This window comes from Klebsiella sp. KE9456, from assembly GCF_043832615.1.
Classification (GTDB): Bacteria; Pseudomonadota; Gammaproteobacteria; order Enterobacterales; family Enterobacteriaceae; genus Klebsiella; species Klebsiella indica.
The window spans coordinates 57,672-143,616 of the sequence record NZ_JBDYQK010000014.1; the positions used below are offsets into that span (position 1 = coordinate 57,672).

General features: G+C 52.4%; 74 protein-coding genes, 1 tRNA gene, 2 pseudogenes, 1 riboswitch and 1 other annotated feature (1 of these 79 running past the window's edge). Of the genes and pseudogenes, 32 read left to right on the forward strand and 45 right to left on the reverse strand.

Features of this window, described 5'->3' with window-relative positions; all coding sequences use genetic code 11:
* Window positions 1-1,039, reverse strand: the 5' portion of a protein-coding gene (gene cadB, locus ABK821_RS15435) for a cadaverine/lysine antiporter (RefSeq protein WP_138357871.1). 299 nt of this gene lie to the left of the window's left edge; only the first 1,039 of its 1,338 coding nucleotides appear in the window; it begins with the start codon at window positions 1,037-1,039; the stop codon falls past the left edge of the window.
* A 361-nt stretch (window positions 1,040-1,400) separates the two neighbouring features.
* Window positions 1,401-2,912: a lysine decarboxylation/transport transcriptional activator CadC gene (cadC, locus tag ABK821_RS15440; RefSeq protein ID WP_138357873.1), complete on the reverse strand. Its 1,512-nt coding sequence runs from the start codon at window positions 2,910-2,912 to the stop codon at window positions 1,401-1,403.
* Window positions 2,913-3,352: 440 nt separating this feature from the next.
* Between cadC and ABK821_RS15445 the strand changes: the two genes are divergently transcribed.
* Entirely contained in the window at window positions 3,353-4,219 is an 867-nt protein-coding gene (locus tag ABK821_RS15445) for a GNAT family N-acetyltransferase (protein ID WP_343178456.1), read from the forward strand.
* Between the two features lie 97 nt (window positions 4,220-4,316).
* Here the strand turns inward: ABK821_RS15445 and ABK821_RS15450 are convergent.
* Window positions 4,317-5,192: pseudogene (locus ABK821_RS15450) on the reverse strand (LysR substrate-binding domain-containing protein).
* A gap of 141 nt (window positions 5,193-5,333) precedes the next feature.
* Between ABK821_RS15450 and ABK821_RS15455 the strand changes: the two are divergent.
* Together ABK821_RS15455 and ABK821_RS15460 are read left to right on the forward strand one after the other, a co-directional pair.
* On the forward strand, window positions 5,334-5,876 hold the full coding sequence (locus ABK821_RS15455; RefSeq protein WP_142501726.1) for a sugar ABC transporter: 543 nt from the start codon (window positions 5,334-5,336) through the stop codon (window positions 5,874-5,876).
* 9 nt (window positions 5,877-5,885) lie between these two features.
* Window positions 5,886-6,728 carry an MBL fold metallo-hydrolase gene (locus tag ABK821_RS15460; protein WP_343178457.1) on the forward strand — a complete coding sequence of 281 codons (843 nt, stop codon included), beginning with the start codon at window positions 5,886-5,888 and terminating at the stop codon, window positions 6,726-6,728.
* Between the two features lie 277 nt (window positions 6,729-7,005).
* Here ABK821_RS15460 and ABK821_RS15465 read toward each other — a convergent pair whose 3' ends face one another.
* The 17 genes from ABK821_RS15465 to ABK821_RS15545 all read right to left on the reverse strand — a co-directional run bounded on the left by ABK821_RS15465 (window position 7,006) and on the right by ABK821_RS15545 (window position 24,594).
* On the reverse strand, window positions 7,006-7,239 hold the full coding sequence (locus tag ABK821_RS15465; RefSeq protein WP_138357879.1) for a hypothetical protein: 234 nt from the start codon (window positions 7,237-7,239) through the stop codon (window positions 7,006-7,008).
* A 124-nt stretch (window positions 7,240-7,363) separates the two neighbouring features.
* Window positions 7,364-8,173, reverse strand: a complete 810-nt coding sequence (locus tag ABK821_RS15470; protein ID WP_343178458.1) for a cytochrome c1 — start codon at window positions 8,171-8,173, stop codon at window positions 7,364-7,366.
* 2 nt (window positions 8,174-8,175) lie between these two features.
* Entirely contained in the window at window positions 8,176-9,336 is a 1,161-nt protein-coding gene (locus ABK821_RS15475; protein ID WP_343178459.1) for a cytochrome b N-terminal domain-containing protein, read from the reverse strand.
* 1 nt (window position 9,337) lies between these two features.
* Complete coding sequence (gene petA, locus ABK821_RS15480; RefSeq protein WP_142501881.1) at window positions 9,338-9,889, reverse strand: ubiquinol-cytochrome c reductase iron-sulfur subunit; 552 nt, start codon at window positions 9,887-9,889, stop codon at window positions 9,338-9,340.
* Between the two features lie 31 nt (window positions 9,890-9,920).
* Window positions 9,921-10,361 (reverse strand): pseudoazurin, encoded by a 441-nt coding sequence (locus ABK821_RS15485; protein ID WP_138357885.1) that lies wholly within the window; start codon window positions 10,359-10,361, stop codon window positions 9,921-9,923.
* Between the two features lie 10 nt (window positions 10,362-10,371).
* Window positions 10,372-11,187, reverse strand: a complete 816-nt coding sequence (locus ABK821_RS15490) for an ABC transporter ATP-binding protein (protein WP_308563458.1) — start codon at window positions 11,185-11,187, stop codon at window positions 10,372-10,374.
* Window positions 11,184-12,254: an iron ABC transporter permease gene (locus tag ABK821_RS15495; protein WP_241675599.1), complete on the reverse strand. Its 1,071-nt coding sequence runs from the start codon at window positions 12,252-12,254 to the stop codon at window positions 11,184-11,186. Before ABK821_RS15495 ends, ABK821_RS15490 begins: the two co-directional genes overlap by 4 nt.
* A 263-nt stretch (window positions 12,255-12,517) precedes the next feature.
* Complete coding sequence (locus ABK821_RS15500; RefSeq protein WP_138357889.1) at window positions 12,518-13,573, reverse strand: ABC transporter substrate-binding protein; 1,056 nt, start codon at window positions 13,571-13,573, stop codon at window positions 12,518-12,520.
* Between the two features lie 368 nt (window positions 13,574-13,941).
* Window positions 13,942-14,160: riboswitch (cobalamin riboswitch) on the reverse strand.
* Between the two features lie 829 nt (window positions 14,161-14,989).
* Entirely contained in the window at window positions 14,990-16,354 is a 1,365-nt protein-coding gene (locus ABK821_RS15505) for an alpha-L-fucosidase (protein WP_138357891.1), read from the reverse strand.
* Window positions 16,355-16,414: 60 nt separating this feature from the next.
* Window positions 16,415-18,013, reverse strand: a complete 1,599-nt coding sequence (locus ABK821_RS15510) for an ABC transporter substrate-binding protein (protein WP_395033978.1) — start codon at window positions 18,011-18,013, stop codon at window positions 16,415-16,417.
* A 22-nt stretch (window positions 18,014-18,035) separates the two neighbouring features.
* A complete protein-coding gene (locus ABK821_RS15515) occupies window positions 18,036-19,103 on the reverse strand; it encodes a sn-glycerol-3-phosphate ABC transporter ATP-binding protein UgpC (protein ID WP_343178460.1) in 1,068 nt (355 codons plus the stop codon).
* Window positions 19,104-19,106: 3 nt separating this feature from the next.
* Window positions 19,107-19,931, reverse strand: a complete 825-nt coding sequence (locus ABK821_RS15520) for a carbohydrate ABC transporter permease (RefSeq protein ID WP_138357897.1) — start codon at window positions 19,929-19,931, stop codon at window positions 19,107-19,109.
* Window positions 19,932-19,940: 9 nt separating this feature from the next.
* The gene (locus tag ABK821_RS15525; protein ID WP_185929220.1) at window positions 19,941-20,861 is read right to left on the reverse strand and encodes a carbohydrate ABC transporter permease; all 921 of its coding nucleotides are present in this window, start codon (window positions 20,859-20,861) and stop codon (window positions 19,941-19,943) included.
* Between the two features lie 24 nt (window positions 20,862-20,885).
* The gene (locus ABK821_RS15530) at window positions 20,886-22,160 is read right to left on the reverse strand and encodes a sugar ABC transporter substrate-binding protein (protein WP_142501733.1); all 1,275 of its coding nucleotides are present in this window, start codon (window positions 22,158-22,160) and stop codon (window positions 20,886-20,888) included.
* A 20-nt stretch (window positions 22,161-22,180) separates the two neighbouring features.
* A complete protein-coding gene (locus ABK821_RS15535) occupies window positions 22,181-23,347 on the reverse strand; it encodes a PLP-dependent transferase (RefSeq protein WP_138357901.1) in 1,167 nt (388 codons plus the stop codon).
* On the reverse strand, window positions 23,334-24,044 hold the full coding sequence (locus tag ABK821_RS15540) for a FadR/GntR family transcriptional regulator (RefSeq protein ID WP_138357903.1): 711 nt from the start codon (window positions 24,042-24,044) through the stop codon (window positions 23,334-23,336). The genes ABK821_RS15535 and ABK821_RS15540 overlap by 14 nt, the downstream gene beginning before the upstream one ends.
* Window positions 24,045-24,408: 364 nt before the next feature.
* Entirely contained in the window at window positions 24,409-24,594 is a 186-nt protein-coding gene (locus tag ABK821_RS15545) for a hypothetical protein (protein WP_308563447.1), read from the reverse strand.
* Between the two features lie 407 nt (window positions 24,595-25,001).
* On the opposite strand from ABK821_RS15545, the gene ABK821_RS15550 reads away from it, so the two are divergent.
* The 3 genes from ABK821_RS15550 (at window position 25,002) to ABK821_RS15560 (ending at window position 28,502) form a co-directional block, all read left to right on the forward strand.
* A complete protein-coding gene (locus ABK821_RS15550; RefSeq protein ID WP_343178461.1) occupies window positions 25,002-26,189 on the forward strand; it encodes a M20/M25/M40 family metallo-hydrolase in 1,188 nt (395 codons plus the stop codon).
* A gap of 38 nt (window positions 26,190-26,227) precedes the next feature.
* Entirely contained in the window at window positions 26,228-27,466 is a 1,239-nt protein-coding gene (locus ABK821_RS15555; RefSeq protein ID WP_171034782.1) for an MFS transporter, read from the forward strand.
* 103 nt (window positions 27,467-27,569) lie between these two features.
* A complete protein-coding gene (locus ABK821_RS15560) occupies window positions 27,570-28,502 on the forward strand; it encodes a LysR family transcriptional regulator (protein WP_138357911.1) in 933 nt (310 codons plus the stop codon).
* A 134-nt stretch (window positions 28,503-28,636) separates the two neighbouring features.
* On the opposite strand, the gene ABK821_RS15565 is transcribed toward ABK821_RS15560, so the two are convergent.
* The 4 genes from ABK821_RS15565 to ABK821_RS15580 all read right to left on the reverse strand — a co-directional run bounded on the left by ABK821_RS15565 (window position 28,637) and on the right by ABK821_RS15580 (window position 31,602).
* The gene (locus tag ABK821_RS15565) at window positions 28,637-28,975 is read right to left on the reverse strand and encodes a hypothetical protein (protein ID WP_138357913.1); all 339 of its coding nucleotides are present in this window, start codon (window positions 28,973-28,975) and stop codon (window positions 28,637-28,639) included.
* A 59-nt stretch (window positions 28,976-29,034) separates the two neighbouring features.
* Complete coding sequence (locus ABK821_RS15570) at window positions 29,035-29,397, reverse strand: hypothetical protein (RefSeq protein WP_138357915.1); 363 nt, start codon at window positions 29,395-29,397, stop codon at window positions 29,035-29,037.
* 322 nt (window positions 29,398-29,719) lie between these two features.
* Window positions 29,720-30,652 (reverse strand): FAD:protein FMN transferase, encoded by a 933-nt coding sequence (locus ABK821_RS15575; RefSeq protein ID WP_138357919.1) that lies wholly within the window; start codon window positions 30,650-30,652, stop codon window positions 29,720-29,722.
* Window positions 30,649-31,602, reverse strand: coding sequence for a LysR family transcriptional regulator (locus tag ABK821_RS15580; protein ID WP_138357921.1), 954 nt, complete (start codon window positions 31,600-31,602; stop codon window positions 30,649-30,651). Before ABK821_RS15580 ends, ABK821_RS15575 begins: the two co-directional genes overlap by 4 nt.
* A 147-nt stretch (window positions 31,603-31,749) precedes the next feature.
* Here ABK821_RS15580 and ABK821_RS15585 point away from each other — a divergent pair, with 147 nt between their 5' ends.
* A complete protein-coding gene (locus ABK821_RS15585) occupies window positions 31,750-32,358 on the forward strand; it encodes an NADPH-dependent FMN reductase (RefSeq protein ID WP_138357923.1) in 609 nt (202 codons plus the stop codon).
* A gap of 5 nt (window positions 32,359-32,363) precedes the next feature.
* Window positions 32,364-34,784, forward strand: a complete 2,421-nt coding sequence (locus ABK821_RS15590; RefSeq protein WP_343178462.1) for a flavocytochrome c — start codon at window positions 32,364-32,366, stop codon at window positions 34,782-34,784.
* A gap of 266 nt (window positions 34,785-35,050) precedes the next feature.
* Here ABK821_RS15590 and ABK821_RS15595 read toward each other — a convergent pair.
* A tRNA-Arg gene (locus ABK821_RS15595) sits at window positions 35,051-35,127 on the reverse strand.
* Between the two features lie 343 nt (window positions 35,128-35,470).
* On the opposite strand from ABK821_RS15595, the gene folD reads away from it, so the two are divergent.
* Entirely contained in the window at window positions 35,471-36,337 is an 867-nt protein-coding gene (gene folD, locus ABK821_RS15600; RefSeq protein WP_138357927.1) for a bifunctional methylenetetrahydrofolate dehydrogenase/methenyltetrahydrofolate cyclohydrolase FolD, read from the forward strand.
* Window position 36,338: 1 nt separating this feature from the next.
* Window positions 36,339-36,551: a ribosome-associated protein YbcJ gene (gene ybcJ / locus ABK821_RS15605; RefSeq protein WP_138357930.1), complete on the forward strand. Its 213-nt coding sequence runs from the start codon at window positions 36,339-36,341 to the stop codon at window positions 36,549-36,551.
* A gap of 33 nt (window positions 36,552-36,584) precedes the next feature.
* Here the strand turns inward: ybcJ and ABK821_RS15610 are convergent, their stop codons facing one another.
* Together ABK821_RS15610 and cysS are read right to left on the reverse strand one after the other, a co-directional pair.
* Window positions 36,585-37,328 carry an SDR family oxidoreductase gene (locus ABK821_RS15610; protein WP_138357933.1) on the reverse strand — a complete coding sequence of 248 codons (744 nt, stop codon included), beginning with the start codon at window positions 37,326-37,328 and terminating at the stop codon, window positions 36,585-36,587.
* Window positions 37,329-37,482: 154 nt separating this feature from the next.
* Complete coding sequence (cysS, locus tag ABK821_RS15615) at window positions 37,483-38,868, reverse strand: cysteine--tRNA ligase (RefSeq protein ID WP_343178463.1); 1,386 nt, start codon at window positions 38,866-38,868, stop codon at window positions 37,483-37,485.
* A gap of 173 nt (window positions 38,869-39,041) precedes the next feature.
* Here cysS and ppiB point away from each other — a divergent pair, with 173 nt between their 5' ends.
* Together ppiB and lpxH are read left to right on the forward strand one after the other, a co-directional pair.
* Window positions 39,042-39,536 (forward strand): peptidylprolyl isomerase B, encoded by a 495-nt coding sequence (gene ppiB / locus ABK821_RS15620; RefSeq protein WP_004130079.1) that lies wholly within the window; start codon window positions 39,042-39,044, stop codon window positions 39,534-39,536.
* A gap of 3 nt (window positions 39,537-39,539) precedes the next feature.
* Window positions 39,540-40,316 (forward strand): UDP-2,3-diacylglucosamine diphosphatase, encoded by a 777-nt coding sequence (lpxH, locus tag ABK821_RS15625; RefSeq protein ID WP_138357940.1) that lies wholly within the window; start codon window positions 39,540-39,542, stop codon window positions 40,314-40,316.
* 42 nt (window positions 40,317-40,358) lie between these two features.
* On the opposite strand, the gene ABK821_RS15630 is transcribed toward lpxH, so the two are convergent.
* Window positions 40,359-41,843 (reverse strand): bifunctional UDP-sugar hydrolase/5'-nucleotidase, encoded by a 1,485-nt coding sequence (locus ABK821_RS15630; protein WP_171034783.1) that lies wholly within the window; start codon window positions 41,841-41,843, stop codon window positions 40,359-40,361.
* A gap of 601 nt (window positions 41,844-42,444) precedes the next feature.
* On the opposite strand from ABK821_RS15630, the gene purE reads away from it, so the two are divergent.
* The 3 genes from purE to mnmH all read left to right on the forward strand — a co-directional run bounded on the left by purE (window position 42,445) and on the right by mnmH (window position 45,297).
* On the forward strand, window positions 42,445-42,954 hold the full coding sequence (gene purE / locus ABK821_RS15635; RefSeq protein WP_138357946.1) for a 5-(carboxyamino)imidazole ribonucleotide mutase: 510 nt from the start codon (window positions 42,445-42,447) through the stop codon (window positions 42,952-42,954).
* Window positions 42,951-44,018, forward strand: coding sequence for a 5-(carboxyamino)imidazole ribonucleotide synthase (gene purK, locus ABK821_RS15640; RefSeq protein WP_142501738.1), 1,068 nt, complete (start codon window positions 42,951-42,953; stop codon window positions 44,016-44,018). The genes purE and purK overlap by 4 nt, the downstream gene beginning before the upstream one ends.
* Before the next feature lie 193 nt (window positions 44,019-44,211).
* Window positions 44,212-45,297 (forward strand): tRNA 2-selenouridine(34) synthase MnmH, encoded by a 1,086-nt coding sequence (mnmH, locus tag ABK821_RS15645; protein WP_185929221.1) that lies wholly within the window; start codon window positions 44,212-44,214, stop codon window positions 45,295-45,297.
* 569 nt (window positions 45,298-45,866) lie between these two features.
* Here the strand turns inward: mnmH and ybbP are convergent.
* Both ybbP and ybbA read right to left on the reverse strand, forming a co-directional pair.
* Window positions 45,867-48,281 carry a putative ABC transporter permease subunit YbbP gene (gene ybbP, locus ABK821_RS15650; RefSeq protein ID WP_343178318.1) on the reverse strand — a complete coding sequence of 805 codons (2,415 nt, stop codon included), beginning with the start codon at window positions 48,279-48,281 and terminating at the stop codon, window positions 45,867-45,869.
* Window positions 48,278-48,964: a putative ABC transporter ATP-binding protein YbbA gene (gene ybbA, locus ABK821_RS15655; RefSeq protein WP_138357955.1), complete on the reverse strand. Its 687-nt coding sequence runs from the start codon at window positions 48,962-48,964 to the stop codon at window positions 48,278-48,280. Before ybbA ends, ybbP begins: the two co-directional genes overlap by 4 nt.
* On the opposite strand from ybbA, the gene tesA reads away from it, so the two are divergent.
* From tesA to ABK821_RS15670, 3 genes are read left to right on the forward strand one after another with little or no spacing between them, the layout of a single operon-like run.
* Window positions 48,932-49,558: a multifunctional acyl-CoA thioesterase I/protease I/lysophospholipase L1 gene (gene tesA, locus ABK821_RS15660; RefSeq protein ID WP_138357958.1), complete on the forward strand. Its 627-nt coding sequence runs from the start codon at window positions 48,932-48,934 to the stop codon at window positions 49,556-49,558. The two genes, ybbA and tesA, sit on opposite strands and share 33 nt — an antisense overlap.
* Complete coding sequence (locus ABK821_RS15665) at window positions 49,548-50,357, forward strand: SDR family oxidoreductase (RefSeq protein WP_171034785.1); 810 nt, start codon at window positions 49,548-49,550, stop codon at window positions 50,355-50,357. Before tesA ends, ABK821_RS15665 begins: the two co-directional genes overlap by 11 nt.
* A 59-nt stretch (window positions 50,358-50,416) precedes the next feature.
* The gene (locus ABK821_RS15670) at window positions 50,417-51,271 is read left to right on the forward strand and encodes a co-chaperone YbbN (protein WP_343178319.1); all 855 of its coding nucleotides are present in this window, start codon (window positions 50,417-50,419) and stop codon (window positions 51,269-51,271) included.
* An 81-nt stretch (window positions 51,272-51,352) separates the two neighbouring features.
* Here the strand turns inward: ABK821_RS15670 and fetB are convergent, their stop codons facing one another.
* Together fetB and fetA are read right to left on the reverse strand one after the other, a co-directional pair.
* Complete coding sequence (gene fetB / locus ABK821_RS15675) at window positions 51,353-52,135, reverse strand: iron efflux ABC transporter permease subunit FetB (protein ID WP_308561340.1); 783 nt, start codon at window positions 52,133-52,135, stop codon at window positions 51,353-51,355.
* On the reverse strand, window positions 52,122-52,799 hold the full coding sequence (gene fetA / locus ABK821_RS15680) for an iron efflux ABC transporter ATP-binding subunit FetA (protein ID WP_138357967.1): 678 nt from the start codon (window positions 52,797-52,799) through the stop codon (window positions 52,122-52,124). The genes fetB and fetA overlap by 14 nt, the downstream gene beginning before the upstream one ends.
* Window positions 52,800-52,936: 137 nt before the next feature.
* Between fetA and ABK821_RS15685 the strand changes: the two genes are divergently transcribed.
* Entirely contained in the window at window positions 52,937-53,854 is a 918-nt protein-coding gene (locus tag ABK821_RS15685) for an SPFH domain-containing protein (protein ID WP_138357969.1), read from the forward strand.
* A complete protein-coding gene (locus ABK821_RS15690) occupies window positions 53,851-54,315 on the forward strand; it encodes an NfeD family protein (RefSeq protein ID WP_142501741.1) in 465 nt (154 codons plus the stop codon). The genes ABK821_RS15685 and ABK821_RS15690 overlap by 4 nt, the downstream gene beginning before the upstream one ends.
* On the opposite strand, the gene cueR is transcribed toward ABK821_RS15690, so the two are convergent.
* A complete protein-coding gene (cueR, locus tag ABK821_RS15695) occupies window positions 54,312-54,722 on the reverse strand; it encodes a Cu(I)-responsive transcriptional regulator (protein WP_138357973.1) in 411 nt (136 codons plus the stop codon). The genes ABK821_RS15690 and cueR overlap by 4 nt on opposite strands.
* 106 nt (window positions 54,723-54,828) lie before the next feature.
* Between cueR and copA the strand changes: the two genes are divergently transcribed.
* The 3 genes from copA (at window position 54,829) to ybaK (ending at window position 58,946) form a co-directional block, all read left to right on the forward strand.
* On the forward strand, window positions 54,829-57,330 hold the full coding sequence (gene copA, locus ABK821_RS15700; protein ID WP_138357975.1) for a copper-exporting P-type ATPase CopA: 2,502 nt from the start codon (window positions 54,829-54,831) through the stop codon (window positions 57,328-57,330).
* Between the two features lie 143 nt (window positions 57,331-57,473).
* Window positions 57,474-58,265, forward strand: a complete 792-nt coding sequence (locus ABK821_RS15705; RefSeq protein WP_343178320.1) for a TraB/GumN family protein — start codon at window positions 57,474-57,476, stop codon at window positions 58,263-58,265.
* A gap of 201 nt (window positions 58,266-58,466) precedes the next feature.
* Window positions 58,467-58,946: a Cys-tRNA(Pro)/Cys-tRNA(Cys) deacylase YbaK gene (gene ybaK, locus ABK821_RS15710; protein WP_138357979.1), complete on the forward strand. Its 480-nt coding sequence runs from the start codon at window positions 58,467-58,469 to the stop codon at window positions 58,944-58,946.
* A 167-nt stretch (window positions 58,947-59,113) separates the two neighbouring features.
* On the opposite strand, the gene ushA is transcribed toward ybaK, so the two are convergent.
* On the reverse strand, window positions 59,114-60,766 hold the full coding sequence (ushA, locus tag ABK821_RS15715; RefSeq protein WP_343178321.1) for a bifunctional UDP-sugar hydrolase/5'-nucleotidase UshA: 1,653 nt from the start codon (window positions 60,764-60,766) through the stop codon (window positions 59,114-59,116).
* Between the two features lie 163 nt (window positions 60,767-60,929).
* Between ushA and ABK821_RS15720 the strand changes: the two genes are divergently transcribed.
* On the forward strand, window positions 60,930-62,150 hold the full coding sequence (locus ABK821_RS15720) for an MFS transporter (RefSeq protein ID WP_308561336.1): 1,221 nt from the start codon (window positions 60,930-60,932) through the stop codon (window positions 62,148-62,150).
* A 438-nt stretch (window positions 62,151-62,588) separates the two neighbouring features.
* Complete coding sequence (gene ybaL, locus ABK821_RS15725; RefSeq protein ID WP_138357985.1) at window positions 62,589-64,265, forward strand: YbaL family putative K(+) efflux transporter; 1,677 nt, start codon at window positions 62,589-62,591, stop codon at window positions 64,263-64,265.
* A 50-nt stretch (window positions 64,266-64,315) separates the two neighbouring features.
* Here ybaL and ABK821_RS15730 read toward each other — a convergent pair whose 3' ends face one another.
* The 9 genes from ABK821_RS15730 to ABK821_RS15770 all read right to left on the reverse strand — a co-directional run bounded on the left by ABK821_RS15730 (window position 64,316) and on the right by ABK821_RS15770 (window position 73,910).
* A complete protein-coding gene (locus tag ABK821_RS15730) occupies window positions 64,316-65,620 on the reverse strand; it encodes an inosine/guanosine kinase (RefSeq protein WP_343178322.1) in 1,305 nt (434 codons plus the stop codon).
* A gap of 63 nt (window positions 65,621-65,683) precedes the next feature.
* Window positions 65,684-66,646, reverse strand: a complete 963-nt coding sequence (gene hemH / locus ABK821_RS15735; protein WP_343178323.1) for a ferrochelatase — start codon at window positions 66,644-66,646, stop codon at window positions 65,684-65,686.
* A gap of 187 nt (window positions 66,647-66,833) precedes the next feature.
* Window positions 66,834-67,478, reverse strand: a complete 645-nt coding sequence (gene adk, locus ABK821_RS15740) for an adenylate kinase (protein WP_138357991.1) — start codon at window positions 67,476-67,478, stop codon at window positions 66,834-66,836.
* Window positions 67,479-67,704: 226 nt separating this feature from the next.
* The gene (gene htpG, locus ABK821_RS15745) at window positions 67,705-69,579 is read right to left on the reverse strand and encodes a molecular chaperone HtpG (protein ID WP_138357993.1); all 1,875 of its coding nucleotides are present in this window, start codon (window positions 69,577-69,579) and stop codon (window positions 67,705-67,707) included.
* Between the two features lie 111 nt (window positions 69,580-69,690).
* Complete coding sequence (gene recR / locus ABK821_RS15750) at window positions 69,691-70,296, reverse strand: recombination mediator RecR (protein WP_138357995.1); 606 nt, start codon at window positions 70,294-70,296, stop codon at window positions 69,691-69,693.
* The gene (locus tag ABK821_RS15755; protein ID WP_042324433.1) at window positions 70,296-70,625 is read right to left on the reverse strand and encodes a YbaB/EbfC family nucleoid-associated protein; all 330 of its coding nucleotides are present in this window, start codon (window positions 70,623-70,625) and stop codon (window positions 70,296-70,298) included. The genes recR and ABK821_RS15755 overlap by 1 nt, the downstream gene beginning before the upstream one ends.
* 45 nt (window positions 70,626-70,670) lie before the next feature.
* Window positions 70,671-72,575, reverse strand: coding sequence for a DNA polymerase III subunit gamma/tau (gene dnaX, locus ABK821_RS15760; RefSeq protein ID WP_343178324.1), 1,905 nt, complete (start codon window positions 72,573-72,575; stop codon window positions 70,671-70,673).
* Window positions 71,274-71,338 (reverse strand) — a sequence feature (DnaX frameshifting element). Its footprint overlaps the gene before it by 65 nt.
* Before the next feature lie 255 nt (window positions 72,576-72,830).
* Entirely contained in the window at window positions 72,831-73,382 is a 552-nt protein-coding gene (apt, locus tag ABK821_RS15765) for an adenine phosphoribosyltransferase (RefSeq protein WP_138357999.1), read from the reverse strand.
* A gap of 150 nt (window positions 73,383-73,532) precedes the next feature.
* The gene (locus ABK821_RS15770) at window positions 73,533-73,910 is read right to left on the reverse strand and encodes a DUF454 family protein (protein ID WP_138358001.1); all 378 of its coding nucleotides are present in this window, start codon (window positions 73,908-73,910) and stop codon (window positions 73,533-73,535) included.
* A 69-nt stretch (window positions 73,911-73,979) separates the two neighbouring features.
* On the opposite strand from ABK821_RS15770, the gene priC reads away from it, so the two are divergent.
* Together priC and rsmS are read left to right on the forward strand one after the other, a co-directional pair.
* Entirely contained in the window at window positions 73,980-74,507 is a 528-nt protein-coding gene (priC, locus tag ABK821_RS15775; RefSeq protein WP_308561329.1) for a primosomal replication protein N'', read from the forward strand.
* A gap of 14 nt (window positions 74,508-74,521) precedes the next feature.
* Window positions 74,522-74,680, forward strand: coding sequence for a pleiotropic regulatory protein RsmS (rsmS, locus tag ABK821_RS15780; protein WP_138358005.1), 159 nt, complete (start codon window positions 74,522-74,524; stop codon window positions 74,678-74,680).
* Window positions 74,681-74,846: 166 nt separating this feature from the next.
* Here rsmS and mscK read toward each other — a convergent pair whose 3' ends face one another.
* Together mscK and acrR are read right to left on the reverse strand one after the other, a co-directional pair.
* On the reverse strand, window positions 74,847-78,191 hold the full coding sequence (gene mscK / locus ABK821_RS15785) for a mechanosensitive channel MscK (protein WP_343178325.1): 3,345 nt from the start codon (window positions 78,189-78,191) through the stop codon (window positions 74,847-74,849).
* Between the two features lie 131 nt (window positions 78,192-78,322).
* On the reverse strand, window positions 78,323-78,973 hold the full coding sequence (gene acrR, locus ABK821_RS15790; protein ID WP_138358009.1) for a multidrug efflux transporter transcriptional repressor AcrR: 651 nt from the start codon (window positions 78,971-78,973) through the stop codon (window positions 78,323-78,325).
* A 169-nt stretch (window positions 78,974-79,142) separates the two neighbouring features.
* Between acrR and acrA the strand changes: the two genes are divergently transcribed.
* The 5 genes and pseudogenes from acrA to ABK821_RS15815 form a co-directional block, all read left to right on the forward strand.
* Complete coding sequence (acrA, locus tag ABK821_RS15795) at window positions 79,143-80,324, forward strand: multidrug efflux RND transporter periplasmic adaptor subunit AcrA (protein ID WP_138358011.1); 1,182 nt, start codon at window positions 79,143-79,145, stop codon at window positions 80,322-80,324.
* 34 nt (window positions 80,325-80,358) lie between these two features.
* Complete coding sequence (gene acrB, locus ABK821_RS15800) at window positions 80,359-83,505, forward strand: multidrug efflux RND transporter permease subunit AcrB (RefSeq protein ID WP_138358013.1); 3,147 nt, start codon at window positions 80,359-80,361, stop codon at window positions 83,503-83,505.
* 1,038 nt (window positions 83,506-84,543) lie between these two features.
* Window positions 84,544-84,918, forward strand: coding sequence for an Hha toxicity modulator TomB (gene tomB / locus ABK821_RS15805; protein ID WP_138358015.1), 375 nt, complete (start codon window positions 84,544-84,546; stop codon window positions 84,916-84,918).
* A 26-nt stretch (window positions 84,919-84,944) separates the two neighbouring features.
* Window positions 84,945-85,163: an HHA domain-containing protein gene (locus ABK821_RS15810; RefSeq protein WP_138358017.1), complete on the forward strand. Its 219-nt coding sequence runs from the start codon at window positions 84,945-84,947 to the stop codon at window positions 85,161-85,163.
* Between the two features lie 569 nt (window positions 85,164-85,732).
* Window positions 85,733-85,819, forward strand: a pseudogene (locus ABK821_RS15815) (YlaC family protein); the annotation flags it as partial.
* Between the last annotated feature and the right edge of the window lie 126 nt (window positions 85,820-85,945).

Genomic DNA, 85,945 nt, shown 5'->3' on the forward strand with positions numbered 1-85,945 from the left:
CTTTACCGCCAGTGGAATTCATCAGCGTAATAAGTACCATCAGCGCAGTCATTTTTACTCCCGCCAGCAGCAAGCCTTTTTTCGGAATACCGTTGCTATCGACTTCACCATATACCGCAGGGAAATTACCATCGTTAGCCGCACGCACGCCGGCCTGACCCACCAGCATCATCCATGAACCCAGAGATGTCAGGCAGGCGAAGGCGGTGAAAGCGGACACCATCGGTGCAGCCCAGCCGCCGAGTATGGTTGAAGCGCTGATGGCAAATGGCGCGCCGGATGCGGCCATCTTAGAGGCAGGATACATACCGACCATAACCTGAGTTGCGGCAATATAGACAATACCGGCCATCGCTGTACCCAGCATCGTAGCCAATGGCACGGTACGTTTCGGATTGCTCACCATGCCGGTACTGACCGCTGCCGATTCCACCCCCACAAAAGCCCACAGGCAGAGCAAGATACTTTTGATAACCGCGTGACTATCCGTAGCGTGAGAGGTATTCCAGTTCTCCTGATAAGTGGCAACATCAAACCAGTGCCAGCCGACAATCGCCGTCATCACAACCGGAATAAGTACCAGTACCAACCCAATCGTCGTCAATCGGCTAACCCATGTTCCGCCGAGCATATTAACAAAAGTAAAAATCCATACGATAGCAATACAGGCAATCCCTGCTGGCACTGGGTTATTTAACACAGGAAAGAATGTCGATAAATAAGAAACGGCGGTAATTCCGATAGCCAGGTTACCAATCCAGTTTGCATGATAATAAAGCACACCAGTTTGAAAACCGAATGCCGGTGATATTTCACCAGCATAAGCAATTGGCCCTCCCTGTTGTGGGTTTTTGGTCGCCAGACGGGCATAAACGTAAGCCAGTGACATTGCGCCAATAGTAGAAATCACCCATCCCCAGATAGAAATACCACCGATACTGGCCAGGTTTGCAGGTAATAGTGCAATACCGCTCCCCATCATATTACCGGCTACTACACCGGTACAGGCAAACAGCCCTATCTTCTTCGCTGAACTCATGTTTTCTTTTCTCCTACGTTTATTTTGAGGCACAGATCATGATGATAAATTTTTATTGATCCGACCAACTCCAAACCAGATTACGTCCGGATGAAAAATAAGTCATAAAGATAAAGTGAAATAATTAAAAACATCAAACAAATGATATATTGACCTTTTTCTCGTAACATATCAGGATGGCAAGTTGACATCATAAAAAGATAAATATTGTTTATTTACAGAAGGTTAAAAACACCATCACCTGTTGCGAAAATGTTGCAATTTCAAAAGATGAGCCAAGAAATAAAACAACCAGGTATATTATAAGAAACACAATATTAACCTCATTATGCTCAAAATAATGACCATGATGAGAATTTACTTATTCTGAAGCGAGAAAGTTATCGAGATAGGGTACTACGCGGGTAACCGAGGTCTGGAATACCGCATTTTCAATCCAGTAAAATGTATTCTCACCTGGACGTAAATTAAATGCTGTCAGATAGGCATCGGCAGCCTCCCGGTTCTGCCCTTTCATTTCATAGACTTTACCTAACAGCACATAGTTCATCCATGACATTTCCAGATCAATCCCGGCATTAATGGCCTGATAGGCTTCATCCACTTTTCCTTTGCTCAACATGTCTACTGTTTTAATTTGATAAAATATGGCCATATCTTTAATTACTGGCATATTCCCTACGCGACTTATTTCACTATAAAGATCAACCAACTGTTTATCGGTCAACGGCTGCTGTGAATGGCGTAATACATCCACCAGCGCTTTTTCCGCCCAGGCATAGGTAAAATCCGGAGACAGTTTATTCACATCATCAAGTAAACTACTGGCTCTTTTCAGTGAATCAACATCTCCGTTCATTAATAGTTGATGTGCCTGATAAAAATAAGTAAGGGCAATGCTCTGCGAAGGTTGAAATTGCCTTAACATCTCCTGCATACGTGCCGGCCACGGCTGCTTCAGCACCTCCGACAAGCTACTCAGCAGATCGTTCTGAATTGACAGTTGATTATCGCTAGTCACGAAATAGCGCTTGTCCATCATCGTCGAACCATCTGCGTTATCCACCACCTTAACCGACATAAAGCACTGCTGGGCGCGATAGTGACGTTGATTCACAAACTCAATGGTCAACGTTTTTCCGGAACTGCTCGGCTCATTAATGTTGTAGTTGGTTTTATCATGCACCATAAAGGTGGAGAAGGTATTTAGCGAAGTGGTAATCAGACTCCCTAACCCAATGGCATACGCGTGTTGAGACGACCAGTTGTTACAGGTATTGCCGGTGAGCAGATGAATATCAATATCACGCGGGTTAAGTAGTAATCGTGCCTTCGCAACGGGTGGACGTGATTCCAGAGTCGATAAAGCTACCAGCGCCACGCAACTCCCGAGCGCTAACAAAAAAAGTACCCAGACAATAAACGCGTTCACACGCGTGCATTTTTCCGATGTCGCATTTGGAATAGCATCTGACGCTGCGTCTACCGGTGGGGTGGAAAGGGACTCTGTTTCTACGGAAAAATTCTGCGTCAATGCTTCTCCGTCTTCCGTACACCAGATGACCGGCACCGTCAGTTTATAGCCGCGTTTAGGTACTGTAGCAATATATTCCAGTTTGCTATCATCACCATCTTTCAACGACTTGCGCAGTTCAGAAATACTCTGCGTCACGACGTGACTGGTGACAACGTTGCGAGTCCAGACATTATCAATAAGCTCATCACGACTCAGCACTTCGCCAGGATGGCGAGCAAAAAAAACCAGAAGGTCGATTAAGCGCGGTTCGAGAGTGAGGTGACGCTCCTTACGGCTGATCTGATTAACAGAGGGAGTAACCAGCCATTCTCCAACGCGAACAACAGGTTGTTGCATAAACAAACGTCCAGGGACGGAAAAGAGTGGCGCGATGATAACACATTCCACCTACGTGATTATGATGGGGGTCATGACCTTGAAGGCGAGATATTGCTCTTCGTTTTTTACAATTCATAGTGATAGTGCTCAGAACATTCCCGGCCCTGGCAAAATAAACGCATTTGTTCCCACGATACGTCATCTCGTCACTGCTTCATGCTCCAATCCACTGATTTCAGGAAATGCTCATCACTCGTAACCGCTACCCTAATACCGCCTGAAATATGCCGTGAACACCACCTTATCTCCTGCGAATTTGTGACCGGGGCAAGGGTTAAGCGCAACAATCATCGCCGTTCTGTGGGGATATGCTATTTTTAAATCGCCTGACAGAGAGCAGGCCGCCGAACAGATAACCGGAAATAGCGCCTCACCCGCAGCGGAAAGGAATGTCGACGATGACCTATAAATTAGTTAAGCAAATTGTGCACGATGACGTTTTGAGAAATAGCTTTATTGACCTCGCAATTAAAACCTTCGATCTCTCCTTTAAAGAGTGGTACCACAAAGGATACTGGACCGACGCCTATATTCCTTATGCCCTGGTGAACAACAATAAAGTGATTGCTAATGCCTCCGCCAATATTATCGATCTTGTCTGGCGGAACGAACCCCGACGCTATATTCAAATCGGTACCGTGATGACCGATGTGGATCATCGGAATAAGGGGCTGGCCGGGCAGCTCATCAGGCAGATTCTGGCGGACTGGCAGAATAAAGCCGACGCTTTTTTCTTGTTCGCCAACCCAACAACCGTTGATTTTTATCCACAATTCGGTTTCAGGCGCACAGATGAGCATCAATATATCCTGCCAGTAATGCCAACGGCGGGTGACTTTCGCAAGCTCGATATGGACCAGCCAGAAGAAGTCGCACTATTGCAGCGCTACTATCAAAAATCGAACCCCTTTTCACAATTGCGAATACAGCATAACTTCGGATTATTGATGTTCTACTGCTCCGCCTTTATGAAACACTTCGTCTATTTTTCTGAAAAGAATCAGGCTGTCGCAATAGCGATGCAGCACGGCCCGGCACTTATCTGTTTCGATATTTTTTGCGATAACGGCGGTTCCCTGGCAGGCATTATAAATGAACTCGCCGACACGCATACCTATCAGGCTATTCTGGGTTTTACCCCAAAAGAAGGGCGGGCTGGCGAATATGAAAAAATAGAAGGTGAAGATATTTTATTTATCTACCCGCACAAAGAAAATATCTTCGCAGAGAATAAGCTAATGTTTCCGCTGTTATCCCACGCCTGAGCCATGCCACCGCCGCCTCCTGGCGGCTGTACCCTCCTTCTCTGCGCCGACAACCCTGACGATGATTCAGCGCCATTTACACCATGAAAACGCGATATTATTCCGCCGCCAGCCACCGTTCAAACGCCTGTAACGCCAATTCGTTGATCCCATTTTCCGACGGCCTCACCAGACAAAAGCGCTTACTCAACCGATGGGATATCGGCCAGGGCGCCACTAATTGCCCATTTTCAAGTTCATTTTCGACATAAACATGCGGCACCAGCGCAACACCCTGCCCGGCGAGGGCAGCGGCAATCGCCATTTCGTGCAGATCGTAACGGACACCTTGTGCCGGATTATTCAACGTGATCCCACTCTCATCAGCGTAGAGACGCCACGCATCGGGATTCTGCCGTCGGTGAATGCGCGGTAGCGCGCTCAACTGGCTGGCGAAATGGCCTCCGGTGAGTAACGCCGGATGATAGACCGGCACCAACCTTTCCTCAAACAGAAAACGCATACGCATCCCGGCCCACGCGGGATGTTCAAAGTGAACCGCCGCGTCAAAACCACTGCCGGTAATGATAAACGGATCGGTTCTGACCGCGATATTCAGGATAATATCCGGGTGCAGGCGATGAAAATCACCCAGTCGGGGAATTAACCAGCGGCTGGCAAAAGTAGGCGGCGCGGCGATTTCCAGGCTTCGACTGCCGTCCGCCGCCCCCATCAGATACTAAGTATCTCGTTCAAGCCGTTCCAGCGTTTCACGCACATGATGCGCATAACGCGCACCGTTAGGATTCAGTTGCACACGACTCCCCGTCCGCGTGAACAACTTACAGTTCAGCATCGACTCAAGCCGGGCAATCTGCCGGCTGATCGCCCCTTCGCTGAGCGATAATTCTTCCGCCGCGCGGGCAAAGTTACCGTGCCGGGCGGCCGCTTCAAAGACCTGAAGCGCAGTACTGCTGGGAAGTTTTTTTCTCATTCTGGCAACCTCTGCCGACATTAACCTTAATGACAAAATATCATTGACCAGTGAAATAATATCGCTTCATACCGCTCAATACGCAACGTAGCATGATCAAACATCAAGTTAACAGCGATTCAAACATACAGAGAGCGATCAATGTTATATCTCGTTGAGTGCACATATGCCGACCGGGAAAGCGAAACCCGCTGGAATGCGTTTTACAACCAACAAAAGCTGCCAGCGCTGGTCTCTGTCAACGGGTTCAGCGCCTCACAACGTTTCAAAGCGCTTTCCTCCGGCTGCCCGGTATATCTTGCCATTCATACCATCAAAGATGCGGATGTGATTACCTGTGAAGAATATCAGCGCAAGGGCGGCGGTAACTTTTCGCACTGGCAACAGCATATTCGTGACTGGCATCGCAATCTGTACCAATACGCAGGCTCTTTTCCTGCCGTCGCTGTGGAAGAGGTTTTGCTGCTGAGTCTTGAGTCAGTTGACTTTATTGACGCAGAGTTGGGATATCGGCCCACAATACTTCAGGCTGCAGGGCTGGATAAAAACCCGCCGCAACGCGTGGCTTACATTCTCCCTCGCCGGGAGGCCTCACTCGTTGCGGCGCGAGAAAAAGCCTGGATATATGAACCCATAACCAGCCAGTTACGCAGTCACGCCGATAAACAATCCCGATCAAGGTAATACATTATTATGCCTCATCCATCTTTTAGTTCCCGCCAGATTGGCGATTTTCTGGTAACGGCCCTCAGTGACGGCAATATGACGGCCAGCCTGACGCTACTGTCCGGCATTGATAGCATCGATGCTGAAGCCATCCAGCGCCGCGCGGGCGTTACCGTCCCCGGCAATATCGACATCAGTGGCTATCTTATCCGCGGGCGGGGGAGGACGATTTTGGTCGATGCCGGTACAGGCGGGCACAATAACGCAGGCGGCGCGCTGACAGCGAGTCTGCGCTTGTCGGGCATCAGGCCTGAAGAGGTTGATACCGTGCTGCTGACTCATGCTCACCCGGACCATATTGGCGGGTTGCTCAACGCAGACGGCACACTGGCTTATCCCAACGCCTGCCTGCATCTGCATCCTCTGGAAGCGGAATACTGGCAGAATGATAGAACGCTAAACCAGGCCAGTGAACGGGGGCGGAGAAACATCGCACTCGCCCGCCGAACGCTGGACGCCTGGGCCCACAGACTCCGTTTTCTGAATGATCGCGAAGTGATCGAAGGTATACAGCCGGTATGGCTACCTGGTCATACCCCTGGCCACTGCGGGTTTCGCATCGGGTCCGCCAATGAAAGTCTGCTAATCTGGGGCGATATCGTCCATTTCCCGCCGATCCAGATCACCTGTCCCGCAGTGGCCATTGCCTTTGATTGCGATCCCACACAGGCCAGAATCACGCGGGAAACGCTCCTCGCTCAGGTCGCCAGCGAAAACCTGCTGGTTGCCGGTATGCACCTTGGCGGATCGGGGTTTGCGCATATCGTCGCAACTTCACGCGGGTACCGTATAAATTATTCTGCAAAATAAAGGCAATTCCGACCCAAAATATCCCCCAGACTAAAGTGGATTCCGTTAAGGAGTATTTACGGGCTAACTTATGCCTTATTGTCAGCCGAAGACCGGGTTAACCGGCGGGTGTAGCACAACGGCATCCGGTACAAAAACGGATAAAAACGCCAACGCCGGAATAGCGCATTGCTTAACGTTCTGGAAAGTGTCTCTGAAGGAGAAATAAATATTTAAACGACGCGGCAGAAAACAGTGAAGATATTCATCGTTCTATACGGAAACGGAAAAGGTTACATTACTTTCTCAGGAGGTTCCTTGCCGGATATCCACTGTGCCGGTGAGCGCCGGGATTCATCGCCGCCTGCTGCACTTCTTCATTTATCTTCAATCGTAGATTGGTTGGCAAAAAATGGCGGTGTAGCATCGTACCGGCAAATTTTACCGTCTGTGAGTAAACAATTACCCTCACGCCACACCAGATAAAGCTGGCGATCGGCTGTTCCCTGGGCTGTTCCAGGCTCTCTTCCATACCTCCCCTCCCTGATGTTGTAAACAAAGAAACAGCGTTACTGTAATGCCACATTATGAAGATATTATGTGGTCAACTTGATGCATTTCTCATTTATCGTCAGTCGCAATAAAAACGCCGCTGTTCACTCTCGCTCATGCGGCGAGCGTCTCTTCATTCGGCGTAGCAGCCAGAGCAGTCCCAGCATAATGGCGAGGTAGCCCATAACGTAAATGCCTTGTTGTTTTCGCCCGGAAAGATCCGGGTCAGCGACCCATGCCAGAAATGCAGTGACATCCCTGGCGTACTGCGCCTCCGTTTCCGCTATCTGCGACGCCGGGTGCCATTTTATCTCGCCGTCGGAAAGCGGTTTCGGCATATTCATCACCCCACCTGGAAAATAGCGATTAGCTTTCATTTCAGGATCGTCAGGCAGGTAACCGGTTAATAGCGCAAAGACGTAATCCGCGCCCTGATCCGTATAGGGCAGAAAGGCATCAAACAAGAATTGCGGAAAACCACGATCGTAGGAACGGGCCCGGACGATATAGCTCAGGTCAACGGGTTCCGCGCCGTTATTGAAGTATCGCGCTTCCCGCTCATTGAGATAAGGCGAAATAAAGCTGTCATTTAGCGTCCCGTCCCGCTCCCCCACCTGGCCATCATCCTGAATCTCAGGGAACTGATAGCCGCTGGCGATACTTTTTGCCTCTTCAGGCGTGAGTTCAGGGCCGCCGGGCCGGGTCAGATTGCGAAAAGTAAGGTGTTTCATACCGTGGCAGGCACGACATTTCTCTTCATACACCTGCAGGCCGCGCCGCAGTTGTTGTTTATCATACTGGCCGACAATACCGCTAAAGCTCCAGTCCTGCCGTTCAGGCACCGCCTCTTTCGCACCGGTCGCGCCTGATGCCAAAAGAGATAAGCACAGAATGCTGAATACCAGTCGTTTCATTGTCAATCCTGCTTTTCGAGAAAACGACGACAGGGTAAAAGGATTAAAAACCAGGCAAACCAGATCAGCGTGGAAAGCTGAGATGCCGGGCGGATCCACCCCTCTTCATTACGGAAACCGTCAATCAGATCGGGGCCCACCAGCGCTTTTGACCCCAGCCAGCCTAAAAAACAGGCATTCATGACCCACAGCCAGAAGCCGCACTTCACCAGTTTGCTGTAATGGCGAAACCGCGCCCGGGAGGTATCAAGCCAGGGCAGGAAATAGAAAATCAGTATCGAACCGCACATCGCCGCCAGACCGGCAAATTCATTCGGGAAGCAGCGTAGCATTGAGAAGAAAGGGAGAAAGTACCATTCAGGCGCGACAATCGCCGGCGTCACCGTTGGATCGGCTGGAATAAAGTTGTCGGCGCTACTCAGGTAGTGCGGAGCAAAAAATAAAAACCAGGCAAAAAGCATCAAAAAAAGGGTGATTTTGATGGCATCGAGGTCGCTGATTTTGTAATCGAATAACAGGCTTCTCGACGCTTTCTCGCTGAACGTCTTTTTCATCGCCTGAGCGAATGCCGATTGCACGGTACGAATATGAAAAATCGTCGCCACAACAATCAGAAAGGGGAAAAGAAAGTGGAAAACAAAAAAACGCCCCAGCATCGGCGTTCCCGGCGTATGGCTTCCGAGCAACCAGGCGTAAAGCGTGTCCCCAACCAGCGGAATAGCCTGGACAAAACGAGTAATGACCGTGGCCGCCCAATAACTTTTTTGCCCCCAGATAAGACTGTAGCCGAGAAATGCGGTCATCATCAGCAGCACGTACAGCGTCACGCTAATCATCCACATGGTCACCCAGGGTTTGCGGTACACGCTGTAGTACATGCCGCGAAAAATATGCAGATAGCAGGCGAAGAATAACAGCGACGCGCCAATTGCGTGCATATTGCGCAACAGCTCGCCGTGGCGAACCGCACGCATAATATGAATAATGGAATCAAAGGCCAGTTCAGCCGTCGGCACGTAAAACATCGCCAGCACGATCCCCGTGAGGATCTGCACGCCAAGCATAACCAGCAGGATAGCGCCGACGGCGAATACCCAGAGTCCGGCGACCGAGCGTGGAAAAGGGATACGCCAGCGCAGCGAATAGACCCGTTCACGCCCCATCTCAGGCTTCCTTCGCACCAATGCGCACGGTCTGGCCGTCGGGATGAAACGCGTAATCCGGGATGGCCAGATTCGCCGTTGCCGGTCCGCGGGTTACGCGGCCGGAAGTATCAAACTCTGAACCGTGGCACGGGCAGACCCAGCCCTGCCCGCCCGGTCTGGCGTTGGGGACGCATCCGGCATGCGGGCAGTATCCCTCAATCACCAGCCATTGAGGATAACCGGCAGTCACCCGTTCGCTGTCAGCCTGGGGGGCGAGCAGCGTAGTGGGATCGACATCCCTGGCGGCGGCGATTTCCTCCGCCGTGCGATGATGAATAAGAATCAACTTTCCCTGCCATACCCGCCGGAGGGTTTGCCCGGCGGCAATCCCCGCAAGAGAAACATCGATCGGTTCATTCTCACCGCGCGTTTTTTCATCCGGGCCTAAAGCAGAAACCAGCGGCCAGACGGCGGCGGCAACGCCTGCCGCGCCGACGAATGTTGTCATCCTGCACAGGCATTCCCGACGCTGCTCCTGAATGTCGTCATCTGCATGTTTGTTATCCGCCACCATGCACTCCTCCCTGCATATCGTGGGTTACTTACTGTTTGTCGATACGTGCGTAAATGGCCTGGAAACGCTTATCGGCAATTCCCGGCGCCTTGAAAGCACGATAACTATCTGGCAGAGAGGCATCGCCAACCTTAATCAGCATCACCATTCCCTGGGCGTAATGCGGCGTGCATTTGATGCCGTAAAATCCGGCATGGTCATATTTCACTTCGATCTCTTCATCAATTTTGCCGATAAACCCAGGGTAGCCAGCAGGAGATAGCTCCGCGATTGAAGCCGCGTTGTGGCTCTTGTGCTTGCGGATAAACTTCACCGTATCACCGGGTTGGATCTCCAGGTAATCCGGCTCATAGACCATTGGCCCCGCCGCGCCACGATTTTTCATCAACACTTCGTGGGTTTGTGCGAAAGCGGAAGAGGCGATCGCCAGTAAACACAAAACTTTCAGACTCTGTTTGAGGTATTTCATCAGTTCTTCCTTAGCATTCATCTGGTCTCTGATAACGAATAAAGCAGCTTGCGCCATCCGGTTCGCGTTCAATGACGGTATCAATGCCGAACCAGGCGTTAATATTTTCGCGGGTAAAAACGGCGCATGGCGCTCCTTGCATCACCATGCGTCCGGACGTCATAACGAGGATGCGATCGCAAAACATCGCCGCATGATTCAGGTCATGCAGGGCGGCAATCACCGTGAGCTTTTCGCGTTTCACCAGACTCAGCAGGCCAATCTGATGTTGAATATCAAGGTGGTTGGTGGGTTCATCCATCAGCAGTAGCTGCGGCTGCTGCGCCAGCGCCCGGGCGATATGCAGACGCTGTTTTTCTCCGCCGGAAAAAGTATGCCAGCAGCGGTGCTGCAACGCCTGAAGCGCGACTTTTTCCAGCATCATTTGCACGATGTCGTCATCTTTTTGAGACCACGGCGAGAGCAGGCTAAGCCAGGGCGTTCTCCCCAGCGAAACGGCCTGCAACGCGGTAAGACGTTCACTGGTCTCCGCCTGTTGCTCAACCAATGCCACCTTCTGCGCCAGATGACGACGCGAGTACTGTTGCAGTGCCTTTTGCTGCAGAGCAATCTGGCCGGAAGTGGGCTTCAGCAACCCTGCCAGCAGTGAAATGAGGGACGTTTTACCCGAACCGTTGGGGCCGATGATACCGACAAACTCGCCTGGCGTGACGCTGAGCGAGACATCATCAACAATCATCTTGCCTTTCACCTGCCAGCGCAGATTGCGCGCTTCGATAACCGCATCAGCAGAGGTCTCAAAAGGGATTACCGCGTTCAGCGTCATTTGGCCCGGCCTCCTCTTATCAGGATGAGTGAAAACGCTGGCGCACCAACCAGCGCGGTGATCACGCCTATTGGTAGCACCTGGCCTGGCAATAAGGTGCGGGAAATAACGTCGGCGATGACAAGGAAAATGGCGCCGGTCAGCGCGCTGACCGGCAGCAGCCGATGGTGCTGATTGCCAACCAGCAGACGGGCGGCATGAGGGATCACCAGGCCAACAAAGCCAATCGCGCCGACAATAGAGACCATAATTGCCGTCATGCCGGTGACGGCGGCGATCAGCACCGCGCGGGTACGTTTTACCGGAATTCCCAGCGATGCGGCGGATTCCGCGCCAAAAGAGAAGGCATCAAGATGACGAGCATAAAAAAAGCACAGCACAATGCCGATCAGCGCAGTGGGCACCGCCAGGACGACATCAGGCCAGCGCACGCCGCTGAGATTACCCAGTAACCAGAACATGATGCCGCGGGCCTGCTCGGCGTTTGCCGAGCGGGTGATAATCAGTGAAGTCATCGCATTGAAAAGCTGCGAACTGGCGATCCCGGCCAGAATAATTTTGGTTGTGACGCCACCGCCCTGTCTGCCACCAGCGGCCATCGCCAGCAGCGCAACGAACAGAAATGCGGTCAGTGCGCCAATGAAAGCCCCCAGGGACATGCTGACGATCCCGGCGCCAAGCCCGGTGAGCGCAATCAGCACCGCGCCAGTAGAGGCGCCCGCGGAAATACCCAGCAGATAAGGTTCGGCAAGCGCATTGCGCAGCAACGACTGAAGCACAACCCCGGATATGGCCAGGCAGGCGCCACAACTGGCAGAGACCAGCGCGCGCGTCAGGCGGTAGTTCCAGATAATTCCCGCATCCAGCGCATCGACAGGATAGCGGGCATCAAACAGACGATTTGCCAGCGTGCTGAGTACGTGCCCCCAGGGAATAAAGGTTTCGCCAATAGAAATCCCTGCCAGCAGGACGCAGCACATGAGCACGCTGACCCAAAGGGTGTGTCCACCGACTCTCACCGCAAGTTGACCGATAGCACGGCGCGTCCTGCGAGAATCACTGATCATTATCTGCATTCCTGATTACCTGAAATACGCGATGACCCGGGGCCTGCCTGGCCCATCAGGCGATGTTATTTGCCCGTTTGGTCTTCGACAGCGATAACGCCAAATGCAGTGCCCTCCAGGACGACCCGCAGGGGGAGCGTCGGGAATCATCGGCGCGTACTGCCTGTACGTGCCGGATGTTCCGCTCTGTCCGTATCCAGACTGGCTGCGACAATTTGCGCCGTTAACCGGGCAGTAAGGCAAGACCAGGGGTAAAACGTCGCTTAATGAGCGGCCTGCGGATGCGCTAAGCCGTACTCAACCAGGGCGTCAGCCAGTTTTTCCACCCCATCAATGGTTCTAATCCCGGCGTTCATGGTTTGTACATCAATGACCGGCAGATGGTTTTCCTTCACCGCGGGAAGCAGGCTGGTGACGGGGTCAGATTTCAGATATTCCATTTTGACTTTCCAGTCATCAGCGGGGAAGCGGCGACGGCTCATTTCACCGAGCACAATGACGGAAGGATTGGCTTTAGCGATAGTTTCCCAGCCTACCGTGGGCCACTCTTCAGCGGAATCAATCACGTTTTTCACGCCCAGCGTTTTCGCGATCCATGCGGCCGGACCAAACTTCCCGGCAACGTAAGGATCGAGCTGCAGGTCGGCACTGGAGAACCAGAAAACGACGGAAACGTTTTTATCCATTGCGGAAATTTTATTTTTGGCTGCCGCTTCCCGCGCCTTAAGGCTGGCAATCAGCGCATCGCCTTTATCCTGAACGTCGAAGATTTTCGCCAGATCGGCGATTTCCTGGTACACCATTGCGATATCAAACATGCTCTTACGTACACCGTCGCCGCCATCTTCGTTATCTTTTGCGCAGTCGGCTGGCGCGGTATAAACAGGCACTTTCAGTTCACTAAACTGCTCGTAAGACGCCACCGTCCCCGCAGGGCCGATTTGCCACTCAAACTGGCTGGCAACCAGATCCGGCTTTTTCGCAATGATCCCTTCAAAACTGGGAATGTTTTGTGCAATAACGGCAATTTTCTCATTTGCCGCTTTATACGCATCCGGTACCGGGCCAAACCAGAGCGAGGTTCCGACCACGCGGTCGGCCAGACCCAGTGAATAAAGAATTTCAGTGCTGTTCTGACCGACCGTTGCCACGCGCGTTGGCGCCTGATTGAAGGTAAGCTCGCGACCGCAGTTTTTAATCGTCAGAGGATATTCGGTTTTTGCCGCGCTGGCGAAACCGGCATTCAGAAACAGAACCGCGGCGCCCGTCATTGCCAGAAGCGTTTTTTTCGAAGTAAAAGAGGTAGAATTAGCGTGCATTATCATCGTCCCGTCGATGCCAGAAGGTTAACCTCTGGTCATGGTTATTTCATTCCATATAGCGGGAGGAGACATGAAAATAGATGACATTGAGTCGTGAACGCTTTTGAATGATATTATGTAAAAGATGCAAATATACCCGTTATAGTTCAAGTTGCCTGTATGTTGACTGCGCTCACTTGCCGCGTGATTCACGCCTGCGGCTTCACCTCTACGGGGCCAACGCAAGCGCCGTTCAAAACGGTTAACCGTTTGTCATGCAACTCGAATTATTTAGGGGAATAAGCTTTATTTCGCCAAATATCGTATACATAAATTCATCACAGTTTATGTCAAATAATTCATCCCATGGACCATCCCGTCCACTCAATGGCGTACAACCTGACAGCAGGTCTCCTGACTCGCGGCAATCAGAATATCAGCCTTCCCATAAAGCATACTTTACAGTGACCAGCGGTTAATTAACCGCACAAGGATATTCGCTATCCGCCTACAGTTGCGGGGGCAGTTATGGCATTGAACTGAATCATTCGCACCATATTCCAATTCAAAACATAATCCATCATACTTCAGGCAGCAGGTGTCCCGGATATTCACTCACCTCAGTCACTGACATGAGTCAGTTCCCTGGGCGCAATCCTCTTACCCTGCCGCGCGAATAATTTAGGCTATAAAAATGTAATGAAGTGCTGTCGACAGCGACTCTAGCGACAATTGTTAATAAGGTCAACCGTATGATAAATAAATAAAAACGTCATACAAACATCATTTTATATATAACTTACAATAAGTTAAAATAGACCGCTCTGGTATATGAGAATCACAATAAAAAGATAAATGAGAATTATATGATTATGATCAATTTAGAAATACTGAGCCGCTTAACTTAAAGGCGGGGTTCAAAGAACGACAAACGTCTCAGGAGAAAATTGCCCTTTAACCGACAGGTCTGCGCTGAGAAACACATTCGGGATTAAAGATGTCCTGAGCGGCGGGCTGTATTACCCTGCCCACGCTGAAGAACAAATTCCAGGTCCTTAACAAGAAATACCTGAACCACAGGAATATCGATACGCGTCATCTCGCGCAGCGTAACGGGAATCATAATGCGCCAGGCTCAGAGTAGACAAGAATAGGGGAAAGAGATAATAACAACTCAGACGGGAAATACCGCTATCCGGAACGTCCCATTGCTTATGCATTTTCACCGCCCATCCCGGATCCCCCCGACGGCACTTATATGCCTCGTCTCTTTAACATTGCTGAACAGAACGCTTAATCGCATTCAACCTGATTTTGCGCTGGCCGCGAAGGGCTCAGGGGTGAAGCGGATCGCCGTGGCCAACGCGGATATAACGGGAAGTATGCCGGGTATATACCGCAATGTTCTCAGCGATATATACGCCAGCAAGTCGATTAATAGCTCAGCCTGAACGTGTAGGCATATTCCAGCCCAAGCTCAAAATCCCAGGGCAGAGGATGCAGAATAAGCTGCTCCCCCAGGATCTCGAACGGCACTGGGATCGGCTGCCCACGGCACAGTAACTCACAGGCGCCCGGCGTCATTCCTGACAGGATGCGTAAAGCAAAGTTGTGGGTAGGCCAGCGGGTGAGAATCAGGTAATCGTGGGCGCCTGCGCAGGTCAGAAAAGCGTGCTCATCGTCGTGCTGTAAGCGGGTACACATTTCGCTGCCATAAATCGCTTCGCCGTTTACCGCCATCCAACGACCGATGTCCCGTAACCGTTCCTGTTGTATAACCGGGATGCGGCCATCCGCAGTGGGGCCAACGTTTAACAGGAAGTTTCCCCCTTTAGCAACGATCCCGATGAGCTGGAGAATCAGTTGCTGTGATGTGCAATAATCTTCCAGTTGTTCCGCACGGTTATAACCGTAGGATTTGCCGATACCGCGACTCTCCTCCCACGGATGAAGCCTGCCGAAACCATCTTTATCGTTATACTCAGTACTGTAATAATCGCCATGTTCGCCCGGCATCTCTTTACAAAACCGATCGTTCACTACCACTTCGTCTTTATTCGGCGCATCGTTGTACAACCAGCACAGGAATTCTTTAGTCTGGCTATATTCTTCGCTAAAGTCCCACTCTCCGCCATCGGCGAAAATCAGGCTTGGCTGATAGTTGGTAACCAGCTCTTTTAACTGAGGAATAAGGATTTCATCCGGATAACGCGCCTCGGCAATACCAAACTTTTCGCGGTCGCGCTGAGGGATAAAAAAACCGCCTTCAGGGCGATGGCTTGAGTTGGTTTCCCATTCAACGCTGGAATAGTAGATCCCCATTTTTAGCCCGCTGTCACGGACGGCCCGGGTGATATCGCCGAGCAGATCGCGCTGCGGCCCGGTGTCGCCGCTGTTCCACCCTTTCTTATGGCGATTTTCAGTCGGCCACAGGCAGAAGCCGTCATGATGTTTTGTCGTCAGCACCACATATTTCGCCCCGGAGGATTTAAACAGTTCGGCCCAGGCCTCAGGCTCAAAAAGCTCAGCTTTAAAGAGCGGAGCAAAATCACGATAGAGAAAATCCGGGGCATAGTTTCTCTGGTGGAAATCATCATCATTATTGCGATACTGACCATAAACGCTGGCGTAATACCACTCGGCGTAAGATCCGAACAAGGCGTTATTAATTTTTCGCCATGAGGGAACGGAGTAAACCCCCCAGTGGATAAAAATGCCGAACCTGGCCTCGTTATACCACTGAGGTATCTCCCGGCTATCGAGGCTTGCCCAATCGGGCTGATAAGTTTTTTGGGTCATGGGTTGATGTTCCACGTTGTCCTTCGGTTCAGCGCCTGATGAATCAGGCGCTGTCAATATTTATTCCACAGAGACCTGTTCAAAGCGATGACCGCCAACCGGAGAGATCCTGTAACCTTTCACTTTATCGCTGATGGGTTCATACACCGTTGAATGGCCGATCATCACTGCCGGTACCTGCTGCGCCATCAGTTGCTGCGCCTGCTGATACAGTCGAACGCGCTGGTCATGATCCGGCTCGCTGCGCGCGGCATTAATCAGCGCTTCAAAGGATTTATCGCACCACCGCGAATAGTTCGCGCCGCCGTTCACTGCGGCGCAGCTAAAGAGCGGGCTAAAGAAATTATCCGGATCGCCATTATCACCTCCCCAGCCAATGAGTATCGTCTGGTGATCGCCCTGTGAGGCGCGTTTCAGATATTCACCCCATTCATAAGTGACGATTTTTGCCTGTACGCCAATAGCCGCCCAGTCAGCCTGAATCATTTCCGCCATCCGCCGTGCGTTTGGATTATAGGGGCGCTGGACCGGCATCGCCCAAATCTCGGTGCTGAAGCCATTGGCATAGCCCGCCTCGGCAAGCAACTTCCTGGCGTTGAGCGGATCGTAATCATGACTTTCGCGACCCGGCGCGTAGCCCCACATGGATGGCGGCAGCAAACTGTTGGCAATCTGGCCCGTGCCTTCATAAACCGCTTTGATAATATCGGGTTTGTTAATTGCCAGCGCCAGCGCCTGGCGAACTTTCAGGTTATCAAATGGCTTCTTCTCGACATTAAACGACAGATAGCCAGTGTTCAGGCCAGCCTGGCGCAGCAGAGTGATATGCGCCGCTTTACTGATGGCCGGAATATCCGCTGGATTTGGCGAAGTCATGATCTGACACTCATTTTTTTGTAGTTTAGCGAAACGTATCGAAGCATCCGGCGTAATACTGAATACCAGACGATCGATTTTCGTTTTTCCGCCCCAGTAATCGGCAAAGGATTTATACAGAATACGTGAATCCTTCTGATACTGGACGAACTGAAATGGCCCGGTTCCGATCGGCGCAAGATCGAGTTTCTCCGGTGTCCCCGCGCGCATCATTTTATCGGCATATTCCGCCGAGGTGATCGAGGCAAAACCCATTGCGATATCCGCAAGGAAAGGAACTTCAGGGTGAGCGAGAGTGAAAACCACCCGCCGATCGTCAAGTTTACGGACGCTGACGATCAGTTTATCCAACCCCATTCCCGTAAAATAGGGGTAGTTGCCGCCCGAGACCTTATGCCACTCAGAGGCCGTATCTTTCTGGCGCATAAAACTAAACACCACATCATCGGCATTGAAATCCCGGCTGGGGGTAAAATCCTTATTGCTTTGCCATTTCACATGCTCACGTAGGTAAAATGTGTAGGTTTTGCCATCGGGGCTGATCTCCCAGCGGTCCGCAAGGGAGGGGATCAGATCGGTGGTACCGTATTTAAAATCAATCAGTCGGTTGTATATGGGGTTAGCGCTGGCGTCATTGGTGACGCCGGTAGTATATAACTGCGGATTAAACCCCTCCGGCGACGCTTCAGAACAGTAAACCAGGGTTTTCGCCTGGGCTGCCGGAGTGACGGCGAGTGAAGCTAACAACGCGGGCAACATGAGCAGATAGTTTATTTTCCTCATATATCATCTCTTTTCGTCAGTTTTATAAGCGTCTTTGTGAGGCCGCATCAAATAACATCGCGCGCTGGTGATCCAGGGTAATAAAAATGGTCTCCCCCGCCCGCGCGCCGGATCGCCGGGTGGTAAACAGCATGATGTCATGGCCATATAACGTGCCGTGGATCAGTTCCGATAGCCCGGTAGGCTCCACTAATGACACCCGCAGCGGTAGCGCGTCCGCCCTATCCGCAGTGGCGAGGCTGATATTCTCAGGACGAATACCGTAAATCACCTCTCGCCCACTCTCTTGTGCCGCCCACTGTGGATTAAGCGGTAACCGGACGTCGTCGCCGATAGCAACGCCGCTGGCGCACGTCAGGCCGTTAATAAAATTCATGGGGGGCGAACCGATAAAGCTGGCGACAAATTTATTCGCCGGGGTGTCGTACAGCTCCAGCGGTGTGCCCACTTGCTGAATAACGCCATGATTAAGCACCACGATGCGATCGGCGAGCGTCATCGCTTCGACCTGATCGTGGGTGACGTAGACAATGGTGTTATTCATCTGCTGATGCAGTTTCTTAATTTCCACCCGCATCTGTCCGCGCAGTTGCGCATCAAGGTTCGACAGCGGTTCATCAAACAGAAACACCTGCGGTTGACGAACAATCGCCCTCCCCATGGCCACGCGCTGCCGCTGACCGCCGGAGAGCTCTTTTGGCCGTCGATCCAGCAAATGGCTGAGGCTGAGAATTTCCGCTGCCCGCCGTACCTTGTCGTCGATTTCGGCCCGCGGCCGCTTCTTAATTTCCAGGCTAAACCCCATATTGCGCGCCACGGTCAGGTGGGGATAAAGCGCATAGCTCTGAAACACCATCGAAATATCGCGATCTTTTGGCGGGACATCATTCATCAGCTTATTACCGATACGGATATCACCGCTGCTTGCCAGCTCCAGGCCAGCAATGGTGCGCAGTAACGTCGATTTTCCGCAGCCGGACGGACCGACCAGCACCACAAACTCACCATCCCGAATGGTGAGATTGATATCGCGTAAAACCTCGACGTTGCCATAGCATTTGTCGATTTTCGCCAGCGTAATTGCGGCCATTATTTACCCCTTAACCGCCCCTGCGGTGAGTCCCTGAACCAAATAGCGTTGAATAAAGGCAAAAAACAGACAGGCCGGGATCAGCGCCAGCACTGCCGCAGCCATCATGTCGCCCCAGGAAACCGCAAACTTAGAGACGAAGCTGAGCAACCCGACGGGGAAGGTCATCACCTCGTTCTTATTGATTAACATCAGAGAGAACAACAGTTCGCTCCAGGCCGCGGTAAAGACAAAACCCAGCGTTGCCGCCATACCCGGCAACGTGAGCGGCATCAGCACACGATACAGCGCCTGAAAGCGGGTACACCCTTCCAGCATCGCCGACTCTTCAAGATCTTTCGGAATAGCATCGAAAAACGACTGCATTAAAAACGTGGCGAAAGGAACATTAAACGCCGTATAGATGAGGATTAAGCCGGACAGGCTGTTGGTGAGCCCGAGCGGCGCCATAACGCGATAAATCGGCGCAATAATCATCACCAGCGGGAACATCTGGGTGAACAGCAGCAGCGCGGCGATGATCATTTTGCTGCGAAACTGAAAACGCGAAAACGCATAGCCAGCAGCGGCGGAGATCAACGTGGTCAGCAGCGCTGTCGCCAGCGAAACGATCAGGCTATTGCTGAAAAACGTCGGAAAATCACTCTCCGTGAGCACCTTCCTGAAGTGGCTCAGCGTCAGACCGCTCGGCAGCAGGGTCACTCCCTGACTGAACAACAGTGGGTCCGGGGTGACGGCAATTTTGATGATCCAGTAAAGTGGAAACAGAGCGAACAGCAGATATGCGGCAATGCTGAGGCGATGTCCGATGAGCGGTAACAGGCGCATGATTTCTCCTTACTTCAACAGTTGATGACGAATACGCAGCAATACCAGCGCATAGACGGTCATCAGCAGTAGCAGAAACACAGCCATCGCCGAGGCGTAGCCAAAATCAAGTTTGCGATAGGCAGTGGTAAAGATGTAGCTCGATAAAATGGCGGTGGAGCCCGCAGGTCCGCCATCGGTCATCACGACGATCAGGTCGGCAAAGTTGGCAATCCAGATAGTGCGCAGCATCACGGTGATGGCAATCATCGGCGCGAGGAACGGCAGCGTTACGCGACGAAACTGCTGCCAGCCGCTGGCCCCGTCCATTGCCGCCGCTTCATACAAATCTTGTGGAATAGATTGCAGCGCGGCCAGCAGGGTGATGGCAAAAAATGGAATACCGAACCAGACGTTGGCGATCACTGGCCCCCACATTGCCAGTTGCGGATCGGACAAAATGTTGTAGGGCTGGCTCAGGATGCCTGAATCGCTTAACCACTGCGGCAACGGCCCGACCACCGGATTGAACAACCATGACCATGTCAGCCCGGAGAGAAACGCCGGCACGGCCCAGGGCAAGAACACCAGCGCCTGCACCCAGCGCCGAAAGCGAAACTCGCGATTGAGCAACAGCGCCAGTAGCAGCCCGAAAAAGAACTGCAACAGTAGCGAGCTCAGCGTCCAGTTGAGGGTGTGACCAAGCGCTTTAAAAAAGCGCCGGTCATCGAGCATGGCGGAAAAGTTATCCCAGCCAACCCAACCGTTCTCCATCGGGTTAAGCAAGTTCATGCTCTGAAATGCATAGGAAATACCGATCGCCATAGGGACAAAAATAAATACGGCGATCAGTACCAGCCCCGGCGACAGATAGCACCAGGGCTCCAGCATTCTCGCCCATCGCTGGCGACGAGAACGCATGTTGCTGGCCGGCAATGACGTATCAAGCATCAGCATCGTTCCTCATGAAGGCCATTATTTCTGCGCAGCAAGCCATGCTTTCTGCTCTTTCGTGAGGTATTTCGCCCACGCCTTCACCATCGTTGCGGTGTCGTTCTCTCCCAGCAGAGTCTCCTGCGAGCTTTCTTTGACGATCACCGAGTTGAAATATCCCCAGCCTTTCAGATGGGTAGGCATGGTCAACGGCACATAATTCGGATCGTTCAGTTCTTTAAACCAACCGGAAAACTGGGGGGTTTTATAGAAGGGGTCCTGTTCAGCACCCTGATAAATGGGCAACGTGCCGACAAATTTCGCCCACGCCAGATTGTTCGTTTTATTACTGAGGAAGGCGATCAACGGCCAGGCGAGATCGTTCTGCTTGCCTTGTCTGAACATCGCCCATCCGGTGTAGCCAATCGTCGGGAAGGCTTTGCCCGATGGACCTACCGGCATTGGCGCGACGGCGAAATCATCTGCTGGCATGCTATTTTTGATGGCGATCAGCGCATCGGGATCTTGATCCAGCATGGCGCACTTGCCGGAATAGAAACCGGAGACGATCTCATTGAATCCCCAGTTAATACTGTCTTTTGGCGCCCCGCCTTGCTGATACATATCCACCAGAAGCTGTGCGCCTTTAATCGCCCCAGGCTGCGTTAACGTGCTGTTGCCCTCTTTATCAAAAAACGCCGGCGAGCCGTTCATGGCCGTCATAAACATCATCCAGGCGTTGGTGCCGCCGACGCCGCCGCGCAGACAGTAACCGCTGATGCCGTGACCTAACGCGCTGATCCGTTTCGCATCGCTGGCAAACTCTTCCAGGGTTTTCGGCGGCTCGGTCAGACCCGCCTCTCTGAACAGTTTCTTATTCCAGAACAGCGCCCGCATATAGAAGCCATAAGGGATCATGGTGGCCTTGCCGTTAGCGGCACGCGCCATCGCTAAGGTTTTAGCGGTAAGTTGTCCCGTGCCTTCCCAGCTTTTCATCCGTGGTTCAAGGTCCTCAAGCATGTTGTTGCTGGCGTAGAGGCCCTGCCAGGTATCAGGCATCTCCACCACATCCGGGATCTGACCGCTCTGTAACATCGTCCCGAGTTTCTCGAAAGCCTGCCCCCAGGGAAGCGAAATCAATTCGATTTCCGTACCAGGATGTTGCGCCTTATATTCATTGAGCATTTTCTGCAACAGCTCGGTACGCGGTGGGCTGGTGATCACTTCCACCACCGTCAGTTTGGCGGCCATGCTATTCAACGCCATGGTCAGTCCGGTTGCCAGAATCAGCGCTCTCAGCGTGAAGGGATGTGTCATTGCATTCTCTCCAGGGTGGTTTATGCGTGCGTTGCGGCGGTGAGGGCCTGTTGTAGATCGGCCCACAGATCCGCGGTATCTTCGAGACCGACTGAAATGCGGATCAGGCGGGGGGAAACGGCAAAATCAACAGCGGAATTAAACGCGCTGTCCTGATTGATAACGGAAATGGCCGGCATCACCAGGCTCTCAAATCCGCCCCAGCTCACCCCCATATGGAACAGTTGCAGGGCGTTGCACAGTTTCGGGATATCAATAGATTCCGCCACGGCAAATGAAAACAGCCCACTGTAGCCGCTCAGGGATGACCACGACGGCGGTTGCAGTCCGGGGTGATAAACCGCGGTCACCTGCGGGTGGGCCTGGAGATTTTTCGCCAGCGTCAGCGCGCTGCGATGATGTTGCTGCATGCGCAGCGGCAGGGTACGTAATCCGCGCAGTAGCAATGACGCTTCCTGGGCAGACAGTTTTCCCCCGAGATACGGGCTGATGTGGCGACTGATATTGGCGATGTGCTGCCGACTGGAAATCACCAGCCCCGCAACCACATCGCTATGGCCGCTGATGTATTTCGAGGCCGAATGCACCACGATATCGATCCCGCAGGCCAGAGGCTGCTGGAACAGCGGCGAAGCCCAGCTGTTATCAATAATGGTGGTCACCCCGGCGTCACGCGCCAGAGCAGAGAGTTGCTTAAGATTTTGTTCGCTCATCACCCAGCTTGCTGGGCTTTCCAGGTATAACAGACTGGCACCAGGCAACGCCGCGCGTATTGCCTCAGGATCGCCGCCATCAACAAACTCAGTGTCGATTCCAAAACGATGGCAGAAGCCGCGCAGGAAACGGTAAGTGTCAGGATAGACATGATTAATACAAACCACCTTTGCGCCAGGCGAGACAACGCTCAGAATCGCGTTGCTGATGGCCGCCATACCACTGCTAAACGCCAGACAGGCTTCACCGCCCTCCAGCGCCGCCACTTTATCCTGTAGCGCGACTACCGTCGGGTTATCGACGCGGGAGTAGAGTGGTTGATCGTTCTCGCCACGGAAACGCGCGATCATGCTGTCATAATCGCTGAAGGTGAAGAGCGATGATTGGTAAATCGGTGGGGATACAGCCCCTTTTTCATGGCGCAGATCATGGGTAAGCAGGGTTTGCTTCTCAAGCGGTTTAGCGTTTGGCATTAATCACATCCTTCATGTCGCGTTCAGTGATATCAAGAATCTGGTGGCAAATAGCCCGTGCCCCTTCGCTGTCGCGCTGACGAATGGCGTTGAAGAGCTCACGGTGCAGGGGTAAGGAGTCAGCAAACAGCGCCTGTTCAGGCGGCGACTCAAAAAAGGCGTGTAGCGAGTCGTAGACGCCGTTCAGCATCTGAAGCAGTAATGGGTTACCGGAGGCGCGATAAATGCTGGCGTGAAAGGCCCAGTCTTCCGCGCCCGCAGAACCGACCGCCATGTGTACGCGTTCCACCTCATCCAGCCGCCGCTCAATCTCGGCAAGATCCTCTGCGGTGGCGCGCTGAGCCGCCAGCACGCAGGATTCCGATTCGATAATACGGCGCACTTCCAGGGCGTGGAGCATATTGGTCGAGTCGTTTTTAAAGCGCAGTGAGAGAAAGCTATCGTTGATGCCAATATCCACCTGCAGGAAGGTACCGCTGCCTTTTTTGCGCAGGATAATTCCCAGCGCTTCCCAGCGTTTAAGCGCTTCACGTACCGTGTTGCGGCTTACGCCTAATTTCTCCGCCAGAATCCGTTCAGGCGGTAAACGGCTGCCAGTCTGGATGCCAGATTGCGCGATATAACGCGTCAACGCATCGAGAATCAACGTATCGCTCTGCGGTGTGGAAATAGGAGAAAGCGCTGCTGATGTGTTCATCGCCCTGCCTTAATTGGTCCAACATCTCTACCAATAGTTAAAGCAATAAGCAGGCCATATTTTTTATCATTGAATTTAAATGAGTTTTTTTATTCTGGATGATGAGTCTGGTTGTTTGTGGTGCAAATTAATCGGTTTTGCACCAGCGCAGATCCCGGCAAATGAGCGATTAACAGAGAAGCGTATGCCTGGCGCAGGCGACAGGGGAACAAGCGCGGCAATAATGGCCGCAACACGGATTAACGAGCCCGTCACGCGCAAACATCCGCGGGCCTGAGAGTGCACAACGGATGCGGCCTCGTACACCGGAACGGCGGTGCCGACATATAAACGACCGCCGCTATAAAGATGAGACGGTTTGGTGCTACATGTAATGTTCAAACTGCCATGCAGCAACGGCCACCAGTACGAATAAGACAGCAAGGATAACGCCAGGCATCCGGCGGCGAGTATAGAACGCAATCCAGGCAGAGACGCCAATCAACGTCAAGGTCACCGGCCAACAGGCAATGGCGGTAAGGTAAGCAACTATCAGATAATCCTTAATCAAAACGCGCTCCTTTGATGGTTTTCCCGCCGTTTGGATCGCGGGATATGGTGATGGTACACCATCGCGCTAACGCGTTCCTTTATCTCTCCGTTAAATCAGTGCATCTGTACGCCTTCTTGTGTATACCCGTCATACTTCAGAGGGTATGTGCGTTGACAATAACGCGGCCCATTTCTGGATCTCATCCCACAAGGTCCGTCAGGCGCTATTCAAAATGACTCATTGTCTTATTCTGCGACTCGAATTATTTAGGGTATAGATTACCCGTCTTCTCTGTTCATTAAAATAGAACGCGTTTATTTTTATGCTAACGACAGCTACAGGCCTCTTATATATATTGATATCAAATGGTGTTATTGGTGAGGCAGACCAATGATTGTTTAATATTACTCACTCTGGAGAATGAGATGAAAACATATGATAAGTTAACCTATGATTTTGATATCGCGTTAAAAAAACATGCTCCACGGGCTCAGCAGGTCAATATTTGCCTGGCGGAACATCCCGAAATATCGGGTAATGAACAACGTTCGTCAGAAGAACATATTCGTTTTTTAACAACGCTTGGGCTTACGGTTGAAAAAAACTATTGTGATATTCCCTATGCCTATTTCGCACATGTCGTTAAGAAGGCGAATGCTCAATATAAAATGGTAATTATTGCCGAATATGATGCTTTACCGGATATTGGTCATGCCTGCGGACACTGCGCCAGTGGGTCCATTTCATTACTCGCCGCTGCCGGGCTAAAAGAAATTGAGGAGGCGTTAGATGTAGATATCGATATCATCGGCACACCTGATGAAGAATACACTGGTCAGAAAGTCCCCATGGTAGCAAAAGGTATTTTCGATAAATACGATTTTGCCATGATGATCCACATGGGCAGCGGCGTTTCAACGGCAAATTATCAGATTGTTTCGCTTAGCGCTTTCCGCGTTCGTTATCGTGGAGTCAGTTCTCATGCCGCCGCCGCGCCATTTCTCGGCAAAAATGCCCTTGATGCGGCAACACTGTTGATGACTTCCTGCGGACTCCTCCGCCAGCAACTGCGGCCTGGGACGATCATGTCTTATTATGTGGTTAACGGCGGTACCGTCAGCAACTCAATTCCAGACTTTTGCGAACTTGAGTTTATATTACGACACGATCGTAAATCGTATTTACAGGAAATAAAAACAAAAGTTCTTAATTGCATTAAGGGCGCCGCCATAATGACGGATACGCAATATGAAATTGAATTTGTAGGCAATGAATTTGCGGACATGCCGTATTTAAAAACGGGTACTGATACAGTGTGTGAAGTCTTTAATGAACTGGGTATAAAAAACGAACCGACTATCCCGATCACCATCTCTACCGATATTGGTAATGTCGGCTATGCCTGTCCATCCATGCACCCCATTCTGGCCGTTTGTGAGCAAAACTATCCATTACATACCAAAGAACTGGCGGCCGAAATGATTAAACCGACTATCAATACCACTATTGAAAATGGTGGGAAAGTATTAGGGCATACTTTCCTGAAATTTATTACCGAAAAAGAACGTTTCACCACTATTCGTGCTGATTTTACGCTGGCAGTGACCGCCTAAAAGAAGATTGCAGCTAATCAATGGTAGAGACTATTACAATGAAACTTAAAGATATTATTAGGTTAATAGTATTAGGTATGTGTGGCGGAACTATTTATCTCCTGCCCTATATGAAGTATTATTTTTTTAACCAAATGGTAGAAAACACTGGAACATCCGGGCAAGCATTAGGTTATCTTGTCACCATATTTGCTGTAGCCTGCCTTTTCCTGTTACTTCCAGGTGGCATTCTGGCCGATCGTCTATCGAGTAAAAAGTGTATTTTCTGGTCACTTATTAGTACCACGCTATTAACGATAGTTTATGCATTTACCTATCGCTCCTATACATTTTCATTGATCATCTGGTTCCTGCTGGCTTTTAGTTCAATTTTCCTCGCCTGGCCGGCGATCATGAAAACCGTGCGCACGATTGGTGGAGAAAGGACCAGCACGGCATATAGCATTTACTATGCTTCTAATGGTTTGACTGGCGCGCTGGCGGGATATATCACAATCAAGGTTTATGGGATGCTCGCTGCCAGCGATGCAGCAACCGGATTCTTCTGGAGTATTATGGTTTCTGCTATCGCTAATGCCGCAGTAGCCTTCTTGTTGTTATATCTGTTGCGCGATATCAAAGAGACCATTGAGGGTAAAGGCGGCAAGCTACCAACATTACAAGACTCCTATTCAGTCATGAAGATGCCTGTAATCTGGCTAATTGCTATCGTGATGTTTTGTACCTATTCACTTTACGTGGGGATCACGTTCTTTACGCCTTATCTGACATCCGCCTTTGGTATCAGTGATGAAGTTTCCGGCACGCTCTCATTGGTACGCTCTTATATTTTTATGTCGCTCACGCCGCTCACCGGTATTATTGCCGATCGCTGGATGAAATCGACGTTAAAATGGTTCACGATCGCAGGTCCTGTCGCTATTGTTTGCCTGATCGCGGTTATTGCAATCGGTGATGATGCAGGCATGATAGTACCGGTAATGCTGTTGACGATGGTCGCAGCATTTTTCGTTTGTACCTTATATGCATCAATGTTCTCAATTATGTCGGAGTGCAAAATTCCGTTGTCGATCGCCGGTACGGCAATCGGGCTGGTATCGATTTTCTCCTATACACCGGATATCATTATCCAACCGCTCTTTGGCTATTTTGTTGATAATAAACAGTATTCATATATTTTCATTTCCCTTGCGGTGATGGGTATGTTGTCGCTCATGTCCTGTCTTCTGTTGTTGCGTCGCAAATCCCAGGAATTTCCTGAGGTCGTGACTCGCTAATCGCATAAAATAGTGAATAGCTCAGATAGCGCTCTTCCAGGTTGACGTTTATTCCAGAAATACGCGAAAAGCGCTGTCGTCTCAAGGACAAGTGGAGAAGGAAATGAAAACCAACCAGATTCAATATTTCTTAGCCATTATCGATCACGGAGGGATCCGGGCGGCAGCAAGATCATTAGCGATTTCGCAAAGTGCAGTCACAAAAGCGCTCTCAGAGCTTGAAGAAAAATGTGGTAGCCAATTAATCGTACGCCAGACCAGGGGAGGGATTAAATTAACCAATACGGCCAAACGTATTGAGCCCTATTTTCGCTCAATCCAGGCCAATATGAATTGGGCAAAGGCGGCGATTGATAATACCAAAACCGGCGATTATGGGGTATTGCGTGTTGGCGTCACACCCCTTATCGCCACCACGGTGCTCGACGAAGCTTATAAATGGTTTCGTTCGCGCTTTAGTCACGTTCAACTCCAGTTCACCGATGGCCTGCTCAGCAACATCACGCCAGCATTAAAATCCAGCAAAATGGATTACGCCATTGCGCTGCTGATGGAAGACTGGTTCTGGGATCAGGATCAAATAGCCGTTGAAGAACTCTTTAGCCTTCCGCAGGGATTTGTCGCACGAGAAAATCATCCTATATTCCAGTCCCGGGATCCTAAGATGACATTAAGCCATTATGAATGGCTGATAACCATTGACTCCTTCGAAGAAGCCGATAGTTTTATTAGTCAATGTATTGTCAATCAGGGGATTGAAAAACCTCTTTCAGTTATGCTGGTCGATACATTGATATGCTACAAACTATTGCAGAGTACAGATTGTATTGCCGTCGTACCGAAGGCGCTTTTTCAAAACGCCCCGGGATTCGTCCGTATGCGAGCGTTAGATTTATACCAGTCAGCGCCGTGTTTTTCCCTGCCAAACCTAAAACTGGTCCTCCTTCGTTCACCCGCTAAACCCGTAAACCATGCTGGTGAATTTTTAATTCACTGTATTATTTCTACAATAAAGGCGCGTTTTAATCCTGTGTAAATAATGCCGTTGTACTCCACCAGATTGACAGGCAGCACCGGGAAAAATCAGAGAAACCACGCCGATAAACTGACAGCGGCGCAACAAGCCTGACTCTGGCCGCTGTCACAGCAGATTGATAGCATAAGAATTTATCATTTCAACTGGCATTCTTTACTGATTTCATTCTCAATATCGCGTTCTTTCGAATGTTCCACAAGTCTCTTAAATTTACGTTTAAGCTCAATACCGGACGACGTACAGTTTTTGGCGTCGGCAAGTCGTACAGCAGCACTGTATGCGTTATAGCATTGGTCAACATCTGAAACGTTCTTTTTACATTTACTAAAAATAATAAAAGTACTGTCGGGATGTTGTAACATTTCTTCTATTTCAGTATTAGTTTGCGCCTCACGGAGTATTTGGGGGAGAAACAAAACTGTAGCAATCACTATCAGTACTGCGCCAGTAGCCGCCATTAATTTAAATGCCAAACTGATTCTCCCATTAACGCAATATTTGTTTACGGTTAACCGTCACATGGACGTGTTCGTCACTCAAGCTCTTTCTGGCAAATGGCTATCATCGATGAAATGGCTTTATGCACATCGGGAGCATTGGGGGCATAATAAAAGTTCACACTGGTTTGTTTTCCGCCAAAGGATGAGATATCAACCCACGCCACATCTTCATCGTTAGCGTCCTGTAAATCGTAACGATCCGTTCCACCTGGCAAAGGATCATCCCTCATTAGCGACAGTTTCTGCGAGAGCGCCGCTGAGTACAGGCAATTTTCTACCGAGTGCTTTTGTCCTTTGAAATACACTGTTTTCAATTCCGGATGAATTCCAACGCGACCGGGATCCACGCAGCCACACAACATGATGGCCAGGATGCTTATAACAGCTTTATTCATCTACATAAATCTCCTTTGAATAAATGCCGCTCATACTAAACGCACATTCTTATACGTTACGTCAATAATATCCTGACACGGATTATTTTTTTGAACGGAAATACGACTGCCAGCCAGAGAAAAGCCGCCACCATAGTGGCTGGTGAAGGTTACAGCATTATCCGATAAAACAACCTAAGAGCCTGGCCCATTAGGACTATTTTGCTTGTCATTTTGAACCTGGGCAGTGCTCAGAATCCTCACGTACTACGTGTACGCTCCGGTTCTTCCGCGCTGGCCGTGTTCAAACTGGCTGCGCCAATAACGCCTGGTGGGATAGGCTCTAAACCAGGGTTATTTTTTCCCTCAGGTTGGAAGTGGTGGCTAATTGTCCATCAACGGTAATCACAATAGCGTCCATCCCCTCTATTTTATTGACCGTTTGTAAAATAGTTTTCGCATCCAGGCCAAATAGCTTCGTCGTGTAGACATCACAATCTATTGATTTATCAGAGATAATAGTTAAAGAAGCAATATTATTCTCCACTGGATAGCCGCTGCGGCTGTCAAAAATATGGTGGTATTTATTACCTTCGTGCTCGAAGGTCCTTTCATAGATCCCTGAAGTCACTACCGACTGATTTCTTACCTTGATCTTTGCAACACAGTGGCCTCTTGGCAGAAAGGGATTCTGTATCCCGACATCCCAATAGGAGCTTTTTTTAGGTGATTCTCCATAAACAAGCACATTGCCACCAATATCAATCATGGCGGAAACAGGATCTTTTTCTTTGAAGAAATCCATGATCTTATCGCTGAAATACCCTTTCGCGATGGCCCCCAAATCTATTTCAAGGCCCTCTTTGGCAAAAAACACCGATTTTTGCTCATCATCCAGGATGATATCGGCAGGATCCAGGCGCGTCAGAACCCGGTGGATCTCATGCTGGCTCGGGACGCTTGCTTCAGCAAAGCCAATCCGCCAAAGCTTAACCAGGGGGCCAATAGCAATGTTCAAAAAACTATTGGGTTCCAGACTATGATCTCTCCCTGTCTTGATCAATTCATACAAATCCGGATCCACAACGACCGGCTCTTTGGCCGCTGTGATTTTCAACGCAGACAATTGAGACAATTCGCTGTTGGCGCTAAAGACGTGCTCGTAATGCTTTAACATGTCACACGCCACTGCTAGCCACTTCTCAGCCTGATCCCCCTTAAAATAAAGGTGAATCCGGGTTCCCATAAGACCGATCGCTTTATTGGCCTCTGTCATGCATTCTCCTTCTCACGACGTGAGTATTGGGCGGTATCTTTATAACGCAGAAATGAATCAAGCAGATCCATATCAATCGCCGACAGTTCCCTGTTGCGGTTATGCGCGATGAAGTAATCTATGTTCAACTGGTCAACGGGCAGTTCATAGATATTATATTGTGAGGGGGAGGGTTCTATGGCCACACTTTCAGGGACAAAAGTAAGGCCCATACCGGCCATAGCAAGATTTTTCACCGTGGCTATTTCACTGCTTTCGACAATGATATTGGCCTTTATTTTATAAATACCCAGCAGGTGATCGATCTGCATTCTGATGGCCGATCCCTTAGACGTTAACACAAGCTTCTGTCTCAATAGGTCCTCTATGGCAATACTCCCTTCCGCAAGAGTGGCGGTCTCTTCCTGATAAAGCTCGCTGGAGCTGGGGATCACGGCATAATACCGATGCTTCCCCCAGGAAACGGCGCAAACAGCGGGAGCAAGACGACTTGAGTTTTGTCCAATCCAAAAGTCCACTTCACTCTTTAACAGCCTTTTCTCATTGTTTTCTGGTATATCTTCCACCAGCTCGATTTGACATTCGGGATAGAGGGCCAGAAATTTCGGCAAAAAAAGCGGGATCAGGTAAGTGCCGATACTGGGTAAGATACCGATTTTTATCGTCGTCTTCCCCCTGTCCGTTATCACATTGATTTGCCTGCGCATATTGGAGTAAATCGTTTCGAGTGAACCGAGATAGTCATAATAAATCTTACCCTGCTCAGTTAAACGATAAGGCAGTTCATGGCGGTTGATAATCTGACAATTCAGTTCTGCTTCAATCCGTTTAATGACCTGAGTTAAATAAGGTTGGGATATATAGAGGGACTCGGCAGCCTTGCTGTAGTTGCTGAACTTAAGCAAAGCATCTATATAACATAAGGCACTTTGATTCTTATATTTTAACATTTCCTTCCCCTCCGGGCCCTTTACCCCAACATTATAACAAATTACTTATCAGGTACTAATGAAGAGTTATTAGATAGCTTTTGTATACTGTGTTAAAACAATACCAGGGTATTTTTTATGGTTATTACAGCACAGGAAACCTTTAATATGAACTACTTAGCAATTGTTGGCACCAATTCTAGTGTGTCAACAAACCGCATGTTGCTGCAATTTATGAAAGAACATTTTAAAGAAGAGGCGCGGATAGAACTCTGTGAAATCAAAGATCTTCCGGCATTTTATGAAGCCGAAGATGAGCAGATTCCTCAGGAAGTGGAAGCCTTGTCCGTTAAAATCCGTCAGGCTGATGGTGTGATCATCGCTACCCCCGAGTATGACCATACCATCACCGCAGCCTTAAAGAGCGCATTAGAATGGATCAGTTATACCAGTCAGGCGCTCACGGATAAGCCCGTCTTGATAGTGGGGGCTTCCCATGGCGCTCTCGGCTCGTCCCGCGCTCAGGCCCATCTTCGTCAAATTCTTGATTCCCCTGAATTATCCGCTCGACTTATGCCTGCCAGCGAATTCCTGTTAGGAAAATCACAAAGCGCCTTTGATGCAGGAGGCATTTTAATCAATAAAGCCAAGTTAGCTGAACTCGATGAGATTTTTAGAGAGTTTGTTCTGTTTACCGAACTTATTACAAAATTGTTATCAGACAGGTCAGTAATCAAAAAAGACAAAAAATTCGCCTGGCAAACTCAGGGGGCATAAGAGAAATGAAATTTACTGCAATTGTTGGAACCACGTCGCCAAAGTCCTATAACCGAATGCTGCTTCAGTTTATGAAAGCGCATTTTAAAGACAAAGCTGAAATTGAGCTGTTAGAAATCAACGAAGTCCCGATGTTTAACCAGGACTGCCCGTCTAACAATCCACAGCTCCTGGAGATTAATGAAAAAATAGTGGCAAGCGATGGCGTCATTATTGCCACACCAGAATATAACCACTCCATTCCTTCCAGCCTGAAAAGCGTTCTGGAATGGTTAAGCTACGAACTTCATCCTCTGGATAACAAGCCGGTTATGATTCTGGGCGCGTCGATCGATTATCAAGGCTCTTCTCGCGCTCAGTTGCACCTTCGGCAGATACTCGATGCGCCCGGGGTCAATGCCAATGTGATGCCTGGCTACGAATTCTTGCTGGGTAATGCCAATACGGCCTTTGACGAGAAGGGTCAGTTGAACAACGAAGGAACTATCGACTTTCTGGAAATCTGCTTCCTGAGATTCATGCGTTTTGCCAAAATCTCGAATCAATTAAATGAAGAAGAAGATTTTTCTTTCGTCCCTGGCACCTATGAAGTACATGCATCAGGCCATGGAGGCGCCCTTCCCATGAAGGTTTCCTTCAGTGAAAAGAAAATCGAAAGCATTTATATTGACACCGCCGGTGAGACAGAAGGTCTGGCTGACGTCGTGTTTGTGAGAATTCCTGACAAGATAATCGAGGGTCAGACCCTGAATGTGGATGCGCTCTCTGGCGCATCAGAGACAAGTCACGCGGTAATTGATGGTGTTGCCAAAGCCGTTAAACTGGCCGGTGTGAACCCTGACATCTTAAAGAAACGGCCAAAACCAGCCAGCAGTTTGAACCGTAGCGATGAAGAGTACACCTGTGATGTGGTTGTCGTTGGCGGAGGTGGCGCTGGCTTAAGCGCGGCGGCAACCGTCTTACAACAAGGCAAGCGTGCCATCGTTCTTGAAAAATACCCCGCGGTTGGCGGCAACACGATTCGTAGCGGTGGTCCAGTCAATGCTGCAGACCCTGAGTGGCAGAAGACATTTCAGGAAAATCCGGGCGAAAGACATACTATCGAGGCGCTGTTAAACACCGATGAACGTGATATTCACCAGGAGTATCTGGCTGATTTCAGAGCGCTGAAAGCCGAATTTGCTGCCTACCAGGCGCAATTTGGCGATAGCAAAGGCTTTCTGTTTGACTCTCCGCTGCTGCACAGAATGCAGACTTACTTCGGTGGCAAGCGTACTGATCTTCAGGGAAACAGCGTCTACGGCCAATACGACCTGGTTAAGATCCTGACCGACAGAGCCTTAGAGAGCGTTAAATGGCTTGAAGATATTGGTGTTGAATATAACAAAGAGATCGTTTTCGCTCCTGTTGGCGCACTATGGCGTCGAGGTCATAAACCGGTCAAAAAATATGGTACCGCCTTTATTCTGGCATTAAGCAAATACATTGAAGAGATGTCTGGCACCATTATTACCGATAGTCCGGCAAAAGAATTTCTCATCGAAAAGGGTGAAATTAAAGGGATTATCGCGACAGGTGTAAACGGACAAAAAATTACCGTTCATGCTAAAGCGGTGATTCTGGCCAGCGGTGGTTTTGGTGCAAATACCAGGATGCTGAAACAGTACAACACCTACTGGAGCCATATTGCTGACGACATCAAGACAACCAATTCCTACGCGATGACAGGTGACGGTATCCTTCTGGGTCAGTCAGTGGGCGCAGCCTTAACCGGCATGGGCTTCACCCAGATGATGCCGGTGGCCGACCCGAATACAGGCGAGCTCTTCAGTGGCCTTCAGGTACCACCAGAGAACTTCGTCATTGTAAATAAAGAGGGGAAACGTTTCATCAATGAATTTGCCGGGCGAGATGTTTTAACCAAAGCCGCACTGGCTGAAGGCGGCCTTTTCTATCTGATTGCTGATGATGAGATCAAGAAAACGGCTGCGAATACCAGTCAGGAGAAAATTGATCGCCAGGTTGAAGCCGGTACGCTCTTTAGGGCAGATACGCTGGAAGAACTGGCGCTTAATGTCGGCATGAACCCGGATGTACTCGTGGATACCATCAACAAATACAATCGCTATGTTGAAGCTGGTGAAGATCCTGAATTCCACAAAGATACGTTTAGCTTAAAGGTAGAAAAAGCGCCGTTCTATGCCACACCGAGGCAACCTGCTGTTCACCATACCATGGGCGGCCTGAAGATTGATGCCGCCACCAGGGTTCTGGATGAACACAACCAACCGATTAAGAACCTCTATGCTGCCGGCGAAGTCGCAGGGGGTATCCACGCCGGTAACCGCCTCGGTGGTAATGCACTGACTGACATTTTTACTTTTGGCCGAATTGCAGGCCAGACAGCGCTTGCAGAAATGAACTGACTTAGCGTGGGGTCGTCGTTAACCGGAGAGATTAACCCAACTTGGGTTAATCTCTTTTTAATGCGAAACATGAAAATATCCACCATATAACTGTGGATTTAGCAGACGAGAGTTGATGTGGTGATAATGAAAGAGTGACGATGCAACCCAATCACCTGACAGATCACGTGATGAAAATTGATGCGATTTTGGGAGATAACGACACCACTACGACGCCAGGAGGAAATCAGGCAGGCTTAAAACTTGCCTAATCTATTGATAACAAATGGTACGCCCTACAGGGTTCGAACCTGTGACCTACGGCTTAGAAGGCCGTTGCTCTATCCAGCTGAGCTAAGGGCGCATTGAGAAGTGGCAACTTCATGATATGCAATCGCCGGAATTATACGGTCCACGTCTGGTGAGTCAATGTATTTTGCCGTGAACCCCCGGTTGCCTGCGTAACCTGCCTGATTATACGGCGAAAGGCGTATAAAGTTTGTCCAACTCCATGTTTCTGCACGTTAACTTTAATTCTGTCTTAATGCGCTTTTTTTGTCCCTGTGACGATGCGGATAAAAACATTATTCATCACTCATTATGCCAAAGGAAGATAAAATCTTAAACGAAGACTGACAGCGAGGCTGGCTTCTGACAAAATATCGTCATCCCCCTTTCGTAAAGATACAGATGGAATCCTCTCTCTGATGGCAGCAAAAATTATTGACGGTAAAACGATTGCGCAGCAGGTACGCTCTGAAGTTGCGGAAAAAGTAAAGGCTCGCGTTGCGGCCGGAAAACGCGCACCAGGATTAGCCGTCGTACTGGTCGGCAGCAACCCGGCATCGCAGATTTATGTCGGCAGCAAGCGCAAAGCGTGTGAAGAGGTCGGCTTCGTCTCCCGCTCATACGATCTCCCGGAAACCACCAGTGAAGCAGAGTTACTGGAACTTATTGACACACTGAATGCCGATAACACTATTGATGGCATTCTGGTCCAGCTACCGCTCCCCGCCGGCATTGACAATGTCAAAGTTCTGGAACGCATTTCACCAGACAAAGACGTCGACGGTTTCCATCCTTATAACGTCGGCCGCCTGTGCCAGCGGGCGCCGCGCCTGCGTCCGTGCACCCCGCGCGGCATCGTCACCCTGCTTGAACGTTACAACATCGATACCTACGGTCTGAACGCGGTGGTCATAGGCGCATCCAACATCGTCGGACGCCCGATGAGTATGGAACTTCTGCTGGCGGGCTGCACCACTACCGTCACCCACCGCTTTACTAAAAACCTGCGTCATCATGTCGAACACGCCGACTTGCTGATCGTCGCCGTGGGCAAACCCGGCTTTATCCCGGGTGAGTGGATCAAAGAAGGCGCGATCGTGGTAGATGTCGGGATTAACCGCCTGGAAAACGGCAAAGTGGTTGGCGATGTGGTTTATGAAGACGCCGCCGCACGTGCGTCATACATCACGCCGGTCCCCGGCGGCGTTGGTCCGATGACCGTTGCCACTCTCATTCAGAACACGCTGCAGGCGTGCGAAGAGTACCACGATATTCAGGAGGCCTGAGATGGCGAATTTTTCTTTAGGCAAGCACCCGCACGTTGAACTGTGCGATCTGCTGAAGCTGGAAGGCTGGAGCGAAAGCGGCGCGCAGGCGAAAATCGCCATTGCTGACGGTCTGGTCAAAGTCGACGGCACGGTAGAAACCCGCAAACGCTGTAAAATCATCGCCGGGCAAACGGTCAGTTTTGAAGGTCAGAGCGTTACCGTTACCGCGTAAAAGCACTGGCGCCGCAACCCGGCGCCTTAACAATTATCCCCGTCCGACAAACGGCATTTTGTTCGCCATAATCGTCAGCTCCAGCACATTTGTCGTTGGCGGCAATGCCGCAATCATCTGAATCGCCGCCGCAACGTCAGCCACATCCATCATCGCCTCGGCCGCAATTGTCCCGTCTGCCTGATAAACGCCTTTACGCATTCGTGCAGATAGCTGCGTTTCGGCGTTGCCGACGTTAATCTGCCCACAGGCGATATTAAATTGTCGGCAATCGAGCGCGATGGATTTAGTCAGCCCGGTAATCGCGTGCTTCGAGGCGGTATAGGGTGCGCTGTACAGGCGTGGCGTAGTTGCAGAAATGGAGGCGTTATTAATAATACGTCCGCCCATCGGCTGCTGCTGTTTCATGATCTTGATAGCTTCTTTGGCGCAGAGGAAACTGGCATGCACGTTAAGATTAAATACCCGCTGCCACTCTTCAAACGGGATCTCTTCAATCGATTTAGCAGGGCTATTATTGCCTGCATTATTAAACAGCAGATCCAGACGGCCAAAATGTCGGCTGATACGCTGAAAAAGCGCCTCTACCTGCTGAGGGTCGGTCACATCGGCAGCAATTGGCACAAATCGTTCCGCGTCCAGCCCCTGAGCGCACTCGATAAGCGGCTGTTCGTTACGCGCCACCACGACCACCACGTAGTTCATCTGATACAGCGCTTTCGCCGCTGCATAGCCAATACCTTTACTTCCCCCGGTAACCAGCGCCACCTTCTGCATATCTCTTCTCCCTTATGATGTTCGTTTCACGCTAGCGCGTTAGCGGCTTTACGGGAATGGAAGAATGCAAAAATCAGGTGCGAAGATCTGTTCATTTGCCTGAATCGGGGCAAAAAAAGCCGGGGATAGCCCCGGCAAAAAAGAGAGAATACGGTTATTTACGGCGCCAGGTCGTCCCCTGCGGGCCATCTTCCAGCACTATACCCATTTCGTTGAGACGGTCACGTGCGGCATCCGCCGCCGCCCAGTCTTTCGCTTTACGCGCATCCAGACGCTGCTGGATCAGCGACTCAATTTCCGCCACTTCACCGTCATCCGCCTGCGCGCCGCTCTGCAGGAAAGCGTCCGGATCCTGCTCCAGCAGGCCCAGCACCGAAGAGAGCTTACGCATATGCGCCGCCATGGCGTTAGCGGCGGCAACATCTTCAGTTTTCAGACGGTTCACTTCACGCGCCATATCGAACAGCACAGAATACGCTTCCGGGGTGTTGAAATCGTCGTTCATTGCGTCGATAAAGCGCGCTTCAAACACCTCTCCGCCGGCTGGCTCTGCGGCGTTATCGGTTCCGCGCAGCGCGGTATACAGACGCTCCAGCGCGGAGCGCGCCTGCTTTAAGTTCTCTTCGCTGTAGTTCAGTTGACTGCGATAGTGACCGGACATCAGGAAGTAGCGAATGGTTTCCGCATCGTAATACTTCAGCACATCGCGCACGGTAAAGAAGTTGCCCAGCGATTTGGACATTTTCTCGCGATCAACCATCACCATCCCGGAGTGCATCCAGTAATTGACATACTCACCGTCGTGGGCACAGGTGGACTGCGCGATTTCGTTTTCGTGATGCGGAAACATCAGATCCGAACCGCCGCCGTGAATATCAAAATGGTTGCCCAGTTGTTTGCAGTTCATCGCTGAACACTCAATGTGCCAGCCTGGACGCCCTGCTCCCCACGGCGACGGCCAGCTCGGTTCGCCCTCTTTCGACATTTTCCACAATACGAAGTCCATCGGGTTATGTTTAACATCAACCACATCAACGCGAGCGCCCGCCTGCAACTGGTCGAGATCCTGACGCGACAGTTGACCGTAGTTCGGATCGGTCGGCACATCGAACATCACGTCGCCATTGTCGGCGACGTAAGCGTGGCCTTTAGCGAGCAGTTGCTCGGTGATCTCAATGATTTCCGCAATATGGTGGGTCGCACGCGGCTCCTGATCCGGGCGCAAAATATTCAGCGCGTCGAAGTCTTTATGCATCTCGGCAATCATGCGATCCACCAGAGCGACAAAACTTTCACCGTTTTCATTCGCACGTTTAATGATTTTATCGTCAATATCAGTGATATTACGTACATACTTCAGCTTATAGCCGAGAAAACGCAGGTAACGGGAAACGACATCAAACGAGACGAAGGTACGGCCGTGACCAATATGACAGAGGTCGTAAACGGTAATTCCACACACGTACATGCCGACTTCCCCGGCATGAATAGGTTTAAATTCCTCTTTTTGGCGCGTCAGTGTATTAAAAATTTTTAACATCGAAGATTCCATGTAGACGTGTGTGGATATAAGCCGCGTATTCTAACCTTAATTCAATCCTGAAGCAGCACACATTGCAAGGTGATCCAACTCCGCGGTTATGCTATAACACCCCACTATATCTCACCCGACACCGGGTGCAGGCACCACAATCATCGGAACAGGATGCAAAAATGGTTACTTTCCACACCAATCATGGCGATATCGTAATCAAGACGTTTGACGACAAAGCGCCGGAAACAGTTAAAAACTTCCTGGACTACTGTCGCGAAGGTTTCTACGATAACACCATTTTCCACCGTGTTATCAATGGCTTTATGATTCAGGGTGGCGGTTTTGAGCCGGGTATGAATCAAAAAACCACTAAATCTCCGATTCAGAACGAAGCCAACAACGGTCTGAAAAACACCCGCGGCACTCTGGCAATGGCCCGCACTCAGGCCCCACACTCCGCTACCGCTCAGTTCTTCATCAACGTCGCCGATAACGACTTCCTGAACTTCTCCGGCGAAAGCCTGCAGGGTTGGGGCTACTGCGTATTCGCAGAAGTCGTGGAAGGTATGGATGTTGTCGACAAAATCAAAGCGGTATCGACCGGCCGTAGCGGCATGCACCAGGATGTGCCGAAAGAAGATGTTGTGATCAAAAGCGTCACCGTCAGCGAGTAATTCGTGGCGACACTTTTTATTGCGGACCTGCATCTGCAAACGGAAGAACCGGCGATTACCGCCGGTTTTCTGCGCTTTTTACAGGGGGAAGCCCGCGAGGCGGACGCCCTGTATATCCTCGGCGACCTGTTTGAGGCCTGGATCGGCGATGACGATCCGAACCCGCTGCATCGGCAAATCGCCGCCTCCCTCAAAGCATTAGCCGACTGCGGCGTCCCCTGCTACTTCATCCACGGCAACCGCGATTTTCTCGTCGGCAAGCGATTTGCCCGCGAAAGCGCAATGACCCTGCTGCCGGAAGAACAGCTTCTCGATCTCTACGGGCGGAAAGTGCTGATTATGCACGGCGACACCCTGTGCACCGACGATGCGGGCTATCTGGCCTTTCGCGCAAAAGTCCACAATCCCTGGATCCAGCGCCTGTTTCTGGCTCTGCCGCTGTTTCTCCGCCGCCGTATCGCCGCCAGAATGCGCGCCGACAGCAAAGCGGCCAACAGCAGCAAGTCGCTGGAAATTATGGACGTAAATCCTCAGGCGGTAGTTGATATCATGGAGAAGCATCGCGTTCAGTGGCTGATTCACGGGCATACGCATCGCCCTGCCATTCATCAGTTACAAGCCAACGGCATAACCGCTTATCGTGTGGTGCTCGGCGCCTGGCATCACGAAGGCTCCATGGTCAAAGTGACGCCTGAAGATGTTGAGCTGATTTATTTTCCTTTTCAGGATGCGCCCCTGATTACCGAACCAAATTCCTCTCAAGCGCTGAATCCAGGATAAAAGCACTTGAGAGTGCATACTGATACCGTGAGGCTCTGTCACCTATCTTAGTTTCGTTACCCGACCATCCTCGTGATAACGCAATGGTGAATGCTGACGAACATAATTTTCAAATAAAGCATTCATCGATCCTACACTTTCAATATATCGCGCTTGTTGAATAATATGATAAAGAGAGTCAGCATGTTTAGATTCTTCATAATGCCAGTCAACCAGCGCAAGGGTGTAGTTTTTATTTTTATCAATAACGTTTTCATTAATTAACACATCACCAACTATTCGTTTATTTAATGGTCGTGTCGAGTCATAACTAAAGCGTATTCCCGACACCTGCTGAAAATACGTTTTTAATCCCGCTTCTAATAACGTCAGTAAATCTGCTCCCTTAATTTCAACCTTAACAATATCAAAGTCCTCGGTCAAAATATTAACCAGATCCTTTTTTGTTATTTCTCCGGGCCCCATTGAAGCACTAATTAAGGGGGCAAAAATAATAGCCGTGTCAGTTCCTGCTTTTTCACGAATCATATCACTGAGCATATTTCCCAGATTCGTCTCACGGCTTCTGACATCATAGCGATCGCCATTCAGTTTCTCACTGGCGTTTCCTATCACCTCAGAATAAGCAGTGTCTATTCGCGCATTGGCTTGTTGAACAATTTTATCAATAGATTGATCCTTTTTAACTAAAGAAGCTAACTGATGATTAATCAGAGCGGCTTGTTTATGATTAAGTTTCCCATCCACAAATTCCAGATTAACAATTCCAAGGTTATGTGTTCTATGACCCGTTTGCGCAATCAACACATCGTTGACAACCTGTCCCTTTTCCAGAGCGGTATGACTATGTCCATCAATAATTACATCAATACCCGCCACTTCCTCCGCTAATTTTTGCGAATGATTACGATCGGCTTTATTTAGCCCGAGATGAGATAGCGCAATAATCACATCTACCTTTTCAGCTTGTAAGCTTTGCACCATTTCTTTGGCGATCGCAACAGGATCAAGTAATTTCACACCCGCAATATTTTCCGGTCTTGCGGTAATCGTTTGGGTTGACACACCAAAAATGCCCACTTTAATGCCATCAATATCTTTAATAATAAAATTCCTGGTAAAATCCTGCCCGTTATCGTACTTAACATTTGCGGCCAGTAGTGGATAATTCAGCTTTTTCATCAATGTTTGCAAGCGGCTTTGGCCATAAATAAATTCATGATTTCCAATTACCGCAGCATCATACCCTACTTCATTCATAATATTGACAATAGTGTCACCCTTATCCATACTACAAATTAACTTCCCCTGAATAAAGTCACCACCATCGACAACCAGTACATTACGATTAATTGTTTTAATCGTATCAACCAATGTTTTAATACGCGCAAAGCCAATGGCATTCTTATCTTCACTGACTCGACAATGTGTGTCATTGGTATGAATTATTGTCATTGTTTTATTGCGTTCACCCGCCCAACAAAAACAAGACGAAAACATTAACAGTAATGATAAAAGCATTCTCATATATTTAATCCTTAGTTTATTACTGACTCTCCCTAAAAAAATCGAGTCGCAGGGAAATGCTTCAGGTATATTCAAGAAATGAATAACACCAGAGACATTCCGCATAATAAAATCCGCCAGATTAATAAATTAACCTAGTCTATATATACGCCCCAATTTATTCAGGATACAAATCCATTATCGTGCATAGTCATTGTATACATTATCAGTCAGAATTTATCGTTGTTAACGACGCGTTGAGAATTCAGTCACGTATCCAGTCATGTAGTTATCTCCTTCGGCTCGCTGACCGTACTGGAGTTTGCGGTTTTATTATCGGGATCTAATTTTACGCGATTTATCTCTGTCTGTACGCGCCATATAAGAAACGCTTTACGCAAATACAAATGCTGATGATGAGCATTCCCATACTTTCCTGGGGCTGGTTTTTACCTTTTTTGCCAGCGCGACCACCGCTCATAACTGGCGTGTTTCATCAGATACAGATAAGACAAAAGACGGTTATCCGCGCGCACGCAACCGTTTTCCTGACCGCAAGATCATGCTATTCTCTGTGGCCTCTAAAGCAGTGTGAAACACACCCACAGGAGTTTTAAGACGCATGTCTTCCCGCAATAATTCGGCGCGTATCGCCATCGTGATGGGGTCCAAAAGCGACTGGGCTACCATGCAGTTTACCGCAGAAATCCTTGATGCCCTGAACGTTCCGTACCATGTCGAAGTAGTCTCAGCACACCGCACGCCCGATAAACTGTTCAGCTTCGCCGAAAACGCGGAAGAGAACGGTTTCCAGGTCATTATTGCTGGTGCGGGCGGCGCGGCGCATCTGCCGGGCATGATTGCGGCGAAAACGCTGGTGCCGGTTTTAGGCGTACCGGTACAAAGCGCGGCGCTGAGCGGCGTTGACAGCCTTTACTCCATCGTCCAGATGCCGCGCGGTATCCCGGTGGGCACGCTGGCGATCGGTAAAGCCGGCGCCGCCAATGCCGCCCTGCTGGCGGCGCAGATCCTCGCCCGGCATGATGCGGAACTGCACCAGCGCCTCAGCGCCTGGCGCCAGGCGCAAACCGATGAAGTGCTGGATAACCCGGACCCGCGGGGTGCGGCATGAAACAGGTTTGCGTTCTCGGCAATGGCCAGCTAGGCCGGATGCTGCGTCAGGCTGGTGAACCGCTGGGTATCGCGGTCTGGCCGGTCGGTCTCGAAGCCGACCCGGAAGCGGTGCCGGTACAGCAAAGCGTGATTACCGCAGAGATTGAACGCTGGCCGGAAACGGCGCTGACCCGCGAGCTGGCGCGTCATTCCGCCTTCGTCAACCGCGACGTTTTTCCGGTTATCGCCGACCGTCTGACGCAAAAGCAGCTGTTCGATAAGCTGGCGCTCGCTACCGCGCCGTGGCAGCTTCTGGCGGAGAAAAGCGAGTGGCCGGCGGTATTCGCCCGTCTCGGCGAGCTGGCTATCGTTAAGCGCCGCGTCGGCGGCTATGATGGCCGCGGTCAGTGGCGTTTGCGGGAAAATGAAACCGCGCAGCTGCCGGATGATAACTACGGCGAGTGTATCGTTGAGCAGGGGATTAACTTCTCCGGCGAAGTATCGCTGGTCGGCGCACGCGCCCGGGACGGCAGCACGGTCTTCTATCCGCTGACCCGCAACCTGCATCAGGACGGTATTTTACGCGCCAGCGTTGCGTTTCCGCAGGCCAACGCCCGCCAGCAGGCGCAGGCGGAACAGATGCTGTCGGCGATTATGAATGCGCTTAACTACGTTGGCGTGATGGCGATGGAGTGTTTTGTCACCGCTGATGGTCTGCTGATTAACGAACTGGCGCCGCGCGTGCACAATAGCGGCCACTGGACGCAGAACGGCGCGTCCATCAGCCAGTTTGAGCTTCATCTGCGGGCGATTACCGATCTGCCGCTGCCGCCGCCGGTGGTCAACAGCCCGTCGGTGATGATCAACCTGATCGGTACCGATCTCAACTATGACTGGCTGAAGCTACCGCTGGTGCATCTGCACTGGTACGACAAAGAGGTGCGTCCGGGACGTAAAGTCGGCCACCTGAACCTGACCGACAGCGATACCGATCGCCTGAGCGCGACGCTGGAAGCGCTGAAGCCGCTGCTGCCGCCGGAATACGCCAGCGGTGTATTCTGGGCGCAGGCGCAGCTGGCGTAATCTGCGACCATCATCCCGGCTTGCGGCGCGTTGCGCCCTCGCCGGGTTATTCCTGCCCCCGAAAATCCCGACTCCCTGATGCTATTGAGCAATTCATCGTGAAAAATCAATCCGGCCTGCCTCTCACCGCGTACAATAGGCGGGTTATCGCGTCGAGCGACGCGTCTGAATTGATTAATGGCTTGTTTGAATAATGGAATTAGTGCAATCACCACAGAATATTCGACGGATTCTCGCCAGCGATACGCCGCTGATTGACGTACGCGCTCCGGTCGAGTTCCGGCAAAGTGCGATGCCTGCGGCAATCAATCTGCCGCTGATGGACGATGAGGAGCGCGCCGCCGTCGGCACCTGCTATAAACATCAGGGCCCGGAAGCCGCGATCGCGCTGGGTCATCAGTTGGTTAATGGCGAGATTCGCGCCCGCCGCCTTGCTGCCTGGAAAGACGCCTGCGCACGTTATCCGGAAGGCTACCTGTGCTGCGCGCGAGGCGGTCAGCGTTCGCATATCGTGCAGCGGTGGCTGAAGGAAGCGGGCGTTGATTATCCGCTAATCGTCGGCGGCTATAAGGCGCTGCGCCAGGCGGCGATTCAGCTCACCGAAGAGCTGGTACAGCGTCCTGTTGTGCTGATTGGCGGCTGTACCGGTAACGGTAAAACCCAGTTGGTCCGCGCTCAGCCTGACGGCATCGATCTCGAAGGCCATGCTCATCACCGCGGCTCCTCGTTTGGCCGTACCTTACAGGCGCAGTATCAACAGGCAACATTTGAAAACCATCTGGCCATCGCGATGCTCAAAAAGTCAGCGCAGCAGAGGCGATGGGTGCTGGAGGATGAGGGACATATGATCGGTGCCAATCATCTGCCAGAAAGCTTACGTATTCGCATGGATCGGTCGCCGCTGGCGGTAGTGGAAGATCCCTTTGAGATCCGCCTTGAACGTTTGCGCGAAGAGTATTTTACACGTATGCATCACGACTTTATTGCGGCATATGGCGAAGAGCAAGGCTGGCAGGCGTACAGCGACTATCTGCATCATGGCCTGTTTGCCATTCGCCGCCGTCTGGGGTTACAGCGTTTTGCCCAGCTCACCGCCCGGCTCGACGAGGCGCTGGTCGAGCAGCAGCGTACCGCCAGCAACGAAGCGCATTTTAGCTGGCTGGTTCCTCTGCTGAACGAGTATTACGATCCGATGTACCGCTATCAGCTCGGCAAAAAAGCGGAGAAGATAGTGTTTCGCGGTAACTGGCGGGAGGTCGCCGCCTGGCTGGCGCAATAATCTCCCCCGTTGCCCTAATGCTGGTTAGTTAAGGGGCTGTCAGCCATTTTGATGGCTGGCTGAGCGGTTCCGTTAATCGGTGGTTCTGGCGAAAATGGCATTTTTCGTTTTCACCGGGTTTGGCTTAGTGGCCTGTTCCGTTCACGATAAATTTGCGGATATTCGTTATATCCACAGCGTGTGAACGGGCAGGGGGACGTTTCGCCCGTCCCCCTGCACCCCCGGCATTGCGCTGAAAACCTGCCGCTGCGCGGTCCGCTCCACTCCGGCTTCATCTGGCGGACCGGGCGGGACTCGACGTCCCTGTCTCGACCCGCCCTCTGGCCGCCGTCCTGGCGGCCAGTCCTGGATGCGCGCCTGCGTTCCCGCCAGGTTTCCTTGATGCGCCCACCCCCCTGCTGTGAGCCTGGGCTGAAACGGTTACTCCCCTGCGGCTGTGGGTTAAAATCTCCTGAGTTTTGCAACCGAATCGGGATTTCGCTTAAACCACCGAAAAAGCGACTCCTGTTACCTGGATTAAGACTCACGCCATACCCCGGCACAATAGCGGCAAATTACACGCAATCCCACTACTGAGTAAACTGGCGAAACAGCGCTTTGCCTTTTAGCAGACGCAATCCCAGCCAGCCGCCGCACAACGACAGCAGTATCGCCCCGCAGAGCGGCAGCATCACCCACAACCGCCAGTCGGGAGACCACGGAAAATCAAAAATTTTGCTTTGCAATAACGCCAGCGCCACTTCTGCGCCAATCGCCGCGACCACGCCGGAAACCACGCCCAGCAGGGCGAACTCTGCCCACAGCGTGGTGCGTAGCAAAGACTTACCGGCCCCCAGCGTACGCCAGACCACCAGTTCCTGATGACGCTGGCGCATCCCGACCTGCACCTGGGCCAGCAACAGCAAAATGCCGCAGGCGGTCACCAGCACAACCATCACCTCCAGGGCGCGGCTTACCTGGGTCAGCACCTGGCCAATCTGCTGCAAAATCGCGCCGATATCCAGCAGGCTGACGGTCGGAAACGAGCGGTTGAGCTGCGTCAGCATCCCGTTACCGTTATCCCAACGGAAGCTGGTTAACCAGCTTTGCGGCTGCCCGTCGAGCGCTCCTGGCGGGAAAATAAAGAAGAAGTTGGGGCGCAGGCTCTCCCAGTCCACTTTGCGCACGCTGGTCACATTCGCGCTAAAATTCTGGGTATCCCCGGTAAAGGTCAGATTATCGCCGGGCTTCACCCCCAGCCGCTGCGCCAGCCCCTCTTCAATCGAGACCTCGCCCGCTTTCGGCGGCCAGCTTCCGGCAACCAGCGGATTATGATCCGGGCGCTCTCGGCTCCAGGTAAGGTTTAACTCCCGGTTCAGCGCTTCGTCTTTATTGCCCTCCGTATCCTGACCATTAATTTGCGTCAGACGGGCGCGAACGACCGGATAAAACTCAGTCGCCCGAGCCTGATGTTCGGCGAGGAAAGTTTTCACCTGCCCCACCTGTTCCGGCGCGATATTGATCAGGAAGTAATTGGGGCTTTCCGGCGGCAATTGCTGCTGCCAGCGGTCGAGCAGATCGCCGCGCAGCACCAGCAGCAGAGCCAGCAGCATAAAAGACAGCGAGAAAGCCGCCAGTTGGCTTAACGTCGACCACGGCTGGCGCAACAGACGATTCACCGCCAGACGCAGCGGCAGCGCGTTTAGCGTCACGCGTTTCAGTAACCACAGGACGCCCCACCCCGCCAGACCGCACAGCAGCGCCAGCACCACAGCGCCCGCCAGTACCGCCCACAATAAGGGACTGCCGCCCATCAGCAGCGCCAGTAGCCCAACGACTACCACGCACACCAGCGGAATATAGAACTTCAGCGGCCAGACATCGGCGACGACATCCTGGCGCAGCACCCGCAGCGGCAGCGTCGCCAGCAGAAGTCGATAAGGGCGCAACCCGACCAGCAGAGAAATCACCACCATCGCGCCAATCGCCCACAACCACGGCCAGCCGCTCGCCGCCGGAAGCGCCGTCGGCAGCACTGGCTTAAGCATCACCAGCAGAATATTTTCCAGCCCGACGCCCATCGCTCCGCCAGCCACCGCCGCCAGCGCCAGCAGCATCAGCCACTGGCCGGCAATCAGCTTACCCAACTGCGCCCGCCCGGCGCCGAGAGTTTTAAGGATCGCCACCCGATCGTAGCGACTGCGGCAGTAATGGCTCATCGCCACCGCTACCGCGGCCACCGCCAGTAGCAGGGTTAACAGCGCCGAAAGCAGCAAAAACTGCTGTGAGCGTTGCAGCGATTTGCCTAACGCGCTGTCGTCCTGCTGCAGGCCGATCCAGCGATGTTCCGGCCCCAGTTTCGGCAACAACCACTTTTCATAGTCCGCCAGTTGCTGCGCGGTTCCGGCATACTTATAGCGCCAGGAGACGCGGCTACCAGGCTGCACCGCGCCGGTTTTCGCCACATCCGCGGTGTTCATCATCAGCCGCGGCGCCATCCGGAAGGGGTTAAATCCGGCATCCGGCTCCTGAATCACCTCCCCGGCAATGCGCAGCGTAGCGTCGCCAACATCAAGGGTATCGCCGGTTTTCAGATTCAGCAACGCCATCAGGCGCGGGGCCAGCAGCACGGTTCCGGCCCGCGGTTTCAAGCCAGGCGGCTGGGTTTGCAACTGACCATACAGCGGATAGGCGTCGTCAACCGCCTTAACCTCTGCCAGTTGCGGCGTATCGCCGGAAAAGGTCATGGTCGCGAAATTCAGCTGTTGATCCACGGTTAAACCAAGGCGACGGGCTTCGTCAATCCATGCCCCAGGGACTTCGCGCGAACTGCGCAGGGTACGGTCTCCGGCCATAAATTCCCGACTCTGCTGGCTGAGCCCTTTCTCCATACGATCGCTTATCGATCCCAGTGCCAGCACGCAGGCCACCGCCAGACTCAGCGCCAGCCAGACAATCAGCAGCGACGGCGAGCGCCATTCGCGCCAGAACCAGCGGACAATCATGCTTCCTCCCGCAGTTGACCATCCACCAGCCGCAGCCGTCGGTCACAGCGCGCCGCCAGCAGTGGATCGTGGGTCACCAGAATCAGCGTGGTCCCGTGTTCGCGATTGAGCGAAAACAGCAGATCGGCGATTTTATCCCCGGTCTGCCGATCCAGATTACCGGTTGGTTCGTCGGCAAACAGCAGCGCCGGACGACCGTTAAACGCCCGTGCCAACGCAACCCGCTGCTGTTCGCCGCCGGAAAGCTGCACAGGTAAGTGATTCAGGCGTTTTCCCAACCCTAATTGCTCCAGCAATGCCCTGGCGCTGCTGCGGCTGAGTCTATCGCTCTCGCCGCGCAGCAGGGCCGGAAGTTCAACATTTTCCAGCGCATTGAGAGTCGGTATCAGCATAAAAGATTGAAACACAAAGCCAACGTGCTTAGCGCGCAGCTTCGCCCGCGCCTCTTCGTCCATCTGATGCAACGGCTGCCCGAGCAGCGAGACTTCACCGCTACTGCCATCGTCCAGCCCGGCGAGGATCGCCAGCAGCGTCGATTTACCGGAACCTGACTCGCCAATCAGCGCGATGGTCTGCCCTTGTTTGACAACCAGCTCAACTCCGGTAAGGATGGAAAGCAGATGCTCACCCTGACCGACGGACTTCTTAAGATGATGAACTTCAAGTATGTTTTCCGCTGGCATTTGCCTTTCCTGTTTCTGGTCCTGTTTACCTGCCGCGCGATGGCGGCCGATACGCTGTTGGTTCTCGGCGACAGTCTGAGCGCCGGTTATCGCATGGCGGGCAATACCGCCTGGCCTGCGCTGCTTAATGATAAGTGGCAGACCAAAACGTCGGTGATTAACGCCAGCATCAGCGGCGATACGTCGCAGCAGGGGCTGGCAAGGCTTCCGGGGCTACTTAAGCAGCATCAGCCGCGCTGGGTGCTGGTCGAGCTGGGCGGTAACGACGGGCTGCGCGGTTTCCCGCCGCAGCAGACGGAACAGACTCTGCGTACCATTATCCAGAATATCAAAGCGGCAAACGCTCAGCCGCTGCTGATGCAAATTCGCCTGCCCGCCAACTACGGCCGCCGTTATAATGAAGCCTTTAGCGCAATCTATCCGGCGCTGGCCAAAGAGTTCGATATTCCTCTGCTGCCCTTTTTTATGGAAGAGGTTTATCTGAAGCCCCAGTGGATGCAGGACGATGGCATTCACCCTAATCGCGACGCCCAGCCATTTATCGCCGACTGGATGGCGGCGCGTCTGGCTCCTTTAGTTAATCATGACTCCTGATAGCCGGGGGTCGTTTACAGGTAAAGTTATGCAAAAATCGGTTTTAGTTACAGGATGTTCCAGCGGAATAGGTCTTGAAAGCGCCCTTGATTTAAAACGCCAGGGCTTTAATGTGCTGGCAGCCTGCCGCAAAGCAGATGACGTTGCGCGAATGCAGGAGCTTGGCCTGACCGGCGTTTTGCTGGACCTTGACGATCCGCGCAGCGTTGAACGCGCCGCCGAGGAGGTTATCGCCCTGACCGACAATCGCCTGTACGGCCTGTTTAACAACGCGGGCTACGGCGTCTACGGCCCGCTGCCAACCATCAGCCGCCAGCAGATGGAACAGCAGTTTTCCGCCAATTTTTTCGGCGCGCATCAGCTAACGATGCGGCTGCTTCCGGCGATGGCGCCGCACGGTGAGGGGCGGATTGTAATGACGTCATCCGTGATGGGAATCATCTCCAGCCCGGGTCGCGGCGCCTATGCCGCCAGTAAATATGCGCTGGAAGCCTGGTCCGACGCGCTGCGCATGGAACTGCGCCACAGCGGAATTAAAGTCAGCCTGATTGAACCTGGGCCCATCCACACCCGTTTTACCAACAACGTCAACCAGACGCAGGCCGATAAGCCGGTGGAAAATCCCGGTATTGCCGCCCGCTTTACCCTCGGACCGGAAGCGGTGGTGGAAAAAGTGCGCCATGCATTTACCAGTGATAAGCCGAAACTGCGCTATCCGGTAACCCTGGTGACCCACGCGGTCATCCTGCTTAAACGCCTGTTGCCGACTCGCGTGATGGACAAAATTATTCAGGGATGAGTTGAAGCGCCGACCACAGCCCCCATATATTCATAAATACTGACTAAAGAGATTCGTTCATGTCCGCACAGAATATCGTCACTATTACCGAAGCCAACCTGCACCAGACACTGCAGCAGTCGGCCTCCGCACCGGTACTGTTCTATTTCTGGTCCGCGCGTAGCCAGCATTGCGAGAAGCTGACCCCGGTGCTGGAAAGCCTGGCCGCGCAGTACAACGGTCTGTTTACCCTGGCGAAGGTTGACTGCGATGCCGAGCAAATGCTGGCCTCGCAGTTTGGCCTGCGTGCGATTCCTACTGTTTACCTGTTCCAGAACGGCCAGCCGGTGGACGGATTCGAAGGCCCGCAGCCCGAAGACGCGGTCCGCGCGCTGTTGGATAAATACCTGCCGCGTGAAGAGGAACTGAAAGCACAGCAGGCGCAGGCGCTGATGGCGGAAGAGAAATACACCGAAGCGCTGCCGCTGCTGAAAGAAGCCTGGCAATTGTCGAATCAGGAGAGCCAGATTGGCCTTCTGCTGGCGGAAACGCTGATTGCTCTGCAGCGTTCCGATGAAGCGGAAACGGTGTTGAAAACCGTACCATTACAGGATCAGGATACTCATTATCAGGGGCTGGTGGCGCAAATTGAACTGCTCAGGAAAGCAGCCGATACGCCGGAAATTCAGCAGTTGCAGCAGCAGGTGGAGCTGAATCCGGAAGACACAATGCTGGCTTCCCAACTGGCATTGCAACTGCATCAGGTCGGGCGCAACGAAGAAGCGCTGGCGCTGCTGTTCAGCCACCTGCAAAAAGATTTAGGCGCGGGAAACGGCGAGGTGCGCAAGATGCTCCAGGAGATCCTCTCCGCGCTCGGCACCGGCGACGCGCTGGCGGCGAAGTACCGCCGCCAACTCTATTCCCTGCTGTACTGATCGCGAAAAACGCCGGTTGCGCGCCTTCACCCCAGTCCTCTCCCCTGAAGGGAGAGGAAGAGCTTATAGCCAGGGTAACGCTTACTCGCGTTTTTTCAATGACGTCACAATCAGTTGATGACGCGCATTAAAGAACTTCCGGTAGGTCAGATACCCGGCGATAATCGTCGACAGGCTGGCGGTGGATAAAAGCATAAAGGTCACCATAATCTGATATTTTATCGCCTTCACCGGATCAATTCCGGCAAAAATCAGCCCCGACATCATCCCCGGTAAGCTCACCAGACCAACCGTTTTCGCGGAATCAACCGTCGGAATCAACGCTGCCCGAATGCTATCCCGAATCAGCCTTGCGGAGGCCATTTTCGGCGTCGCGCCCAGACTTAACTTCTCCTGAATCTGCTGCTGCTCACTGCTGAAACGCTGCCCCATATTGTTGTAGCACAACCCCACCGCCACCATCGCGTTTCCGGCCACCATCCCGGCAATCGGGATCACCTGCATGGGCACAAAAGCAATCGACCCGGAAATAACCAGCACCGCCAGCGTTAGCCCAGCGCCAGTGGTTATTGCGATAAACGACGAGATAAACGCTTTATCGATATATTTACTACGCTTTTTCGCATTCCACGCGGCGTTAAAACAGATAAACAGTACCATCAACAACGTCAGCACCGCGTGATTTACATTAAAGATATATTTCAAAACGTAGCCGACAATAAGCAACTGCAAAATCGCCCGGCAAATACTCCAGATAATATCTTTTTCCAGCGCCAGTTTTTCCCGGTAGCTCACCACAATCGCCACCAGCACCAGTACCATGGATAACGCCAGCGATCCGTTGGTAATATTATGCCCGTTCATTTTTAACCTCGCGCGCGTTCCCGCCAGCAGGCTGTAGCGTCATCACATCATCCGCATGAGCTATCTCATTTTGATCGTGGGTCACCCACAGTACGGCAATATTTTTCTCGCTCGCGTAGCGATGAATAATCTCATTCACATTGTTTTTGTTATTTTCATCCAGTGCGCTGGTTATTTCATCAAGCAGCAGCACCTGCGGTAAAAATTGCAGATTGCGAATCAACGACACGCGCTGCTTTTCCCCGCCCGAAAGTTCAGCGATCGGTTTTTCCAGCAGATTTTCCGCCAGACCAAAGCGCTGTAGATCGGCCACCAGCGCTTTCGGGTCCGGCTGTTTATGACGGATTTGCCACGGAAAGATCAGATTGTCATACACCGAATCGCCGAACAGCGCCGGCGTTTGCGCACAGTAGGAAACCTGCTGGCGATAGGCTTCCGGCGATAGCGTGGTAATGTCTTTACCGGCGAAAAAAATCTTCCCGGAGGTGGGACTAAGCAGTGAAGCGATAACTTTTAATAAGGTGCTTTTCCCACAACCCGATGGCCCGGTAATCAATTTAAATTCCCCTGCCCTGAGCTGAAAATTGATCCCCGTGAAGATAACGGCATCGTCAGCCTGAAACCCCACATCCTCCAGCCGCAAAATAGCGTCACTTTCCGTCATTATTGTTCCTGTTTTTTTCCACAACGGTGCCAGTTTACTCCAGTTTCCTTTCACCGGGATGCGCAGAAAGATATACTCTGATGAGACACATGTCATTCTTTCGGCGCACTTACAGGCAACAAGACAGGAGGTTTTTGATGCTGATTGTTATCCCTATTCTTATTTTTGTTGCGTTAGTTATCGTTGGCGCGGCGGTGAAAATCGTCCCTCAGGGCTACCAGTGGACGGTTGAACGCTTCGGTCGCTATACGCAAACCCTCCAGCCCGGCATGAGCCTGGTGGTGCCGTTTATGGACCGCGTCGGACGCAAAATTAATATGATGGAGCAGGTGCTCGACATTCCTTCCCAGGAAGTGATCTCAAAAGATAACGCCAACGTGGCTATTGATGCCGTTTGTTTTATTCAGGTCATTGACGCGCCGAAAGCGGCGTATGAAGTCAGTAACCTTGAGCTGGCGATCATCAATCTGACGATGACCAACATCCGTACGGTTCTCGGGTCAATGGAGCTCGACGAAATGCTCTCTCAGCGCGACAGTATCAATACCCGCCTGCTACATATCGTCGATGAAGCCACCAATCCGTGGGGCATTAAAATCACCCGCATCGAGATTCGCGATGTTCGTCCACCGGCAGAACTCATTGACGCGATGAACGCCCAGATGAAAGCGGAACGAACCAAACGCGCCTATATTCTGGAAGCTGAAGGGATCCGCCAGGCGGAGATTGTCAAAGCTGAGGGGGAAAAACAGTCAAAAATCCTGAAAGCGGAAGGTGAACGCCAGTCCGCATTCCTGCAGGCGGAAGCGCGTGAACGTTCCGCCGAAGCGGAGGCCCGCGCCACCCAGATGGTTTCCGATGCGATAGCCTCCGGAGATATCCAGGCGGTGAACTACTTCGTCGCCCAGAAATACACTGAAGCGTTGCAGCAGATTGGTTCCGCGAATAACAGCAAAGTGGTCATGATGCCGCTTGACGCCAGCAGTCTGATGGGCTCAATCGCCGGGATTACCGAACTGATTAAGGACAGCGCCAGTGAGCGGAAAAAATCATGATTGAGATGATAATCGCCCATCCGCATATTTTCTGGCTCAGCCTCGGCGGGCTGCTGCTGGCGGCGGAAATGCTCGGCGGCAACGGCTATTTGCTATGGAGCGGTATCGCCGGGGTGATTACCGGCGTGTTGACCTGGATGCTGCCGTTTAGCTGGGAGTGGCAGGGCACGCTGTTCGCCGTGCTGACACTCCTGGCGGCCTGGCTGTGGTCACGCTGGTTGCGTAACCGTGTAAAACGCCAGAAACCGGCAGATGCGCAGCTCAATCAGCGTGGCCAACAGATGCTGGGGCGTCGCTTTACGCTGGAAAGCGCGCTGGTCAACGGTCGTGGGCATGTGCGCGTCGGCGACAGCTCATGGCCAGTCATTGCCGATGACGATCTCATGGCCGGCAGTAAAGTCGAAGTTGTCGCCGTCGAAGGAATTACGTTGCGGGTCAGAGAAATTCCCGTCAAACGCTAAACTTTTACCTTGCGATGACAGCAGCCGGAGAGATTATCGATTATCGGGCAATCCGCGCCGTCATCGCCGGGACAGGCATCCGCCAGCGCCAGTAGCTGAGCGCGCATACCTTGCAACTCGCTGATATGACGTTCAATTTCCGCCACTTTCTCCAGCGTCCGCCGCTTAACGTCGGCGCTGTGCCGCGAGGGATCGTTAAACAGAAATATCAGCTCGCGACACTCTTCCAGGGTAAACCCCACCTGACGCGCCTGCCGTAACAAAGTCAGTTCATCCAGATGCCGCTGGCTGTAGCTACGGTAACCATTTTCACTCCGTCGTGGCGGCGTCACCAGCCCTTTCTCTTCGTAAAAACGAATCGCTTTACTGGTCAGGCCGGTTTTTTTGGCTACATCGCTAATATTCATTTTTCCTCCTTGACCTTCCCCTTGCTGGAAGGTTTAACCTTGATAATACTCGATGAAAGAGTGGATCTGGTCAATCATTAACCGGAAAATTATTCAGGAGTTATTTATGTCTAACACTATCGACCTGGCGCTTGATGGCCTCTCCTGCGGCCACTGCGTCAAACGCGTAAAAGAAAGCCTGGAGCAACGCCCTGACGTTGAGCAGGCAGAGGTAACCATTACCGAAGCCCATGTCACGGGCAGCGCCAGCGCGGAAGCGCTGATTGATACCATTAAACAGGCTGGATACGGCGCGGCACTCAGCCACCCAAAGGCTAAACCGCTGGCAGAATCATCAACCCCGCCGGAAGCGCTGACAGCGGCCGCCCCTGAGCTTCCGGCAGCCCATGCCGAGGATGACAGTCAACAATTGTTAATCAACGGCATGAGTTGCGCCAGCTGTGTCTCCCGGGTACAAAACGCGCTTGCCGCGGTTCCGGGCGTCTCGCAGGCGCGGGTCAACCTGGCGGAACGCACTGCGCTGGTGATGGGCAGCGCGTCCGCCGCAGAATTAGTCCAGGCGGTGGAAAAAGCGGGCTATGGCGCCGAGGCCATCGAAGATGATCTCAAGCGCCGGGAACGTCAGCAGGAAACCGCCGTCGCCACCATGAAACGCTTCCGCTGGCAGGCCATCGTCGCTCTGCTGGTCGGTATCCCGGTGATGGGCTGGGGGATGATCGGCGACAATATGATGGTCAGCGACGCCAACCGTTCACTATGGCTGGTTATCGGCCTTATCACGCTGGCGGTAATGGTGTTTGCTGGCGGCCATTTCTACCGCAGCGCCTGGAAAAGCCTGAAAAACGGCGCCGCGACGATGGATACCCTCGTGGCGCTGGGCACCGGAGTCGCCTGGCTCTACTCAATAAGCGTCAACCTGTGGCCACAGTGGTTCCCGATGGAAGCCCGCCACCTCTATTATGAAGCCAGCGCGATGATTATCGGCCTGATCAACCTCGGCCATATGCTGGAAGCTCGCGCGCGTCAGCGTTCTTCCAAAGCGCTGGAAAAACTCCTCGATTTAACGCCGCCGTCAGCACGGGTCGTCACTGACAACGGTGAAAAAGATCTGCCATTGGCGGAAGTGCAGTCAGGGATGACGCTACGCCTGACCACCGGCGATCGTGTCCCGGTTGACGGCGTGATAAGCCAGGGCGAAGCCTGGTTTGATGAAGCGATGCTCACCGGCGAACCGGTGCCACAGCAAAAAGGCGATGGCGACACCATTCATGCCGGGACCGTGGTGCAGGACGGCAGCGTGCTGTTTACCGCCGGCGCCGTCGGCAGCCAGACCACCCTGGCGCGGATTATCCGCATGGTGCGCCAGGCGCAAAGCAGTAAGCCGGAAATTGGCCAACTGGCAGACAGAATCTCCGCCGTGTTCGTCCCGGCGGTGGTGGCGATTGCCCTGTTCAGCGCCGCTATCTGGTACTTTTTCGGCCCGGCACCGCAAATCGTTTATACCCTGGTAATCGCCACCACGGTACTGATTATCGCCTGCCCTTGTGCGCTGGGGCTGGCGACGCCAATGTCAATTATCTCCGGCGTCGGTCGCGCGGCGGAATATGGCGTACTGGTTCGCGATGCCGATGCGCTGCAACGTGCCAGTACCCTGGATACGTTAGTTTTTGATAAAACCGGTACGCTGACCGAAGGTAAACCCCAGGTGGTGGCGATAAAAACGTTCACCGCTATCGATGAAACCACCGCGCTGCGTCTGGCCGCGTCTCTGGAACAAGGCTCCAGCCACCCGCTGGCGCGGGCAATCCTCGATAAAGCCGCGGACGATCGACTGCCGACGGTGAATAACTTCCGCACGCTGCGCGGGCTGGGCGTCAGCGGCGAAACCGAAGGTCACAACCTGCTGCTCGGCAACCAGGCACTGCTTAATGAGTACAACGTGGCGAGCGCGGAACTAGAAAGCGAAATGACCGCCCAGGCTTCACAGGGCGCGACGCCGGTACTGCTGGCGATAGATGGTCAGGCGGCGGCGCTGTTCGCCATTCGCGATCCGCTACGGGAAGATAGCGTGGCGGCGTTAGCCAGACTGCATCGTCAGGGCTACCGCCTGGTTATGTTGACCGGGGATAACCCAACCACCGCCAACGCCATCGCCAAAGAAGCAGGCATCGATGAAGTGATTGCCGGGGTTCTGCCCGACGGTAAAGCCGATGCCATTAAGCGCCTGCAAAGCCAGGGGCATCAGGTAGCGATGGTCGGCGACGGTATCAACGATGCACCCGCGCTGGCTCAGGCCGATGTGGGTATCGCCATGGGCGGCGGGAGCGATGTCGCCATTGAAACCGCGGCTATCACGCTGATGCGCCACAGTCTGAACGGGGTCGCCGATGCGCTGGAAATATCAAAAGCGACGCTGCGTAACATGAAGCAGAATCTGATGGGGGCGTTTGTTTACAACTCTTTGGGTATTCCGATTGCCGCCGGGATCCTCTGGCCGCTGACCGGAACGCTACTTAATCCGGTGGTGGCTGGCGCGGCCATGGCGCTCTCCTCAATTACCGTGGTAAGCAACGCCAACCGACTGCTGCGCTTTAAGCCAAAATCATAGCGCTCAGCAGACAGCGATAACCCAGCTTCCCCGGTCAGCGACTGCGCTGCCGGGGCATCCCGTTCTTCAGCCGCGGTCAATAAGTCCTCTTGCGCCTCCGTTCCCTGCGCGCTAGCATGGTTCCCTTACATTACGGAGCACGTATGGGCCTGTTAAATCGAATAAAAATGCTGTGGCGAACCGTCGCCGGTTCGTCTTATTCCTGGCCCGCGCTGGATATCACCCTTCCCGGCAAGCGCTATCTGCACCTGGTCGGCAGCATTCATATGGGCACCCGCGATATGTCGCCCCCCGTCCGGCTGTTGAAAAAGATCCGCCAGGCCGATGCGCTGATTGTCGAGGCCGATATTACCGGCAATGAGACGCCGTTCAGCAACCTTCCCGCTTATCCACCGCTCGCCGAACGCCTGAGCGAGGCTCAGTTTGCCGAACTGAAAACACGCGCTGAGGAAATGGGCCTGGCCATTACACTGCTCGACAGCCAACCGTTGTGGCAGGTGGCGATGGTATTACAGGCCACTCAGGCGCAAAAACTGGGGCTGAGAGCGCATTACGGTATTGATTATCAGCTGCTGATGGCGGCGCGTGAAAACAATATCAGAGTGATGGAGCTGGAAGGTGCCGATAACCAGATTGCCCTGCTGCGGGATCTGCCCGATGGCGGGCTGGCGCTGCTGGAGGATACCCTGACCCACTGGCGTACCAATGCCCGGCTGCTGCAGGTGATGATCGGCTGGTGGCTGGAACAACCGCCGTCAAACAATGCAACCGCGCTACCAACAACGTTTAGCCAATCGCTGTATGACGTCCTTATGCACCAGCGTAATCTGGCCTGGCGAGAAACGTTGCTGGCGCTGCCGCCGGGACGCTACGTGGTTGCCGTCGGCGCGCTGCATTTGTACGGTGAAGGGAATCTGCCGGATATGTTGACGTAAAAAAATGGCCAATATTTCTATTGGCCCGTCAAAGAGGAATTTCATCATTATTATTATCCCGGGGTTCGCACCCCGGATCGTCCGATTGTCGCTCAAAGTGACCATCACTGCCAACACTATTGCGCAAGATGATACTATTTTTTCGACCGCCGTCGGGCGTATGCTTATGCCACGTTAAATCGGTTGGTAAGAAGGATAACGATGACTCCCGCCGTAAAATTACTCGAAAAAAACAAAATCGCTTTTAACATCCACAGTTACGATCACGATCCAAACGAAACCAATTTTGGCGATGAGGTGGTACGTAAGCTGGGACTGAACGCCGATCAGGTCTATAAGACCTTGCTGGTAGCCGTCAACGGGGATATGAAACATCTGGCCGTCGCGGTCACCCCGGTGGCTGGCCAGTTAGATTTGAAAAAGGTGGCAAAAGCCCTGGGCGCCAAGAAAGTGGATATGGCAGACCCGATGGTGGCGCAGCGCGTCACCGGCTATCTGGTGGGCGGTATCAGCCCCCTCGGGCAGAAAAAGCGCCTGCCGACGGTCATTGACGCGCCTGCTCAGGAGTTTGCCACCATTTATATTTCCGGCGGCAAACGCGGGCTGGATATTGAACTGGCAGCCAGCGATCTGGCGAAGATCCTTGAGGCAAAATTCGCCGATATCGCACGGCGCGATTAGTCACTGTTTATCCGGCTCACTATCGGCAGAAAATCCCCGGAAATAGAGTATGGGCCCCTGTTCCCCCTTTCTGGAAGGGGGCTGGGGTGAGACATCGTTCCCGGATATCGTTCCCGGACATCCAGTTTCCCCGGTCAGCGCTGCGCCGCCGGGGAATTCCGCAAACATTACTGCCAGCTAACCTCGCCTTTCGGCTCATAGGCCGCCGCATCCAGCGGCGAGTTTTTCTGGATATACTCTTTTAACACCTCAGCATCAATGAAGCCGGTATTCACATAGCCGGGTTTGCTATCGATATGCGGATAACCATCGCCGCCAGTGGCGTTAAAACTCAGCGTCGCCATACGATAAGTTTTTTCCGGATCCACCGGTTCACCTTTAATTTTCAGATCGTCAAGTTTGCCGTTTTTGGCAACAAAACTAACGTTGGAAAACTGCGGATAGGCGCCGGAATCCGGCTTCATCTGCGCCACTGCGGTCAGATACTCCGTCACTTCCTTGCCGCTCATATCGACATACACCAGCACGTTACCGAAAGGTTGCACCTTCAGCACGTCTTTATAGGTAATATCACCCGCGTCAATCGAATCCCGCACCCCGCCGCCGCTCATGACCGCGAAATCGGCGTTACTACGCGCCATTTGCGCCGCCAGCAGCAGGCGCCCCATATTGGTTTGCACAAAGCGCACTTTACTCCGATCGCCTTCCAGATGCCCGTTCACACTACCGATTTTCACCTGTAGCTGCGCTTTGCCTTTGTTCTGGAAGGGCGTCAGCAGGGAAAGCATCCGTGGGTTTTCAGCGATTTGCGGAGTATAGAGGACGCGCTCGCTCTCGCCGTTGTCGTAGGTGATCTTTTTCTTCAGGTTGACCGGGATCAGTTGATAGTGCACCAGCTTCATTTCGCCATTGCGGAATTCAAAATCAGCGCGGCCAACATATTTCCCCCACTCATGGGCCTGCACGATCCAGATACCATTTTGCTTGTCTGGCGCGCACGGGCTACCCGGCACATAGTCCACCTGCTTCTTATTCTCAGACGCCATACATACCGGATCCTGAGAATGACCGCCAACAATCATCGCCAGCGAACCTGTCGGCAGACTACGCGCCATCTCAACGTCACCGGGCGCATTTGAACCGTGCTCGCCGTTGTCATAATGGCCCATATGCGTCGCCGCCAGAATGACATCCGGTTTTTCGTTCTGCTGCAGCTCCTGAATGACTAATCTGGCTTCTTCCGCTGGTTTACGAAATTCGATATCCGTAAAATACTCAGGATTACCAATTTTAGCCGTATCGTCCGTGGTCAGGCCGATGACCGCAATATTCAGCCCGCCGCGTTTAAACAGCACCCACGGCTTAAACAAGCGTTCGCCGGTGCTTTTCTGGTAAATATTGGCGGAGATAAACGGAAACTTCGCCCATTTCTCCTGCTGACGCAGTACGCTAAGCGGATTGTCAAACTCGTGATTGCCTACCGCCATCGCATCGTAGCCAATCAGGTTCATCCCGCGAAAATCAGGCTCAGCATCCTGTAAATCGGACTCCGGCACCCCGGTATTAATATCGCCGCCGGATAACAGCAGCACGCTGCCGCCCTCTGCGGCGACCTCTTTACGGATACTGTCCACCAGCGTTTTTTGCGCCGACAGGCCATATTCGCCGTAATCGCTGCGCCAGAAGTGGCCATGATGATCGTTAGTATGCAGGATGGTAATTTTGTAGGTTTTATCCTGCTCATAGGCCTGCGCTGACAGGCTCCCCAGCGATAATGCAGTAACTAGCGCCAGCGCGACGCCCTGCTTCATAAAGTGCATATTTCTCTCCCTGACTTAGTAACAAATGCCGAAAGTATAGCGAGTTAGCCGATTAGACAAATATGTTTTCAGAATTGCGACTTCCTTCAAACCTCAGAGGCAGGTATGTTAGGCAGATAATAATTCCACCTGCATCCTCTATAAAAAACCGTTAAGTGAACCTATGGCCATGAATCAGACCGCACAACCCTTACCCGGCCCTGCCACTGCGCCGCAAAAAGCACGTACTTCGTTTGGCATTCTCAGCGCAATCAGCCTCTCTCATTTGCTAAACGATATGATCCAGTCGTTAATTTTGGCGATCTACCCGCTGCTGCAGGCAGAGTTTTCCTTAACCTTCGTGCAGATCGGGATGATCACACTCACCTTTCAGTTGGCCTCGTCGCTCCTGCAACCCGTTGTCGGCTACCTGACCGACAAACATCCGATGCCGTGGTCGCTACCGGTAGGGATGTGTTTTACGCTGAGCGGTCTGGTGCTGCTGGCGATGTCCGGGAGCTTCGGAATGGTTCTGCTGGCCGCTGCACTGGTCGGTACCGGCTCGTCGGTCTTCCATCCTGAATCCTCGCGCGTGGCGCGCATGGCTTCAGGCGGACGCCATGGCCTCGCGCAGTCGATATTCCAGGTTGGCGGAAATTTTGGCAGTTCTTTAGGCCCACTGCTCGCCGCGATTATTATCGCGCCATATGGCAAAGCTAACGTTGGCTGGTTCGTTCTCGCGGCGCTGCTGGCTATCGTGGTGCTGGCGCAAATCAGTCGCTGGTATGCCGCGCAGCATCGTATGAATAAAGGCAAACCAAAGGCGGTGATTGTCAATCCGCTGCCTAAAAACAAAGTAATTCTCGCCGTTTGCGTCCTGCTAATACTTATTTTCTCGAAATATTTCTATCTGGCGAGCATCAGCAGCTATTACACCTTTTATCTGATGCAAAAATTTGGATTATCCGTACAAAATGCCCAGATTCATCTGTTTGCCTTCCTGTTTGCGGTGGCCGCAGGAACGGTGATTGGCGGGCCTGTTGGCGACAAGATTGGCCGTAAATATGTTATTTGGGGCTCTATTCTCGGCGTAGCGCCATTTACCCTTGTTTTACCCTACGCCAGTCTGGAATGGACCGGTATTTTAACGGTGATTATTGGTTTTATCCTCGCGTCGGCCTTTTCCGCTATTCTGGTCTATGCTCAGGAGCTGCTGCCGGGCCGGATTGGCATGGTTTCTGGTCTGTTTTTCGGTTTCGCTTTTGGCATGGGCGGCCTTGGCGCCGCCGTACTGGGGCTTTTAGCTGACCATACGGGTATCGAACTGGTCTATAAAATCTGCGCTTTCCTGCCACTTCTCGGCATCCTGACGATATTTCTCCCTAATAACCATCAAAAGTCATGATTATCCGGCAGCCAAAGTGAAACTTTGGCTGCCACAATCTCTTACTCTACCGGCGTCATCCTGCATAACCTGCTGCCATTTTACGTTCTGTGCTTTTTTTCATGTCAATCCCATTTTTCTATAAAATTCAATAATTATTCATAAACAAAACAATCGGAATTGTCATAAACTATTACTCGGGCTTTTTGGTTTTATACCCTGAATCATTCGAGTCGCAGGGCAACTAACGCGGATAACCGTGTTTGAAGCGGGCAAACGCCACCTCAGAATGGCTGGCACCTCACCGTGGCGCAAAGGTCCTCAGGAGCTTGCTGGATATGGCCAGATCGCATTGGGGAGCCCCAGGAATCGGGCGAGTAATTGCGACATCCATGCCAATTGAAATATGACGGGTATCTATACCGAAAATGGATTAACTCACCACTGCAAGGAGACGGAATGCATCACGCCACCCCGCTTATTACCACCATTGTTGGCGGCCTTGTGCTCGCTTTTATACTCGGCATGATTGCCAATAAACTACGCATTTCTCCTCTGGTGGGATATCTGTTAGCGGGCGTTCTTGCAGGGCCATTCACCCCCGGTTTTGTCGCGGATACCAAACTTGCGCCGGAACTGGCCGAGCTTGGCGTGATCCTGCTGATGTTTGGCGTCGGCCTGCATTTCTCCTTAAAAGATTTGATGGCGGTAAAAGCCATCGCCATTCCTGGCGCAATCGCCCAGATAGCCGTGGCGACACTATTAGGCATGGCGCTCTCTACAATACTGGGCTGGTCGTTGATGATCGGTATCGTTTTTGGCCTCTGTCTTTCCACCGCCAGTACCGTGGTGCTGCTGCGCGCGCTGGAAGAACGTCAGCTTATTGATAGCCAGCGCGGGCAAATCGCTATCGGCTGGCTGATCGTTGAAGATCTGGTGATGGTGCTGACGCTGGTTCTGCTCCCCGCCGTCGCTGGCATGGCGGAGAAAGGCGATGTTGGTCTGGCTTCGCTGGCCGTCGACATGGGTATCACCATCGGTAAAGTCGTCGCTTTTATCGCGATAATGATGCTGGTGGGCCGCCGCCTGGTACCGTGGATTATGTCACGTAGCGCCGCAACCGGCTCTCGCGAGCTGTTTACGCTGTCGGTGCTGGCGCTGGCGCTTGGCATTGCCTTCGGCGCGGTTGAGCTGTTTGATGTCTCCTTCGCCCTGGGCGCCTTCTTCGCCGGCATGGTGCTCAATGAATCCGAACTCAGCCATCGCGCGGCCCACGATACTCTGCCTCTGCGCGATGCGTTCGCTGTGCTGTTCTTTGTTTCTGTGGGCATGTTGTTTGACCCGATGATTCTGGTGGAACAACCGCTGGCGGTACTGGGAACGCTGGCAATCATTATCTTTGGTAAATCAGCCGCCGCTTTCTTTCTGGTGCGAATGTTTGGCCACTCACCGCGTACTGCGCTGACGATCGCCGCCAGCCTGGCGCAAATCGGTGAATTCGCTTTTATCCTCGCGGGGCTGGGGATGATGCTGAATCTGCTGCCGCAGGCCGGGCAGAATCTGGTCCTTGCCGGCGCGATTATCTCAATCATGCTCAACCCGGTGTTATTCACTCTGCTGGAAAAATACCTCGATAAAACCGAAACGCTGGACGACCAGACGCTGGAAGAGGTGCTGGAAGAAGAGAAGCAGATCCCGGTTGATATTTGTAATCACGCGCTGCTGGTGGGTTTTGGTCGCGTTGGCAGCCTGCTCGGTGAAAAACTGATGTCCCAGGGAATACCGCTGGTGGTTATCGAAACATCGCGTACGCGCGTAGATGAGCTTCGCGCCAGGGGAATTCGCGCGGTATTGGGTAATGCCGCCAACGAAGAGATTATGAATCTGGCGCATCTGGACTGCGCCCGCTGGCTGCTGCTAACCATCCCTAATGGCTACGAAGCCGGGGAAATCGTTGCTTCTGCGCGTGATAAGTGCCCGCATATCGAGATCATCGCCCGCGCCCATTATGACGATGAAGTGGAGTACATTGTTGAACGTGGGGCCAACCAGGTGGTGATGGGCGAGCGGGAAATTGCCCGCGCAATGCTGCAACTGCTTGAAACGCCGCCAGCAGGAGAGGTAGTGACGGGGTAAACGTCCCCCCTCCCTGGCCCGGTAAGCGTAACGCCGCCGGAAAATACAACTTAACGATCCCAGTAAGCCTCTTCCAGGCTGTCTTCCCGTTCCGGCAGGCCGCGAGTCAGGCGCGGCGAATGCTGATTCAGTACCTGATAGCTTACACGGTTAGCATATTTACACACCTGCGCCAGGGATGAATAGGTCAGCCATTTGCATTTGTGCTTGCTGGAGTTTGGCACGTTATTACGGTGATAGTTGTTGGCGGTGACATCATGCAACAGCGCCGCCAGCGCGCCGTCGCCCGCGCCGTTGGTATTCATGATCTTCTCCGGCCCGCCCATATACGGGGCAATATGCGAATAAATGCGCAGTGGATTAACGCAATCCTGATAACGCATCGCGCGGCTGAATTCATACTGGTTAAACTCGGCGATAGCCCCGGGCAGCAGCGGATGCTGCGTTTTTCGCTTCGCCTCATCCTCGGTAAAACTCGCCATATAAAGCCCGGCAGGCCCGGCGGTACACAGTACCAGATCCACCCACTCCAGCGCCTTATCGGCAGCCAGCAGTGGATCGGACAAGCCGGTCAGCGCTTCCGCTTCCTCTTCATTCATCGCCAGAATCGACACATGCTCCTTGAGGAACTGCTGCCACCAGTCCGGGTTATCGGCGATAACGTATTTGGTGCCCAGCGTCAGAACCACCGGCACATCGTGCTTTTTCGCATACTCAATGGCTTTCATCGTCGCGTCCGCCATCGGCTCGCCCGGTTTGCAGCGCACAAGATAAGACGTCAGCACCAGCGCGGAAGCGCCGGCGATAACGCTTTCCGGGATGCTGCCCGGGTGCAGTTTATTCATATGGCCAGGACTGATGGCAAAAGTACGCTCGCCGGAATCGCTAATCAGCGTAAAACAACGGCCAATCGCCCCATCCACGCCTTGCAGGTAGTTCAGATCGGTACGGCTGGAGGTATTACACAGATAACGGTAAGCATAACCGCCAATTTCAATATTGCGACACATCACGCCAAGCAGAACCGAGCGGTCATCCGCCAGCACCGAGTAGTTGTGCAACGTGTTGCCAATCGTGCCACCGGCAAACTGGTGGGTAATCAGATCATCGCGTACCAGCTCCTGATACAGCGCCTCGGCAACATCATCTTCAATCACCAGGGAGTGTCCGGCGCTCAGGCCGTAGCGTACGATAAACGCTTCATCCACTTTCGCTTCTATATCCACCAACGTTTGATCGATGCCGACGACCCAGGCGACGCTGGATTCATTGTCCGGCTGAATTTGTTTTAGCAGCGGATCGCGAGCGTTGACGGGAAAGTAGTGTTTGGATTTACGTTTACCGGGAAATTTCATAGTGGTGATTTATTGGCAGTGAACAAGCGGGGAATAGTAGCATACTCCCCTCACCACGCGCGATCAGCGATATTTCGCCGTCAGGTTGACCATCATTTCAATATGTGCGGAATCCGCATTAAGTGCCGGAATATATTCATATTTCTGCCCACCGGCGGTAAGAAAAATTTCCCGGTTCTGCACGGCGACCTCCTCCAGCGTTTCCAGACAATCAGCGGCAAATCCAGGACAAATAACCTGAATATGCCGGACCCCCTTCTCACCGAGCATTTTCAGCGTCTGGTCGGTGTAAGGCGTTAACCAGGGCTCCCGACCAAAACGCGACTGGAAGGTCATCATGACCTGTTCATGCGGCAGTCCGAGGGCTGAAACCAGTTCTCGGGTGGTATCACGACAACGCTGAGGATAGCTATCCCCTTGCCGGGCATAACGCTGCGGGATCCCATGATAGGAGAGCAGGAGTATATCCGGCTCACCATGCGCCACAAACGAAGCGCGAACGCTGGCGGCAAGCGCGTGAATATAATCCATATCATCAGCGTAATCGCGAATAAAAGAGATTCCGGGGATTGACCGTTTTTTGGCGAAAATACGTCCCAGTTCGTCCCAAACCGCCGCCACGGTAGAACAGGAGTACTGCGGATAGAGCGGCAGCACCACAATATGGTCAACCCCCTGCTCCAGCAGTTCATCCACTGCGCTTTCCAGCGACGGCGAACCGTAGCTCATCCCCAGCGCAACCGGCGTATCCGGCAGACATGCCGCCAGCGCCTGCTGTTGCTGACGACTGTAGACCATCAGCGGAGAGCCCTCCGCCATCCAGATAGACTGGTACAGCTTAGCCACCCGTGGCGCGCGCAGCGGCAATATCACGCCCCGCAGCAGCGGCCACCACAGCAGACGAGAAGTATCCACCACGCGTTGATCGCTTAAAAATTGCTTCAGATAGCGTTTAACCGCTTCAGGAGTTGGGGCATCGGGAGTGCCAAGGTTAGCCAGCAGGATACCGGTTTTCGTCTGATGCATTACCGCCTCTTATTGATTCAAATTGTTGATAATTGTAGCGGAAAAGCGAGGAAGAAAAACTAATTGCTGCGAGAGGTAAGATGAGAATTTGCCTGATGGCGCTGCGCTTATCAGGCCGACAAGAAAATCGTAGGCCGGATAGGGTGATTACACCGCCATCCGGCATTAACATTAACCACGCTAAAACTTAACCGAGGATTTTTTCCAGTTCGGCACGTACTTCGGCTACTGCTTTGGTGCCATCGACTTTCGCATACTGCGTGTTGCCCGCTTCGGCTTCTTTCTGGTAGTAACCAATCAGCGGCGCCGTCATCTGATGATACTCAACCAGACGCTTACGCACGGTCTCTTCCTGATCGTCTTTACGGGTGGTCAGCGCTTCGCCGGTCACATCGTCTTTTCCTTCCACTTTCGGCGGATTGAATTTGATATGGTAAACACGACCTGACGCCGCGTGCACGCGACGGCCAACGATACGATCAACGATCAGCTCGTCCGGCACATCGAATTCGAGAACATAATCAACCGCAATGCCCGCTTCTTTCATGGCGTCAGCCTGCGGAATCGTACGCGGGAAGCCATCCAGCAGGAAGCCGTTACGGCAATCTTGCTGAGTAATACGCTCTTTCACCAGGGCAATAACCAGTTCATCGGTTACCAGCTTACCGGCGTCCATGATGTCCTTTGCTTGTTTGCCCAGCTCGGAGCCTGATTTCACCGCGGCACGCAACATGTCGCCTGTGGAGATTTGCGGAATACCGTATTTCTCCATGATGAACTGAGCCTGAGTTCCTTTACCCGCGCCCGGAGCGCCAAGCAGAATGATACGCATTACGAAAATCCCCTTAAAGGTTGTCGATATTTTTTAAAAAAAGCGCTAAACGATACCACCATCACGCAACTCGCTCAAGGAAGGCGCCCGACGCTGAAACGGTTAACGGGATAAGAATAAGAAAAGAGCAGGTTTGAGAGGAATAAAATACCGAATGGCGGGCCTGAACAAACTGTAAAGCCGGACGGGACGCTCACGCGTCGCATCCGGCATCACGACGCCGCTATCAGGATACCAGCAACTGGTTCATACGGCGAATAAACTGGTTCGGATCTTCCAGCGTGCCGCGTTCAGCGAACAGCGCCTGATCTAACAGCAGTTCTACCCACTCTTTGAACTGCGTTTCATCCTGGGTATCCGCCGCGCGTTTCACCAGAACGTGATCCGGGTTGAGTTCGAAAATATATTTCACTTCCGGCACGGTCTGGCCCGCAGCGGCAAACAGTTTCGCCATCTGCGTGCCCATCTCATCCGCATCGGTGGTGACAATAGCCGGCGTATCAGTCAGGCGATGGGTCAGACGAACCTCTTTCACCCGCTCGCCCAGCAGTTTTTTCACCCGCTCAACGAACGGCTCAAGCGCTTTTTCCGCTTCTTTGGCGCTTTCATCAACTTCATCTGTCAGTTTATCCAGCGACTCATCGGCTTTCGCCACTGACTGGAACGGCTTACCGTCGAACTCGGTCAGATAGCTCATCATCCACTCGTCGATGCGATCGGAAAGCAGCAGAACCTCAATGCCTTTCTTACGCAGCAGTTCCAGATGCGGGCTGCTCTTCGCGGCGGCATAGCTGTCGGCAGTGATGTAATAGATCTTCTCCTGCCCTTCTTTCATGCGGGAGATATACTCTTCCAGAGAGACGGTTTGCGCAGAAGAATCCGTATGCGTGGAAGCAAAACGCATCAGCTTAGCGATAGTTTCCCGGTTAGCATGATCTTCCGCCGGGCCTTCTTTCAGCACCAGACCAAACTGCTGCCAGAAAGTCTGGTATTTTTCCGCATCGTCTTTCGCCAGTTTTTCCAGCATCTGCAGCGCGCGTTTGGTCAGTGCGGTGCGCAGGTTGCGGGTAACGGTGCTGTCCTGGAGGATTTCGCGGGAAACGTTCAGCGGCAGATCGTTGGAATCAATCAGACCACGCACGAAGCGCAGGTAGTTCGGCATGAACTGCTCGGCGTCGTCCATGATAAAGACGCGCTGTACGTACAGTTTCAGCCCATGTTTGTGATCGCGGTTCCACATATCCCACGGCGCCTGAGACGGGATGTACAGCAGGCTGGTGTACTCCTGCTTACCTTCCACGCGGTTGTGGCTCCAGGTCAGCGGGTCGGTATAGTCGTGAGCAATGTGTTTGTAAAACTCGTTATACTCGTCGTCTTTAATTTCCGACTTATTGCGGGTCCACAGCGCCTGGGCTTTGTTGATTTTCTCCCAGGAAATGACGGTTTCACCGTCAACCTCTTCGCGCTTTTCAATTTCAACCGGCAGCGCGATATGGTCAGAGTATTTGCTGATGATCGAACGCACGCGCCAGTCGTTGAGGAAATCATCTTCGCCTTCACGCAGGTGCAGCGTAATCTCGGTACCGCGATCGGCTTTGCTGATATCAGCAACGGTGTATTCTCCTTCCCCTGCGGATTCCCAGAATACGCCGTTTTCCGCGCTATCACCCGCCGCACGGGTGCGTACGGTCACTTTATCAGCGACAATAAACGCCGAATAGAAGCCGACGCCAAACTGGCCGATCAACTGGCTGTCTTTCGCCTGGTCAGACCCCATGGACTCAAGGAATGCTTTGGTGCCGGACTTGGCGATAGTACCGAGATGATCAATGACCTCATCACGGTTCATGCCGATACCGTTATCGGCGATGGTCAGGGTGCGGTTGTCTTTATCAAATGAAACACGCACGCGCAGCTCACCATCCCCCTCGTACAGATCCGGCTGGGACAGCGCGCGGAAACGCAGCTTATCGGCCGCATCAGAGGCGTTGGAAATCAGCTCACGCAGGAAAATTTCTTTATTGGAATAAAGAGAATGGATCATCAGGTGCAGAAGCTGTTTTACCTCTGACTGAAAACCACGAGTTTCTTGTCCTTTCATCTAAATCAACCTCAACAATGCCATTGTTAATGGTAAAAAAACCGTTGAGGGTGAGATGGGGACAAAAAGGGAAATTTTCAAGCGGAGGCCCCAAAAAGCACCTCCGTTTGGTTAAAAACGAATCTTGTGACGCCCGGCAAGGGAGTGGGACAACGTGGTGCCGTCGACCATTTCCAGCTCACCGCCCACCGGCACACCGTGAGCAATACGGCTGGCCTCCACGCCATATTGCGCGCAAAGCTCGGCAATAAAGTTGGCGGTCGCTTCTCCCTCCACCGTCGGGTTGGTGGCGAGGATCACTTCGCTGAGCGATTCTGACGCCAGACGCTGCTCCAGACGATCGAGACCGATATCATCCGGCCCGATGCCGTCAAGCGGCGACAGATGCCCCATCAGCACGAAGTAGCGCCCGGAATACTGGCCGGTCTGCTCAATGGCGTAGATGTCCGCCGGACTTTCTACCACACAGATCTGGCCATTTTCTTTACGTCGAGGATTACTGCAAATATTGCACACCTCTTGTTCAGTAAAGGTGCGGCAATCGGCGCAGTGACCAATTTCCGACATCGCCCGGGTGAGCGCCTGCGCCAGGCGCATCCCGCCGCTGCGGTCACGCTGCAGCAGGGTAAACGCCATGCGCTGCGCTGACTTCGGGCCAACGCCCGGCAGGCAACGCAGCGCTTCCATAAGCTGAGTTAGCAGCGGACTGGTCTGCATCAGAACGGCATCTTAAAGCCAGGCGGCAGTTGCATACCGGAAGAAACAGACGCCATCTTCTCTTTCTGGGTCTCTTCAATACGACGCGCCGCATCGTTGAACGCCGCAGCGACCAGATCTTCCAGCATCTCTTTGTCATCTTCCAGCAGGCTTGGGTCGATTTCCACGCGACGGCAGTTGTGGGCGCCATTAATGGTCACTTTCACCAGCCCCGCGCCAGACTCGCCGGTGACTTCCAGTCTGGCGATTTCTTCCTGCATCTGCTGCATCTTTTCTTGCATCTGCTGGGCTTGCTTCATCAGGTTACCCAGGCCGCCTTTTCCAAACATAAGCTCTCTCTCTTGATGGTTTACAATCGCAAGCCACGCTTACGATCAAATGGGGCGAATACTCTCTTCATCCAGTTCCGCGTCAAAGAATCGACGTAGCGTCTGAATGTTGTTATCCGCAACAATCGACTCACGCGCCTGCGCGAGTTTCTCTTCATAAATCGCCTGACGCCACTCCAGCGGCGTGCGCACCGCGGGATTATCATCTTCAACGATGGTCAGTTCAACCGTCGAGCCCGTTAGAGCACTCAATGCTTCCGCCAGCTTTTGCTGCGCGCCAGCAGAGTTGAGGTGTCGCTGCGCAGTCCGCAGATGCAGACAAATCGTATTGCCGTTCTCCTCTTTCCAGGCGTTTAATGCCACCTGTTCCACCAGCTTCGGCAGGGAGAGCTGGCTAATTTGCGCCGCCCACGGATCGCGTTCAATCGCTTCCGCGGCCAGTTTCGCTGCCAGTTCCGGCGTTTTCTCATGCTCCAGCGCCTTTTTCAGCGCTTTCGGCGTTGCCGCCTCTTCTTTTACTGCTTCGACAATCGTCGTCGCTTTCCAGCGATAGGCTTCTTTCTTCGTCGGAGCCTGTTCCAGAGCCGCTGCCGCCGGGCGCGCCTGCACGCGCTCGGTAATCGAACTCAGTCGTTCAAGCGCGGCGTTATTCACCGGCCGCGCGCGGGAAGCGGCTGCCGGTTCACTCTTTTTTGAGCGGGGCGCTCCCTGGCTGCGCTGTAGCTGGCTGCGGGCCGCCAGCACCTGGCTGGTGGTCTGCGGCAGATTCTGCGGCGGCTGTCCAACGGGTGCCGGGGCAACCTGCGCGACAGGGGCGGCCGGAGTAACCCGCGCCGGTGGCGTTTCCGGCTCCGGTAGCGGCAGGCGCGGATGAAAGGCCAGCGCGCGTAGCAGCGTCATTTCGACCCCCATTCTCCTGTCCGGCGCATAGGGCAACTCTTTACGGCCAATCAACAACGTTTGATAGTACAGCTGGACATCGCCTGGCGGCACCGTGCGCGCCAGCTCGCGCATCCGCAGTTCCACGACAGCCATATCGGCGCCCAGCGCCGAGGGCGAGAGCTGAACCATGGCAATACGGTGCAACAGGCTAAGCATCTCAACCAGTAAGGCTTCCCACTCCACGCCACGCGCGGCCGCCTCATTGACGCCGGCCATCACGCGCTCGCCGTCGGCGGCAACCAGCGCCTCAATCAGCGAAAGCGCCTGATCGTCGTCAAGAGTGCCAAGCATGGCGCTAACGGACTCGGTCGTCAGACGGCCGTCGCCGCTGGCGATTGCCTGGTCGGTCAGACTTAACGCATCGCGCAGGCTGCCGTCCGCCGCGCGTGACAGTAATTGCAGCGCCCGCGGTTCAAAAGCAATCTGCTCCGCGCCGAGAATATGCTCCAGCTGATGGCGAATTTGCTCAACGTCCAGCGCCTTCAGATGGAACTGCAAACACCGGGAAAGAATGGTCACCGGCAGCTTTTGCGGATCGGTGGTCGCCAGCAGGAATTTAACGTGCGCGGGCGGCTCCTCCAGCGTTTTTAACAACGCGTTGAAGCTGTGGCGCGACAACATGTGGACTTCATCGATCAGATAAACTTTGAAGCGACCGCGGGCTGGCGCGTACTGAACGTTATCCAGCAGGTCGCGGGTATCTTCGACTTTGGTGCGCGAGGCGGCGTCGATCTCAATCAGATCGACAAAGCGCCCCTGCTCGATTTCACGGCAGTTATCACAGACGCCGCACGGCGTGGCGGTAATACCGGTTTCGCAGTTTAGCCCTTTCGCCAGCAGACGGGCGATAGAGGTTTTACCGACGCCGCGGGTACCGGAAAAAAGATACGCGTGATGAATACGCCCTAACGACAAGCCGTTCGCCAGTGCGGTCAACACATGTTCCTGGCCGACAACGTCAGCAAAGGTTTGTGGGCGCCATTTACGGGCCAGGACCTGATAACTCATGGGCTAACTCTGAAACGCTGGAAGGTGGATACATAGGGGGAATGCTAACACAACCTCGCAAATACAGCGAGGTTGCCAGGTTAGATTCAGGCCTTATCGTGGCAGCCAGTCAGGTGACGGACAGCACGCAAAAGCCTGAGCGTACAGGTCATACGTGAGGATTTATTCGCTACGCTCACCCTTTTGGGTATTCAAAACGCAAATACGTTTTGTCAGGCCTGACCGGGGCCGAAATGGCAAATAAGGTAGCCTGAATCAGTGTCCCGGGAAAGGAACCAGACTATAGCTATTAATCTCCTGTTTCTCCAGACGCTGCTCGCCGCCCAGATCGAACAGATTGATAATAAAGGCCGCGTCATGCACTTCACCGCCCAGACGGCGGATCAGCTTCACGGTCGCTTCAATCGTGCCGCCGGTCGCCAGCAGATCGTCAACCACCAACACCTTATCGCCCGGTTTGATGGCATCGACGTGGATTTCCAGCTGGTCGGTGCCGTACTCCAGCTCATAGCTTTCAGCGATAGTTTCACGCGGCAACTTACCCGGCTTGCGTACCGGAACAAAACCGACGCCCAGCGCCAGCGCAACCGGTGCGCCAAACAGGAAACCACGCGCCTCGGTGCCCACCACTTTAGTAATACCCGCGTCTTTATAACGCTCGGACAGCAGATTAATGCTGAGCGCGTAAGCGTTCGGGTCTTCCAGCAAGCTGGTGACATCCCGGAAAAGGATGCCCGGCTTCGGGTAATCCTGGATGCTTTTGATGCTGTTCTTCAGATATTCAAGCTGCTGTGCAGTCGCGGTCATAAGTTTATGCCTGATTAAAACGGTATTACTCACGGGCATATCAGCCTGGCCAAAGAAACATTTGTTTAACCTTTGACCGGGTTTACCCGTACTCGAAAACGCCAGAATTTACTGTCTGTCTGCGTCAATTGCAACCATCATTATTGCGCATCAGCGCTTTTGTTGTTTTGCATCAACCACCGGAATACGCCACATAAATATCAGCAAACAGGCCAGAATAAGCAGCAGTAAAATGCGCACCCATGTAAGATGAACCAGCCACAGGGAAATGGCAAAGGTCAGCAGAATCATCGCCACCGCCCGCGGCTTAGCGCCTGGCGGCATCGCGCGGTATTTTTGCCAGTGACGCAGGTAGCCGCCAAACCATGAGCGATACAAAAGCCAATGGTGAAAGCGCGGCGACGAGCGGGCAAAACACCACGCAGCGAGCAGAATAAACGGCGTCGTTGGCAGTAAAGGTAAAAACAGGCCCAGCGTCCCCAGCACTACCGCCAGCCAGCCAATGATGATTAAAATAATTCGAGGCATAATGCGAATCGTTATCAAGATGATGAGGCTAATGTAGCACAATTGTTTATCAGAGGAGGGAGACGTTATTTGAAAACGACCCGGCTTTTACATTCGCTGGAACATCAACTGGCGGATCTGGCAACACAGGTTGCGCCGCTGGCCAATCACACGACGCTCAGTCCACGGTTTGATCGCCAGTTGTTCCGTACCCGTAGCACACAAATGCAGGCTTATCTTGATGAGGCTAAAGCGCACTTTAATGCGCTACAACAGGCGGTCGAGCGTCAGCAGCTACCGCAAGTCGCCTGGCTGTCGGAACGTCTCGTCGCCCAAATATCAGCGATCGGCCGGGAGACAGCCACCTGGTCATTACGCGCCTGGGACAGCGCTTCACCGATGCTTAATCGTTGGCAGCGCAGACGTATACAGCATCAGGAATACGAACGACGATTGCTGGCCATGAGAAACGATCGTCAGCGCCAGCTGACGCAAGCGACGAGTCCGGAAGAGCAGCATCGGCTGGCAAAAGAGGTGGAGATCTACGCCGGACGTTTAGCCCGCTGTCGCGATGCGCTGGAAAAAATTGAAGCCAGGCTGGCCCGCTTAACACGCTAACCGCAGGAGGTGATATGTCGCTGGAAAATGCGCCTGAGGAAGTCAAACTGGCGGTCGATTTAATTATGCTGCTTGAAGAGAATAAGATCCCGGCGCAAACCGTACTCGCCGCGCTGGAGATTGTTCGTCAGGACTATGAAAACAAAATAAAAAGCGCGGAATCCTCCTCGTAATAAACACAGAAGCCGTCAGTGGTCAGCGCATTAAGGGTGTCAATGTCGTTGTCAGGTGATGAGTGTTTTTGCCGGTGTAAACCTGAAAACGCGCAGCCACGCACGCCAACCCGAAGTATGGCTGAGTATAGAGAAGGCGGCGCGTCGGCCGCCCCTCACGACATCATTAGCCAATCACCGGAGAGGCATCGCCATCCTGGCCGTCACGCTTCACTTCTGTCACTTCATCGCCTTTTGCATTACGCAGATGAACCTCCAGTTGGTTGAAGGCGATATCGATATTATTCTCGCGACACAAACGGTCGATAGCGCGGTTAAGCTCATCCACCGCGTAGCTACGGTCGCGCAGTTCACGCACGTACAGGCGTAGTTCATGATCGAGCGTGCTGGCGCCGAAGGTAGTAAAGAAGACCGATGGCGCGGGCTCCTGCATCACTTTCGGATGCTCCTGAGCCGCCTTCAGTAGCACCGCTTTCACCTTATCGAGGTCCGAACCATAGGCCACGCCAAGACGGATCACCACGCGGGTTACGGTGTCGGAAAGCGACCAGTTGATCAAACGCTCCGTAACGAAAGCCTTATTGGGAATAATGACCTCTTTACGGTCAAAATCGGTGATGGTGGTGGCACGGATACGAATCTTACTGACGGTACCGGAAAACGTGCCAATGGTCACCGTATCGCCAATACGCACCGGGCGTTCAAACAAAATAATCAAACCAGAGACAAAGTTCCCGAAAATTTCCTGTAAGCCGAAGCCAAGACCAACCGACAGTGCCGCCGCCAGCCATTGCAATTTATCCCATGAGACGCCGAGTGAACCAAATACCGTCATCGCGCCAATCACAATAATGGCGTAGTTCAGGATCGTGGTAATTGCGTATGACGCCCCCTGGCGCATATTCAGCCGCGAGAGCACCAGCACTTCGAGCAGACCAGGTAAGTTGCGAATCAGCGCCCAGGCCACCATCAAGGCGACAATGGCAAACAACAAACTGCCCATCGTGACGCTTTTCACAACATTGCGCCCGGCCTCGGTCGCGTTGTAGTGCCACAGCGTAATGCTGTCGAGATAGGCGAAAACGGTGATGAGATCGGACCAGATTGCCCAGAACAGCACCGCAAACAGCGCGATCATCACCAGCATCGTAATACGCAGCGTCTGCTGGTTGACCTGCTCCAGAGCAATGGTGGGTTCTTCCTGCGGCTCAGCGCCCTCGGCCCCTTCTTTGACCAGGTGCTGACGGCGCGCCAGCGCGCGACGCCAGGCAATACGCCGGGCGGCGACGCTCAGACCGCGCAGTACAGTCTGGTAAAGCAGATTCCACAGCATGACCAGATAAACGGTGTCAATCCAGCGGCCCGCGAGGCGCAGGGTGGTGTAGAAATAGCCTGTCGCCGTCAGCACCATAAGCGCGATAGGTACGATCGACAGTACAGTAACGATGATAAGGCGAAGGTTGTGGGACGCTTTATCGCGCCAGCTTTCCCGACATATCGGTAAAACAAGCACCGCAATCAGCAGCAGATTGAGGAAAATAACGCACTGCCCGATGACATCATCCATTAGATGCAGCGGCGACAGTTCCGACATGACTGACCAGAAGTTTAACGGCAGCAGAGCAAGGCTGACGCGGACAATCTGTCGCCGCCAGTGGCTGGTTAATCGTGACGGCATCGTAAAATGGTTTACCGCCACGCCGTCTTTTTCCAGCACCTTCCAGCACAGGCCAAATACCAGCCAGAAAAATGCCAGCTTTTTACTATAAGCCCAAAGCAAATCGCTGATATTTAGTTGCATTGTCAGCAAAATCAGGCCAATAGCCAGAATCAGCAGCACCACAGGTAATGCTCTGATCAGATCAATCAGAATCGCTTTCGGCGTATGGAGCTGGGTATCATTGCGCAGTTGCCCGACCTGCGACGCCAGTTTCGCCTGATACGCTTTTAGCCACTGCAGACGCCAGCGAATAAGCCCGGCAATCAGCAGCAGCGGCAAACCGGCAAGAAACGCGATAAAGACGGAAGGCCAGGCCTTTTCCCAGTTCACTTTAATTTTCATTGAGTTAAACTGGTCATTCAGCGCTTCAGGGAACGCTTTAATCCATTCCCAGTCCATCGGTCGATTGCTGTTTACCCAAAAAATCTGCTGAGTCAGGATGGCTTTCAGGTTCGTCGAAACGCTGATTAACTGCTGCTGATTCACCTGCAGGTTAATCGCCATCATCAGTTGATTACCCAGCTGTTTGTTCAACTGATCGAGCAGTTCCCGGCGCATATCAACAATTTCCAGAAGCGCATCGTGCACCTCGGGATTCACATCGCTACTATGACCGTCTTCCATCTTCGCGACAAACGCATCGCTCTGGAATAACGCATCACGCTGCTGATTAATCTCAAACTGTTCCAGACGCAGGTCGGCGATACGATTGGTCATATCGCCCAGTTCCTCTGCGGAAGGCAGGGTTTGCTGCTGTTGATAAAGAATACGCGACAGCAACAGGCTGCCTTTCAGCACGGAGATCTGCTCTTTAATATCGCGCTCCGATTGCAGCGCCCGATCGAGCCAGGTTTTCACTTTGATATTACGCTGAACCAGCTGATTACCGTCTTCCGTCGCCGAAATAAGCCTTTCGCTAAGCTGATGGTTTATATCCAGTTCTTGTTTCACCAGCGGGTTAGCCTGAATACGCGCGGTTTCATCCGGCGACGCCGCTTCCTGAGCGGTCTTTTCAGTGAGCGTCAAGCGCTTACTGTTAACCGCTTCCTGCAATAGCTGAAGCTGGTGCTCCAGACGGTTGCTGTTAGCGGTGACATAATCACGCTGTTTTTGCAGGGTATCCTGCAACACAGTGTTGCCCTCCAGGCTTTTGCGCTGTTGGTCTATCTGCGCATTCAGTAACGCCTGCTGCGCCAGCAGCAAATTTTGCTGACTGGGGCGTAACGCCTCCTCCCCTGCAGAGGTACCATTCAGGCGGTTACGGATCTGTTGCAACTGCTGCGACGCTGAATACATCGCATTTTGCACACGCTCCGGCTGCGTCTGCAGGGAGACTAACTGGCTGTTATAAGCCGCCAAATCGTTCTGCGCGTTTTGCAAATCATCCAGCATCTCAGAGACGCGCGACTCCAGCTGGCGCAGCGACAAGGTGTTCAACGTTTTACGCGTGGTTTCATCATCAGGCACATCACTCAATGCATTCAGGCTATTGATAGCCTGATTCATTTTTGCCGGCGCCTGCGCGACCTTCTGACGCAATTGTGCCGTTTCCGACTTTACGTGTTCAATTTTATCGAGGATTTCCAGGGTCTGGGTCAGATCTTGCTGAACCAGCTTGTCCTGCGCGGTCAGCTCTTTTTGCTTGTTCAACGTATTGAGCTGGCTCTGGACTTCAGATCGCTCAGGTAAATCAGCCGCAATCGCTTGATTAATGCGACTCAGGCTGACAAAAAAAATCAGGGTAATAATGAACGCAGACAGGGCGTTTCGCCAACGGATAGTGTGCAGCATAGTGTTAACATGAGTGGTTGCAAAAGCCGGAGAATACCGGGGATCGTCGCAGCGCGCAGAATAGCACTTCTGACACCGCGCGAATAGCGGCAGACAGCAGGAAAAATTCCCCCCCTGTCTCGCCAGCCGGCTTAATCGCCTGAACCTTCAGGACACCGTAATGAAGGGCAAAATTGATACATTTCAAGCAGCGTCACGACATATTCCCGCGCTTCTTTTTGCAGATCGAATGCATTCGGCGCCAGCAGCCAGTTTTCCATCAGACCGGAAAGGTAGCTACGCATTAAAATCGCCGCCCGGCGGGTGCGCAAATTGTCCGGCAACAGTTTCGCCGCAATGCATTCCTTCAGCGTTTGTTCGATACGCTCGTAATTCTCAAGACATAGACTACGCTGTGCTTGTTGAAGCGTGACCATTTCACCCACGAATTCACATTTATGGAAGAGAATTTCCATCATCAACCGCCGACGTTTCTCTGTCACCGTTGCTTCAAGGATATACACTAAGATCTCGCGGACAACTGACAGTGGATCGTTGGGAAATTTTGCCCGATACTCAACTTCGAGATCATTAATATTTGCTTCTGAAAGTAACCATATTTCATTAAATAAATCTGATTTATTTTTGAAATGCCAGTAGATAGCACCCCTCGTCACCCCGGCGGCTTTTGCAATTGCCGCCAGCGAGGTAGAAGATACCCCTTGCTGCGAAAAGAGATGCAGGGCGGCATCAAGAATTTGTTGCCGGGTCTCAAGCGCCTGTTGTTTGGTTTTTCGTGCCATAGGTCGGTGAGTTTACAGAGGTTACGTTTACATGCATTTGTGAATGTATGTACCATAACGTGACCATAGAAAGCATGTACCATAGCATGACCATAATAGAAACACAGTAGTGGGTTTGTGGTCAGTTGAGCCACTGAACAATTTGAAATTGGACACTCGAGGTTTACATATGAACAAAAACAGAGGGTTTAGGCCTCTGGCGGTCGTTCTGATGCTCTCAGGCAGCTTAGCGCTAACAGGATGTGATGATAAACCGGCGCAGCAAGGAGCCCAGCAAATGCCGGAAGTCGGTGTTGTGACTCTCAAATCTGCTCCTCTACAAATCACTACAGAACTGCCAGGCCGTACCAGCGCCTACCGCGTTGCGGAAGTTCGTCCCCAGGTGAGCGGTATTATTCTCAAGCGTAACTTCATTGAAGGCAGTGATATCAAGGCAGGCGAGTCTCTTTATCAAATTGATCCAGCGACCTATCAGGCCACCTACGAAAGCGCGAAAGGCGATTTAGCAAAAGCGCAGGCAGCGGCGAATATAGACCGATTGACGGTTAAACGTTATCAAAAACTGTTAGGGACTAAATACATTAGCCAGCAGGATTACGATACCGCCGTGGCAACCGCTCAGCAGAGCGATGCCGCCGTCGTCGCCGCCAAGGCCGCAGTAGAAACCGCGCGCATCAATCTGGCGTACACCAAAGTCACCTCTCCGATTAGCGGCCGTATTGGCAAATCGACGGTGACGGAAGGCGCTCTGGTACAAAACGGCCAAACTACCGCGCTGGCGACTGTACAGCAGTTAGATCCTATCTATGTCGACGTGACCCAATCGAGCAATGATTTTCTGCGCCTGAAACAGGAACTGGCCAGCGGCCAGTTGCAGCAGGAAAACGGCAAAGCGAAAGTTGAGCTGGTCACGAGCGACGGTGTGAAATATCCGCAGGTCGGGACGCTGGAGTTCTCCGACGTCACCGTCGACCAGACGACCGGCTCTATTACACTACGCGCGATCTTCCCGAACCCTGATCACACCCTGTTGCCAGGTATGTTCGTCCGCGCACGCCTGGAAGAAGGCGTTAATCCTGATGCATTGCTGGTTCCTCAACAGGGCGTAACCCGAACCCCTCGTGGCGATGCGAGCGCGATGGTTGTTGGTGAAGGCGATAAAGTCGAGGTCCGCCAGATTACAACCACTCAGGCAATTGGCGATAAATGGCTGGTCACCAAAGGATTAAAAACGGGCGATCGCTTAATTGTCACCGGCCTGCAAAAAGTCAAACCAGGCGTACAGGTGAAAGCGCAGGAAGTCGTTTCTGACGATAAACAGCAAGCCGCAGGCAACGCTCAGTCAGAATAAACCAGGTCTTAACTTAAACAGGAGCCGTTAAGACATGTCTAATTTCTTTATCGATCGCCCTATCTTTGCGTGGGTGCTCGCCATCATTATCATGTTGGCAGGGGGGCTTGCGATCCTCAAACTGCCGGTTGCGCAATATCCAACGATTGCGCCGCCGGCGGTGACGATCTCCGCGACCTACCCTGGCGCAGATGCGAAAACCGTACAGGATACGGTAACGCAGGTTATCGAGCAGAACATGAACGGTATCGATAACCTGATGTACATGTCCTCAAACAGTGACTCCACAGGTACCGTGCAAATCACTCTGACATTCGAGTCCGGGACGAATGCCGATATCGCCCAGGTGCAGGTGCAGAACAAACTGCAACTGGCTATGCCGCTGCTGCCTCAGGAAGTTCAACAGCAGGGGGTTAGCGTTGAGAAGTCATCCAGTTCCTTCCTGATGGTCGTGGGCGTCATTAACACCAACGGCACCATGACCCAGGAAGATATCTCTGACTATGTTGCGGCGAACATGAAAGACGCGATCAGCCGTACGCCAGGGGTGGGTGACGTGCAACTGTTTGGTTCACAGTACGCGATGCGTATCTGGATGGACCCCATCAAGCTGAACAACTTCCAGCTTACCCCGGTGGATGTCATTAGCGCGATCACCGCGCAAAACGCTCAGGTCGCCGCCGGCCAACTTGGCGGTACGCCGCCAGTGAAAGGCCAGCAATTGAACGCCTCCATCATCGCGCAAACGCGTCTGACCTCAACGGAAGAGTTCGGTAAAATTCTGCTCAAAGTCAACCAGGATGGTTCTCAGGTTCGCCTGCGTGATGTCGCCAAAATTGAACTGGGCGGTGAAAGCTATGACGTCATTGCGAAATTCAACGGCCAGCCAGCGTCAGGTCTGGGGATCAAACTGGCGACCGGCGCGAACGCGCTGGATACCGCCAGCGCTATTCGGGCACAGTTGAAAAAGATGGAACCGTTCTTCCCCTCAGGGCTGAAGATCGTCTACCCGTATGACACCACGCCATTCGTGAAAATCTCAATTAACGAAGTGGTGAAAACACTGGCAGAAGCCATCATTCTCGTGTTCCTGGTCATGTACTTGTTCCTGCAAAACTTCCGCGCGACGTTAATTCCGACCATCGCCGTGCCGGTGGTGCTGTTAGGGACATTTGCCGTGCTTTCGGTATTCGGCTACTCGATAAACACGTTAACGATGTTCGCGATGGTGCTCGCCATCGGCCTGTTGGTGGATGACGCCATCGTGGTAGTAGAGAACGTCGAGCGTGTCATGTCCGAAGAGGGATTGCCGCCAAAAGAAGCCACGCGAAGATCGATGGGACAGATTCAGGGCGCGCTGGTGGGTATTGCGATGGTGTTGTCCGCGGTATTTATCCCGATGGCCTTCTTCGGCGGTTCTACCGGCGCTATCTATCGTCAGTTCTCCATCACCATTGTTTCCGCAATGGCGCTGTCAGTGCTGGTCGCGTTGATCCTGACCCCGGCCCTGTGCGCGACCATGCTTAAGCCGGTCGCGAAAGGCAGCCACGGCGCAACCAAAGGTTTCTTTGGCTGGTTCAACAACATGTTCGAGAAGAGTACACACCATTACACCGATAGCGTAGGCAATATCCTGCGTAGTACCGGTCGTTATCTGGTGCTGTATCTGATCATCGTTGTCGGGATGGCCTGGCTGTTTGTTCGTCTGCCCAGCTCGTTCCTGCCAGATGAAGATCAGGGGGTCTTTCTGAGCATGGCGCAGTTACCCGCCGGTGCGACCCAGGAGCGGACGCAGAAAGTTCTCGATGAGATGACCAACTACTATCTCACCAAAGAGAAAAACAACGTTAAATCTGTATTCGCCGTTAACGGCTTTGGTTTCGCAGGCCGTGGGCAAAACACCGGTATTGTCTTCGTCTCGTTGAAGGACTGGAGCCAGCGACCAGGTAAAGAGAACAAGGTTGATGCGATTACCGCCCGCGCCATGGGCTACTTCTCGCAGATTAAAGACGCGATGGTGTTCGCCTTTAACCTGCCTGCAATCGTCGAACTGGGTACCGCAACAGGTTTTGACTTCGAGTTAATTGACCAAGCCGGTCTGGGACATGAAAAACTGACCCAGGCGCGTAATCAGCTGTTTGGTATGGTCGCTCAGCATCCTGATGTATTGACCGGGGTGCGTCCGAACGGTATGGAAGATACCCCGCAATTCAAGATCGATATCGACCAGGAAAAAGCGCAGGCGCTGGGTGTTTCTATCAGCGATATTAACACAACGCTGGGCGCTGCATGGGGCGGTAGCTACGTCAACGATTTCATCGACCGTGGTCGTGTGAAAAAAGTTTACGTCATGTCGGAAGCCAAATATCGCATGCTGCCGGAGGATCTCGGTGACTGGTACGTACGCGGCAGCGACGGGCAAATGGTCCCCTTCTCCGCCTTCTCAACCTCTCACTGGGAGTACGGCTCACCGCGTCTGGAACGCTATAACGGTCTTCCTTCAATGGAAATCCTCGGCCAGGCGGCGCCCGGTAAGAGTACCGGTGAAGCGATGAATATGATGGAAGAACTGGCAAGTAAACTGCCTGCTGGTATCGGCTATGACTGGACCGGTATGTCCTATCAGGAACGTTTGTCAGGTAACCAGGCGCCTGCACTGTACGCGATCTCACTGATTGTCGTCTTCTTGTGTCTGGCGGCGCTGTACGAAAGCTGGTCTATTCCATTCTCGGTTATGCTGGTTGTGCCGTTAGGGGTTGTCGGTGCGCTGCTGGCCGCAAGCTCGCGCGGATTGACTAACGACGTTTACTTCCAGGTAGGTCTGCTCACTACCATTGGGCTGTCGGCGAAGAATGCGATCCTGATTGTTGAATTCGCCAAAGACCTGATGGATAAAGAGGGCAAAGGCCTGATTGAAGCGACGCTGGAAGCGGTGCGTATGCGTCTGCGACCAATCCTGATGACCTCTCTGGCGTTTATCCTGGGGGTCATGCCGCTGGTTATCAGTTCCGGTGCAGGCTCCGGTGCGCAGAATGCCGTTGGTACTGGCGTCATGGGTGGTATGGTGACCGCGACGGTTCTGGCCATTTTCTTCGTGCCGGTATTCTTCGTGGTGGTTCGTCGCCGCTTTAGCAAAAAAAGTGAAGATATTGAGCACAATCATACGATTGAACATCATTAATCTTACGCTAAGGGCTGCATCCGCAGCCCTTTTTTTTGCTGCCCTTTTAAAGCGCACACATTGCCACTATTTATTTAAAAAAAACAATATATAATATTTAATTATATGTTATACGATTTATACCTTAAATAATTCAAGTTTCAGGACAAAACGGCTAACCGTTTTAAACAGCGCTTACGTAGTAGCCCTGAAGACCGGATCATGCAGCAAGTAAGATAGCCTTATTGAGTTTCCAGTGATTCAAATGACAAACCGCTCAGTAACAGATTTCAACACTGCCTGCAACGGCCCTGTAAGGTGAGTCCCCGGGATAAGCCACATAACGCCCAGACAACACTTAAGCCACCGGCATTAAACAGACATATATGTCATTTTTCTCCAATATCGCTCTCTCTATACTCACCAGGAATATTCTCATTCATTGATACTGAGAATATCGGGTGAAGAGACGGCCAGAGCTTAAACATAAAAAACGCGGCGTTTTGATCTGCATAGCAAGGCTATAATCGTTACACGGTTCCCCAATGACGGTCGCTGTTTATGCCTTCAGGGATCGTAATGCCAGACGCTGGTGCCAGAGAGCACATCCAAAAGATAATCCTATGACCAGAAAGGCATTTATGCCGTACGCAGAACCCTGCGGCCTGATACAGAGAACCTGAATCGCGTCTCTGCCATGCAAAACCATCCGCTTCATACGAACAGTTGAGTTTGATGAAAATTCATCGGTACTTTTCTTAAAAAATAGATAAACTACAACGCGGGCATCCCTCAATAACATTGAAAACTGCCGGCTAACCTGATGAAATATAAGCTCACTCTTCCCTTTCCGCCCAGGTTAATGTCACGATATAATAAAAATCCGGGTGCCGTGATAAATGATAATTGTAATTTTTCGTAATAGCACGATGAAATGTTTTTAGGAGTGGATTATAATTAAAAAGTAAGATTACAATGTATGTGTCAGGTCTGTTAGTCGTGTTCATCCCACAACGGTGTTGATAGTCGTCGTTTAAACCACTTAAAAGGGGATGCGTTATGGACGAATACTCGCCAAAAAGGCATGATATTGCACAACTTAGATTTCTCTGTGAAACCCTGTATCATGATTGTCTTGCAAACCTGGAAGAAAGTAACCACGGTTGGGTTAATGATCCGACTTCGGCTATCAATCTTCAACTAAATGACTTGATCGAGCACATTGCCGCGTTCGCACTTAATTATAAAATTAAGTACGCTGAAGAGAATAAACTGGTAACCCAGCTTGACGAATACCTGGATGATACTTTCGTCCTGTTCAGCAACTACGGCATTAACACGGCCGATCTACAGAAATGGCGTAAATCGGGAAACCGGTTATTCCGTAGCTTTGTGAACGCCTGCCGGGAAAACCCGGTCAGTCTTTCTTGTTAGCATTATTACAATTAAAGGGTGAATTTATGTCCACTAAAACATTAACCAAAATAGACTATTTGATGCGTTTACGACGCTGTCAGACAATTGATACGCTGGAGCGTGTAATTGAAAAAAATAAATATGAACTTTCCGATAATGAACTGGCGGTATTTTACTCAGCGGCCGACCATCGCCTTGCTGAGTTGACGATGAATAAGCTGTACGACAAAATTCCTCCTTCAGTCTGGAAATTTATCCGCTAGTGCATTTCGAATGAAAGTTGAATGACCTTTACCGTAAACATCATCCCCTGATACAGATAATAAATGTGGAGTCATTCATATATGTTAGCCAACTCCGGCAATGAAACCGGTTTCATTATGTGCTGTGGCGGCATACGCAATCCATAAATAAAGCAGCCGCCGTGAAATGAACATCAGATGATCGTCGGTGAGAGCCATCTCGCTGGGGTGTTTTGCTGCGAGCCTTTCGCCTGCCTGCCAGGTGTCTTGTGGTACATTACAGTGATTCAGCCCCCGAAGAAGAAATGTTAAGGGAAACAGGCCCGGCGAGACGATGCGGAGCGCATTTATTGATAGTCCGCAACGATGATAACGACGCGCGTTCCTCAGAAAAATGACGCTCCCCGCCGCAGTCGACGGTAACTGTTATGCTTTTCTACAACCAATCTGTTACTTTCCCCTGTGTTTTGCGCAACATAAAATAACCTCAGGCTGGGCCAGACCAGGGCACATGGATGGGCTGCGCCATCCGCGGCCAACGCATATGCAACTTGCAGTGTGACTGGGTATAGCAGAATTTGAGGAATAAGATGACAGAAATACAGCAACTGCTGAAGAACACCATTGATGAGCTTAATATAAAGGAGAAACGCGACAACCGTCCGCGTTTTAGTATTAGGGTGTGTCCCGTAACTGTTTTTTGTACAATCTGGCACCTGTTTTGACCACAAAAGTACCTTTAACATGGCTCGTTACGATTTCCCTGATGATGCATGGGCGATAATTTCTCCCATGTTGCCTGC

Bases quoted from the DNA above. Each gene is read 5' to 3' on its own strand.
- ABK821_RS15540 (WP_138357903.1), bottom strand. From the start codon at position 24,044: ATGAACACATCAGCAGCGCTTTCTCCTATTTCCACACCGCAGAGCGAT.
- acrA (WP_138358011.1), top strand. From the start codon at position 79,143: ATGAACAAAAACAGAGGGTTTAGGCCTCTGGCGGTCGTTCTGATGCTC.
- ABK821_RS15465 (WP_138357879.1), bottom strand. From the start codon at position 7,239: ATGGAAGAGAGCCTGGAACAGCCCAGGGAACAGCCGATCGCCAGCTTT.
- ABK821_RS15550 (WP_343178461.1), top strand. From the start codon at position 25,002: ATGAAAACATATGATAAGTTAACCTATGATTTTGATATCGCGTTAAAA.
- fetB (WP_308561340.1), bottom strand. From the start codon at position 52,135: ATGAACGGGCATAATATTACCAACGGATCGCTGGCGTTATCCATGGTA.
- adk (WP_138357991.1), bottom strand. From the start codon at position 67,478: ATGCGTATCATTCTGCTTGGCGCTCCGGGCGCGGGTAAAGGAACTCAG.
- purE (WP_138357946.1), top strand. From the start codon at position 42,445: ATGTCTTCCCGCAATAATTCGGCGCGTATCGCCATCGTGATGGGGTCC.
- rsmS (WP_138358005.1), top strand. From the start codon at position 74,522: ATGTCGCTGGAAAATGCGCCTGAGGAAGTCAAACTGGCGGTCGATTTA.
- ABK821_RS15610 (WP_138357933.1), bottom strand. From the start codon at position 37,328: ATGCAGAAGGTGGCGCTGGTTACCGGGGGAAGTAAAGGTATTGGCTAT.
- ABK821_RS15510 (WP_395033978.1), bottom strand. From the start codon at position 18,013: ATGAGGAAAATAAACTATCTGCTCATGTTGCCCGCGTTGTTAGCTTCA.
- ABK821_RS15485 (WP_138357885.1), bottom strand. From the start codon at position 10,361: ATGAAATACCTCAAACAGAGTCTGAAAGTTTTGTGTTTACTGGCGATC.
- ABK821_RS15670 (WP_343178319.1), top strand. From the start codon at position 50,417: ATGTCCGCACAGAATATCGTCACTATTACCGAAGCCAACCTGCACCAG.
- ABK821_RS15630 (WP_171034783.1), bottom strand. From the start codon at position 41,843: ATGAGAATGCTTTTATCATTACTGTTAATGTTTTCGTCTTGTTTTTGT.
- acrB (WP_138358013.1), top strand. From the start codon at position 80,359: ATGTCTAATTTCTTTATCGATCGCCCTATCTTTGCGTGGGTGCTCGCC.
- hemH (WP_343178323.1), bottom strand. From the start codon at position 66,646: ATGCATCAGACGAAAACCGGTATCCTGCTGGCTAACCTTGGCACTCCC.
- ybcJ (WP_138357930.1), top strand. From the start codon at position 36,339: ATGGCGAATTTTTCTTTAGGCAAGCACCCGCACGTTGAACTGTGCGAT.
- ABK821_RS15475 (WP_343178459.1), bottom strand. From the start codon at position 9,336: ATGGGGCGTGAACGGGTCTATTCGCTGCGCTGGCGTATCCCTTTTCCA.
- htpG (WP_138357993.1), bottom strand. From the start codon at position 69,579: ATGAAAGGACAAGAAACTCGTGGTTTTCAGTCAGAGGTAAAACAGCTT.
- ybaK (WP_138357979.1), top strand. From the start codon at position 58,467: ATGACTCCCGCCGTAAAATTACTCGAAAAAAACAAAATCGCTTTTAAC.
- ABK821_RS15535 (WP_138357901.1), bottom strand. From the start codon at position 23,347: ATGCCAAACGCTAAACCGCTTGAGAAGCAAACCCTGCTTACCCATGAT.
- apt (WP_138357999.1), bottom strand. From the start codon at position 73,382: ATGACCGCGACTGCACAGCAGCTTGAATATCTGAAGAACAGCATCAAA.
- mscK (WP_343178325.1), bottom strand. From the start codon at position 78,191: ATGCTGCACACTATCCGTTGGCGAAACGCCCTGTCTGCGTTCATTATT.
- tesA (WP_138357958.1), top strand. From the start codon at position 48,932: ATGATGAACTTCAAGTATGTTTTCCGCTGGCATTTGCCTTTCCTGTTT.
- acrR (WP_138358009.1), bottom strand. From the start codon at position 78,973: ATGGCACGAAAAACCAAACAACAGGCGCTTGAGACCCGGCAACAAATT.
- copA (WP_138357975.1), top strand. From the start codon at position 54,829: ATGTCTAACACTATCGACCTGGCGCTTGATGGCCTCTCCTGCGGCCAC.
- ABK821_RS15445 (WP_343178456.1), top strand. From the start codon at position 3,353: ATGACCTATAAATTAGTTAAGCAAATTGTGCACGATGACGTTTTGAGA.
- ABK821_RS15500 (WP_138357889.1), bottom strand. From the start codon at position 13,573: ATGCACGCTAATTCTACCTCTTTTACTTCGAAAAAAACGCTTCTGGCA.
- ABK821_RS15755 (WP_042324433.1), bottom strand. From the start codon at position 70,625: ATGTTTGGAAAAGGCGGCCTGGGTAACCTGATGAAGCAAGCCCAGCAG.
- fetA (WP_138357967.1), bottom strand. From the start codon at position 52,799: ATGACGGAAAGTGACGCTATTTTGCGGCTGGAGGATGTGGGGTTTCAG.
- ABK821_RS15705 (WP_343178320.1), top strand. From the start codon at position 57,474: ATGGGCCTGTTAAATCGAATAAAAATGCTGTGGCGAACCGTCGCCGGT.
- ABK821_RS15460 (WP_343178457.1), top strand. From the start codon at position 5,886: ATGCCTCATCCATCTTTTAGTTCCCGCCAGATTGGCGATTTTCTGGTA.
- cueR (WP_138357973.1), bottom strand. From the start codon at position 54,722: ATGAATATTAGCGATGTAGCCAAAAAAACCGGCCTGACCAGTAAAGCG.
- purK (WP_142501738.1), top strand. From the start codon at position 42,951: ATGAAACAGGTTTGCGTTCTCGGCAATGGCCAGCTAGGCCGGATGCTG.
- ABK821_RS15665 (WP_171034785.1), top strand. From the start codon at position 49,548: ATGACTCCTGATAGCCGGGGGTCGTTTACAGGTAAAGTTATGCAAAAA.
- ABK821_RS15560 (WP_138357911.1), top strand. From the start codon at position 27,570: ATGAAAACCAACCAGATTCAATATTTCTTAGCCATTATCGATCACGGA.
- mnmH (WP_185929221.1), top strand. From the start codon at position 44,212: ATGGAATTAGTGCAATCACCACAGAATATTCGACGGATTCTCGCCAGC.
- ybbA (WP_138357955.1), bottom strand. From the start codon at position 48,964: ATGCCAGCGGAAAACATACTTGAAGTTCATCATCTTAAGAAGTCCGTC.
- ABK821_RS15530 (WP_142501733.1), bottom strand. From the start codon at position 22,160: ATGACACATCCCTTCACGCTGAGAGCGCTGATTCTGGCAACCGGACTG.
- ABK821_RS15520 (WP_138357897.1), bottom strand. From the start codon at position 19,931: ATGCGCCTGTTACCGCTCATCGGACATCGCCTCAGCATTGCCGCATAT.
- ABK821_RS15580 (WP_138357921.1), bottom strand. From the start codon at position 31,602: ATGTTAAAATATAAGAATCAAAGTGCCTTATGTTATATAGATGCTTTG.
- ybaL (WP_138357985.1), top strand. From the start codon at position 62,589: ATGCATCACGCCACCCCGCTTATTACCACCATTGTTGGCGGCCTTGTG.
- ABK821_RS15685 (WP_138357969.1), top strand. From the start codon at position 52,937: ATGCTGATTGTTATCCCTATTCTTATTTTTGTTGCGTTAGTTATCGTT.
- ABK821_RS15555 (WP_171034782.1), top strand. From the start codon at position 26,228: ATGAAACTTAAAGATATTATTAGGTTAATAGTATTAGGTATGTGTGGC.
- ABK821_RS15720 (WP_308561336.1), top strand. From the start codon at position 60,930: ATGGCCATGAATCAGACCGCACAACCCTTACCCGGCCCTGCCACTGCG.
- recR (WP_138357995.1), bottom strand. From the start codon at position 70,296: ATGCAGACCAGTCCGCTGCTAACTCAGCTTATGGAAGCGCTGCGTTGC.
- ABK821_RS15575 (WP_138357919.1), bottom strand. From the start codon at position 30,652: ATGACAGAGGCCAATAAAGCGATCGGTCTTATGGGAACCCGGATTCAC.
- ABK821_RS15810 (WP_138358017.1), top strand. From the start codon at position 84,945: ATGTCCACTAAAACATTAACCAAAATAGACTATTTGATGCGTTTACGA.
- ppiB (WP_004130079.1), top strand. From the start codon at position 39,042: ATGGTTACTTTCCACACCAATCATGGCGATATCGTAATCAAGACGTTT.
- cysS (WP_343178463.1), bottom strand. From the start codon at position 38,868: ATGTTAAAAATTTTTAATACACTGACGCGCCAAAAAGAGGAATTTAAA.
- ABK821_RS15470 (WP_343178458.1), bottom strand. From the start codon at position 8,173: ATGAAACGACTGGTATTCAGCATTCTGTGCTTATCTCTTTTGGCATCA.
- ABK821_RS15590 (WP_343178462.1), top strand. From the start codon at position 32,364: ATGAAATTTACTGCAATTGTTGGAACCACGTCGCCAAAGTCCTATAAC.
- ABK821_RS15585 (WP_138357923.1), top strand. From the start codon at position 31,750: ATGAACTACTTAGCAATTGTTGGCACCAATTCTAGTGTGTCAACAAAC.
- dnaX (WP_343178324.1), bottom strand. From the start codon at position 72,575: ATGAGTTATCAGGTCCTGGCCCGTAAATGGCGCCCACAAACCTTTGCT.
- ABK821_RS15525 (WP_185929220.1), bottom strand. From the start codon at position 20,861: ATGCTTGATACGTCATTGCCGGCCAGCAACATGCGTTCTCGTCGCCAG.
- ushA (WP_343178321.1), bottom strand. From the start codon at position 60,766: ATGCACTTTATGAAGCAGGGCGTCGCGCTGGCGCTAGTTACTGCATTA.
- ABK821_RS15490 (WP_308563458.1), bottom strand. From the start codon at position 11,187: ATGACGCTGAACGCGGTAATCCCTTTTGAGACCTCTGCTGATGCGGTT.
- ABK821_RS15495 (WP_241675599.1), bottom strand. From the start codon at position 12,254: ATGATCAGTGATTCTCGCAGGACGCGCCGTGCTATCGGTCAACTTGCG.
- ABK821_RS15570 (WP_138357915.1), bottom strand. From the start codon at position 29,397: ATGAATAAAGCTGTTATAAGCATCCTGGCCATCATGTTGTGTGGCTGC.
- folD (WP_138357927.1), top strand. From the start codon at position 35,471: ATGGCAGCAAAAATTATTGACGGTAAAACGATTGCGCAGCAGGTACGC.
- ABK821_RS15690 (WP_142501741.1), top strand. From the start codon at position 53,851: ATGATTGAGATGATAATCGCCCATCCGCATATTTTCTGGCTCAGCCTC.
- ABK821_RS15515 (WP_343178460.1), bottom strand. From the start codon at position 19,103: ATGGCCGCAATTACGCTGGCGAAAATCGACAAATGCTATGGCAACGTC.
- ABK821_RS15455 (WP_142501726.1), top strand. From the start codon at position 5,334: ATGTTATATCTCGTTGAGTGCACATATGCCGACCGGGAAAGCGAAACC.
- tomB (WP_138358015.1), top strand. From the start codon at position 84,544: ATGGACGAATACTCGCCAAAAAGGCATGATATTGCACAACTTAGATTT.
- ybbP (WP_343178318.1), bottom strand. From the start codon at position 48,281: ATGATTGTCCGCTGGTTCTGGCGCGAATGGCGCTCGCCGTCGCTGCTG.
- ABK821_RS15730 (WP_343178322.1), bottom strand. From the start codon at position 65,620: ATGAAATTTCCCGGTAAACGTAAATCCAAACACTACTTTCCCGTCAAC.
- cadC (WP_138357873.1), bottom strand. From the start codon at position 2,912: ATGCAACAACCTGTTGTTCGCGTTGGAGAATGGCTGGTTACTCCCTCT.
- ABK821_RS15770 (WP_138358001.1), bottom strand. From the start codon at position 73,910: ATGCCTCGAATTATTTTAATCATCATTGGCTGGCTGGCGGTAGTGCTG.
- ABK821_RS15505 (WP_138357891.1), bottom strand. From the start codon at position 16,354: ATGACCCAAAAAACTTATCAGCCCGATTGGGCAAGCCTCGATAGCCGG.